General features: G+C 45.7%; 90 protein-coding genes, 1 pseudogene and 1 riboswitch (2 of these 92 cut by a window edge). Of the genes and pseudogenes, 59 read left to right on the top strand and 32 right to left on the bottom strand.

The genetic code is table 11. The features are described 5' to 3' along the window. From QFZ78_RS17600 to leuB, 6 genes are all read left to right on the top strand, one after another. Nucleotides 1-148, top strand: partial view of a spore germination protein gene (locus tag QFZ78_RS17600; protein WP_307549482.1) — the 3' portion only. The gene continues 1,388 nt to the left of window position 1, outside the view; 148 of the gene's 1,536 nt are visible here — the last part of the coding sequence; its start codon lies off the left edge, out of view; the stop codon is at nucleotides 146-148. After that, on the top strand, nucleotides 145-1,245 hold the full coding sequence (locus QFZ78_RS17595) for a GerAB/ArcD/ProY family transporter (protein ID WP_307549480.1): 1,101 nt from the start codon (nucleotides 145-147) through the stop codon (nucleotides 1,243-1,245). Before QFZ78_RS17600 ends, QFZ78_RS17595 begins: the two co-directional genes overlap by 4 nt. Beyond that, nucleotides 1,242-2,360: a Ger(x)C family spore germination protein gene (locus QFZ78_RS17590; RefSeq protein WP_307549479.1), complete on the top strand. Its 1,119-nt coding sequence runs from the start codon at nucleotides 1,242-1,244 to the stop codon at nucleotides 2,358-2,360. The genes QFZ78_RS17595 and QFZ78_RS17590 overlap by 4 nt, the downstream gene beginning before the upstream one ends. Before the next feature lie 32 nt (nucleotides 2,361-2,392). Then, on the top strand, nucleotides 2,393-3,493 hold the full coding sequence (locus QFZ78_RS17585; RefSeq protein ID WP_307549478.1) for a GerAB/ArcD/ProY family transporter: 1,101 nt from the start codon (nucleotides 2,393-2,395) through the stop codon (nucleotides 3,491-3,493). Next, a complete protein-coding gene (locus QFZ78_RS17580) occupies nucleotides 3,490-4,608 on the top strand; it encodes a Ger(x)C family spore germination protein (RefSeq protein ID WP_307549476.1) in 1,119 nt (372 codons plus the stop codon). Before QFZ78_RS17585 ends, QFZ78_RS17580 begins: the two co-directional genes overlap by 4 nt. 151 nt (nucleotides 4,609-4,759) lie before the next feature. Next, nucleotides 4,760-5,839, top strand: a complete 1,080-nt coding sequence (leuB, locus tag QFZ78_RS17575; protein ID WP_307549475.1) for a 3-isopropylmalate dehydrogenase — start codon at nucleotides 4,760-4,762, stop codon at nucleotides 5,837-5,839. 79 nt (nucleotides 5,840-5,918) lie between these two features. On the opposite strand, the gene QFZ78_RS17570 is transcribed toward leuB, so the two are convergent. The 3 genes from QFZ78_RS17570 to QFZ78_RS17560 form a co-directional block, all read right to left on the bottom strand. Further along, complete coding sequence (locus QFZ78_RS17570; RefSeq protein ID WP_307549473.1) at nucleotides 5,919-6,722, bottom strand: DUF2935 domain-containing protein; 804 nt, start codon at nucleotides 6,720-6,722, stop codon at nucleotides 5,919-5,921. A 255-nt stretch (nucleotides 6,723-6,977) separates the two neighbouring features. Continuing rightward, nucleotides 6,978-8,546 carry an L-glutamate gamma-semialdehyde dehydrogenase gene (pruA, locus tag QFZ78_RS17565; RefSeq protein ID WP_307549471.1) on the bottom strand — a complete coding sequence of 523 codons (1,569 nt, stop codon included), beginning with the start codon at nucleotides 8,544-8,546 and terminating at the stop codon, nucleotides 6,978-6,980. Nucleotides 8,547-8,572: 26 nt separating this feature from the next. Continuing rightward, nucleotides 8,573-9,487, bottom strand: a complete 915-nt coding sequence (locus tag QFZ78_RS17560) for a proline dehydrogenase (protein WP_307549470.1) — start codon at nucleotides 9,485-9,487, stop codon at nucleotides 8,573-8,575. Nucleotides 9,488-10,393: 906 nt separating this feature from the next. Between QFZ78_RS17560 and QFZ78_RS17555 the strand changes: the two genes are divergently transcribed. The 10 genes from QFZ78_RS17555 (at nucleotide 10,394) to QFZ78_RS17510 (ending at nucleotide 21,289) form a co-directional block, all read left to right on the top strand. Next, the gene (locus tag QFZ78_RS17555) at nucleotides 10,394-10,555 is read left to right on the top strand and encodes a hypothetical protein (protein WP_483874706.1); all 162 of its coding nucleotides are present in this window, start codon (nucleotides 10,394-10,396) and stop codon (nucleotides 10,553-10,555) included. Between the two features lie 139 nt (nucleotides 10,556-10,694). Then, the gene (locus QFZ78_RS17550; RefSeq protein WP_047681044.1) at nucleotides 10,695-11,243 is read left to right on the top strand and encodes a peroxiredoxin; all 549 of its coding nucleotides are present in this window, start codon (nucleotides 10,695-10,697) and stop codon (nucleotides 11,241-11,243) included. A gap of 81 nt (nucleotides 11,244-11,324) precedes the next feature. After that, a complete protein-coding gene (locus QFZ78_RS17545) occupies nucleotides 11,325-11,714 on the top strand; it encodes a glycine cleavage system protein H (RefSeq protein WP_307549468.1) in 390 nt (129 codons plus the stop codon). A gap of 135 nt (nucleotides 11,715-11,849) precedes the next feature. Further along, on the top strand, nucleotides 11,850-13,595 hold the full coding sequence (locus QFZ78_RS17540; RefSeq protein ID WP_307549466.1) for a sensor histidine kinase: 1,746 nt from the start codon (nucleotides 11,850-11,852) through the stop codon (nucleotides 13,593-13,595). Continuing rightward, nucleotides 13,588-15,273: a response regulator transcription factor gene (locus tag QFZ78_RS17535; RefSeq protein ID WP_307549464.1), complete on the top strand. Its 1,686-nt coding sequence runs from the start codon at nucleotides 13,588-13,590 to the stop codon at nucleotides 15,271-15,273. The genes QFZ78_RS17540 and QFZ78_RS17535 overlap by 8 nt, the downstream gene beginning before the upstream one ends. A gap of 140 nt (nucleotides 15,274-15,413) precedes the next feature. Then, complete coding sequence (locus tag QFZ78_RS17530) at nucleotides 15,414-17,120, top strand: extracellular solute-binding protein (protein WP_307549462.1); 1,707 nt, start codon at nucleotides 15,414-15,416, stop codon at nucleotides 17,118-17,120. A 118-nt stretch (nucleotides 17,121-17,238) separates the two neighbouring features. Next, nucleotides 17,239-18,108: an ABC transporter permease gene (locus QFZ78_RS17525; protein WP_373460357.1), complete on the top strand. Its 870-nt coding sequence runs from the start codon at nucleotides 17,239-17,241 to the stop codon at nucleotides 18,106-18,108. A gap of 18 nt (nucleotides 18,109-18,126) precedes the next feature. Continuing rightward, nucleotides 18,127-19,017 (top strand): carbohydrate ABC transporter permease, encoded by an 891-nt coding sequence (locus QFZ78_RS17520; protein ID WP_307549457.1) that lies wholly within the window; start codon nucleotides 18,127-18,129, stop codon nucleotides 19,015-19,017. A gap of 19 nt (nucleotides 19,018-19,036) precedes the next feature. Continuing rightward, nucleotides 19,037-20,290: a Gfo/Idh/MocA family protein gene (locus QFZ78_RS17515; RefSeq protein ID WP_307549455.1), complete on the top strand. Its 1,254-nt coding sequence runs from the start codon at nucleotides 19,037-19,039 to the stop codon at nucleotides 20,288-20,290. An 18-nt stretch (nucleotides 20,291-20,308) separates the two neighbouring features. After that, entirely contained in the window at nucleotides 20,309-21,289 is a 981-nt protein-coding gene (locus QFZ78_RS17510) for a metallophosphoesterase family protein (RefSeq protein ID WP_307549453.1), read from the top strand. A gap of 194 nt (nucleotides 21,290-21,483) precedes the next feature. Here the strand turns inward: QFZ78_RS17510 and QFZ78_RS17505 are convergent, their stop codons facing one another. Beyond that, complete coding sequence (locus QFZ78_RS17505; protein ID WP_307549450.1) at nucleotides 21,484-22,476, bottom strand: helveticin J family class III bacteriocin; 993 nt, start codon at nucleotides 22,474-22,476, stop codon at nucleotides 21,484-21,486. A gap of 376 nt (nucleotides 22,477-22,852) precedes the next feature. Here QFZ78_RS17505 and QFZ78_RS17500 point away from each other — a divergent pair, with 376 nt between their 5' ends. The 12 genes from QFZ78_RS17500 (at nucleotide 22,853) to QFZ78_RS17445 (ending at nucleotide 38,909) form a co-directional block, all read left to right on the top strand. After that, nucleotides 22,853-23,578, top strand: coding sequence for a glycerol-3-phosphate responsive antiterminator (locus tag QFZ78_RS17500; RefSeq protein WP_307549448.1), 726 nt, complete (start codon nucleotides 22,853-22,855; stop codon nucleotides 23,576-23,578). Between the two features lie 197 nt (nucleotides 23,579-23,775). Then, entirely contained in the window at nucleotides 23,776-24,525 is a 750-nt protein-coding gene (locus QFZ78_RS17495) for an MBL fold metallo-hydrolase (RefSeq protein ID WP_307549446.1), read from the top strand. 123 nt (nucleotides 24,526-24,648) lie between these two features. Further along, nucleotides 24,649-25,458 carry an HAD-IIA family hydrolase gene (locus QFZ78_RS17490; protein WP_307549443.1) on the top strand — a complete coding sequence of 270 codons (810 nt, stop codon included), beginning with the start codon at nucleotides 24,649-24,651 and terminating at the stop codon, nucleotides 25,456-25,458. A 54-nt stretch (nucleotides 25,459-25,512) separates the two neighbouring features. Next, on the top strand, nucleotides 25,513-29,910 hold the full coding sequence (locus tag QFZ78_RS17485) for a lamin tail domain-containing protein (RefSeq protein WP_307549441.1): 4,398 nt from the start codon (nucleotides 25,513-25,515) through the stop codon (nucleotides 29,908-29,910). A 422-nt stretch (nucleotides 29,911-30,332) separates the two neighbouring features. After that, nucleotides 30,333-32,009: a glycerol-3-phosphate dehydrogenase/oxidase gene (locus QFZ78_RS17480; RefSeq protein WP_307549440.1), complete on the top strand. Its 1,677-nt coding sequence runs from the start codon at nucleotides 30,333-30,335 to the stop codon at nucleotides 32,007-32,009. Between the two features lie 18 nt (nucleotides 32,010-32,027). Further along, entirely contained in the window at nucleotides 32,028-32,786 is a 759-nt protein-coding gene (locus tag QFZ78_RS17475; protein ID WP_307549438.1) for an MgtC/SapB family protein, read from the top strand. 267 nt (nucleotides 32,787-33,053) lie between these two features. Continuing rightward, nucleotides 33,054-34,364, top strand: a complete 1,311-nt coding sequence (locus QFZ78_RS17470; RefSeq protein ID WP_307549436.1) for an ABC transporter substrate-binding protein — start codon at nucleotides 33,054-33,056, stop codon at nucleotides 34,362-34,364. Nucleotides 34,365-34,382: 18 nt separating this feature from the next. Continuing rightward, nucleotides 34,383-35,315 carry a carbohydrate ABC transporter permease gene (locus tag QFZ78_RS17465; RefSeq protein ID WP_307549434.1) on the top strand — a complete coding sequence of 311 codons (933 nt, stop codon included), beginning with the start codon at nucleotides 34,383-34,385 and terminating at the stop codon, nucleotides 35,313-35,315. 13 nt (nucleotides 35,316-35,328) lie between these two features. Continuing rightward, nucleotides 35,329-36,159 (top strand): carbohydrate ABC transporter permease, encoded by an 831-nt coding sequence (locus QFZ78_RS17460; protein ID WP_307549432.1) that lies wholly within the window; start codon nucleotides 35,329-35,331, stop codon nucleotides 36,157-36,159. Between the two features lie 19 nt (nucleotides 36,160-36,178). Further along, on the top strand, nucleotides 36,179-36,934 hold the full coding sequence (locus QFZ78_RS17455; RefSeq protein ID WP_307549430.1) for a glycerophosphodiester phosphodiesterase: 756 nt from the start codon (nucleotides 36,179-36,181) through the stop codon (nucleotides 36,932-36,934). Next, nucleotides 36,931-38,082, top strand: a complete 1,152-nt coding sequence (locus tag QFZ78_RS17450) for a hypothetical protein (protein WP_307549429.1) — start codon at nucleotides 36,931-36,933, stop codon at nucleotides 38,080-38,082. The genes QFZ78_RS17455 and QFZ78_RS17450 overlap by 4 nt, the downstream gene beginning before the upstream one ends. Before the next feature lie 95 nt (nucleotides 38,083-38,177). Then, on the top strand, nucleotides 38,178-38,909 hold the full coding sequence (locus tag QFZ78_RS17445; protein ID WP_307549428.1) for a glycerophosphodiester phosphodiesterase: 732 nt from the start codon (nucleotides 38,178-38,180) through the stop codon (nucleotides 38,907-38,909). A 174-nt stretch (nucleotides 38,910-39,083) separates the two neighbouring features. Here the strand turns inward: QFZ78_RS17445 and QFZ78_RS17440 are convergent, their stop codons facing one another. The 9 genes from QFZ78_RS17440 to QFZ78_RS17400 form a co-directional block, all read right to left on the bottom strand. Beyond that, the gene (locus QFZ78_RS17440; protein ID WP_307549427.1) at nucleotides 39,084-40,223 is read right to left on the bottom strand and encodes a cytochrome P450; all 1,140 of its coding nucleotides are present in this window, start codon (nucleotides 40,221-40,223) and stop codon (nucleotides 39,084-39,086) included. 63 nt (nucleotides 40,224-40,286) lie between these two features. Then, nucleotides 40,287-40,865 (bottom strand): TetR/AcrR family transcriptional regulator, encoded by a 579-nt coding sequence (locus QFZ78_RS17435; RefSeq protein WP_307549424.1) that lies wholly within the window; start codon nucleotides 40,863-40,865, stop codon nucleotides 40,287-40,289. Nucleotides 40,866-41,050: 185 nt separating this feature from the next. Continuing rightward, complete coding sequence (locus tag QFZ78_RS17430) at nucleotides 41,051-43,012, bottom strand: glycoside hydrolase family 15 protein (protein WP_307555757.1); 1,962 nt, start codon at nucleotides 43,010-43,012, stop codon at nucleotides 41,051-41,053. A 222-nt stretch (nucleotides 43,013-43,234) separates the two neighbouring features. Beyond that, complete coding sequence (locus tag QFZ78_RS17425) at nucleotides 43,235-46,291, bottom strand: 1,4-alpha-glucan branching protein domain-containing protein (RefSeq protein WP_307549422.1); 3,057 nt, start codon at nucleotides 46,289-46,291, stop codon at nucleotides 43,235-43,237. Continuing rightward, entirely contained in the window at nucleotides 46,288-46,806 is a 519-nt protein-coding gene (locus tag QFZ78_RS17420; RefSeq protein WP_307555755.1) for a DUF4912 domain-containing protein, read from the bottom strand. Before QFZ78_RS17420 ends, QFZ78_RS17425 begins: the two co-directional genes overlap by 4 nt. Nucleotides 46,807-46,966: 160 nt before the next feature. Continuing rightward, nucleotides 46,967-47,179: a hypothetical protein gene (locus tag QFZ78_RS17415; RefSeq protein WP_052228876.1), complete on the bottom strand. Its 213-nt coding sequence runs from the start codon at nucleotides 47,177-47,179 to the stop codon at nucleotides 46,967-46,969. Between the two features lie 72 nt (nucleotides 47,180-47,251). Next, nucleotides 47,252-49,654, bottom strand: coding sequence for a sugar phosphate nucleotidyltransferase (locus tag QFZ78_RS17410; RefSeq protein ID WP_307549419.1), 2,403 nt, complete (start codon nucleotides 49,652-49,654; stop codon nucleotides 47,252-47,254). A gap of 183 nt (nucleotides 49,655-49,837) precedes the next feature. Continuing rightward, complete coding sequence (locus tag QFZ78_RS17405) at nucleotides 49,838-52,672, bottom strand: 1,4-alpha-glucan branching protein domain-containing protein (RefSeq protein ID WP_307549417.1); 2,835 nt, start codon at nucleotides 52,670-52,672, stop codon at nucleotides 49,838-49,840. 9 nt (nucleotides 52,673-52,681) lie between these two features. Continuing rightward, nucleotides 52,682-53,188: a DUF4912 domain-containing protein gene (locus QFZ78_RS17400; RefSeq protein ID WP_307549415.1), complete on the bottom strand. Its 507-nt coding sequence runs from the start codon at nucleotides 53,186-53,188 to the stop codon at nucleotides 52,682-52,684. Nucleotides 53,189-53,403: 215 nt separating this feature from the next. Between QFZ78_RS17400 and QFZ78_RS17395 the strand changes: the two genes are divergently transcribed. Further along, the gene (locus QFZ78_RS17395; RefSeq protein WP_307549413.1) at nucleotides 53,404-53,826 is read left to right on the top strand and encodes a hypothetical protein; all 423 of its coding nucleotides are present in this window, start codon (nucleotides 53,404-53,406) and stop codon (nucleotides 53,824-53,826) included. 67 nt (nucleotides 53,827-53,893) lie between these two features. Here QFZ78_RS17395 and QFZ78_RS17390 read toward each other — a convergent pair whose 3' ends face one another. Then, nucleotides 53,894-54,667 carry a LytR/AlgR family response regulator transcription factor gene (locus QFZ78_RS17390; protein ID WP_307549412.1) on the bottom strand — a complete coding sequence of 258 codons (774 nt, stop codon included), beginning with the start codon at nucleotides 54,665-54,667 and terminating at the stop codon, nucleotides 53,894-53,896. A 180-nt stretch (nucleotides 54,668-54,847) separates the two neighbouring features. Between QFZ78_RS17390 and QFZ78_RS17385 the strand changes: the two genes are divergently transcribed. Beyond that, nucleotides 54,848-55,477: a hypothetical protein gene (locus QFZ78_RS17385; protein ID WP_307549410.1), complete on the top strand. Its 630-nt coding sequence runs from the start codon at nucleotides 54,848-54,850 to the stop codon at nucleotides 55,475-55,477. Here the strand turns inward: QFZ78_RS17385 and QFZ78_RS17380 are convergent. Next, the gene (locus QFZ78_RS17380; RefSeq protein ID WP_307549409.1) at nucleotides 55,448-56,092 is read right to left on the bottom strand and encodes a helix-turn-helix domain-containing protein; all 645 of its coding nucleotides are present in this window, start codon (nucleotides 56,090-56,092) and stop codon (nucleotides 55,448-55,450) included. The genes QFZ78_RS17385 and QFZ78_RS17380 overlap by 30 nt on opposite strands. Nucleotides 56,093-56,288: 196 nt before the next feature. Between QFZ78_RS17380 and sigI the strand changes: the two genes are divergently transcribed. From sigI to QFZ78_RS17360, 4 genes are all read left to right on the top strand, one after another. Continuing rightward, nucleotides 56,289-57,068 (top strand): RNA polymerase sigma factor SigI, encoded by a 780-nt coding sequence (sigI, locus tag QFZ78_RS17375; protein WP_307549407.1) that lies wholly within the window; start codon nucleotides 56,289-56,291, stop codon nucleotides 57,066-57,068. A gap of 29 nt (nucleotides 57,069-57,097) precedes the next feature. Beyond that, complete coding sequence (locus QFZ78_RS17370) at nucleotides 57,098-58,444, top strand: anti-sigma factor domain-containing protein (protein ID WP_307549405.1); 1,347 nt, start codon at nucleotides 57,098-57,100, stop codon at nucleotides 58,442-58,444. Nucleotides 58,445-58,662: 218 nt separating this feature from the next. Beyond that, a complete protein-coding gene (locus QFZ78_RS17365) occupies nucleotides 58,663-59,670 on the top strand; it encodes an aldo/keto reductase (protein WP_307549403.1) in 1,008 nt (335 codons plus the stop codon). A gap of 53 nt (nucleotides 59,671-59,723) precedes the next feature. Beyond that, nucleotides 59,724-61,232, top strand: coding sequence for a leucyl aminopeptidase (locus tag QFZ78_RS17360; RefSeq protein ID WP_307549402.1), 1,509 nt, complete (start codon nucleotides 59,724-59,726; stop codon nucleotides 61,230-61,232). A 450-nt stretch (nucleotides 61,233-61,682) separates the two neighbouring features. On the opposite strand, the gene QFZ78_RS17355 is transcribed toward QFZ78_RS17360, so the two are convergent. Next, a complete protein-coding gene (locus QFZ78_RS17355; RefSeq protein WP_307549400.1) occupies nucleotides 61,683-62,240 on the bottom strand; it encodes a hypothetical protein in 558 nt (185 codons plus the stop codon). A 125-nt stretch (nucleotides 62,241-62,365) separates the two neighbouring features. Between QFZ78_RS17355 and QFZ78_RS17350 the strand changes: the two genes are divergently transcribed. Continuing rightward, nucleotides 62,366-63,646, top strand: a complete 1,281-nt coding sequence (locus tag QFZ78_RS17350; protein ID WP_307549398.1) for an MFS transporter — start codon at nucleotides 62,366-62,368, stop codon at nucleotides 63,644-63,646. Then, nucleotides 63,647-64,570 carry a Gfo/Idh/MocA family protein gene (locus QFZ78_RS17345; protein WP_307549396.1) on the top strand — a complete coding sequence of 308 codons (924 nt, stop codon included), beginning with the start codon at nucleotides 63,647-63,649 and terminating at the stop codon, nucleotides 64,568-64,570. A gap of 66 nt (nucleotides 64,571-64,636) precedes the next feature. Here the strand turns inward: QFZ78_RS17345 and QFZ78_RS17340 are convergent, their stop codons facing one another. From QFZ78_RS17340 to gcvT, 8 genes are all read right to left on the bottom strand, one after another. After that, complete coding sequence (locus QFZ78_RS17340; RefSeq protein WP_307549394.1) at nucleotides 64,637-69,688, bottom strand: OmpL47-type beta-barrel domain-containing protein; 5,052 nt, start codon at nucleotides 69,686-69,688, stop codon at nucleotides 64,637-64,639. Nucleotides 69,689-69,804: 116 nt separating this feature from the next. After that, complete coding sequence (locus QFZ78_RS17335) at nucleotides 69,805-71,478, bottom strand: extracellular solute-binding protein (protein ID WP_307549392.1); 1,674 nt, start codon at nucleotides 71,476-71,478, stop codon at nucleotides 69,805-69,807. 63 nt (nucleotides 71,479-71,541) lie between these two features. Next, nucleotides 71,542-72,417 (bottom strand): carbohydrate ABC transporter permease, encoded by an 876-nt coding sequence (locus QFZ78_RS17330; RefSeq protein WP_307549390.1) that lies wholly within the window; start codon nucleotides 72,415-72,417, stop codon nucleotides 71,542-71,544. A gap of 18 nt (nucleotides 72,418-72,435) precedes the next feature. Continuing rightward, nucleotides 72,436-73,377: an ABC transporter permease gene (locus QFZ78_RS17325; RefSeq protein ID WP_307555752.1), complete on the bottom strand. Its 942-nt coding sequence runs from the start codon at nucleotides 73,375-73,377 to the stop codon at nucleotides 72,436-72,438. A gap of 253 nt (nucleotides 73,378-73,630) precedes the next feature. Next, nucleotides 73,631-75,868, bottom strand: coding sequence for a helix-turn-helix domain-containing protein (locus tag QFZ78_RS17320; protein ID WP_307549388.1), 2,238 nt, complete (start codon nucleotides 75,866-75,868; stop codon nucleotides 73,631-73,633). Between the two features lie 343 nt (nucleotides 75,869-76,211). Then, complete coding sequence (gene gcvPB, locus QFZ78_RS17315) at nucleotides 76,212-77,693, bottom strand: aminomethyl-transferring glycine dehydrogenase subunit GcvPB (RefSeq protein WP_307549386.1); 1,482 nt, start codon at nucleotides 77,691-77,693, stop codon at nucleotides 76,212-76,214. Next, on the bottom strand, nucleotides 77,690-79,045 hold the full coding sequence (gene gcvPA, locus QFZ78_RS17310; protein ID WP_307549384.1) for an aminomethyl-transferring glycine dehydrogenase subunit GcvPA: 1,356 nt from the start codon (nucleotides 79,043-79,045) through the stop codon (nucleotides 77,690-77,692). Before gcvPA ends, gcvPB begins: the two co-directional genes overlap by 4 nt. A gap of 34 nt (nucleotides 79,046-79,079) precedes the next feature. After that, a complete protein-coding gene (gene gcvT, locus QFZ78_RS17305) occupies nucleotides 79,080-80,174 on the bottom strand; it encodes a glycine cleavage system aminomethyltransferase GcvT (protein WP_307549383.1) in 1,095 nt (364 codons plus the stop codon). Nucleotides 80,175-80,388: 214 nt separating this feature from the next. After that, nucleotides 80,389-80,485: riboswitch (glycine riboswitch) on the bottom strand. A gap of 196 nt (nucleotides 80,486-80,681) precedes the next feature. Between gcvT and gcvH the strand changes: the two genes are divergently transcribed. The 5 genes from gcvH (at nucleotide 80,682) to QFZ78_RS17280 (ending at nucleotide 83,620) form a co-directional block, all read left to right on the top strand. Then, nucleotides 80,682-81,071 (top strand): glycine cleavage system protein GcvH, encoded by a 390-nt coding sequence (gcvH, locus tag QFZ78_RS17300; protein WP_307549381.1) that lies wholly within the window; start codon nucleotides 80,682-80,684, stop codon nucleotides 81,069-81,071. Nucleotides 81,072-81,173: 102 nt separating this feature from the next. Continuing rightward, a complete protein-coding gene (locus QFZ78_RS17295) occupies nucleotides 81,174-81,767 on the top strand; it encodes a sulfite oxidase-like oxidoreductase (protein ID WP_307549379.1) in 594 nt (197 codons plus the stop codon). 166 nt (nucleotides 81,768-81,933) lie between these two features. Then, nucleotides 81,934-82,329, top strand: coding sequence for a hypothetical protein (locus tag QFZ78_RS17290; RefSeq protein ID WP_307549377.1), 396 nt, complete (start codon nucleotides 81,934-81,936; stop codon nucleotides 82,327-82,329). A 36-nt stretch (nucleotides 82,330-82,365) separates the two neighbouring features. Beyond that, nucleotides 82,366-82,905, top strand: a complete 540-nt coding sequence (locus QFZ78_RS17285; RefSeq protein WP_307549375.1) for a PadR family transcriptional regulator — start codon at nucleotides 82,366-82,368, stop codon at nucleotides 82,903-82,905. A 187-nt stretch (nucleotides 82,906-83,092) separates the two neighbouring features. Continuing rightward, entirely contained in the window at nucleotides 83,093-83,620 is a 528-nt protein-coding gene (locus QFZ78_RS17280; protein WP_307549373.1) for a TetR/AcrR family transcriptional regulator, read from the top strand. A 101-nt stretch (nucleotides 83,621-83,721) separates the two neighbouring features. Here the strand turns inward: QFZ78_RS17280 and QFZ78_RS17275 are convergent, their stop codons facing one another. Next, the gene (locus QFZ78_RS17275) at nucleotides 83,722-85,620 is read right to left on the bottom strand and encodes a carboxypeptidase-like regulatory domain-containing protein (RefSeq protein ID WP_307549371.1); all 1,899 of its coding nucleotides are present in this window, start codon (nucleotides 85,618-85,620) and stop codon (nucleotides 83,722-83,724) included. Nucleotides 85,621-85,787: 167 nt separating this feature from the next. Here QFZ78_RS17275 and QFZ78_RS17270 point away from each other — a divergent pair, with 167 nt between their 5' ends. Both QFZ78_RS17270 and QFZ78_RS17265 read left to right on the top strand, forming a co-directional pair. Then, complete coding sequence (locus tag QFZ78_RS17270; protein ID WP_307549369.1) at nucleotides 85,788-86,660, top strand: proline iminopeptidase-family hydrolase; 873 nt, start codon at nucleotides 85,788-85,790, stop codon at nucleotides 86,658-86,660. Between the two features lie 480 nt (nucleotides 86,661-87,140). After that, a complete protein-coding gene (locus QFZ78_RS17265) occupies nucleotides 87,141-87,641 on the top strand; it encodes a DinB family protein (protein WP_307549367.1) in 501 nt (166 codons plus the stop codon). Nucleotides 87,642-87,700: 59 nt separating this feature from the next. Here the strand turns inward: QFZ78_RS17265 and QFZ78_RS17260 are convergent, their stop codons facing one another. After that, entirely contained in the window at nucleotides 87,701-88,132 is a 432-nt protein-coding gene (locus QFZ78_RS17260; RefSeq protein WP_307555750.1) for a VOC family protein, read from the bottom strand. Between the two features lie 235 nt (nucleotides 88,133-88,367). Here QFZ78_RS17260 and QFZ78_RS17255 point away from each other — a divergent pair, with 235 nt between their 5' ends. The 9 genes from QFZ78_RS17255 (at nucleotide 88,368) to QFZ78_RS17215 (ending at nucleotide 101,659) form a co-directional block, all read left to right on the top strand. Beyond that, on the top strand, nucleotides 88,368-90,194 hold the full coding sequence (locus QFZ78_RS17255) for a sensor histidine kinase (RefSeq protein WP_307549365.1): 1,827 nt from the start codon (nucleotides 88,368-88,370) through the stop codon (nucleotides 90,192-90,194). Beyond that, nucleotides 90,172-91,803 (top strand): response regulator, encoded by a 1,632-nt coding sequence (locus tag QFZ78_RS17250; RefSeq protein WP_307549363.1) that lies wholly within the window; start codon nucleotides 90,172-90,174, stop codon nucleotides 91,801-91,803. Before QFZ78_RS17255 ends, QFZ78_RS17250 begins: the two co-directional genes overlap by 23 nt. A gap of 172 nt (nucleotides 91,804-91,975) precedes the next feature. Beyond that, on the top strand, nucleotides 91,976-93,367 hold the full coding sequence (locus tag QFZ78_RS17245; RefSeq protein WP_307549362.1) for an ABC transporter substrate-binding protein: 1,392 nt from the start codon (nucleotides 91,976-91,978) through the stop codon (nucleotides 93,365-93,367). 77 nt (nucleotides 93,368-93,444) lie between these two features. Next, nucleotides 93,445-94,341: a carbohydrate ABC transporter permease gene (locus QFZ78_RS17240; RefSeq protein ID WP_307549360.1), complete on the top strand. Its 897-nt coding sequence runs from the start codon at nucleotides 93,445-93,447 to the stop codon at nucleotides 94,339-94,341. A gap of 17 nt (nucleotides 94,342-94,358) precedes the next feature. After that, nucleotides 94,359-95,249: a carbohydrate ABC transporter permease gene (locus QFZ78_RS17235; RefSeq protein ID WP_307549359.1), complete on the top strand. Its 891-nt coding sequence runs from the start codon at nucleotides 94,359-94,361 to the stop codon at nucleotides 95,247-95,249. Between the two features lie 11 nt (nucleotides 95,250-95,260). Beyond that, nucleotides 95,261-97,372: a heparinase II/III domain-containing protein gene (locus QFZ78_RS17230; RefSeq protein WP_307549357.1), complete on the top strand. Its 2,112-nt coding sequence runs from the start codon at nucleotides 95,261-95,263 to the stop codon at nucleotides 97,370-97,372. A 281-nt stretch (nucleotides 97,373-97,653) separates the two neighbouring features. Further along, a complete protein-coding gene (locus tag QFZ78_RS17225; RefSeq protein ID WP_307549356.1) occupies nucleotides 97,654-98,313 on the top strand; it encodes a hypothetical protein in 660 nt (219 codons plus the stop codon). Next, nucleotides 98,247-100,064, top strand: a complete 1,818-nt coding sequence (locus QFZ78_RS17220) for a hypothetical protein (protein ID WP_307549354.1) — start codon at nucleotides 98,247-98,249, stop codon at nucleotides 100,062-100,064. The genes QFZ78_RS17225 and QFZ78_RS17220 overlap by 67 nt, the downstream gene beginning before the upstream one ends. A 260-nt stretch (nucleotides 100,065-100,324) precedes the next feature. After that, on the top strand, nucleotides 100,325-101,659 hold the full coding sequence (locus QFZ78_RS17215; protein ID WP_307549352.1) for a redoxin domain-containing protein: 1,335 nt from the start codon (nucleotides 100,325-100,327) through the stop codon (nucleotides 101,657-101,659). A gap of 84 nt (nucleotides 101,660-101,743) precedes the next feature. Here the strand turns inward: QFZ78_RS17215 and QFZ78_RS17210 are convergent. After that, nucleotides 101,744-102,865 (bottom strand): annotated as a pseudogene (locus QFZ78_RS17210) (Gfo/Idh/MocA family protein). Nucleotides 102,866-103,016: 151 nt separating this feature from the next. On the opposite strand from QFZ78_RS17210, the gene sdaAB reads away from it, so the two are divergent. The 3 genes from sdaAB to QFZ78_RS17195 all read left to right on the top strand — a co-directional run bounded on the left by sdaAB (nucleotide 103,017) and on the right by QFZ78_RS17195 (nucleotide 105,553). Continuing rightward, nucleotides 103,017-103,694 (top strand): L-serine ammonia-lyase, iron-sulfur-dependent subunit beta, encoded by a 678-nt coding sequence (gene sdaAB, locus QFZ78_RS17205; protein ID WP_307555748.1) that lies wholly within the window; start codon nucleotides 103,017-103,019, stop codon nucleotides 103,692-103,694. Beyond that, on the top strand, nucleotides 103,695-104,582 hold the full coding sequence (sdaAA, locus tag QFZ78_RS17200) for an L-serine ammonia-lyase, iron-sulfur-dependent, subunit alpha (protein ID WP_307549350.1): 888 nt from the start codon (nucleotides 103,695-103,697) through the stop codon (nucleotides 104,580-104,582). 194 nt (nucleotides 104,583-104,776) lie between these two features. Continuing rightward, entirely contained in the window at nucleotides 104,777-105,553 is a 777-nt protein-coding gene (locus QFZ78_RS17195; RefSeq protein WP_307549348.1) for a C40 family peptidase, read from the top strand. A 51-nt stretch (nucleotides 105,554-105,604) separates the two neighbouring features. Here the strand turns inward: QFZ78_RS17195 and QFZ78_RS17190 are convergent, their stop codons facing one another. From QFZ78_RS17190 to QFZ78_RS17170, 5 genes are read right to left on the bottom strand one after another with little or no spacing between them, the layout of a single operon-like run. Continuing rightward, nucleotides 105,605-106,537 carry a TauD/TfdA dioxygenase family protein gene (locus tag QFZ78_RS17190; RefSeq protein ID WP_307549347.1) on the bottom strand — a complete coding sequence of 311 codons (933 nt, stop codon included), beginning with the start codon at nucleotides 106,535-106,537 and terminating at the stop codon, nucleotides 105,605-105,607. Nucleotides 106,538-106,562: 25 nt separating this feature from the next. Then, on the bottom strand, nucleotides 106,563-107,906 hold the full coding sequence (locus QFZ78_RS17185; RefSeq protein WP_307549346.1) for an LLM class flavin-dependent oxidoreductase: 1,344 nt from the start codon (nucleotides 107,904-107,906) through the stop codon (nucleotides 106,563-106,565). A 26-nt stretch (nucleotides 107,907-107,932) separates the two neighbouring features. Beyond that, nucleotides 107,933-108,769 (bottom strand): ABC transporter permease, encoded by an 837-nt coding sequence (locus QFZ78_RS17180; RefSeq protein WP_307549345.1) that lies wholly within the window; start codon nucleotides 108,767-108,769, stop codon nucleotides 107,933-107,935. Further along, nucleotides 108,762-109,640 (bottom strand): ABC transporter ATP-binding protein, encoded by an 879-nt coding sequence (locus tag QFZ78_RS17175; RefSeq protein ID WP_307549344.1) that lies wholly within the window; start codon nucleotides 109,638-109,640, stop codon nucleotides 108,762-108,764. Before QFZ78_RS17175 ends, QFZ78_RS17180 begins: the two co-directional genes overlap by 8 nt. A gap of 52 nt (nucleotides 109,641-109,692) precedes the next feature. After that, nucleotides 109,693-110,733, bottom strand: coding sequence for an ABC transporter substrate-binding protein (locus tag QFZ78_RS17170; RefSeq protein ID WP_307549343.1), 1,041 nt, complete (start codon nucleotides 110,731-110,733; stop codon nucleotides 109,693-109,695). A 215-nt stretch (nucleotides 110,734-110,948) separates the two neighbouring features. Here QFZ78_RS17170 and QFZ78_RS17165 point away from each other — a divergent pair, with 215 nt between their 5' ends. The 4 genes from QFZ78_RS17165 to QFZ78_RS17150 form a co-directional block, all read left to right on the top strand. Continuing rightward, nucleotides 110,949-112,136, top strand: coding sequence for a helix-turn-helix domain-containing protein (locus QFZ78_RS17165; protein WP_307549341.1), 1,188 nt, complete (start codon nucleotides 110,949-110,951; stop codon nucleotides 112,134-112,136). A gap of 74 nt (nucleotides 112,137-112,210) precedes the next feature. Continuing rightward, nucleotides 112,211-114,262, top strand: coding sequence for a molybdopterin oxidoreductase family protein (locus QFZ78_RS17160; protein WP_307549340.1), 2,052 nt, complete (start codon nucleotides 112,211-112,213; stop codon nucleotides 114,260-114,262). 47 nt (nucleotides 114,263-114,309) lie between these two features. Then, on the top strand, nucleotides 114,310-114,555 hold the full coding sequence (locus QFZ78_RS17155) for a hypothetical protein (protein WP_307549338.1): 246 nt from the start codon (nucleotides 114,310-114,312) through the stop codon (nucleotides 114,553-114,555). A 686-nt stretch (nucleotides 114,556-115,241) separates the two neighbouring features. Next, nucleotides 115,242-115,343: the beginning of a cadherin-like beta sandwich domain-containing protein gene (locus tag QFZ78_RS17150; protein WP_307549337.1), read on the top strand. The gene runs 3,303 nt beyond the window's last position; the window shows 102 of its 3,405 coding nt (coding positions 1-102); it begins with the start codon at nucleotides 115,242-115,244; the stop codon falls past the right edge of the window.

Raw genomic sequence — 115,343 nt, 5'->3', positions numbered from 1 at the left:
AAGTCCTGTTGCTCCCATCCGCCTGTCTGATTGGAAGGACGTATGGGTTCGACTCCCAATGTGGAAAATGAAGAAACGTCCACTTTCAACCGATCCAACTCAACTGAAAAGACAGGGAGCAAACAGAGAAGGTGAAGATCAAGTATGATAAAATATACGTTTAATCAAATTTCTTTGAAACAATACATTTTAATTATCTATAAAACTCAAGTGGGGATCGGTGTACTATCCCTTCCCCGAGATTTAGCTCAAACGGGGGGGACCGATGGATGGATATCTCTATTATTAGGTTGGATTGTATCTATTCTTCTTAGCTTAGTCATTATAAAGATTATGGAGAAAAACCCCGAAAAAACGTTATTTGAGCTTTTATCTAAATACTTTGGTAAATGGGTAGGTAAAGGTTTATATGTTCTTTGGATACTGTACGCGGTTTTTGCAGCAAGTGTGGTCATATTTTCAACGATCCATATCATACAAATATGGATCTTGCCGGAAATGTCGAACTTCATTTTGATGATTCTGTTTATCATTCCCATCTATATAGTTACCAAGCATGGAATAAGAGTAATCGGACTTTTTGCTGAATTCGTTTTTCTTATTTCCATGTGGATGCCTATCTTATTGTTGTTTGCATTAAAAGATACCCATTGGCCATTCCTTCTTCCAATCGGTAAAGAAGGCTTGTTCCCCATTCTATCTACCGTAAAATCAACCATCCTTTCTTTCCTTGGGTTTGAACTGGCTTTCATTCTATATCCGTTTCTAAAGGACAAGAAAACCGCAACTAAAGGAATTATTATTGCAAACTCTTTATCTTTGATTATTTTTCTCATGGTGACGATAATTAGTTTTGTTAGGTTTTCTCCAGATGAGATCAAAGATTACACCTATCCCACGCTCAACTTACTGAAGCTCATCAAATTGCCGTTCTTAGAACGATTAGAAATCATTTTTCTTTCCTTTTATTTGCTTATGCTATTTATGACGATCGTTCCCTACCTGTATGCAGCTGTGCTCGGAGCAAGTCAATTATGCGGTAAGCAGGATCATCGACCTATTTTACGTATATGGATGTGCCTATGGTTCCTATCGTCATTCTTTTTCCTCCCTTCTGCTACTCAAATCAATCAAATGGGCAAATCGTGGGGGATGGCAGGTACATATTTCGCTTATGTGATTCCCATGTTACTTTGGCTCTACGGACAGCTCTTTCATCACGCTAGAAAGGAACAAAGGCAATGAAGAAATGGAAGAGCATTTTCTTAGCATGTGCAGCTTTACTATTGATAACCGGGTGCGGCAAGGCCATTTATATAGAAGATCAACGATTTATTATTGCTGAGGGTGTTGATTTTGATGAAGAAAAGAAGTTGGTCATCTACTCATCAAGTCCTGTCTTCAGTAGAGAAGCTAAGGATAAATTTAAAATCACAACCACAACTGCGGATACGATGCGTGAAGGCAAGAAAAAAATCGAAGCGCAACTAAACGGTAGTTTTGGGCCTGGAAAATTGCAAAGTATGCTTATAGGAAAAAAAATGCTGAAGCAAACCAATGTATTACCCTACTTGGATGTCTTCTTTCGAGATCCTAAAAATGAGATTAATGCAAATTTGATTGTAGTTGATGGACCTTTGAAAGAGGTTATGTACACAAATATGAGTGATAAAGGCCATTTGGGTCCGGTGATCAAACAATTGGTAGAAAGCACATATAAAAGCAGAATTACAGTGCAAACTACACTGCAGAAATTCCATCAACAAATGATGGATAGTGCATTAACGCCAAGCATAACCGAAATGAGAGTAGAGCAGGATGATCTTGTTATTTCAGGGACAGCGCTTTTACATAGAGATGGTACTTATGCTACTTCTTTGAATAATCAAGAAAGTTCTCTACTGCTATTACTGCAGCGCAATACGAACAAGCCGATACCGTTAACACTTCCCCTTCCTCCTGAGATGTTTCAAACGGATAAAGAAGTATCTTATGTGAGTTTCAGTATTAATAAGGTAAAAGTTAAATTCAAGTCAAAGTTCGAAGAAAATCATTTTATAATTGACATCCAAATGAAGGTTCAGATCGATTTAACGGAACGCATGTTTACCTTAGACATGGAGAAACAGAGCAAACAGTTGGAACAAGCGATTGAACAAGAACTGAAAAAAGAATGCCAGGATTTGATCAAGAAAGCTCAAAAGCATCATGTCAGCCCCTTTGGTTTTGGGTTATACGTGAGAGCTCACGATCACAAAAATTGGAAGAAGGTAGAGGGTAACTGGGAGAAAGCTCTATCTGAAGCCACTGTAAATGTTTCTCCTAAGGTTGTCATCAAAAGTATGGGAGTTTCTGAATAAAGCTAAGTAAACAGAATGGGGGAGGATTAACCATGAACAAATATTCGTTTAATCAAATCTCCTTGATACAATATATCTTTATTATATTTGAAACCCAAGTGGGAATCGGTGTCCTTTCCCTTCCCCGTGATGTAGCTAATGCTGCAGGTAGCGACGGATGGATATCCATTATATTGGGGGCGATTGGTACTACACTGCTAAGCTTAGTCATTATACGAATTATGGAAAAAAACCCAGAATACACGTTGTTCGAACTTTTATCCAAATATTTTGGCAAGTGGGTGGGTAAGGCTTTAGCGGCAGCGTGGATTCTGCTCGCGGTCTATGCCGCAAGTACAGCTATGTTTTCAACGATTCATATCATAAAAATATGGATCATTCAGGATATACGGAACTTCATTTTAATGATCCTGTTTACCATTCCCATCTATATGATTACCAAGCAGGGAATAAGGGTGATCGGTCTCTTCGCTGAGCTTGTTTTTATTGTCACTTTGTGGATGCCAGTCTTATTGTTTTTAGCACTAAAGGATGCCCAATGGATGTATCTTCTTCCTGTTGGAAAAAGTGGAGTGCTTCCCATTCTGTCTGCCGTAAAATCAACGATATATTCTCTTCTTGGATTTGAGCTGGCCTTTATTCTGTATCCTTTTCTAAAGGACAAGAAATCAGCATCAAAGGGAATTGTGATTGCAAATTTATTATCGATGATTATCTATTTAACGACGACAATCATTTGTTTTATTAGATTCTCTCCAACTGAGGTCACAGAAGTCGTTTACCCCGTGCTTAACTTGTTGAAGGTTATCCAATTGCCTTTTTTGGAACGGCTGGAGATCATCTGCCTGACCTTTTATTTGTTTATCATATTTATGACGATTATTCCTTACCTCTACGCAGCCGTATTAGGAACAAGTCAATTAATAGGCAAGCAGGATCATCGAAATGCTTTACGAATAATCTTAGTCTTATGGATCCTGTTGTCATTCTTTTTTATCCCTACTACTTTCCAAATAACTCAAATGGCTAATTCGTGGGGGAAAGCAGGCCTATATAGTGCTTTCGTATTTCCTATTTTTCTTTGGATATACGGATGGATTTTTCATTTCGCTAGAAAGGAACCGAAACAATGAAGAAATTCAATACGATTTCTTTCATATTGGCAGCTCTCATGTTCGTAACTGGGTGCGGTAAAGCCGAATATATAGAGGATCAACAGTTTGTACTTACAGAGGGTATTGATTTTGATGAGAATAATAAGTTTATCGTGTACACGTCAGGTCCAGTATTCAATAAAGTAGCCAGAGATAAATATAAAATCACATTCTCAAGGGCTAAAACGATGCGTGAATCAAAAGGGGAAATTAATAGTAAGACGAGCGGCAACTTAGCTTACGGAAAATCGCAAAATATTCTCATAGGAAAAAAACTGCTGCAGCAAAGAAACTCATTTCCTTATTTGGATGTTCTATTCCGCGATTCCCGAAATGAGATTAATGCGAACGTGATTGTGATTGATGGGAGCGTTAAAGATGTGATGTATACGAATATGAGTGATAAAGGCCGAATTGCCAGTGTGATCAAACAACTAGCAGAAAGCACTTATAAGACCAGGGTTACCGTGCAAACTACACTACAAGAATTTCATCAGCAAATGAAGGATAAAGGTATGACGCCTGCATTAACTGAAATGAGACCCGAAAAAAATGAACTCTTCATTTCGGGTATTGCTCTTTTACATAAAGACGGTACCTACGCGGCTTCTTTGAATCATCAAGAAAGTTCTCTGCTCGTCTTATTGCAGGGCGATACGGAAAATAAGATACCGTTAATGTTTCACTTTCCTCCTGAAATGTTCCATACGGATGAAGACATGTCCTTTCTGAGTATCAATATAAGAAAAGCAAATCGGAAGATCAAGTCGAAGTTCGAAGATGACCATTTAACAATCAATATCGAGATGAATGTTCAGATCGAATTAAGGGAGCTCATGTTTACCTTAGACTTGGAAGAGCAAAAAAAACAGCTGGAAAAAGCAGTTGAAAATGAGTTGAAAAAAGAATGCGAGGCTTTAATCAAGAAGGCTCAAAAAAATCAAGTAGATCCCTTTCAGTTTGGTGTTCATGTGCGGGCACACAATTATAAAGACTGGAAGAAGGTACAGGATAACTGGGGAAAAGCGCTATCTGAAGCAACTGTAAATGTTTCTTCTAAAGTTCTCATCCAAAGTATTGGGGTTTCTGAATAGTCGTTGAGAAGTATTGATAGGTGATACCTATAAATGCGATAGCTTTTATATCTAAAGAAGAGGGGCTACTTATGATACAATGTTAGCAGTATATAACGATAGTAAATGCTTTCAATAGCAGGTTTACTAATCTAAGGAGTGAATGGCAGTCATGGCAGATGTGAAGAAAATCGCTGTAATCGCTGGAGACGGAATTGGTCCAGAAGTCGTTGCAGAAGCGGAAAAAGTATTGAAACGTACCGAAGAATTATTCGGTTATCAATTTGAAACAGAGCACGCCTTATTCGGCGGGATTGCGATTGATGAGAAAGGAACGCCGCTTCCGGAAGAAACGTTGAAAGTTTGCCAATCGGCAGACGCTGTCCTTCTTGGAGCTGTTGGCGGGCCGAAATGGGATAACAACTCCAAAGAGCTTCGTCCTGAAACGGGCTTGCTCGGTATTCGTAAAGCGCTTGGACTTTTCTCGAACATTCGTCCAGCTTTCATCTTCGACTGCTTGAAAGAAGCTTCCACGTTGAAGCCTGAAGTGCTGGAAGGAACGGATTTGATCGTTGTTCGTGAATTGACTGGCGGGATCTACTTTGGTGAGAAATTCCGTCGCGAAACACCTAACGGTCAAGAAGCTGTTGATACTTGTGCATATAACGTAACAGAAATCGAGCGTATTGCTCGTCAAGCGTTTGAAATCGCACAGACGCGTCGCAAGAAGCTTGCTTCTGTAGACAAAGCTAACGTTCTAGAAACTTCCCGTCTATGGCGTGAAACCGTGAACCGTATTGCGGTTGATTATCCGGATGTTGAGCTAGAGCACGTGCTTGTTGATAACTGTGCGATGCAATTGCTGCGCCGCCCATCCAGCTTCGACGTCATCGTGACTGAAAACATGTTTGGCGACATCCTGAGTGATGAAGCAGCCATGCTGACAGGTTCCATCGGTATGTTGGCATCCGCTTCTCTTGGCGAAGGTGCCTTCGGCTTGTACGAGCCGGTACATGGCTCCGCTCCGGATATTGCAGGACAAGGTATCTCCAACCCAATCGCAACCATTCTTTCGGTAGCGTTGATGTTCCGTTTGACATTCGGTTACCACGAAGCAGCGGATTCCATCGAGCGTGCTGTGAAAGAAGTGCTGGATGCGGGTCACCGTACAGGCGACATCGCGGTTGATAAGAGCAAAGCAATCGGTACCCTTGCAATGGGCCAACTGATCGTAGACGCTATGCGTAAATAATAAAAAAGCTTGCCCGACGAGGCCGTAGAGGCTTCAGAGGGCGAGCTTTTTTTAGATTGGTCTCTTACATATGGAGAGTCTAGTTGGCAGCTTGTTTTCTTGATAAGCTTGCTTCGAACATATCAATGATGAATAGGAATCTTTCAGCCTCACGAAACACATGATCAGCAAGTAAAGGATGAATAATACTTTTTATGCGACACGCTTCGATTAATTCCCTTGCTGTTTTTTTGAAATCACGCAGAGAAACGACAGAAACCCGATTCTGATCAAGGAATTGGTCGAGAAGTGGCTTCGTTTGAGATTGAGGACGCATTCCGCTTAAATCAACAGCTTGAAAGAGCAGTTGGTCAAAATCTTGACTAAAGTTTCGAGCTTGCTCAACGAGTTGTCGTTCGGACGGATCAAGGAGATGTCCGATGAACTTCGCATGGTCAGCCATTATTCTCAAAAAGAAAACATTTTCGTCAATGATGGCATCAGGCAGCGGTTCTAATCGACCGGCATTCAATTCCTCTAATCGATTTCTAAAATAATTGGCCTCTCTGCTGGTATGATCAACTAATAAAGGGAAATTGTTACCACCTGGAAGTTTACATTGGATGATGAGACCTAGAACCCTTCTTTTAAAAGCCCAAATATGGGTTGCGGCTAAGTGAACTTCCACGTTGAAGCGTTTGATTTGCTCAGGATCAGTTAACTCCGTGAATGCATGGGATTTGCCTTCTATTTGTTCAAAAGTATGATAAAAATGATCTGCTTCTTGGATTAACTGCGTATCCTCACACCGAAAACCCAGCTTCAGAAATAAAGAATGCTCTTTCATAATACGTGACCAGAATCGTATCTCATCCAACGAACGACAAACAAATTCATTTGACAATTCCGACACTCTCCTTAAGAAGTAATCTGATACCCTATGTATAATCTTCTTGGGAGGAGCTTATGCGATTTTCGTGAAAATAGGACAACGAGTGACTTTAATTCCGGGTGTAATTTTCCATTACCTAAACTCAGGCGGGGTTCACCGAGCAACATTCGTTAAAATGGCCGCTTCAATCACAGCTTTGCGAACTTGAATCACGACTTGCTCAAAAAAAAGAGCCCTCCATTTAAGTATAGAGGGCTCCACACAGCCTTACATTTTGCGGGACGTTAATTTAGCTTGTGTAAAGAGCAAAAGGTAGTCATAACCGCCTGCTTTGGAATCTGTACCCGACATATTGAATCCGCCAAATGGGTGTACGCCGACTAGAGCGCCTGTACATTTACGATTGATGTACAAGTTACCGCAATGAACGGTCTCCAAAGCTTCAGCGATACGTTCTTCGTCAGTGGAGAAGTAAGCACCTGTCAAACCGAATTCAGTGTCATTGTAAATCGCGATTGCTTCTTGCCAATCTTTCGCTTTCGCAATAGCGAGAACGGGTCCGAAGATCTCTTCTTGCATAATCCGCGCTTTGCCGCTCACATTACCGAATACGGTAGGTTGGATGTAATAGCCGTTTCCTTCAGCTTTCTCACCACCAGCAAGCAGAGTGCCTTCTTGTTTCCCGATTTCGATATATTCTAAAATTCTTTCATACGAAGTTTTATCGATAACAGGACCTGCAGAGAAATTGTTTTCTGGCAGCCCGATTTGCAGTTGCTTCGTCAAAGTGGCTACTTTTTCTACGACTTGGTCATACACCGATTCCACAATAACCGCTCTGGAGCCAGCCGAACATTTCTGACCTTGGAATCCGAACGCTGATGCGACAATTGCAGATGCTGCTGCATCCAGATCAGCGGTTTCATCGACGATAACGCCATCTTTTCCACCCATTTCAGCAACGACGCGTTTGATCCAAATCTGACCTGGTACCGTGTCCGCGGCTAACTTGTTAATGCGCAGACCAACCTCTTTGGAACCTGTAAAGCTAATGAAGCGAGTCTTTGGATGTGTCGTCAAATAATCGCCAACTTCAGCGCCGCTCCCCGGAATGAAATTGATAACACCGTCTGGAAGCCCTACTTCTCGCATCAAAGCGACAAACTTGTGCGCAATGATTGGAGTTGTGGAAGCAGGCTTAAGAAGAACCGTATTACCTGATACAACAGCAGCAGTCGTCATGCCCACGCAAATAGCGAGCGGGAAGTTCCAAGGCGGAATAATGACGCCAACGCCAAGAGGGATATAGGAAATCTTATTGTCTTCACCAGCAATTTTGGTTAACGGTTGAGTCTCATTGGTTTCGCTCAAACGAATGATTTCCCGAGCGTAGAACTCGATGAAATCAATAGCTTCAGCGGTATCTACGTCAGCCTCTACATAGTTCTTACCTGATTCCAAAATCATAAGCGCAGAAAATTCATGTTTACGTTCACGCATAAGCGCTGCCGCTTTAAACAAATATTCCGCACGCTCTCTAACATGAACGCGCTTCCAAGATTCGAAAGTTTCCAAAGCTGCTCCCATTGCTTGTTCCGCTAAAGCCTGATTCGCTTTGCTCACATAACCAATCACTTCATCTACATTACCTGGGTTAATGGATTTGATTTTCGCTTCTGTAACGACTTTCTCAGATCCGATATAAAGCGGGTACTCTTGGCCTAACTCCGATTTCACTTTCGCAATAGCGGCTTCCATGGCTTGCTTATTTTCATCCAAAGAAAAATTGGTGAAAGGTTCGTTTGCATAAGGGGTTACTTTTGTCAGTGTGCTCATATTCGTTCTCCTCTCCCTTTGCGGGTCTATTTAAACATATTTTTAAGAACAAACCAGGCATTCGCTGGCCGCTCGGCTAACCGTCTCATAAAGTATCCAAACCAATCGACACCATAGGGAACGTAGACGCGGACCCGATACCCTTCCTTAACCAATTGCTTCTGCATCTCTTCACAAATGCCATAAAGCATCTGAAATTCAAATTGATCTCTGGAGATTCCATTCTCAGTTACGAATTGTTTTGTGAAGTTGATGATCGCTTCATCATGGCTGGCAACAGCCGTATAATGATCATTTTTCAAATGCATTTGAATGATTTTTTTATAGTTGTCATCGACGTCTTTCTTTTCTGGAAAAGCAACTTGAGGGGATTCCTTATAGGCCCCTTTAACGAGACGCAAGTTGGCACTCAGCGCACTCAAATCCTGGATATCTTGCTCCGTACGGAAGAGATAAGCTTGAATCACGATCCCGACATTATCGAACTCTTCTCGAAGCTCACGGTAGATATCAAGCGAAACTTGGCAGTGCGCGTAATCCTCCATATCAATCCGAACAAAATTACCATATTGGCGCGCTCGATTCAGAATTCGTTTCATATTATTTACGCAAAGCTCTCTGCTGATATCTAAGCCGAGTGATGTCATTTTCAATGAAAGATTGGACTGTACACCTGAGCTAGCAATGGCATCTAATGTTTGTACGCACATATCAGCGGACAATGTAGCTTCTTCTTCACTAAAGACGAATTCTCCTAGATGGTCTAAAGTCGCGATTCGGCCATCCTTATTGAGCCCGCTTACAGCATCAATGGATTGTTTGATGGTTTCACCGGCTACGAAACGGGCGGCTCCAAAACGAAGGCCGTACTTTTTGGCTAATCGATTCGCAGAGCGACTTTTGCCCAATGATTGAAACACGTTTCTCAGCATCATTTCCATGTATGATTCCCCCAAAAAAATTGAACAATGTTGTTTAATTGTATAAAAGAAATATACACCATTATTTAAATTTTGAACAGTTTTTGTTTAAAAGTAAGTTGATTTGGAGAAAATAAATGAACAGTTTTCGTTGAACCATTATTTTCATTCACACTCTCTGCGGTTTCGTCGATAGAAGAGTTCTCATCCTAATTGCAAAAGGATCGAGCTTCGTACCTCCAAACGACTGCTGCAGCTGAACAAGACATTATCATCCCACACCTTCGAGTTACAACATATAGGGAATGCGAAAGATCTATTTTCATTCATCAAAGGCCCAAACTTTTTGAATTTCAAAGCCTGAAGCTACTTTCATTGGATTTTTCCAATGAAAGTAGCGAATTAAAATCTTGGAATTTAATTCCAATAGAAGTATCATTTCGTGTTGAATACCGATTAGGATGCTCCATAAGGTCAAAAGAGCTTAAAAGGTTATCCTCTAGTAGGTTTAACTACCTATTGGGACAACCTCTATTCATGATTTAATATTTTTGGGGGTTATGGGGGGGACGACGAAGCTTATCTTAGATAGGATAGTTAACTACGGACTTTTGATAAGCTAAGTGAGATAGAGTATGGAGGATGTGCATAATTATTCGATCAGTAACTATGCTTTCCTAGGATTTTCTTGTTGGTTTTTTGAAGAAATGGAGGATTAGCAAGGCAAGTTGTACGGAGTACAACAATTTCCTTGATTTCTTCTTGGCAAGCTAAAGATGTTGCATGATCTACAACAATTTAGTCTTTTTATAGGCTATAGTCCTAGTGCTACTTTAGGCAGGAATTGTTGTATTTTCTGCAACAATCGCGTGGACAACGCGGACTAGCCTGCCTAAAAGTTGTACAAAATACAACTCGGAAAGGAGGATGAATCTGCTTGAAGTGAACGGCCTGAAGACGTTCTATGGCAAAATTCAGGCGGTTAAGGGCGTATCCCTTACCGTGAAACAAGGTGAAATCGTCGCTCTGCTCGGCGCTAACGGAGGCGCATCTATCTATGACATTTGGGATAGCCCCTACTGCTCGTAAATCGATTTTCGTTCATGTTCATCAGGTCTTCATATATTATAATAATTATTAGGTAGTATCCGATCTAATTATTGACTTTCATCTAGTCGGATGGTACCATTTTATACGAATAAGATAGATTTGAGGAGGAATTATACCCATGGCAGAGCGTTTAGTTGGTAAACAAGCTCCTGATTTTACAATGGAGACCGCTACAGGTGACGGTAAAGAATTTGGTAAAGTTTCTTTGTCTGATTACAAAGGAAAATGGTTAGTATTGTTCTTCTACCCATTGGATTTCACATTCGTTTGTCCAACAGAAATCACAGCACTTAGTCATGCTGCTGCTCAATTCAAAGAATTGGACACTGAGATTCTTGGTGTTTCTATCGACAGTATCCACACGCACAAAGCTTGGATCAATACGCCAATCAACGACAATGGTCTTGGCAAATTGGAATTCCCACTTGCTGCTGACATCACGAAATCCGTAGCTCGTGACTACGGCGTTCTGATCGAAGAAGAAGGTATCGCGCTTCGCGGTCTGTTCATCATCGATCCAGAAGGCGAATTGAAATACGAGGTTGTAAACCACAACGACGTAGGCCGCAGCGTAGAAGAAACACTTCGTGTGCTTCAAGCGCTTCAATCCGGCGGATTGTGCCCAATGAACTGGAAACCAGGCGACAAAAACCTGGTTGTAAAATAAGCTTTTGATTACATAGAGAAGCTCCTCTGGTTGGCATGCGAATGCGAGCAGGGGAGCTTTTCTTCATGAAGGAGAGCGGACATGACGGTTCCGACGAATTTGAAATATACAAGAGATCACTACTGGATTCGGCTCGATGGGGATAAAGCTGTTGTCGGGTTAACGGAGTACGGGATCAGCGAACTGGGTATGCTTGTTTATATCGAGCTCCCAGATCAGGATACTCATGTGAGAAAAGGGGAATTCATTGGCTCTGTTGAGACTGCGGCGGATGACGAACACGATCTGCTAGCCCCTTTATCCGGCAAAATAACATCAGTCAATCGGCTGCTGGAAAGAGCGGTGATGCTGATTCACGAATCCCCCTATGACAAGGGCTGGCTATTCACGATGCAGTGGAGTCAAGGATCTGAGCTGGAGCAGCTATGGGAAGAGGAAACATATGTAAGGGATTTTTCGCTGGAAGACTGAAAAAGAAGGACGTAAGCCTCACTGTAGTGAGTTCTTACGTCCTTTTTTCAATCGCTGAAAAGGTAGATGCTTCCATAAAAAATTTTGGTATGATGAGAGATGATAGAATTATGAACGATCCAACAGGGAGGAAATGTGAAAAAACCAACAAAGCTGCCCAAATTATACGTTTTTCAGAAAGTCATTATCGTTTTTACCGCATTGATTATTCCTGTCTACCTGGTAAATCTGTTGATGAATATGATGGGGCAATCCTTTATCAAACAGGAATTTTCGAATTCAATCCAGTCCAAAGTACAATTTTATTCGAACCAGTTAGATGATCAAATCTCATTCATCCGAAACCAGCAGTTGCAGGTTATCAACGATTCCGATCTCCAGAAGCTAAACTTTTTATCAGGCACACTTGCCGACTATGAGGAAATCCAACTCGTTAACAGAGTAAAGGAACGATTGTCCACCATACAGAACTCCAGTGAGTATTTGGTCAATACCGGGGTTTATTTGAAATCCTTTGGAAGAACGATCTCTACGCAAGGCGGAATCACTAAACTGCCGAATCAGGAGTATGAGGTGATTGAAAAGTTTTTTAATTATTCGCCTAAACCATCCTTATACTACAGCGATGGCAGATTGTTTTTTATTGAGTTTGCAAATAATTCAAGTGTCATCGTCTATTTGGAGCTATCCGTTAAAAAATTGGAGAAGACACTGAACCAACTAGTCGGAAATTATGGTGATGCCGGTGCTGTTCTCACAAATCAAACGTTTAGTTTTGATATATCACCTAGGCATGAAGATGCCATTGTAGAAAGTATATACAATAGCGTTTCAAAAGAGCAAAATATCCAAACTTTGGACAGTCATGTCCTTAAAGTGGGAGATCAAAGTTACTGGGTCACCTACAACCGAATAAGTACGCTCGGACTAACACTTTTCTCTTATGTCAACCAAAATGAACTCACAGGGTCTCTCAAGAAATTCAATGTATGGTTAATCATTATGTCTTTGGTCTCGATGGCGATCATTCTTGTTTTTTCATTTTCAGTCAAACTGATGATTCACAATCCGCTGAAAGAGTTGATTGCGGCGTTCAAAACGTTGGAAACGGATAACCTGAACATTTCGATAAGGCCGAAAAATGACATTGAGTTCGGTTACCTGTATAGAAGCTTTGACAAGATGATAGACAAGCTTAAGCAATCGATTCAACAAAATTATGAACAAAAAATAGCGCTGCAGCATTCCGAATTAAAGCAGCTGCAATCGCAGATCAATCCTCACTTTTTATACAATGGATTTTTCAATATTTACATGATGTGTAAAGCTAAAGATTACGATACGGTTGCCACATTTGCTCAGAAGCTGGGCAGTTATTATCAGTTTGTTACAAGAAGCGGGGAGGATGAAGTACCGTTCGCCAAGGAATATCGACATGCTATGGATTATGTGGAAATCCAATGTATTAGGTTCTCCAATCGGATTCAAGTCATAGCGGATGAAATTCCCGACGCGTGCAAGCATCACGTGGTGCCGCGTCTGATCCTGCAGCCCATCATCGAAAACACATTTGATCATGCTTTTGAGAACGAACGCAAAGGCGGCAGTATCCATATGACAGTTACGTGTGAGAATGATAGATTGTGCATATGCGTGGAAGATGATGGAAATAAAATCACGGATGAGTTCATTCATTCCCTCGATGAGAGACTCGCCAATTCCTTCAGTGTGCTTGAAAAGACAGGCATCATCAATGTTTGTAATCGAATCCGACTGAAGTATGGCGAGCACAGCGGGTTATTTGTATCCCGAAGTGAATATGGAGGACTGAAAGCAGAAATCATCATTCAATTCAATTATGGGGGCGGCAGCGATGCATAGACTTTTAATTGTTGACGACGAGCCGGCAATTGTCGAAGGACTTGTACAGATGTTTCAAGAAAGAGAGGAGCTCGATCTCGACATATGTAAGGCTTACTCAGCGTTTGAGGCGATTGAAATTATCAAAAAAACGAAGATTGATGTCGTTCTCAGCGATATTCGCATGCCGGAGAAAAACGGATTGCAGTTGATGGATGAGATATTATTTTATTGGCCTTCCTGCAAAATTATTTTTTTGACGGGGCACAACGAGTTTGATTATGTGTACACAGCTATTCAAAAGAATGTGGAAAGCTATATTCTGAAAACGGAAGATGATATGGTTGTCATCGGTGCGGTTACAAATGCATTAAAGAAAATAGAGGATGAGTTGGGGAACAATGATCTTGTTGATAAGGCCCGGAAGCAAATGCTGGTCATGGTACCGCTATTGCATAAGGAACTGTTCGAGGCTTTACTTTTAGGCGAAAATGCAGCCGATCTTTTATCCGAAGACCTGTTTGCGGGACAAGAATTAAAGCTGAACGGGGATTCCCCTGTATTGATCCTTGTTGGCAAAATGGACTGTTGGCCGGAAGGCTTGTCGTATGCTAATAAACGAAACGCGCTTTATTCCGTTAGGAACTTAGTTGAGCAATATCTGCCTACCTCGATGATAAACGAAGATATTGTGTATGAAAATTCGACGATTGTTTGGTTCATTCAGCTTCATTCAGATACGGAAAGGTTTCGAAGTGAGGACGATGCGATCGATTGGGGAGGCCTAGTCACCTATTTAAAAGGAGTACTGGAATCGGTTCAAAATGCGTGCCGCGATCTGCTACAAATGGACGTTTCTTTCATCATTTCAAGGGGAGCAGTCGAATGGGACAGCATTCATAAGGAATTTGAACTTATGAAAGCAATGATTAGGAAAAGATCCGCAGCTGGGCTTAAAATGACGATCATGGACCTTGGCACGACGAACGGGTTTTTCAAAGTGGAACCTGCGAAGGTTTCTACCTACTCGGATGAATTCAACAAAAAACTGCGATTGCTTGAAAAAAGGCTGGATGAAGGGGACGAGCGGCAAGCAGAACTCGTCTGCAGGGATCTGATCAGCAGTTTGAAAGTTGATATGGCTCAAAATTACCTTGTCGGTCTAGAAAGGTACTATATGTTTGTACTTGTCTTCTTAGCCTATATCAATGGTCAAAACATTACTGAAAGAATTAAGGATCATAGGCATTTTGAAAATTTTGCCATGATGGACATTCCCGGTGATTGGCTAACAACGGAAGCCTTTTATATTGAGCTTGGCAAACAGATATGCATGGAGAAAAAAGAGCAAGTTGACAAGGGCGAAAATTTGTTAGTTGAGCGGATTCACAGGTTTATAAACGAAAATTTGGGTGGAGATCTTTCTCTTGCGAGAATCGCTGAAGTGGTTTATTTTAATCCTTCGTATCTTTCACGTTTTTATAAGCAGCTTACAGGGCGGAATCTTTCCGACTACATCAATACAGCCAAAGCAGAAGCAGCGGTGAGCATGCTTGAGGACATGCAGGTGAAAATCAATGAAATTGCTTTGAAGCTGGGCTTTGAATCTCCTTCCTACTTCACGGCATTTTTTCGGAAAATGAAAGAAGTGTCACCACAGGAATTTAGGGATGCTATCATCCATAAAACGAGGAAGTAAACAAAACAGAACGATGTAAATAGTTTATTATAGCGATTATTCACCCCCCAGCATTACAATAAACAGTGTAAAGCTCGAGCCTTTACCATAGATCGTTAACAACGCTAGTTCTCAATTTGCGAAAATATGGGGGGTAAAACATGAAAAGAAAGCTTGTCAGTTCTGTTCTCATGACTACACTGATGGTTACATCGTTAGCGGCTTGCAGCAGCAATGATGAAAGCGCTTCAAGCGCTACAAGTGCGCCGCAGCAAACTACCACTACCCAAAAGAACGAAACCGTAGATCCGATGGGGAAATACGCTCAACCGGTCACCGTTACCGAAGTGCTAGGTTTCCGACCTCCGGAAGACCCGAAAACGCCAAAGGGAATTACGCCCGATCAGAATGCCTATCTGAAAGATTTGAAAGAAATGCTGAATATTGATCTGAAATACTTGTGGAGCGTACCGACAGAACAATACGAGCAAAAGTTTTCTCTTGCTCTTGCTTCCGCAGATTTGCCTGACATTTTGGATTTGGATGCCCTGCAATTTGAGAAACTGAAAAGTCAGGGCATGCTTGCAGATCTGACGGATGCTTATAATAAATATGCATCTCCCGCTTTGAAGACCTATATGCAGGTGGACGGCGGGTTTGCTATGAAAACCACGACTACCGATGGCAAACTTTTGGGTATTCCTGGTTTCGAGGATCCTTATTTATCGACACAGCTATTGTGGATTCGGAAGGATTGGCTGAACAATCTCAACCTGCAGCCTCCGAAAACCATTGACGATCTGGAAAAAATAGCCGATGCCTTTGTCAAAAATGACCCTGGCAAAACCGGCAAAAATGATCGGTATGGCATTGCCATGCAGAAAACCCTCATTGGTTGGGGATTTGACGCGAGAGGTATTTTTAACGGCTATGGTACGGCTCCAAAAGCTTGGCTCAAAGGGAAAGACGGCAAGCTTGCAGCGGGTGAAATCCAGCCTGAAACGAAAAATGCCCTGGCTAAGCTGCAGTCCTGGTATCAGAAGGGGATTATTGATAAGGAGTTTGCACTTAAAGACGAGAACAAAGTTGTGGAAGATATTGTTGCCGGCAGGGTCGGTATTTCGTACGGTGAATGGTGGTACCCGAACTGGCCGCTCAATATTAACAAGGACAAGGATCCGAATGCGGAGTGGGAAGCTTATCCAATTCCATCGCTGGATGGTCAGCCAGGGAAATCGATGGTGGGCAAGGTGCGGATGAGCCACATTATTGCTGTAAACAAAAAAGCGAAAAATCCGGAAGCTGCGCTCAAGATGATTAATTTCTACCTCGAAATGGGCAAAAAACAGTATCTGGAGAAAAACAAAGCGGAAAACGGATATGTTTACAACTGGTTCGTGCCTAGAATCTACAATCCTGCTCAAATTGAAACCATTTACACAGAGGTTAATAAGGCTTTGGATGCCAAACAAGAGGCGATTACGCTCGATGATGATAATTACAAAAATGTTGCGGACGTGTTTAAGGCAACTAAGGAGTTCCTTGCAGGCGATACGACGAATGCAACCAAAGGTTCAAACTGGGGTCAATATTACAGCCGTGCAGCCAAAAATGGCGGTTGGGGCATAACGCGCCAAATTCGTGACAACAAGCAAGTATTCTTCAATGAGTTCTACGGTGTTCCGACGGAAACACAGGTCGAAAAGGGAGCTCAGCTTGATAAACTTCTCGATGAAACCTATACAAAAATCATTATGGGCGCATCGATAAGTGAATTCGACAAATACGTAGAGAGCTGGAAGAAGCTTGGCGGAGACGATATTACGAAGGAAGTAAATGAGTGGTACACGAAGAATGCCGTAAAATAAAGTGAACCATAGAACGGGGGGGAGAGGAGTTTCTTACAATCTCTCCCCCATTTCATTAAAATGGGACGTTTGAATTTGTGTGCGATTGGAGGCTTCACCGTTGAGAATAAAAACAGAAATGCCGCTGCATCTGATGCTGCTGCCTGGCGTGTTGGTTACCCTTGTATATGCATATGGCCCTATACTGGGAGTCGTGATGGCTTTTCAAAAATTTGAACCGGTGCTTGGTTTTTTTAAATCGAAATGGGTCGGGTTCAAAAACTTTAAATATGTATTCAATCTGCCGGACTTTCATCAGGTCATGTGGAATACGATACTCATTTCATCTTTAAAAATTGCTTTTTCACTACTGGTTCCGCTCATATTGGCGCTTCTACTGAATGAGATTACAAAAAAATGGTTTCAGCGAATGATCCAAACGAGCATTTTTTTACCTTTTTTTCTCGCGTGGACCGTACTAGGCGGGGTTATTCTTGAGTTGTTTTCATTGAGGGGGCCGGTTAACGACATCATTTCAAGCTTTGGTCTGGAACCGATTATGTTCATGGGCAGCAATAATTGGTTTCGAGCCATCATGGTCGGCTCTGATGTTTGGAAAGGTATGGGCTACAATATGATCATTTTTCTGGCTGCCATCACAGGCATCAACGCAAGTCTCTATGAGGCTGCAGAAGTAGATGGTGCTGGTAAATGGAAACAAATGATCCATATCACGTTGCCGGGAATGACGCCCATCATTATTTTAATGAGCACATTAAGTCTGGGCAATATATTGAACGCAGGGTTTGATCAAATCTTGATCATGTATAATCCAACCGTTTATGAAGGTGCTGATATTATCGACACGTTCACTTACCGGCTCGGTTTATTCAGCCAACAGTTTGCGCCTGCAGCGGCAGTGGGGTTATTTAAATCGGGCATATCCGTCGGATTGGTGTCGTTATCGTACTACCTTGCGTACAAATTCAGCAATTACCGAATATTTTAGACGGCTGGAGGATTTCATATGGTTTATAAACCATCATTTAGCAGAAAGCTATTTGTCGTGATGAATGCCTTGGTACTGACATTCATTACTGTTATAGGTGTTGTTCCTTTCATTCACCTTTTGGCTGTATCCTTAAGTTCCAATACGGCGGCGATGGCCGGCGAAGTTAAGCTGCTGCCGATTGGATTTACACTCGATGCTTACGTTTATCTCGGACATAAGGTGGAATTTATGAGATCTCTCCGTGTTTCGCTGGAAAGGGTCGTGCTCGGAACGGCAATCAATATGTTTTTGGTTTTCATTACGGCCTATCCGCTTGCCAAAGAAACGGAGAAGTTTCGTTCCAGAACTGTGTATGTGTGGTTTTTTGCGATTACGATTTTTTTGGGCGGAGGACTTATTCCGACGTATATGATCGTGAAATCGACCGGGCTGATTAATACGATCTGGGCGCTTATTTTGCCTGGGGCATTGAATGTATGGAATATGATTATGATGTTGAACTTCTTCAGAGGCATTCCGAAAGAAATGGAAGAAGCGGCTACGATCGACGGGGCAAGTCATTGGACGCTGCTGTGGAAAATTTATTTGCCTGTATCGTTGCCAGCGATCGCAACCATTGGGCTTTTTACCATTATAGGACACTGGAATTCTTGGTTTGACGGCATTCTCTATATGAACTCGCCGGATAAATATCCGCTGCAAACGTATCTTTCCACCTTAATAACAGCCATGAACGCACAAATGCAGTCCGTTAACGTCGAGCAGCTCAAACAGTTGGAGAATCTCAGCGAAAAAACGCTACGAACTGCGCAGATTTTCATGGGTGCGCTGCCGATTCTTATGGTTTACCCATTCGTGCAAAGATATTTTATCAAAGGTATGACAGTAGGAAGTGTAAAGGAATAAAAATAAGGCGGGATAGACAATGGGGAAAATAACAATCGCATTAATCGGAGCTGGACAAAGAGGAGTCAATTATGCGGGGTATGCGTTTGAACATCCGGAAGAGCTGCAGGTAGTTGCCGTTGCAGAACCGAATCAGCAGAGAAACCAAAAGTTTAAATGGCTGCACGCATTGCCTGATGAGATGTGTTTTGAGAGCTGGGAGGATTTATTAGCCAGACCTAAACTGGCGGATGCCGTGCTTATATGTACGCAGGACAACATGCACTATGAACCGACGATGAAAGCGTTGGAAGCGGGATATCACGTATTGCTCGAAAAACCGATGTCTCCTGATCCGCTTGAATGCATCCGCATGGGTGAGCGATCGGAACAATTTGGGCGAGTATTTTCGATTTGTCATGTTCTCCGTTATACGGATTTCTTCGGAACAATCAAAACGTTGTTGAACGAAGGAGCGATTGGCCAGCTCATGTCGATTGGGCATAATGAGAATGTGGCCTATTGGCATCAGGCGCACAGCTTTGTCAGAGGCAATTGGCGTAAAACCGCCGAATCGAGTCCGATGATTTTGGCCAAATCCTGTCATGACCTGGATATTATCCTTTGGTTAGCAGGGGCGGATTGCACCCATGTTTCGTCATTTGGATCGTTGTCTCATTTTAAAAAGGAGAATGCTCCTGAGGGAGCTCCGTTGAGATGCTTAGACGGATGCCCTGTCTCAGATCAATGTCTATACTATGCACCTAAAGTGTACCTTACGGACAATGTAGCCTGGCCTACTTCTGCGATTAGCGATGATCTTAGCTTGGAAGCCCGCACGAAAGCACTGCAAGAGGGGCCGTACGGCAAATGCGTGTACCATTGCGATAATGATGTAGTTGACCATCAAGTCGTCAATATGGAGTTTGCAAATGAAGTGACGGCTGCATTTACGATGAGCGCATTTACGAATGATTGCAGTCGAACCCTCAAACTGATGGGAACGAAAGGTGAAATTCGCGCTGCCATGGAGAAAAATGAGATTGAAGTCATTGATTTTGAAACAGGCATGGCAAAGCAAATCTCACTTGAAACACCAGGAGGACATATCGGTCACGGTGGCGGTGACTTCGGCCTGATCCGCGATTTTATTAAGCTGGTTCAGCAGGGCGGGCAAGGAAATGGGTTAACTTCAGCAGCACATTCGGTACAGAGTCACCTGATGGCTTTTGCTGCGGAGAGGTCAAGAGTAGATCGAAGAGTCGTCCATATGAGAGAATTTAAACAAGACTGACTATAGGTGATGCAGACGATGAAAAAACGGCTAAAATTTCGAGACGATGGTACGTTTGTCATCGTACAATTTTCCGATGTGGAATTTCTCGATGAATTTGATTATGACCCGGAAACACCAATGTATGATTCAGAGACAAGAGCACTTATGGAACGAATCATCGAAGTCGAAAAGCCCGATCTCATTGTATTTGCCGGTGATGTAATCGCGAGTAACCGGGCGAGAGATCCCATTCAATCGTTCCGCCAAGCCGTTGATGTAGCAGAGCAGAGCTGCATTCCATGGGCGGCCGTGTTCGGCAATCATGACTCGGAGGGCGAAGTGCCGAGGAAAGCGATGCATGAGCTGCAGTTGCAGCATGAATTTTGTGTGGCGGAGCCGGATCCAGAAGGCGTTAACGGGGCTGGGAACTTTGTCTTAACTGTGGCGGGGAAGTCCGATGAAACAGCTGCTGCGCTATATTTCGTGGATAGCGGCGACTACTCTTCAATCGGAGATCGGGTTGGCGGTTATGATTGGATTCGCAGAGATCAAATCGATTGGTATGTCAACAAGTCGCGAGAGCTGACAAGGCGAATCGATGATCAACCGCTGCCTGCGCTTGCCTTCTTCCACATTCCCCTACCGGAGTACAATGACGTATGGGATTTTCAAGTATGCTACGGGCATCGTTATGACTCTTGCTGCTCTTCTCCTGCGATTAATTCAGGTATGTTTGCGGCAATGGTGGAGATGGGTGATGTAATGGGGACGTTTGTCGGTCATGACCACGGCAACGATTTTTGGGGAACGCTTCATGGTATTCGCCTTTGCTACGGACGTTCTACGAGATATGTAAGCTATGTGGATGGTGTGCGTCACGACCTGCTGCCTACAGGAGCGAGAGTCATTCGACTGAAGGAGGGGGAGCGTCGGTTCGATACGTGGATTCGTCAGAATGACGGAACCGTCGTGGAGGAGCAGCCGGAGCATCGGCCTGAAGGCAGGAAAGTGGAGTGAGTATCCTTCGGCTGCCACGGTCGAAACGAGGGGATATCAGGTATGGGAAAGAGAGTAGTTTTCACGACGGAAAACGATAGTTAAACGAAGGGCTGCCACGAGGCAGCCTTTTCACTCCGCTAACGGGCTGTTTTCGCTAATACGAAGAAGAAATAAACACTAATGGTGACCAATTCTACTGACCAGTTTGGCGCTTATTGAAATATGCTATCAGGCACGTAGTAAACTTTCTGCGTATCTTTTTTATTTACTGGGTCTGTAACTATAGTAAAATAAACGTTACCGTTTTTTGTCTGTACTCCCTCGATTTCATGGGTTCCCACATTTGTAATATTCACAAGGGTTTTGTATGCTCCTGTGTTTGACATCATAGCAATCTGCGGAGTTTGACCTTCCGCGCCGCCTGATGTAAATATTTCCGTATTACCGAGCATATCAGCACCCTGGAAAGATCCGTTCGGTCTGACTATGCTACTTCCCGACTGCGTAAAGCTGGCAACGCAAGCGCTTACCGCCGCAGCACTGTCCATTCGTACCTGTTCATTGCTGTCAAGAAGCTGATTCAATGCTACCGTGTCATAAATTGACCAAGTTACAGTTCCTTCTGCAGTTTGTATGCGGAAAATAGTATGGGTACTGTTGCCGCCGGCATCAACACGGTATGTCTCACCTAAACTTGTACCGGTCTCATTGGCGTAATTCATATAAGTAAAGCGATGAAGATCCGTATAATTATATGTCGCGCCGGGCGAGTATTGAAGTCTTGCTACCTGGAGCGACCAGTAATACGATGTTGAAGGATCCGCTTTCGAACTGAAATAAAAATAATTTATACCATTGTATGTGTACATATCCAATGTTTGGCAATGACCGGTATTGGTAACGGTCATTTCATCAACGTATGTTGCATTACTTCCGTTTATGAGGAGTCTTGAAAGATAGCATGTTCCCCCAGACCGCTGAGTTACGTACAGATACGTTGAAGCGATGTAAGCTTTCTGAACAGCCACGTTGTGATTAAGTCCTTTGAGATTGTATGCGAGTGTTGCCGAAGCGTTTACAGTTTTCTGAGGAGTTGCCGCGTATACGGGTAAAACAGACATTCCCGAAATAAGAATTGATAGAAGAACAGATGTGAGTAGTTTGAATTGCCTTTTAATAAGGCTCAATGCTTGAACTTGAAACATACGGATACCTCCTTTGTTGTGCAATCCTTTCCATCTTGATCCAATGCTCCATGCTACTTGGCCGTACGCCGCGAGCGGCACCTCCTCCTTGTCGGATGAGCCCGGTCAACAACATAAAAACCCCAACAATAAGACAGGCTCGCAGGCGAGCGAATCAAATTGTTCGGGTTTTCTCATGGACTCCAACCGTCACATTAGTATTCATATGGATGAATAGTAAGCGCTTTCAAGGCGATTACATGCTCATGCTAACAGTTTGTTTCCAGAAAGTCAAGCGATATTTAGCAGCCGGCATTGCCAAGCTGCCGACCGTCCAGTTTATAATAAATAGGTTGAGTAATAGAGCAAATATAAAACCGGGAGTGGGACGTTTTGATTGACAAAAGTCGATACCGATTTTATAATTCAAACTAAATCATATCCATTGAATACGGTTAGGTTCGAATATAGAGAGAAACCCTTTCCCGTGATCATATCCTTCAACTGGTGGGGTATGTTCATTAAGGTCAGGGTTTTTATTTATCTGTTTGAAAGGGGAGTTTATATGTATCCAATAATCGATCTTGTAGAGCATCAAACCATTGCCACCGTACAAAAAGAAGAAGAACTAGAGCTTGCTATAAAGAGTCAGGCCAATATTATTTTTCTGCTAATGGGCTCCATCTTCAATGTTCAGGAATTGGTGAATAAGATAAAAGGCGCAGGTAAGCAAGTCTTTATTCATGTAGAATTCATAGAAGGAATAGTGGCTGATCGGACCGGAATATCTTATTTAGCGAAAAATGTAAAGCCTACGGGCATCATTTCAACAAAAGGTAACCTTATTCGGATTGCGAAAGACATGAATTTGATGGCAATCCAACGTATTTTCCTTATTGATCACAGCGCCGTGCTGAGAGGGATCAAAGCGGCGGAGCAAAGCCAGCCGGATGCGATTGAGGTCATGCCTGGCATTATGCCCCACATTATCGAGGGGCTAACTTCGATGACTCCCTACCCCATTATAGCAGGGGGACTGGTTGACAATCAGCGGGAAATAGACGAGGCTTTACATGCTGGGGCGTTGGCAGTGTCTACAGGAAAATCTGAGTTATGGCAATAGCAAATAAATGATTGCGCTTTCAAGGTTGTTATTATATAGTAGCAATATTAGATTATTTTGTATCTTGGGAAGAGACTAATGAGAACCCCTGATTACACTGTAATTCACTTTCCAATGGAAAAGTGAGTTCATGTGTAGTTGCGGGTTCTTTATCTTTTTTAGGGGGAAAATGCCAATATTAAATAAAGGAGCACAAAATGGAAATTACCTTACTAGGGACAGCCTGCGCTGTGGGCGGGATGGAAAGAGATAACACCTATTTCCTCATCCAAAACAGTGAAGATTGCACGATGGTAGACGTTGGGGGAAGTCCCTTGAGTAAGCTTGCTAAATTGGGAATTAGCGTCCATCAAGTGAAGGAAGTCATTTTCACCCATTTTCATATCGATCATGTGTACGGATTACCATCCCTACTATGGGGAATGTGGCTGGTAGGCAGAACGAAGCCCCTGATTATTTATTGTTCGGCTGAGAATGAAGTCCAGCTAAAGAAATGGCTAGAGGTGATTGATATTCATCAATGGCCCGTGTTATTTGAAGTTCAGATCCATACGTATGCGTGGAGAACGGAATCACTGTTGTTAAAAGAAGAGGAGTTAGAGATAACGAGCTTTCCAAGTCTGCATCTAGGTCCGACTGTTGGATTAAAAATCCAGTATAAAGACAAGGTTCTGGTTTATTCGGCAGATACGCAGCCAAATAGCTGGATCAAAGAACAAAAGCAGATTGACATATTGATTCATGAAGCGACAACAGCTGAACGTCCACTAGTAAACCATACGAGCTTACAGGAAATAATTAATTACTATCCATTAGAACGTATTGATCAGGTGGTAGCGGTTCATTTAACCGATACAGAGCCTTATGATCGCGTCCTCGAGAGTCAGGTATCAGCTATTAAGGATAAAATAAGCATTGGCTTTGATTTCATGAAAATTAACCTATGATGGTGTGTAAGGGAAAGAGACGAGTAGAATCCCAAACCTATCAGACTGACTTTAGCCGGAAGGTGAAGTCTGTCTTAGGGTTTGGGATTTTTTTCGAATTTACAGATATAGGAGTTGGAGCAGATGAAAGATTTTGCAGGATATATATTTGATTTGGACGGCACTATTTATCTGGGGGGTCACTTGATTGACGGTGCAGCTGAGGTGATCGAATCCCTACAATCGAGGCATAAAAAAATCTTGTTTTTAACGAATAAAACGATTGAATCCAGAGACAAATACGTCGCAAAACTGAACGATTTGGGTATAAAAGTCGGGATTGACCAAATCTTGAGTCCAACGCTGGTTACTATTAGATTTTTAAAAGAAAAACACGAAGACTGTAAAATATACGTGATCGGGGAACCGTTGATCAAAGAAGAATTCAAGCAAGCGGGGTTTACATTCGCAGCATCACCTGAAGAAACGGATGTCGTCATCACCTCATGGGATCGTGAGTTTCACTATTCTCATCTGGATTTTGCCTATCAAGCGATTAAGAAAGGAGCTATGGTCCTTGCCACAAATCCGGATAGAACTTGTCCGACGGAGGGAGGGGATGTTCCGGATTGCGGGGGGATGATCGGAGCTATTGAAGGCGCAACTGGAAAGAAAATTGAACTCATTATCGGTAAACCGTCTATCTATATGGCCAATGCGGCACTGGAAAGCTTACAGCTGAACGCGGATCAATGTCTAATGACAGGCGACCGAATTGAAACGGATATTTTGATGGGTAAACTAGCGGGTTTGCATACGGCCTTGGTTTTGACGGGAATTACACAAAAGGAAGATATTCCAAAGTCCAAGTACCAACCGGATTATATTCTTAACTCCGTACATGACCTCTTGTTAGAGGAGAGCATCGAAGAGACAGCAAGTGCATTAGAATGAAATATAGTTGAAATGAGACGTCAAAATTATAGGTGAAAAAAGAGGAGGAAAGTTATGAATCGTAAGTTCAAACAAATCGTCGTTCGTTCGGTAGCGCTGTCACTATTCGCCTCTTCACCTATGTCCGGGATCGTTATCCCGGCTGTATCGGCATCTGCGTCATCGGTACCAACTGTACTCATTACGGAGCTGGTTCCGGATACGATCAACGTAAATTCGAATGACGGTTACGAATATGTCGAGTTGTACAACGCTTCAGATGATCTTATTGACTTGACGGGGTATAAGCTTCAGGGGAAATATGACGGTGTCTTTAAATGGGAAGGAACACTTGGTGGTAATATGCGTATTTCCCCTCGTGAAACGGTGCTGATCTGGACGCAAAATAGCACGATTAGTGGAAACACACCACAATTGACGCGTGACCAGTTCAGAAGCAATTATAGTATCGCTGAGTCCGAACTGCCGAATGACCGTATACATGTTCTGCAAAACGTTACTGGCTTGGTCAACGGAAGCTCGTCACAGAAAAATATCGGCATTTCCCTAGTCGACCCGCTCAATTCGGAAATCGCTGTCGCCACATATTTCGTTGCTGCCGTGGATGATACGTTCGAAAACAAAGGAATTTCGTTTAAACAGCCTTCCTCCGGCATCGTTATGGTGCATAACGGCGGAAATAAGACAGCGACGCCGGGACGTATCGCCTCCGATGAAGTGCCGGGAGTCGCGCCGAGCGACGTGATTGCAGCTGGGAAAGACGGCAGCTTGACGCTGTCGTGGACGCCGAGCAGTGATCCGAATGTGATCGGATACCGGATTCATTCTCGAAACGGTCTTTCGACGACGTCGGTTACAGATGAGACCTACACCTATACCGGGCTGATGAATGGATCCGATTATACGTTTACTTTATCGTCTCTCTATGCGGACGGAGGCGTGTCCCCAGCTTCGCTTCCTGTACGCGGGAAGGCGGGCATTCCGGTTATTCCTGCTGTTACGACTGGCTTACAAGCGCTTCCTCGCGATAAGTCGATTCGTTTGAGCTGGGACGCTTCAACCGAGGGGGATGTTGCTGGTTACCGTGTTTATAAAAACGGCGTGCAGCTGCCGGATTTGGTGACAGGCTCCTCCTTTGCAGCAACAGGTCTAACAAATGGCCAAAGCGTTACTTTCGCAGTCTATACCGTCAATCAGTCAGGGTTAATGTCTGCGCAGCCCGCAGTAGTTGCACAAAAACCACAGGCCGCTCCCTCGTTTATAGTTACGGAAATGGCACCAAACACGAAAAATATTGACTACAAAACCGGTGGGACAGATGCATTCGAGTTTATTGAGCTGTACAATTCTACCTCTACGCCCATTAACGTCAAAGGATTTACTTTAAAATACATCGCAGGTGCAACCGTTTATGATTATCCCATCACGGAAAACAAAATGATTGCGCCGCAAGGAACGTTCCTTATTTGGTTCAAAAACACCAACGTACAGCAGGTTGGACTGCCCGAGTTCAATCTCGCATATGGAAGCTCGATTACGGAAGATCAGATGTTTGTCGTTGTAAACGGCGGCATGTCGAATTCCGCTTCACGGCGTGTACAATTTCTCGATCCCGACAATATTGTGCTTACTGACACGACTTACAATGTAGCAGATATCGGCGAAAGCATCAGTGCCAACTTCATCCCGGATCGCGGCAATGGGGTTGTCTCAACCGACAGAATATCCATGCAGGCAAATCCGGGTATCTTGTATCCTGTACAGAAGGTAGCCGATCCGATGGATACCGTTCCGCCAGCTTCCCCTACAGATGTACAGGTCACGGCTGGTGTCGGCGGAGTGAGGGTGACATGGAGCGATATGCTTGAGCCGGACGCTGCCTATGTGAACGTATATGTGAATGGCATGGTGCGAAATAGGCTGCTCATGCCGAAGAATGAGGCGATTATCGAGGGATTGGAAAACGGGACTTCGGTTGCCTTGCAGGTAAGCACAATAGATACGGCCGGTAGAGAATCCGATCTGACGGCTCCAATCGTTGCAACCCCAACGGCTGATGCAATGCCAGGCGTCATGATAACGGAAATTGTTCCCGACACATGGAACACAGAGCCGCTCGAATTGCGCGATGTCTACGATGCGTATGAGTTCATCGAGCTGTATAATCCACGTTCGCAGCCGTATGACCTGAATGGCAAAACAGTGCGGTTCACGCAGCCGGATGACAATGCGAAAAGCTGGTCGTGGACATTCGAGCAGCCGACCCTCATAGGGCCGAAAAAAACCATCCAATTCTGGGTACGTCCGAATGGGCTGAATTATTTGAAGTCAGACGGATTTAACTTTTCCTATTACGACTTCCAAGAAGCAAAATATGTGCCAGATTCGGCTTTCGTGTATGGCGACGGCGCAGGCGGATTATCCAACAACGGCGGTATCATCGATATCGTCGAGCCGGACGGTACTGTTCTCGTTTCGGCAGCGTATAAAGCCGGTCAATTTCTTGAGAAAAAAGGGATCACCTATGCTTATCCGATGTTCGGCGGTACTGTCATGCGAACCGTCGGGGTGCAGCAAACCGGGACGCCTGGCGTAGTTAACTCTACGCAGATTCCTCACGAGTCGACGCAAGACCAAAATGTACCTGCCGCACCTGCAGGGTTTCAGGCGGAGCCAGGCCGTGGTGAGGTGACAGTCAGTTGGCAGCCAAATCCGGAATCGGACTTTGCTGGGTATCGGCTGTACATGGGGGGACAGCTTGAGGTGACACTGCCGGCATCGGTTACGTCGTACAAGATACCGGCACTCCCGGGTCAAGTCGCGGTGACGTTCGAGTTGAGCGCGATAGATAACTCCGGCAACGAGTCTGCGCGCGTGTCGGCTACGGCTAAGCCAACCTACTCGCTGATGACTCAGGTTGAACGCGAGCCGAGCCCTGCGAATACACTTACTGAATCTCGCTACAGGGCGGCATGGGATATCGGGGAGAAAGGTCCGATCATTCCGGGTCTTGTACAAGGTCACGTTCCTCAAGGTATGTCCTATTATGCGGATAACCAGCGTGAATGGATACTGATGGCTGCGTATCATTACACGGGAGATCCGAGTACTTTAGCAATCGTCGATGCAAAGACGGGCATTTTGGAGAAGTATGTTAACTTGAAAAATCCAGACGGTTCCATTTACACCGGGCACGCGGGCGGTGTAGCGGTTAGCCGGGATCATGTATGGCTATCTTCTGGCAGCAGGATGTACCGGATGCCGATTCAGACGCTGATTGATACGCCGGACCAAGGATTCGCACAATTTGCAGACTCTTTCGGTGTTGTGACGAATGCCTCATTCGCATCGTATGAGGATGGGATACTGTGGGTTGGAGAATACAGCAACCCGCCGTCATATACGACAAGTCCACTGCACCAGATGCAAAATCGGAACGGGGCGTCGCATTTGTCTTGGATCGTTGGCTACGAGCTCGATTTAATAAACGACAGACTCCCATCGGATGCAACTAGCTTCAGGGAAGATGGCATGGACAAATTTGTGCCTAACTATGTGTTAAGTATTGGAGATAAAATCCAAGGTGCGGCGTTTAACAAGGGAGAAGTCCTGCTCACTTACAACCATGGGCGGCCTTACAACTCGATTGTTCGCTATGCAATGCCAAACGTCTCTGACTTGTCTATGAAATATACGGAAACATCGATCGGAGGCGTTACCGTTCCGGTATGGCTGTTGGATAGCGTGAATAAAACCGGTTCGATCGACATTCCAACCGGTGCCGAGAATATGTTCATCCGCCATGAGGATGGTGTCGACCATCTGTATGTGAACTTCGAATCGGGTGCGAACCATATGCGGTTCATGTCGTCCTATTCGATGGATCGGTTGCTTAAGCTAAACCTTGATCAGCTGCGTGCCTACGACACTAGGACTTTAGCAGGTGTCCCTCAGGAATTGAAAATCGGCGCCGAAGCGCAGGCGACTGTACTTGCAGACCGTGGCAATCGCAATGCTGAGAATGTAACGGGCAGCTATACATGGACGAGCAGCGACCCGTCCATTGTTGAGATCACAGCGGAAGGACTCATTCGCGGCATAAAACCGGGAGCAGGAACGATTACCGGTACGGCCGGCGAGAGTGTGCTAAGTACTTCCGTACGTGTGTCCTCTCCGGACTCCATTCGTGCAGACCTTCCTTCGAGCGGACGGATGACGGAAGGTACATCGTTCCAGCTTGAGGTCAAAGCTGTTTACGCGGACGGGTACGAGAGTGATGTAACGTCACAGGCCGCTTATGCGGTTAAGGGAAGCTCCGGGGCTCTTGGGGTGAGCAGCATGGGACTAGTCCGGGCTATTAAACCAGGTATGGAAAAGATTTCGATCGTATTCAATGGAAAAACGTACGAATTGAAAATCATTGTTAGCCCAGAAGAGTCCGGGCGGCGGTAGCAATAATGTGATGGCCGGCTTTCTTGTTGTGGTATTGACAAATCCACTATCTGGTCTTATAGTAAACGTATTCATATGAATATACGGTTTAGGCGCGAGTCTTGGAGAAGACCTTATCCGTAATCATATCCTTTCCTTAGGGGAGGGGTATGTTTACAGGGTAAGGTCTTTTTGTTTTTACATTTTGATCTTGGATGGTGGGTAGAGATGGCTGAGCAATCACCCAATCGCCCCCGGCATATTATTTCAAGTATCAAAGAAATCGTCAATTTGGATCCATCCGAGGTATGAAAAAAATAAATAAAAAAGACGACTTAATTCCAAGCGGTAGAGACGAAGGAGAACCTCTTTGGAAGAGATGCGGTTTGTTTGCGCATTTTTTCTAAGGGGGTTTTTATATTTTACATGGAGGAGAACCATACATGAGACCTACATTTTCAGCAGCTAACAGATCGATTATTTTAGAGACAATGGCGCAGAGCGAGCTAGATATATTGGTTATCGGAGGTGGGGTCACAGGAGCCGGTATCGCGCTCGATGCAAGTGCGCGCGGTATGAATGTCGGCTTGTTGGAGAAGAACGATTTCGGTTCCGGCACAAGCAGTCGTTCTACGAAGCTTATTCACGGAGGATTGCGGTATTTGAAGCAGGGAGATTTCAAGCTTGTGCAGGAGGTTGGACGGGAACGGGCGATTTTGTACAAAAATGCGCCGCATCTTGTCATTCCCGCACCGATGCTTCTTCCTGTATATAAAGGAGGGACATACGGTTACCTTGCCTCTTCGATTGGTCTATACATCTATGATTGGCTGGCAGGAGTCGCCCGTAAGGAGCGGAGAAAAATGTTTGACCGCAGGCAAACAGCCCAGCTCGAGCCGCTGCTGAAGCAGGATGGCTTGAAGGGAGGCGGGCTATATTTTGAGTACCGTACGGACGATGCCCGGCTAACGATTGACATTATGAAGACTGCTTACGCGCAAGGCGCCAGCATAGTGAACTATGCCGAGGTGACGGAGTTTATTTACCATGACGGTAAAGCGGTGGGTGTTCGTGTACACGATCGCATCAACGGTACGTACACGCAAATTAACGCCAAACATATTGTCAATGCAACCGGCCCGTGGGTCGATAAGGTGCGGGATATCGACGGTTCCTTGAAAGGGAAACGCTTGTTCTTGACCAAGGGTGTCCATCTCGTTGTCGATTACGAGCGCTTTCCGGTAAAGCAGGCTGCCTACTTCGATACACCGGATGGCCGCATGGTGTTCGTCATTCCACGCGGCAAGGTGACCTATATCGGCACAACGGATACCGTCTATTCGCAATCCATTGAGAGCCCAAGAACGACGATAGAGGATCGCGACTATATTATTCGTGCGGTGAATTTTATGTTCCCTAGCATTGGGCTTACAACGGATGATATCCGTTCCCATTGGGCAGGACTTAGACCGCTCATTTACGAGGAAGGCAAAGGGCCGTCCGAGCTGTCCAGAAAGGATGAGATTTTCGTTTCTGACAGCAAGCTCATTACCATAGCCGGCGGCAAGCTGACAGGTTTCCGCAAAATGTCCGAGAAAGTCGTCGATCTTGTCGCCAGCGAGCTGCATAACACCACTGGGCGAAGCTACCCGGCATGCTGTACAGATAAGATTACGGTGAGCGGTGGAGAAGTTCACCTGAGTGGTGCGAGCTATGCGGATTGGAAGAAAGAAATGGTGAGATTGGGAGCTGCACAAGGTGTAAATCAAACGGTCATGCAAGATTGGATTGATACATTCGGTTCGAATGCGCTTTGCATTATGGACCGTCTACCGGCTTTGAAACAGCTAAACATTCCTCTAGAAATGCATTGGCTGCATGCAGAGCTGATGTATTGCATGGAAGAAGAAATGACTGTCGACGTGTCCGATTTCTTGAGACTGCATACGGGTTGGACTTATTTCCAATTGAGTAAGGCGGAGAAATATGCTGACGCTGTATTTCAAATACTTTGTAATCACCTGTCTTACGACGGGGCTCAGAAGGAAAAACAGCTCAACACGATGGAAGCGCTATTCGCTTCTATTAACGATCTCCCGGTAAATGACCATGCAATCTAAAGATGGGGGTGATAAGAGATGAGCAGTGTATGGCATATTACAGAACTAGAGCTTACCATACGAATTCTGCTGGCTGCCGGATTAGGGGGACTCGTAGGCTTGGAACGGGAATGGAGCAACCATGCGGCTGGTTTACGCACGCACATTCTCGTCTGTATCGGATCAACAGCAATTATGCTGCTGTCGATATATGGCTTCTCAGAGTTCGTTAACGAGCCGCAGGTGCGGGTAGACCCGGCACGACTGGCGGCGCAGGTCATTAGCGGCATCGGGTTTCTGGGAGCCGGTACCATCATGCGGACCGGCTTGACTGTGTCCGGTCTGACGACTGCCGCTTCCGTCTGGGTGGTGGCGGCGATCGGTCTGTGCGTTGGCGCGGGCTTCTTGTATTGTGCGGTGCTTGCAACGGTTATGGTATTACTTAGTTTGGTTGTGCTTAACAAATGGGAAAAGTATTTAATGCGCAATCGGCGAACGATGGAGGTAATGATAAAAATCGTCGATAAGCCCGGCGTGCTAGGCAACATTGCTACCAAGTTCGGCGAGAACGGCATTCACATCGTGAACGTCCAGATGAAGCCTGATGGCATGACCGAAGTGGAAGGTGTATTGGAGGCGGTCGTGGAGCTGCGTTTCAGTTTGAAGGCAAGCCAAGGGGAGACGCTAATAAAGGCGTTGGATACGATCTCTACATCAGGGCATATTTTGTCTACGGAATCGAAAACCTTTAGCATGGTATCAGGCTCCCGGAAGTCAAGCAGGCATGCGGTAGGATAAATTGCACCATCGACGAACTTCTTGTATGTAGTGTTAATAAATGGTGAAATATGCTGTTGTATTGACTATTACGCAATTATGTGAAATACTAATAACAGTTAAGAAAACGCTTTAATTCGTTCATAACGATTGGGTCGGAGATCATTGAGACAGCCCAAGAGACGAACGGACCGTGGGTAATTGCGCGGCTCCTTAGTTTCTTGTGTCTCAATGCTCTCCTTTTTTCATCTCCAAAAGTAATACCAAAAATGGAAAGGGGATTTTACAATGAAAATAACAAAAAAATGGTTTCCTGTACTTGCTGCATCCTCTCTTATGTTGACAACAGCAGTTGGCTGCTCGAGCGGTGGGGAGCAGAAACCCGCGGAAGTACCACCGGTGGTGGAAGACAACTCGCCGGTTACGATTCAATATTGGCATTCTCATGCTGAAGTGCAAATGCCCGCAGTCAATTACATGATTGGCGAGTTCCAGAAAAAGTATCCGAACATCACGGTTGAACCAGTGTTTCAAGGTGCCTACGTCGATTTGCATAAGAAGCTGCAAGCGGCAGTCGCGGCCAAAGATGTTCCAGCCGTCACCAATGTAGAAGTGTCGGTGCTTCCAAACTTTGCTGATAGTGGTGTGTTTGCAGATTTAAGCGGTTACATTTCACGCGATAAAGTAGACATGAACGATTTCTCCAAAGGAATGCTGCAAGCGTATTCGTACAACAATAAGCAATTCGGCTTCCCGTTAATCGTTAGTACAAGCGTGATGATTTACAACAAAACGATGCTCGATAAGCTGAATGTGAAACCGCCGCAAACATGGGCTGAAATCGAAGATTTCAATAAAAAGGTTACGGTTAAGGAAAATGGAAAAACGAGTCGGTACGCATTCTCCGTACCAGGTTGGGACACATGGTATATGGATCCGTGGGTATCTAACGGCGGTGGCGCGATACTGAGTCCAGATCATAAGAAAACGCTGCTTGATCAGCCTGAAGGTCTGAAGTGGATTCAAAACTTCGAAAGATGGACTAAAGAAGGCTCTATGCATATGGGGTACGGCAAAGGTGCTTCGGACACCATGCGCCAAATGTTCTTAGAAGAAAAAGTAGCGATGGTTGAGCATACTTCAGCTGTCTTGAAAACCTACCTGCAAAATGCGAAATTTGAAGTAGGCGTTTCATTCCTGCCTGGCGACAAAGAACGCAAATCGCACATCGGTGGAGCAGGCATTGTTATGATGGATGGAGCTCCCGCTAAACAGAAGGAAGCTGGCTGGAAGTTCGTCAAGTTCATGACTGCGGCTGAGAACAATATCAAGTGGGCGGAAGGCACAGGTTACTTGCCAACTCACAAGTCCGTTCTGGCGACAGAAGAAGGCAAGAAGTACTTTGAGAAGCTGCCGCAGTACAAAGCGGTGTTTGATAATTTCGACAATGTTGTAGGCCGTCCGCAGCACCCGACTTATCCGGAATTCAGCAAGAAGTACATGGAAGTGGTCGGTAAAATGCTTCTTGAAAATGGAGATCCATTACCGCTTATGAAAGACGCTGTGAAAGAAATCAATGCGATTTTGAACGAAAGCTAGAAAGAAAGGGGAGTCGCCATGAAAGCGACGGAAAGCCAGCCGGTCCGTGTACAGCAAGCGACCAAACGGTCTAATACCCGTTGGTTAGAATACTTGAAAGACTTTTCGTTTGCAGTGCCCGCATTGGTGATATTGACTCTGTTTATCTATTATCCTCTGCTAAATTCGTTATACCTTAGCTTTACAAACTGGAATATGACGAAGCCGGTGAAGAAATTCATCGGTTTCGACAACTACGTCTATTTGCTGACTAGCGACATGTTTTATAAAGTGCTCAAAATTACATTTACGTACACTATATTAGACGTTTCGATTACGCTCGGACTCGGGCTGCTACTAGCACTTTTGTTTAACTCGGTTTCGAAGTTTTTCGGCTTTATGCGGGCGATCATCTTTATGCCGCATTACATCTCGATGGTTATCGTATCTATGATCTTCCTATGGATCTTCAACGGTCGATATGGGTTGGTGAACGAATTGCTGAGCTGGGTGGGATTGGAGCCGATCCAATGGCTGACCAATACGAAGACCGCACTTTGGGTGCTTGTCCTTATTGGGGTTTGGAAAGGCGTCGGCTTTACAATGATTATATTCATCGCCGGACTTAGAAGTATACCGGTTGAATATTATGAGGCTTCCGGCATCGACGGGGCGACGAAGTGGACACAGTTTTGGAAAATTACATTGCCGCTGCTGTCTCCGACAACATTGTTCCTGGTCGTTACACACTTTATTTCTTCGATGCAAGTGTTTCAATCGGTCGATGTTCTCACGAACGGCGGTCCTCTCGATTCAACGAAAGCTATGGTGTACTGGATTTATGAAATGGCATTTTCCGAGTTCCGAACAGGCCGAGCGTCAGCTCTTGTTATCATGTTCTTCCTCATTATCGTCTTGCTGACCATGGTGCAAATGTATGTGTCCAAGAAGAAAGTCCATTACGAAGGGTAGGTGCCAGTGACATATGAAAAATCCGCTGTTTACCAGTACCCGGGTCATTGTCGCAATCGTTATTACGTTATTTATGTTTTTCCCTATTTATTGGATGCTGATCACTGCTTTGAAAACATCGAGTGAGCTGCGCATGGCTGTACCGAGCTTTTGGCCGGAAAAGCTGATGTGGGAAAACTTCGCAAGCGCTTTCAAGGCGATTCCTTTCTATCGTTTTACCGTAAATACGGTTATCCAGACTGTCGGTATCGTATTCCTGCAAATTAACATCGGTGTAATGGCTGCGTACGCTTTCTCGAAAGGTACGTTCCCAGGCAGAGATGCCCTGTTCGTTCTTGTACTGGCGGCGCTGATTGTTCCAGAGCAGGTCGTGTTCGTACCTATTTACGTGATGCTGTCGAAAATAGGCTGGATTAATACGTACTACGCATTGATCATTCCACACGCGGCTTCAGCATACGGCATTTTTCTGTTGCGCCAAATGTTCCGATCGATTAATAACGATGTGATTGAGGCAGCTAAAGTGGATGGAGCGAGTCGTTTGCAGGTGCTTTATCGCATTCTGACCCCGATGGCGATGCCGACGGTAGCTACATTGACCGTCATCAGCTTTATTCACAGCTGGAATGCCTACTTCTGGCCGCTCGTTATGACCAACTCGAATAAAATGCGCGTGTTGACTGTCGGTATTTCCATGATGCGGGATTCAATCGCTGGGGATGAGGCGCTTAACTTCCATCTGTTGATGTCTGCGAGCATCTTGGTCATTTTACCTATTGTTATCATGTTTGTGTTCGCACAGAAATATATTGTTGCCGCCATGGCGAACTCGACATTTAAGTAAGAGAGGAGCTTCATGCATCATGACAAAACAACCACTGTTAGTCATCGCGCATCGTGGAGCGAAAGGGGAAGCGCCGGAAAATACGATGGCGGCTTTCCGTCTCGGACTTGAGCAAGGCTGCGACGCGATTGAATTGGATATTCATTTGTCCAAGGATGGAGAAATCGTCGTTATTCATGACGATACAATGCACCGGACGACGGACATAAGCGGTAAAGTGAACGAATTGACGCTCGCGGAGCTGAAGCAAGCTGATGCTGGTCGATGGTTTCATGAGAAGTATGCGGGTGAGCGTGTGCCGCTGTTGGAAGAAGTATTCGATCTCGTACCGGCGAATATCATGATTAATGTGGAAGTCAAATATTCCTATGGGCGTAAATTAGAGCCTGCTTTGGTGGAACTCATGAGACGCAAGAATCGCATTCACAATGTCGTTGTTTCATCATTCGACCATAAGTGTTTGGTGTTTCTGAAGCTTCTTGAGCCGGAAATCAAGATCGGTCTTCTGTATGACTTTACCCCAGGGCAGCATAACCAGTTAGCGGCAGGCTTAGGGACGCCGGTATACTCACTGCATCCCAAGCATACTCGAATCGTCGCTGAAGATGTGCGTGAAGCGGTTGCACATGGTCTTCATGTATTTGCTTACACGGTCAATGACGAAGAAAATATGGCGAAGTTGATTGATTATGGCGTCTCGGGAATTATCACGGATTATCCAGGCAAGCTGAGGAATTTGTTATCGCATACGGCTAATGTGGGGGCAGGGCGATGAAGCGAACGGCATGGATTGTTCTCATTGCAGGATTATCGGCGTTAATGGTAACCGGCTGCCAACAGGGGGCTTCATCGGTTTCGACCACGCCTGCAGCGTCGACGAAACCGGCCGCAGAAGCCGGAGCTGCCAGCGGAGGGGCGAATAAGTCTGGCAACAGCCAGACTGCAGCGACTTCCGCTGCTATTACACAAGAAGAAGCGGGTATTAAAATCCGCGTCGACATGCCGGAGATCAAAGACTTTTTGCAAAAAGCAACGCAGGGACCCATCGTCCCTGCATTAAAACAAAATGCCATCCCGCAAGGCATGGTCTACTTGGAAGACCTTAAATGGATCCTGGTGTCGTACTACAGAGAAGATGGCAAGCCGAGCTTGCTAACAGTAATAGACGTCGGTACCGGAAAAATGGTTAAGGCGCTTGAGCTTTATAAAAGCGATGGCACTCCGTACACGGGGCATGCCGGGGGGATCACGGCAAGTCGGAAGCATATCTGGATTTCTTCGGAAAAAGATGTGAACTTTTTCAATACGGAAGATATCCTAAAAGCGGATAACGGTAAGCTTACTTTCAATGGTTCAGTGAAAAACGATACGCGTGCCTCATTTACTACTTACGCGGACGGCGTCTTATGGATCGGCGAATTTGCTCAAGGCACTGACTACCCGACGGATAAGTCACACTACATGACGAATCGCGATGATAAAGAACACAGAGCATGGTCGGTCGGCTATAAGCTGGATGCAGAGACAGACCTGCCTGTAGCAAAAGAGCAGGGGTCGACACCTGCTGTTCCGGACTATATTATGTCGCTGCCGGGCAGCATTCAAGGCATGTTTGTTACAAAGGACGGCATATGGCTCAGTCAATCATCCGGTCGCAATAATGCAAGTACACTGTACCGTTTCGTCAATAGTATGACTGTAGACAAACCGCATACCACAGTGTCGGTTCGGGGCAAAGATGTTCCCGTCTGGTTCCTGGACAGCAAAAGCTTGAAAAGTAAAATGGAAGCACCCCCCATGTCCGAAGGGTTGTTTGAAACGAATGGACAGCTGTATATCCTATTTGAGTCGGGTGCAACCAAGTACAAAACTTCTTCCAGCTACGCGCTGGACAGGATTCAAGTCCTGCCGCTTCAGGAGTAAGACCTGGGTGGCAAGCTGCGAACAATTCATGTATGATATTGGAAGTTCGATGATTTAATTCAACTTCATTATCAAACTGAGGAGGATGAGCTGCAATGATTCTAGGCCTGGCCCATAGAGGATACCCGAGGAAGGTTCCTGAGAATACGCTTGCATCTTTTCAAGCAGCTTTAGACTTATCGTATAGTCATTTGGAGTTGGATGTACAGTTAACCAAAGACGGCGTACCTGTCGTTATTCATGATACGACGGTCAACAGAACGACAAACGGCAAGGGCCGAGTGGTGGATTTCACGTTCGACGAGCTGCGGAAATTGGACGCCGGAGGCGGTCAACAGATCCCGACGCTCGAAGAAGTGCTGCAGTTGGCCAATGGAAAAGCCAAAGTAGACATTGAACTGAAGCAGAGCGGCAACCTGTACCCGGGACTGGAACAGAAAGTACTTGATGTGGTACGTTCTTGTGATGCTCTTGATCAAGTATTCGTGACATCCTTCGATCATTATTCGATCGTCCGGATGCGTGAATTATCACGCGAGATCGAGCTTGGGCTAGTTCTTTACGGAGCAACGCCTGCTGTCTTCCCGCTTGCCAAGCAAATTGACGCCCGATACGTTTCTGTCAAATATATATATTTGACGGACGAATTTGTTCAACGCTGCGATGAGCAGGGCATTCAATTGATAGCGTGGACGATTGACGATGAGCAAGATATGCATGATATACGCTCCCAATACCCGCATATTTGGGTTTGCACGAATGAACTGGAGCGGTGGAAGCAGTGCATGGAGCCGTTCAAATCGAAAGTAAATCAATTAAAAATATAGTTGTTACCGGTGCTATTGGGTAAAATGACTTAAAGACGAGCCGTTATCTGAGGATAGCAGTTCGTCTTTTTGTTATACGATTCTAAACTTTGAGTTCAGCATGATGTACAGTAGATGTCACCATCAATACTTTAGGAAGCGTATCTAGTTTGTGGCCTGATGTTAGTAAAATGATTACCGCAAAATAATAGGCATTTGTTTGATTCCAAACATCATCCAACTGTCGATCCTCTCCAACACATGAGAGCGATCGAGGTGGAACTCAGGGAATCGGTTAAGAAATGTTTGAATAGCAATTTTACTTTCCAAACGAGCTAATTGCGCTCCTAAGCAGAAGTGAATTCCGTGACCAAAAGCAAGATGGGGATTAGGATTCCGGTGGATGTCGAAGAGGTTCGGGCGCTCGAATATGTCTTCGTCATGGTTGGCCGAGCCCATCCAGATGTTGACCATTTGTCCGGGAGTAAGTGTTTGCCCACGTAGAACTGTGGTCTTTTTTACCGTTCGAATCATTGTTTGAACAGGTGAACAATAACGAAGAACTTCCTCAAGAGCCTGTGGGACCAAGGATCGATCCGCCAAAAGCTGCTCTTTTACATCTGCATGGCTATCGATAAGGAGAAGTGCTGAGGAAATTAGGTTGGTTGTGGTTTCATTTCCCGCTACAAGCAGCAGGATGCAGAAGCCGATCACTTCCAGATCGCTTAATTGTTCCCCATCTGCCTTCGCGCGGACGAGACGGCTAATCAGATCATCCTGCGGCTCAAGCCGTCTCTGATCCGCTATAGCGGTAAAATAGACGCTCATCTCTTCTTGGCATTGATAATATCGCTCGGAGTTGTTTCCGACCAACGCATCCGACCATTCTTTGAAACGCTCTCGATCTTCCTGAGGAATACCTAGCATTTCGGCAATGACGATAATCGGCAGCGGACTTGCAAAATCATGGAGCCCATCCATCTTACCGCTTGCTTCCATTTGGTCACACAACGTACTCGCTATCGCCTCAATCTTTGGCGTCATTCCTTCGATGACCCGAGGAACAAAAGCTTGAGAAACGAGCATTCGCAACTGCCGATGTTTAGGCGGATCCTGTCTTAGAACACTCGCTTCAATCGGATCTTTCATCGTTCCTACACCTTGCGAAGAAAAATGCTCATGATCGGAAAATATCGTTTTGACGTCTTCGTATTTGAAAACGTCCCAGGAATCGTTCTCCTTTTTAAACGATACGGGGGAAGAGGCACGCATTTCTTTAAAATAAGACAAAGGTATCAATTCATTAGCCGTTCTCCAATTCATAAGATTCACCATCGCTTCCATCTCATTTTATTTGAACTGACTAGTCAGTATAATAATCCCCCAAAAAAAGGGCGGTTACTCACCGCTAGTCATAAACAAACCTGATGTAATGATCGTATAAAAGAATTGTTCAATATGATCACGAGACAATTCATTGTTGTTGTTCAAAAAATAATTACTTGCGCTGTCGAGCATCCCAACGATCCCCGCCGCGGCCAAATTGCAGTTAACATCTCGAAGCACGCCTTCTTGCTTTCCTTCTTCCAAGACGTTGGCAAGAAAATGAATGTAATCAATCCTTAGTTTCTTCAGTTCTTCAAGCACTTCCTGATCGATGCCGTTGGATAGTTCATTGAAAACGATATGCGCTAAACTGCTTGATTCCAAAAACAGATCGAGGTTGTGCCTAATGATCCTTTTGATTTGTTCTTCCAAAGTAAGATTGGCTTTAAGATCGGTCTGAACTTTATCAATAATCTCCTGAAAACCATCTTTAACAAGCGTCTTAAACAATTGGGCTTTACCTGGAAAGTGATAGTAAAGCGTACCTTTGGCGACATTTGCTCTCATGGCAATTTCATCCATACTTGCTCGATGGTAACCGTTTTCTGAAAATACTTCAACCGCTGTCTGGATAATTTTCTCTTTACTCAAGGAGATCCGCCTTTCATCAATCATGGTAAAACTGACTGGTCAGTACAAAAGAAGTGTAACATATTGGAAAAAGAGATGTCAACTGAGAACGCGAGGAGATTTTGTTCTCAAAATGAAATAAAAAAACCTCCCGAAATGAACAAATGTTCAAATCCATGGGAGGTTAAAATATGTTAAAGCTTTTTTCACTTGGTAAGCTGTTTATATTTGTTCAAGTACTTCACGACGGTCAGCACATAAGTGGCATGCGACCAAGTGAGTGGAGCAACGGATACGGGTTCACCTGTGAAAGGGTCTAATTGTTCCGACAGAACGCTGCTTTCCATGGCGTGTTTGACGACCCATTCAAGGGTTTGACGCGGTGCTTCGAGATCCGCCAGTGACTTGGCGCACTCGATTTCCCATTCGGCAATCCACAGTGTACAAATAATCCAAGGGTTACCTGGCACGTTCTCAATATCCGTGGAGCGTTGGAAATAATAGTCGTGATGATAACGAGCGGAACCTCCGACTTCGGTTTTGATCATGAGTCCAGCTTTGTTGGCTTTCATCGTACTCACTACACGATCATCATCAGCAGGCAGAACGCCGAATTCAAAGATGCCGTAAACGGAGCTTTCGAGCGTCATATCCTTCACCCATTCGCCATCTTCCATGTACAAGCCGCGAACGAATCTTTGTTCTCCTTCGTCCCACAGATGCTTGAGGATACCGGATTTGATTTTCTCCGCTGTATGCTTGTAACGATTGCTTCGCTCTTCATCCCCGAACAGGTTGCTGAAGTTGGAAGCGGCAATAAGTCCGCCATAAACCGCTGAAGCGGTAAACGTAAATATACCGTAACGCTCTTCCCACAAATCATAACTTGGCTTCGGCAAGTTCAATTCCTGATCAATGTAAGTGGACATGAATCTGGCCGCTCTGCGAATGAGATTGCGATAGAGGGATTGGGCGAATTCGAGGCTTCCATTTTTCTGGAAATCCTGCCAAAGGGCATATAGCACAAGGGCAGTCTCATCTTCTTGAATAGGAAGCTGTACCCGTCCGGAATGAATGTATGGATGCCAACTTGAGCCTACGGTGCCGTCCGGATTGTATTTATGATGCAAGTAACCTTCGGGTGACAGCACGTTCGCACAGAAGTTAAAGAAAGGAATAATCATACCTTGGTAGCCGGCCATGGACATGGCATAAGCAATTAAAGCGCCGTCCCGAGGCCACATATAACTGTAATGATCGCGATTGCTTTGCATGATATCGGAATCGTTCGCAGCGATGATCGCACCGTTTACATCCGTTTGGGTCCTGACAAGCAGTAGACTTTGTTTGAAAAGCCGTTGGACTTCGAGCGGCAGATCGCCGTAATCGCGTTCAATTTTGTTTGCCCATCTTTGCCAGTACACGGTTACGCGGTCAAGGAGTTTACCAGGGTGGCTATCTTTGACATAAGCATCGAGCTTCTTGACTTCCTCCAGCGATGTGCCTGCACCCATCCAATAATAAAGTGTTTGGTTGCCGCCCGGTGGTACGAAGAGTCGAAAAGAAATTGTACTATCGACTGAGCCTTGAGCAATGGCATTGCCCATCAAATGCCCATCTTCCGCGTCGCGCCAAGTTCCCTCGGCATTATAAAACCTTTTGACACCTGTTGAGTATTGATAAATGCCTTCGGTTCCTGTACTGCCGTTAAACATAAAATATCTGTCTTTCTTATAATGGAATACCGTATTATTCGCTGGATAGTAAGCGGCTGTATCCCCAACTTCTGTCTCATTAATGAGCAAGTCTTGATTGAAGAACATCCGTATTTCGCGAACGGTACTATTGTGATTCGTAATTTGGATACGTTTGAGGTAAATATCCTCGCGCTGATGAACCCCGTCATTCATGAGTAGAGTGACACCAAGACCGGGATGCGTAGCTGTCACTTCGGTGACGAGCGAATCCTCCACATAGGCAAGTTTAAATTGCCATTCAGGCGCATTCAGCCAGGCGAAGGAACCATCCACCCATATACCAACACGGCATTGATAACCGCCAATATGGTTAAGCTGGCCTACGAAAGGATAATACAGATCTCGCATGTAGGAATGCTGATCGAGGTTAATAAGAAATTTTCCGTTTCCGATGACCAGATGTCTAGGCAATAAAATCACTTCCCCACTCGTTTGTTTGATCACGCGATTCAGAACCCGTCCTTGAGGTATCCAGCTTGGGATATCGCGTCCTCGATTCGCTAGTGACTAGGACATAGTTAGCACAGGGCTTGCCAATAGGTTACCTAATTATTACCAAGGAATCAATGATTGTTTGAAAAAATTCTGAAAATTCCCACTGGTCACGCTTACAAGCTGGCATAGTTATCCATATTATTTCATTATTTCCTTCTGGTTGGGGAATATACCTGACCGCTGTGGGTGAAGGAGAATCAATTTATCGTAAGTTTCTGTTGTCAAAGTGCTGATCTGGTCCCAATGATAGGTCTCGCTGATTTTGCTCAAAGCGGCCGCGGCGAGTTCGGTTGCGTCGTCAGGCTTTTCTAAAAATTGGGCAATCTGAAAAGCTAGTGCGTTAGCATCCCCCGGGGGCACTTTGCAACCGTTAATACCATGATCCACAATTTCAGCAAGACCTCCTGTATCAGATACGATGAGTGGTGTCCCGCTAGCCATTGCTTCCAAAGCTACAAGACCAAATGGCTCATAGAGGCTTGGAATGACACAAAGCTCCGCGGAAAGCAAAAGCTGATTTTTGTCGGTCTCATCTAGAAATCCTGTAAAGCTGACCCGGTCACTTAACGGAGCGGCTAGTCTCTCTAATGCTTCAAGCTCAGGCCCTGTACCCGCGATAATCAGCTTAGCTTCAGGGTAACGTTTGAGCACAAGCCGCATGGCGGCTATGAGGATATGCACGCCCTTTTCATAAACAAGCCTCCCAAGGAAAGCAATAATTCGATTCTGTTCATCACCGCTAAAAAGAGCATTAGAAAGAAGCGGACTAACAGTCACAAGGGAAGCAGCAGCTGCGCGAAAAGGAATAACACCATTAGGTATATGAGTCGTTTTATGGATAGGTACATGAAATAGGCGAATGACTTCTTGCTGCATATAAAGGCTGCAGACAACGAGCTGATCAGCTTCGTCGGCTAACTTATTTTCTATTGCATGTATCCGTTGTTGCACTGGGGTATCCAGCTTCCCTTGATTTCGGCCATACTCGGTGGCATGGATCGTTGCAAGGAGCGGGAGATGTAGTGTTTTTTTAGATTCTTTGGCTGCATAAAAGACAAGCCAATCATGAGCATGAATGAGATCGAAATGCATGCCTTGTAAAGTTAAGCGATAGATAGCATCGGTGAAAGCCATATTCATTTGAAAGACCCAATCCAGGAAGTGAATGGCTCCAGTGGACTGGAGAACCTCTACACGATGAATATGAACCCCATCAGAACGCTCATAGGGATGACAATCGGGAGCAAGACACGTAATGACATGAACTTCATGGCCAAAGGCAGCAAGATGCTTAGATAAGTCGCAAACAGCTCTGGCGAGACCACCGATTACACGCGGCGGATATTCCCATGCGAGCATAAGAATACGCAGAGGTGTGGACTTGGTATTGGATGAGAATTTTAATAAAGTACTATCCAAAGAGCTATTCAAACTTATGGAAGGGCTAGTTTGGAAAAGACGGTAGTGGAGCTCCGGTAGAAAGGGGGATCTCCGTTCTAAGGAAATCACGATTTCGGATAGCTCTTTGTCTGAAGCTGCTGTTTCTAGTCCGTTAAGTAATTGATGAAAATGGGATAAATGCGTTTCTATGCGGTTAGCCGCATAGGTGGTTACCGTTTCCGCATCTAGGATGAATGTCCAGTCGCTGCTTTGCGCGAGCATAAGCTCTCTCGCGGCTTGATTCAGTGCGCGCTGCTGCATCTTTGTGAGCAGCTCGGGGCTCGGGTGCTTTTGCGCAGCAAGCACCATACGATCCTCCGCTGCGTGCAGCAGAGGATGTACCCACTGGCTGCGCGGCTGCAGCCAGACCTCGGCGTAGCCGCCGCGGCCCCAGCTCGACACGGGAAGCTTAGCTTCCGTAGTCGGCGCATGGGCGGCGGCATAGCCGCCTAACGTAGTCGTGTCCACGACTACGCCTTCATGGCTGCGCGCGGCAGCGAGCCCGCGCAGCACGGCCTCAAGCCACTGGTGGCCTTCGTACCACCAGTGCCCGAACAGCTCGGCATCGTATGGACATACGATGACCGGCGGTTCCGCCGGCCGCGCTTCGCGGTCGCCGGCGGCCAGAGCTAACGCCTCGCGCTCCTCAGCGAGGCGGCGAAGCTGCGCCACCCGGCTAGCGACGAAATGCTCAGCATCCTGCTGAGCTTTCTGAGCGGCCCGCGTCGGGTGGTAGGGCGCTTTGGCGTCACCTGCGGCTGCGCCGGTGACGCTGTAGTACTTGAAGCCCGTATGTATGCGTGCGCCGTCAGGCAGCACATAGGGCTTCAAGTACTCCCACTCGGCCCCGCCGTCTTGGCCGAGGTCGTAGCCGATATCGCGATAATATTCGCGATAATTGGGATCGCTCGGGTACCCGACTTCGGCGCTCCATACCTGGGCGCCGGCTTCGAGGTCCCGAGCAAAGGCGCAGGCGCCGCTCTGCGTGCGCAGCGGCGTCCCCGCCGCGCTCTTTACATTCGCAGTGCCATTCGCGTTCGCCGCGTCCACCTGCGGCGTTATCACAGCCTGCGCGTGCGCATGGGCGTCCACTACGAAGTAGCGAAGGCCAAGTGCCTGCAGGTGGGGCTCCAACGCAGGCGTATAGCCGCACTCCGGCAGCCAGATGCCAGCCGGAGCGGACCCGAAATGCCGCCGGAATTCCGTTACGGCGGCCTCGAGCTGCGTGCGCAGCGCGGAGTCGTTCTTGACTAGCGGCAAGAACGCATGCGTCGCGGCGCACGTTATTAATTCTAAGCAGCCAGTGCTTTTTAGGCTGCGGAACTTACCAATCAGATCGCCCCGAAGGCGATCGTACAAAGCCATAAGCCGATGGTACTGGTCGGCATAGAGCTTTGCCGTGGGCCCGAAGTCGGCATGACCCCACAGACGAATAACTTCTCTCTGAGCCAGTTCACACAGCGAGGTTAGATGCCTGCGAAGCCTAATCTTTAAACGTGAATCCTCGAGCATGGCAAGAAGCGTCGGGGACAATGACAAGGTGAGATGGAAGGGCACTTCATCTTCAAGAAGCCGCTCCATCATTTCGATCAAAGGAAGATAGCTATCGACAACGGCTTCGAAGAACCATCGTTCTTCTAGGGTGATGTTCTCTTCCTCATGTCGAACATAGGGGATATGGGCATGTAAAAGCAAGGCAACGAAGCCTTGTACATTAGTGCTGGTGCTCACGTTGGCGTTTGTGTTTGTGCTCAATCAGTATCGCCTCCAGATTCTGTATCTGCTGAGTATGCGGTCTTCGGTGAATACACCGAATAGGCAGAGAAATGCTCATTAGGTTCAGGCGTCATTAGCTGAAAGGAAACGGCAATAGGCCGGTATGTAACTAGTTGATCATTCGTTATTTGGTGAGAAGGATAATCTTGATTCGTATCTATTGGGGGAGTCTGAATCGTATTGGAACGCAGAAGCGGGAGAAACTGCCCCTGTTCATTCAGAATACCAAGATCCGCGAAGTAACTTTGGCCTGGGTGAAACCCGCTCACAAAGCATGATTCTCCTTGGGGAAGTAGAAGTTCTGAGACACTGTCAGCTTGGTGGCTATCTATAGGTAGATCGGTTACATGATAAAATCGCAATGTAGGTTGAAGTGACTGCCAGTCTGTATCGAAATGTTCCTGTACCATGTTCTTTTTTCTGCTAGAGAGCTGCCAGTAAGTAAACAGAACGGTCGGGGACTGGATAAGCAAATGAAGTGTATCCCGATCCATAGGATCAACAGAGAGAGCTTGGATAGGTATCGGTCTCACCTTTTCTCAGGGTAGTTATGGAAAATAAGCTGCAAGGATCTTGAGCAACATTGTAGCATATGCGCCATACAAACGAAAAATCTCCACCTTATCTAAAAGGGGGAGATCACTTGTATATCCCTTACTTGGTTGGATTTTGCCCTTCCATGTACCGGTTTTCCGTAAGTCTCATTAAGGAATCGTACCGATTCACCGAAGAAAATATCAAAAGGTATTCATCCTGTTTGACATTGGTATAAGATGCTTTGAAACCGGTATGATATTGCACGGTCATGCTGGAGGATTGATCGTCATACTGTACAAAAGCGATCTGTCTAGAAACGCTTGGAATCATATTCACGCCGCTCTCCCCTTCATCGTAGACTTCGGAAACCACGTATCGGATACATCTATACTATAATTATGCTTACCCAAGTGCGTTTAGAATGTGTCCACGATAGGAATGGACAAGCTGCTGAGCAAGTTCAGGATCCGTCGATTGAGCTACAAGCTGAAAGACAGGATCATCGGCATCAGGCAGCAGCAGGACCCACCCATTCTCATGATAAAACTTAATGCCATCGATTAGATCAACGGGTACATCTTTCGTCCGTTCCATCATGCTCCGCATGACCTCTCCTTTGGAATCCCAAGGACAATCAACACGTTCACGAAGAAGATGAAAGCTAGGAAACAAGGAGAGCAGATCCGAGAGCGGAATGCCGGTTCTTTCCAAATGGAGAATCACCAATCCAATGGCAAAGAGAGAATCGAACAAGGGATGTATCCTCGCTTCTTGTGTAGCTTCCATAATGGCTCGAGACCATTCCTTCGTACGAACGATCTTCCCGCCAAGCCCCTCGGCCATGCTTTCTAGAAGCTGGGGTGCACTGCCGGGAGCACCAATGGTTGCTCCTGGACGGCTGTGCAGGTAACAAAGATAGAGGAAGACGGTTTGTAAATCGCTGTCTACGAGCTCGCCTTTTTCCGTTATTAACTGCATGGTTTGTCCATCATCGTGAACACGTAAACCGAAACTCGCAGCAGATAGTGGGATAAAGACGTGAAGCGGTTCCTGCCTACTTGTAGATGTCACATGGATAGCTTCAAGCCCCAGCTTTTCGAAAAATGGAACAATGAAAGGCTGCAGCCAAGAACTCGATTCAATGACGATGCGAAGAGAAGACTGATGAGCACGTTCATATGAGATTTCTTGGGCCAAAGCATCTATATAAGTTTGTAACCAGTGCACTTCTTCTTTGTAGCTGCCAATCTGCTTCATAGTGGCCCGTCCATAATCTTCTTGCCAAAAGCTGTTCTCCACTTTACGCTCTGCTGATTTCGGAATAGGCAGTCCTTCAGCGTCCATACAGAGAAGACTGCAGACATCGTTCTCTTTGCCAGACCACTCGAGATGAATTCCTCCAGCAGCACCCAAGTGACGAATAGCAAAGGTAGATGCAGGTGCAAAGCAATCCCCTAAATCAATAACATGCGTCCCTACAGATTGTAGGCTCGCTGTCAGTGTACGCTTTAATAAACGAGTGAACGTATGGGGAGCACAGCTTACCATGAGCGTTTTGCCGGGAGCTAAGGTTGCTCCATAGGCTGTGGCGAATTTAGCGACTAATTCCGGTGTTAAATCTAGATTTGGAATACCACTTACGCCGCTTGTCTTGAATAATGTTTTGGTTGCGTTATCTCCCCAGATATAGGAGGTATGAAGACGGGTCTTATCACGAATTTGTTTATGGGGCCAAATTTTTACGTTGGGTTCAATGCGGCTTTTCGCACCGATGACCACATGGTTGCCGACAACCGAGCCGTCCCCCAAATAGGAGGCCTCTTTACAAATAATCCGACTAGTCAGTGTGGAACCGGCCAATTCGTTGTGCTCAGCAATATGGTTATGATCCCACAGCACACTTCGCGTTAATTTGCTCCCTTTGGAGAGTTGATTATTTTGCCCGATGATGCAGTACTCACCGATTTCTACTTCGTCTTCCAGCCTACTCCCTTTCCCAATGAAAGCAGGACCTATCACACGAGCGGTAGCACTTGTTTCTACATCATCTGCGATGTAGACGCCAGGGCGGATCTGTGTTCCGTGTATGTCGAGCTTCACTTTCCCGTCTAGCATGTCAAACTGAGTTTGACGATATTGCTGCAGGTTGCCGATATCCGTCCAATATCCAGAGCTGATATATCCATAGAGCCCATTGTTTTCTTCAAGCAAGGCAGGGAAAAACTGCTGGCTGAAATCAAATTCTTGCCCCAGCGGTATGCGTTCCAGCATCTCAGGCTCCAAAATATAAATACCTGTATTTACTGTGTCACTGAACACTTCCCCCCAGCTTGGTTTTTCCAGAAAACGAGTAATTTGCCCCTCTTTATTTGTGATAACAACACCATATTCCAAAGGATGGCTGACACGAGTCAGGATTAACGTAGCTTTGGCTTGCTTTTCTTTATGAAAAGCGAGTGCTTGTTTCAAATCGAAATCAGTTAATGCATCCCCGCTTATTACAATAAAGGTATCGTCGAGAAACTCGTGCGCATGCTTCACACTCCCAGCTGTACCTAGAGGACTTGTTTCTTCGAAATAATGAAGATTGACGCCAAAAGCTTGTCCGCTGCCAAAATAGTCGCGTATTACTTCAGGTTTGTATTGCATGGTGACTGCTATATCCTGAATGCCGTGATTTTGGAGCAGTTCAATGATATAGGCCATGCAGGGCCTACCAAGAAGAGGCACCATGGGCTTGGGGAGATGACAGGTAAGGGGACGAAGTCGCGTTCCTTTGCCTCCGGCCATAATAACAGCCTTCATTTGTGGTACCTCCTTAGAATTTTTCTTTAGCAAAACTTGCATCGTAAGAGCGGTTTTCCCGTAATTGTTGTAGGCAAAGGGAACGTCAATCAGCTATTTCTATGATTTACCCCCAATGCTGCACTTTGCACTTTTGATAGAAATAGCGTCCTCTAGTTCCCTCCCTTTAATGAGTGGCTAAGGCTAAATTGTTGCTTTGACCTGAATGACAGGTTGGTAGTGGGTAAGCTTCTGGTACTCATTCTGGATATTTTGAGCGATATGGCTCCATTGGTAGTGCTGTTGCAGCAGTTGGTAGGCGCTATCAGCCATCTTGGCGGCTTGCTTTGGCTGCATCAGCATATCCGTAATGTGCCAAGCTAATGAATCGACATGACCTGGGAGAGCCTTATAGCCGTCCACACCATGCCGAATAATTTCAGCTAAACCGCCTGTGTCGGAGAGTACCAGAGGTTTCCGGTGGGCCATGGCTTCCAGCGCTACGATACCGAAAGGTTCGTACAAACTCGGAATCACACAAACATCCGTAGATTGATAAAGCTGTGTGCGATAAGCATCATCAACAAAACCGGTAAATAAGACGCGATCTCCTAAAAAGGCAGCCTGGGAGCGCAGCTCACCTTCCATAGGTCCAGAGCCAGCGATAATGAGCTTAGCTTGCGGGACTTGTGAAATGATTTTCGGCAGAGCTTCCAGCAGGTTTTGAATGCCTTTTTCATAAACAAGCCTTCCGATGAAGAAAATGACTTTGTCTTGCTTTGCTACTATATGAGGTCGGTTCATTGTCTCTACGTTTGGTTTTTGAGTCCGAATTCCATTCGGATGTACGCTCACTTTATCGGAAGGAAGATTAAATATACGTCCTACTTCCTCTTTCATATAGGAGCTGCATACAAAAACACGATTAGCCTCATAAGTCAGCTGCCACTCCAAATGATGAATCTTGCGCTGCAGGTCGGAGTATAGATTTCCTTGATTTCGTCCCCATTCTGTTGCGTGAATCGTGGCTACTAAAGGGATGCCATAGCTGGTCTTTATTTCTCTTGCCGTATGAGCAACCATCCAATCATGCGCATGCAAAAGGTCGATTCGCCCGCCGTTTTCTTTCCATCTGACAAGATGTTCGGTCATGGCAAGATTCATTTCGAACGTCCAGTGGTAAAAGTGAGTATCACCGGAATGGTTAATAGGGAGCCTATGTACGTAAACGCCATTCATCTTCTCAAAACTAGGCGCACCATCATAGAAGGTTGTGATGATATGTACGATTTCTTCGCGAGCGACAAGAGCTTCCGATAGCTCATGGACTGCTCTTGATAAGCCACCGACATGTTTGGGCGGGTATTCCCAAGCAAGCATGAATACGTTCGGACGGTGTTTAGTTTCCTCCAGTAATGTTTCCCATTCCTTCAAGTTTGGAATAATAGGGATAGGGGAAAGCTGCTGTATGCTTACGTAATCTCGAAATTGGATATTTGGAAAGCAGTTGTCTTTCTCCTCCAAAACGGTAAGAAGTACCTCGTCAACCTGTTCCCGATCTACCTGATCGCAGAGATGGTGGAAGCATCCTAGATGTTCCTTCGTTCGGCGAATGGCATGGTCGACGTCACTCTGTGCATCCATCATGAACGCCCAATCGCTGCTTTGAGCTAGCATGAATTCTCTTGCAGCTTGATTCAAAGTCCGTTCCAGAACGCTGGCGCTTAATTTACCATGGCGAGAGAGATGCTCATGTTTCGTTGTGAGCTCGATCATCCGCTCTTCGGCTTGATGCAGATGACGATAAATCCAGTCGTTATGTCCCTGCAGCCATATTTCGGCGGAGTGGTTACGGCCCCAACTAGATTCGTTCAAATTTCCGACAGCAGCTATTGGATATTCCTCTAGATATTCACTAGGTGTAATCATCTTAATCGTTTGCTGATCGAGAAACATTTTGCGGCAGAGCAGCTCAAGAAAGTGAGGGCCTTCATACCACCAATGCCCAAATAGCTCCGCATCATAGGGGGATACGATGAGGGGTTTGCGATCCAGCCAGCGTTCCCAATGAGCGGCCTGCTTCTGGCGATTTGCCAGGAAATGGCCGGCATGTTCAGACGCTTTCTCTAGGGCTCGCTCTGGTTGATAAGGCTCCTTGTGGCTGCCTTTGCTTGTGTTGCGGTAATATTTAAACCTTGTTGCCGGGTCGATGTCATTATAGTATTCACGATAGTTGAAGTCCCCTGGGTAGCCGTTTTCGGAACTCCTGACTTGACTGGTGGATTCCGGATCCAGAGGAAAGGCAGTTACCCCATAGGGGGTCATGAGCGGGGCAGCTAATTCTCGAGTCGGCTGCGGTGAAGCGAAAGCGATAGCTGTGGAATCGGTGAAGAAATATTGGATCCCAGCCTGCTTCAAAATGCGGTCAATACCAGGCGTATAGCCACATTCAGGTAACCAGATGCCGCGAGGCTTTTGATCGAAATAACGTTCATAATCCCGAACTGCCGTCATAATCTGTGCATGTATTGCCTCTTCTGTTTTCATTAGAGGAAGAAATCCATGCGTAGCGGCCGAGGTAACAATTTCAATACGACCTATATCTTGATAGTGTTTGAATGTGGCAATGACATTTCCTTTGCAGCTTTCATATAGCGTAAGAAGCTCACGGAATCGTTCTGCATAACGTCTGGCAAGAGGAAGAAGAGAAGGTTTTTTTTGTAACCGAACCTGTTCCTTTTCTGCGAGCCCAATAAGCTTACTAAGGTAAGCGTGATAGTTGTCCTGCAAGTTTGGATTGCTGAACAAGGACAAGATAGTCGGAGTTATGGAGAAGGTCAAGCGGAAATCTATCTTATCACTTGTTAGACGATTCATGACTTCAATTAGGGGTAAATACGTTTCCGTCATGGCATCGTAGAACCACTGTTCTTCCAAAATATCGCTCTGATCCTGATGACGAATATAGGGAAGGTGAGCATGCAGCATGAGAACCAAATATCCCTTGAGCTCTGGCTTCGGTTTGATGCGATTGATCAAGAGATAACGTCACCTCACATAAGGAGAGTAGGCTTGTATATTTTCAAAAAAATATGGCTTGATTCGATTGTAGACACGTTCGGCATGGGCTTCTGGTATAACCGTTTGCATCGGTTCTCCCCATTTGGTTTCGGTATCGTTAGGTGTGACGACGCAATTGGAACGAAGAAGAGGAATGAACTCGTGCTCCCAAGTGTAAGTGCCAATATCCACAAGGTAGGTACGTCCTGCACCTAGATGGTGAAGATACCAATTATTAGCTTCAGACGTCGTTGTTACATCCCAGTATCCATGTGCATTACTGCCATTGAAATATAGGCTAGTCACATCGTACAAACGTATCACTTTGGGCATTAACGCATAGTCGCATTCAAAATGCTGAGAAACAAGCCATCTCCGCCTATCGCTAATTTCCCAATAAACATAGAGCGAATGTGCATCCACGATCATAAGATGGAGTATGTCCTTGTTATACCGATCGGGAACCTCGAACCCTGCGGTAGGTAATGCCTTCAAGGTGAATTCCTCTTTTCTAATGCTAATTACTACCTTTTCACTGTAAAAGCATTCGCTTTTCCAAAGAAAAATATGCGTAGATTGCTAAAATCTAGCTGTCCTAAAAAAAAGGAATTTCAAACTTTTCTGGCGAATATATTGGACTAATCCGGGTTAAGAAGTTTATGCTTACGATGCAAGCTTTCCTAACGGAAAGCTCTAAGGGAGGGTTTTTCATGAGTTTTTGTTGTGGAGCCAGTATGATTGGAACGAAAGGTACCTTGAAGCACATTCGTACACAAATTCACAATGTGCCCATTCTTTTTTGCCCGGTATGTCATCGCATTGAAGTTCACTATCTGGTGGAGAACGAATACGAGATACTAGCGGAGTATGCTCACGGTGATGGTGCTCCTGAGGTGGATTTTACGGAATATGTAGATGGTAAGGATCATCTATTGCATGATAATTGTGTCAACCATGAAGGCGAAGAGCCTTTAGATATAGTACGCTGTCAAATTGATATGGCCCTTGATCTGCTTGGGGTCGCGAAATCTATTGGCGATAGTGAATGGGAAGATCAGCTTAAGAAACGATTGAAAATGCTGAGTGTACGCCGAGATAAACTGAAAAACAAAAAAACCTCCAAGCACACCTAGAGGTTTCCTTGATAAAGCCACTCTCTTTTCCTAGCGGAAAGGGGTGGCTATTTTTTATTTTTCTCATTTATTGAAGTTCTTGCAAAAGCTTCGCAAAATCCTTCTGAAGATTCCTGCTCAGGGGAACCTTAACAGGCGTATGATTTAAATGAATAAGAAATCTTCTCGATGTGGGGAAGCCACTTTCTTTCACATACGATACCACATGGCGCAAATTGACCAGAAAACCTTTGAACGGACTGAACATATGAGGGGAGCTCTGAGCCAGTATATCCGTTAAATTCGTGCTGGACTCCATATGTGCTCCATTCATGAGATGGATTCTGGACAAACGCTTATCTTCTTTCTCAATGAAGAGGATGGAATCTTCAGATATAGGGAGCTCTGATTTTTGATTTTTGACAGTAATCCATGTTGTAGTTCTAGGCTTCGGTGCTTGTAGCTGTTGACTGCGTTCTAGTTGAATCTCCGTAATGGCCTTCCGAATAGCCGCTTGAAACTTTGGCAGCATCACTGGCTTGGACAGAAAGTAGAGGGATCCTAGATCATGAAAGCTCGTCAAAACATGGTCAATGTTCGTCGTTCCGCTAACCATAATGACTTTCTGCTGATATCCAGCGCTTCGCAAGGATTGAACCATCGTGATGCCATCTAAATTTCCTTCCAATCCAATGTCCACTAGCAATATGTCAGGCTGAAGCTGATCGTATAATTGTATGAATTGTTCGCCTTCAGAAACGATTGATATGACTCTTAGCCCGCATTGTTGGCTATAACTTTCAAGTAGTTTGCCTGCCCAATAGTTATCTTCCACGATGGCCACTGTGAAACGGTGTCCCATACGTTCATCGCACTCCCATCCTCTCACCCATGGACCGCATGCATCCTGTCAACTTATACTCAGAAACAGCCAACTTAGTCCACTTTGAAGGCAAAAGAACGGTTATCTTGTATAGTTCTAGTTGTGGATTCAAATTAGGTAGACTGCTTAAGAGTGGCTTAGAAATGAGGGAACGTGTATTTGTTTACATGGGTGAAATTTATCCTAACCTGTATTGATTTTGTACCAATGATTTTATTCGCATTATTACTATTCAGACAAAGAGTGAAACCATATTGGATACAAATAACGCTCGCTGCACTCGCAGGAACGATAGTCGCTTATTTCGACAATTGGCCTTTATTATACGTTAGTATTATTTGTTCGCTGCTTATGATGGTTTGGAAATTTAGCCTTGTACCGACTTTAATTATAGCATTATCCGGGTATATTCTATCGGTCATCGTATCTACGACTGTCCTCTTTTGTTGTGATTTAACTGATCTTGCTGCTTACACAGATATCAAGGATGACTCATTAACGACTAATTTGATATTGCTTTTGACCATTATGACGAAATGCGGCGTTCTTCTTGCCATTCATAAGCTTCGGCTCGGATTTACTTTTCTCTCGAATTATACGAGAATACCGCTGACTAGGGAAAATGCTGGCTTCTATCTCTTCATTATTGTTGTTATTATTGGAATCATATACCGTTATTCCTATCCCGATAGCGTGCTAAGCGCGCTGATGCCGATCCAATTGCTAAGTATGGCAACAGTTCTCTTCATCTATGTCATGTTAGGTAAGGAACTTGGCTTTCAAAGATGAGTGCCGGGGGTTAGATTCAGCTTCCACAACAAACCCTGTATTGCGAGCTTCATACTCGAGAAGAGTCTGGTGATATTTCTTTTGCGGCATAGCAGCGATGGTGACACTAGGACCTTCTTCATAAGCATGAAAATAAAGTTTGCCTTCTGAGGGGGCATACTTTTTTATTTTGTTCAGATTAACGAAAAGATGCATGTCCAATTTCACAAAATGATGATCCGTTAATGCTTCTATGAAACTCGTGAACGCCACAAGAGATTCTACGTTCTCTTCCAAGATGCCATCAGGCGAAACATATTGGATCGATTTAATACCAAACTCAACATACCAGACGTTATCTAAACGGATTTGAAAGGAAGTTGGCGAAGACGAGGCGTCCTTTTCTAAATATCCAGCTTTTATTAGTAAATCTGTGTAAGGATATTGATAGGCTTGCGATAGCTTTCTCAAGGTGTCAGGGGATGGCTTGATGACATCATTCGTGGTACGATTACGTCCGAGCTCTAAATCCCTAATATAGGCATGAGACAAGCCGCTTTTACTAGCAACTTTACGCAAGGACAATTTACCTCGTAACGTCTCGAGAAACTTGCCAAAGTGATTGCCGGGTTCCAAATGAAACACCTCCCATGCCTTAATTGTAAAGGATTCAATGTTAAATTGAAACCGTACTTTAGGTTTTATTTGCCATTAGGTGCCCATTTGAACATCTATGGTATAATAAATTTACTTTTTATTTCTGATTACATATAATTGTACCCCCCGAATTGTTATACATAGGGACGAAACTACTATACTGTGAGGTGGAACGGTGCTACTGGTACTATTCAAAAAGTTTCTTGGAAAGAAGGAATCCCAGGGACAAAGTGAACCGCATGCCTCTTCCCTTGAGGTTACCATACATCAAATTCAAGCAGGAGACCTACGACTTAGGAATCAATTTATTGCTGACTACCAGCCCTATGTGGCTAAAGTTACAAGTAGGTTCTGCAAGCGATATATCGACCCCGCACGAGATGACGAATTCAGTATCGCTTTAGCAGCGTTTAATGAAGCAATTAATCAATATTCTTCCGTAATGGGAAGGTCTTTCCTAGGCTTTGCTGAAACAGTCATGCGGAGAAGATTAATTGATTTTTTACGAAAAGAACAGCGTTTCAAAGGTCAGATTCCTTACAGCTCGTTCGATCAAGAAGATGATGAAGATAACCTACTCAATCCAATTGAGGTTCATCAAGCTATTGAAGCTTATGAAAAGCAAAAGGGACTTGAAGAACGGCGAAGTGAAATTATTGATTTTAGCCGATGTTTAAGTGATTTTGATATCGATTTCTCTGAATTGACAGAAGCATCCCCTAAACACGACGATTCCAGGCAAATGCTGTTCGGTATCGGCCGCACGCTAGCACAGGATGCAGGGCTTATGCGTACTCTTCTGACGAAACGGCAGCTGCCGATTAAAGAGCTGCTGGAGCAAGTTCAGGTTTCCAGAAAAACATTGGAGCGAAACCGTAAGTATTTGATTGCGATAGCTCTCATCTTTAACGGACCCTACCCTTACTTGCGAGATTATTTACATATTCGAGAATGAGGAAAGCATAAAGAAAGGAAGAACAGCGCATGAACAAGGGAATCGTAATGGAAATAAGCGACAGCTCCATTATTGTCATGAATCCAGAGGGTCGGTTCGATAAGCTTCCGAGGGGAACGCGGAATTGTGAAGTTGGGGAAGAGATACTATACGCACCTGTAAAGCGGCGTATGCGTGTGCCGCAAATGGCAATTGCATCGGGACTGGCGGCGGCAATTGTACTATGCTTTGTTTTAGTATCAACGTTGACTGGAACGGTTCCAGGTGGCCAAGTGGTTGCTTATGTAACCATTGATATCAATCCTAGTGTAGAAATAGGAATTGATAATGATGAAGTCGTTCAGGATTTAATTGGGTTAAATTCAGATGGCAATGACTTAATTCAATCGTTAGTCTATAAGGGCAAGTCGTTAGAAGCTGTTACATCCGATATTTTAGACAAAGCCGAGCAAGGAGCACTTGCTAGAGGTGAAGCAGATATCATTATCAGCTCAACGATTGTAGAACAAAAAACGGATGTGAATGATCAGGCCATTGCTACAAAGCTGAAAGCTCAGGTGAGTAAGCATATAGAGCAAACCCATCCCGATCAGGTTAAAAATTATGAAGTGACTGCGTTCGCCGCCCCGCAAGAAGTAAGACAAGAGGCGAAGGCAAGCGGTGTATCGGCCGGGAAGTACGCGATATATTTAAATGCGGTAGACAATGGTGCGAAAGTATCTCTCGACGACATCAAATCGGTGTCAATTCATCAACTCGCAAAGGATAACGGCGGGATTGATAAACTGGTAAAGCCGGATAAACCGATCGATAAATCGTCTCTGCAAAGGCTGATCGCAGATGAAAAATCCGGAAAGCTAAGCGAGAAAATTCAGCAAATTGAAAACGAGAAATCGGCCAAAGACAAGAACAACGATAAAAACGAGAAGAATGATAAAAATAACAATAGCAAGAACGGGAATAATGGCAAGGCTACGGTGAAACCAACACCGACAACGTCTTCGAAGAATGACAAGAACGACAATAATAATAAGAACGACGATAATAAGAATGACAAGAATGACAAGAACGATAGGAATGGCAATGATCGTAATAATGACAACAAATCAACGCCAAAGCCGAACCGCTCGGATGATGACAATGAGGATGATTCCAAAAAAGAATCATCCTCAAAGCCTAGAGCGACATCAACGCCTAAGCCTACTGTAAAACCTTCCAGTAAGCCAACAAGCTCAAGCAAACCGACGGTTAAGCCATCTGCATCTGCTAAGCCAACGCAGAAACCGAAATCGGAAAATGATAGAAGCACCGTTTTCCCTTGGAGCTGGAGCGATCGGAACAACGATTCAAAAAACAACGATGATAAAAGGGATTAGTAAGAGTTAATAGAATAGAATATGTACATAAGCACCCTAGATAAACACCCTAGGCTTACTTCACTATTATGTGAAGTTATGCCTGGGGTGTTTATGTATGTTTTATTCGGCAGAGCTCATTGAAGGAACATGGATCATGGAAACTAGGACCGAGTTGTATTACAATAGTTGTAAGCGCAATTATGATTGATTTTCTTAGTTGGAAGGGAGATTTTGGCTTGAGATATTCGACTTTCGGTAAATCCGGCTACAACGTTTCATCACTTGGATTTGGTGCTATGAATCTTCCAGGTGTACCACTAGAACAGGCAAGAGAAGCATTGAATTACGCCTTGGATCATGGGATTAATTATATCGATACTGCAGCTGCATACCGGAACAGCGAGGAAATTATCGGCGAGTGCATCTCTCATCGCAGACAGGAATATTTCTTAGCAACGAAGACAGGGGCACGTGATTACGAGACAGCGAAAGCGGAGATTGAACGAAGCTTGGTTCGGATGAAAACAGACCATGTAGATTTACTGCAAATTCACTACGTGAACTATGTAAGCGAGTTTAAGAAAGCGATGGATATTGGGGGCGCTTATGAAGCTGCTCTTGAGGCTCAGCGGGAAGGGAAAGTGCGATTTATCGGCATTTCCGGACACCGTCCAGATTTACTTGCGAAATGGATCGCCAAGGGGCAATTTTCGCAGATTTTGTTCCATCTCAAACAGCCGTTTGCACTTGATGAGTTGATCCCAAAAGCGACAGAGATGGATTTAATGAAAGTAGCGATGAAGCCTTTATCCGGCGGGTTCATTCAACCGGTTGATCGGGCCATCCGCTATCCATACAGTCAAGACGTGCATGTGACGATTTCTGGGATGGTGAGCATCAAGGAAGTGCAAGAAAACTTGGCTGCGCAGGAGCAGGAAGTAGGAGCCGAGGAGCGCCAGGAGCTGGAGCAATTAGCGATAGAGCTAGGTCAACACGATTGCAGACGCTGCAACTATTGTTCTTGCCCGCTTGAAATCTCCATCCCTGATGTGATGATTGCTAGTAGATTTAGAGAGAAGTTTGGTTTGCTCCCCAAGGGAGACGGATTTTTCCAAAGACAAAAGGATAGAATAGTAGGCTGTGCAGACCATGATCCATGCAAAGAGAAACCGCTTTGCGAAGAGAAGTGTCCTTACCAGCTGCCGATGCAGTCAGTCGTGCAGAAAGCCGCCTCTTTTTATTAATTGGAGAGACTATAGAAACTACAGAAACTATTTGAAGGTAAGGAGAATTACCTATGTTTGCTAAAATTACGGATATAACGACGGGCGTATTTACGTCATTGATGGTTAATGAAACGGGGGCAGACGCCATCCTCGTCTGCCTAAGTGAAGCTGAGCTGCGCCAGGACGCTGTCCTCGGACTACCGCAGCTCGATCAGGCCCTTGAGCGCATGCGCGCAAAGGGCCTATTCACTGGCGCCTCAGGCGAGCTCGAGGCGCTGCCGACCCACGGGCTGCTGCCGTACGCGTACGTGTTCGTTGCGGGGCTCGGCCCCGCAGCGTCACGCGATACGCTGCGCGCAGCCGCGGTGTTCGCAGCGCGCAAGGCACTCGCGCTGCAGTTCGAACGCTTGGCGCTGAAGCTGCCAAGCGGGTTCGACAGCCGGTCGGCCGCCTCGGCGCTGACCGAAGGGCTGCTCCTTGGTACGTACCGCATCGCGGCGTACCGCAAGAACGAGCCTGCGCGCGCGGAGCTGCCCCAGGCGGTGCTGCTCACAGAAGCGGCTGCGGATGCAGCGCTTCTGGAGGGGGCGATCGCAGCCGCTGAGGCGGTTGCGGAGGGCACGAACTATGCCCGGGATCTCACGAACCTCCCGGGCAATAAGCTCGTTCCGGCTTCCATCGCAGAGGAAGCCGTTCGGCTCGCCCAGCACTACGGCTTCGCCTGCGAAGTGCTGGACGAGCACGAGATTGCCGCCCGCGGGATGGGCGGCCTTACCGTGGTTGGCGCGGGCAGCGTCAACCCGCCTCGGATGATCACCCTGCAGTATAAGGGTAATCCAGATTCAGTCGACGTGCTGGGCCTCGTCGGCAAGGGCGTGACCTTCGATACCGGCGGGATCTCGATGAAGAAGCCCGACGGCATGGAAGAAATGATCAGCGATATGGGCGGAGCCGCAACACTGCTCGGTGCCCTGCATGTCGTCGGTCAACTGAAACCGAAGGTGAACCTGGTCGTGGTTATCCCTGCGGCGGAGAACATGACGTCTGGCTCTGCCTATCGTCCCGGTGATATCGTGACGATGCTCAGCGGACATTCCGTGGAAGTGTTGAATACGGACGCGGAAGGCCGGATTATTTTGGCCGAGGGTGTGACCTACGCCAAGCAGCTGGGAGCGAATCGCCTGATTGATGTTGCAACATTAACAGGGGCCATTTTAATCTGCTTCGCCGATGTCGCGACTGGCGCTGTTACGAACGATGACGAGTTTCTGAAACCGCTGCTCCAAGCTGCCTCGGCGGCTGGTGAAAAAGTATGGCAGCTGCCAAACTATCCGGAGTATCGCGCCATGCTGAAGAGTGATGTCGCCGATATTAAGAATGCGACTTCATCTGATCGCTGGGCAGGAGCCATTACAGCAGGTCTATTCATCGGCTACTTCGCCGAAGAAACGCCTTGGATCCATCTGGATACCGGCGGCACGGCTTGGTTATGGTCGGCCAAAGGCATCGAGCCTAAAGGTGCAACAGGTGTCATGGTTCGTACTTTAGCGGCCTATCTGTGTGGCGAAGAACTTAACTAGTTTTTCTTCTCCACTATAGTTTGATTAAAGCAGGAAAAGTGGTAAAAGTGCTCGATCAAGGTAGGATGGCTTAGTTTAGAAGAACCGTCTGATGAAATAGCAGTCTTTAGGAGCTTCTATTTCACTAAACTAACCCTTAAAGCAGCAAATAGAAGTCCCTAAAGGCTCTAATATACAGAAGTAATGCTGAAATTGGTATCATCCGCGAGAAATAGAAGTCTCAAAAGCCTCTTATTTAGCAGTTTTTACGCGATTTTCTCTAAATAACAGCCTCTAGAGACTCCTATTGAGAGGCATCACTTGCACAAGCTCCACCAATCATGAGCTTAACCTAGGTTTATCCAACATGAACACAAAAAAATCACCCGTCATCGAGTTACCGCCATTCAACCATGAAGTACGATGGTTGAATGGCGTAATAACTCAAGGCAGGGTGATTTTTTAATCTTCCTAAGCGCCAATACTTTGTCCAGCTGCAGCCGGCTGATTGACAGGCCTTTGAAGCAACTCATTTACGTCGGACATCCGAATGACCAGACGGTTGATTTCATTTGTTGTAAATGAGAGATGCTCGGTGCGCTGTTCAAGCTGCGTTAAGGAAATGCCGATCCAATTTTTCTTGCGTCGATGTAGGAATAGATCATATTTTAACACCGTCATTGTGGCGGCGAGGGGATCTGGCTTGATATAGACATCTTTCATGATATCTTCCATATTGAAAAAGAGCTTCCCGCGCTTCCATCTTACATACCCTGGTTCAAACAAGATAACAAGAAAATCAGAATCAGTCTTGTCCTTGTTCTCCATTGTAATCAATCTTACAGTACCTTTAGCTTGATTCGGCTTAATGAACTGATTGGATCGAATATCGGGAAGAAAAGGAACAATGAGAAGCGGACATACACTGGCGATATACAAATAAATGGTTGACTGAAACATGAGAGAGAGTACAATGAAAGTCAAAAAGAGTAATAAGCTTGTGATAAGACCAAAATAGTTTGGTTTCATAGTATTTGGGTGATCCCGCCTGACATGATAGATTAAGTAATCAGTCCTATTTTACCATAAGCGCCCTATAGTTTGTAAACTTTAAGATCAGTCATCCATCATAAGAATCACATCAGGAGGCGAACATGGTAATGAAGATTGCGGGTAATTTACGAAAACCCAGAAAAAAAGTATCCCCCTACCGAAGAAGCCTGCTCATCGCAACGTTGGAGGGGTTCCCAGCGGTTATTATTTTTCAGCTCCTTGGCGGTCCGTTTCTAACGGGTTATTTGCTTTATTTAGGAGCGACTTCAACCGAAATTGGTTTAGTGTTGGCCATTACAACTGTCGTCAATATCATTCAGATTGGGATGGCTGTAATCATGCAAAAATTTAGAAACCGCAAACGGATGCTGCTTATATTTGCTTCGTCACACCGATTGCTTTGGACTTCTGTGGGCTTGATTCCTTTTTTATTTCCCGAAGATCTGTGGGTTGTCATGTATATTGTGCTTTATACGGCTGCTCATTTGGGAAATGCCGCGGGTGGAATCGTTTGGACCTCACTGATAAGTGATGCGGTGCCGGGTCCGGTTCGAGGACGATATTTTGGACTTCGCAACACGATATTAGGCGGGGTAAGTTCACTTGCGCTTTTCATAGGCGGACAAATATTAAATCGCTATCCAGGCGGGCAAGGCTTTTCCTATTTATTTATCATATGCAGCGTTTGTGTGGTCTTAAATATACTGGCCTTCGGTTTATATCCGAATCCACCCTTCGAGCCATCTACGGCATCGAATCCGGTAGGGATGATTGGGAAGCCGTTGAAGGATCGCGCTTTTCTTAAAGCGATTCTCTTTTTGGCTGTATTTTTATTCGTGCAAGGGGTAACCGTGCCGCTCTTCTCTTATGTTATGCTCAAGCTGATGAAAATTAATTATGAAACAGTCTCGTTAATTACGGTCGTACATACGGTGGTCATGATGGCTAGTTACTATGTATGGGGCAATCTGAATGTGCGATACTCGGCTCAAACCTTGCTGCTATGGTCCTTACCGATCATTGCACTAGCTTGTTTATTATGGGGAGCGATTGCTTTCATTCCAGCCGTTGTTGTTCTGTATGCCGTTCATATCGTTCTTGGCGTTGGACTGGGTGGGTTTAATCAGATGGTGTTCACGTTTACGATAGGCGATACACCGAAGAGCGAACGTCCAATGTATATTGCTACTTATTCGGCTATCACCGGCTTTGCGGCTTTCTTGGGACCGATTTTTGGCGGAAAACTATATGCCCTGATTACGAATGCCCCGATGTGGGTGCAAATATATGGTGTTTCTACGGTGGTTGGCGCTGTTTTACTTGTACTTGGACTGTTAGTTGGACGTATGGTGCTAGGAAAACAAATGAGGAGTGAAGCATAAATGACAAGGAAAAGAATTGGATTAATTGGTCTAGGTGATATCGCACAAAAAGTGTATCTGCCGCTTTTATCGGTCAATGAGCAAGTAGATATCGTAGGGATTATGAGCTCAACCCCGGCGACGGTAGAACGGTTGAAAGCAAAATATCGCATTCCTTACGGGACAACGAACTTAGATGAGCTTCTTGCACAAGGGCTGGATGCTGTTTTCGTACATAGTCCGACATCTACCCATTATGATATAGCTATGAAAAGTATGGAGAAGGGTGTAGCTGTTTATGTAGACAAGCCGTTGTCCCACGATTGGGCTCAGTCCGTCCAGATGGCTTCTTATGCGGAGCGAAAAGGTGTTTTGCTGGCAGCGGGGTTTAACCGCAGGTTTGCTCCCCTTTATTTGGAGGCTAAACAATGGCTGCAGGAGGCAGGTGGCTTCGATTGGTGTTCAGCTGTTAAGCACCGCATTAAGCAGCAAGGGCATAGCGCCAAAGAGACGTTGTATGATGATCTGATTCACATGCTGGACCTTTTGCTATGGCTTGGAGAGAGCCCGTACGAAGTGCGTACATATAACCAACAAGTCGATGAAGCAGGCAAACTGCTCCACGCTTCAGGGACGTTGGCATTTGGTTCTTCGCTGGGCAATTACAGTATGGTTAGACTTGCTGGTGTTGATTTAGAAAAAGTTGAACTGCACGGCAGCGGCCGATCGGTAGAAGTAACGAACCTAGAGTCATCCATTTTTTATGAAAAAGGGGCCGCCCCACGTGTGCGCTCCTTCGGAAGTTGGGACACGGTGCTTGAAAGAAGAGGCTTTGCTGGTGTTGTTCAGCATTTCCTGAACAGCTTGGACAATCCGAATGCCTGCAGCATCCGTGGAGACCTTGTTCTAGAGTCACACCAACTAGTGGAACGATTGTCCGTATAAAATCGTACAGAAAAGGGGGCCTATCATCCAAAAGTGACTTTGGATGATAGGCCCCTTCTTTTTGATTCACTTCCCTGATTTTTGCTGCAGATATAGAACGGCATCCCGAAGCAGCTTGGCGGTCGTACTATCCGTATACTTGCCGTCTTTGATGACCGCATCAAAAATAGTCGGATCTTTAAGCTGGCTTGAGCTTAGCTGCTTCTGAAGCTGAGCAACCTTGTTTTGCAAGTTGTTATACATGTTTTGGTTTTGGAAATAACCTAACTTCAACAATAAACGAAGCAGATCGTCCAAATGATCGAGATCCATGATCACCTTCAACACAAAGGTGCGTACGATCGTATTGCCAGCGCTATCTGTTGCCGTTACTTCAATCGTATGCTGACCTAACCATAAGCTGAGCGGTTGGAGGTTAATGTTAGGGCTAACAACGGCACCGTCCAGTTTAACCACAGATGATGCTACTCCACTGAGAGAATCTGTGACACCAACATTCAATACAATCGGATCCGTCCAATATACAGTTAAAGGACCGGCAATGTTGATTTCAGGAGCTTGCGGATCGAAGCGTACCTCCGCAGAATGACTAGCTTCCTGATTGCCTGCCGCATCAACACTGTAATAGTGTATGGTGTTTACACCGTAAGTGTTTACCGTAACCGAGGTTCCAGCAGCGGCAGTTCCTCCATTTAGCATGTAAAAGGTCTGTTGTACACCGCTCAGAGCATCATAAGCGTTTAATGTGACGGTTTGCGGTGTTCGCTGCCACCCCTCTAATGAGGTGTGCGTAGTGGCAGGTGCCGTTTTATCGATGCCTATAATCAAATCCTTGGGCACTTCTTCGTTATTCATCACATCAATTGAGCGGTACTGGATTTGATGCACCCCTTCATCGCTGAAGGTGACCGGCTGAGCTGTGACAGCCTGCCAGGTTCCACCCTGAATTCGGTACTCCGTTTGTTTGATTCCAACACCAACAGTCGGATGCACGGCCGTAAACGTAACATGTACATCTTGCTTGTTGAATGTGCCTGCCCCGGTTGCCCCATCCGCTGTCGCTGTTGTCACAGGAGGGGTGACATCTCGCTTCTTCACCTGGAAAGTAATCTCCTTGGTGTTGTTCGTACGATCCATCTCAGTGAATCGACCAATATCATTAATATGGACGCTCAATTGATAGGTGGCATCGCCGTTCGGTACTTCCCAATAGCCGTTCTCACCGCCTGCGTTCGTATAGAGCGTTGCACTGCCTCCTACAGGTATGGATTGATTATACGTATCCGTGTATCCGAATGCGCCGCCGTTCAAACCAAATACAGCTCCGGTTATTTTGCCGGCTGGGGTCGGGAGAATACCGACATTTTTCACCGTGACATAGAACCGAACTCCCGTTTGCCCGGCATACGGATCCGCTGGATCCGTTCCAAGGCCAGTTACAATAAGATCGGGACCTGGTGTTAAGGGCTGTCGTTCCAAACTCAAAAACTCGAACGATTGATGGATGATCCGGCCGTTTTTAGCGACAACTTTGATGATATGGTTTGCCATAGGGAGACCTGTCTTTTCAAAAACAACCTTCTTCACGCCTTGTGTGTTCGCTGTTTTCAAATCTACTGTTGCTTGCAGGACATCATCGATATAAACATCTGCCTCGCCTAATGTAGACTCAATATCGGAATACCAACGAATTCCCGTACCCTTAAAGCCCATAGCTGTGTAATCGCCCGGGGTTGTCGTTTCATGAAGATTTGCTCCATTGGCGCCGAGAGCGAAGGTAGGAGCGGAATAATACATATTCGTACTGCTGTGAATGACATTCGTCCAGAGTGCTTGCGGTGTTTCATCCAAAATGCCTTCTTTCAGCTCGAACCAATCGAAGGTTGCGAAGACATTATCGCTGCTCTTCACAATGGATAGAACAAGGTTGCTTATGTCTGCCGGCATCATGACGTTATAGTCGATCGTCGTATAGGTGTTGGGCTCCGTTCCCGGAAGATCAAGGGCCCGTATCAGCTGGTTGTTGATAACGAGATTCACCTTTTTGTTCGCGGCCGAACTATATTTAAGCGTAAGGATATAATTGGTATTTGCTTTTACAGGCGGTTTCAGCATGTTCATCCGCCCTTGTGTAAAGTACATGCCGACGAATGTGCCATGATGGGTCACTCCTTCCAGCTCCGTTTGCTCTGCTTCAACATGCAAAGCTCCCGTAGACGTAGTGGTAAAAGGAGAGGCCGGCAAAGATAAGGAGGATATGGCAAAAGGGTCGCTCGGTACGGATTCGTTGCCCGAATCATCATAAGCGATCAGCGTATACGAGTGTGCGCTTTCCGGTCTAACATCTTGGTGCGAATAACGGGTTACGGCTTTCGGCAGCTTAGCGAGCAGTACGCCGTTATCATAGAGCTTATATCCGGCTACTTCTGTATTATCCGTAGAAGGCTGCCAAGTCAACTTGATTTGTTTGTATGAAACGGCCCGTGCTTGCAGCATAGGCTTACTTGGTGCTGATTGTTCAAACGGGGTCAAAATAAACTGGACGGCTTCACCGGGCTGTAACGTTTCCGATAGCTGCGCGCCCGAAGTCGCGTCAATGGTCGTAAAACTGCGTGCAGCCGCATACGTGTTGCCTGCGCCAAAGCGTTCTGCCGCATACTGGGCGTTAGTAGGCAGCGCGACGTTGACGTTCATCGTAACCGGTGTCGTTTCAAAATTAACAAAATTGAGCAGAATTTTATTGGATTTTGCTCCAGTGCTGCTCACACCAAGACTAGATGTATCCACCGCACGGAAATACGCTTTTTTCCCGGCAAGCTCATTCTGATTTGTATACTCATAAGGGAGCGGTTTGCCATGCGTACTGTAGGCTAGCGCTAAACGGCGGAAAACCTTCAACCGCGTTTCATCAGGATCACTCGTGTTAATCCATGCTTCGGCATCGTCAGCGGATTTCATCACGATGTCTTCTTTGAGCAAGCTGTACTCTCGGAAGTAAGCCGCATGCTGCATGATGTAATCGAGATAGCCGATGGTACTGCGCGTTTCGCGATCAAAGAGGGACGCGAAGCGGTGTGTGAATGTATCGTAGCGGTTATTATCAGTATGAAAATCGTTAGCTCCTGTTTCACTCATCATCATCGGCTTTGCCAATCCGTCACCCTGATACTCAGGATAAGTCTTTAACGTCTCAACGAGAGCGCCTCCGTCACCAAGTGTAATCCCGCTTAAGGTATAGCTGTGACCGTTTGTCATATCCATGTAGTCTTCAATCTGTCTGCGGTAGGCGGGGTCACGCTCCCAGCCATCGGGAATTCCTTTGGAGGGCCAGTAGGCCCAGCCCGGAGCAACCGCTTTCAACCATGGGTTTAGCAAAGGCTTCTGCTCACTAACATACTTAGCAAGAGCCAAATCGGCGGCGAATGCGTTGTTGAACACGCCGGGTTCATTATCGAGCTCCAAGTATTCGAACAAATCCCCGTTTTCCGCAATAAGATTGTTATAGTACTCTTTCAGTTTCTGCGGGACGACACCCGACGATAGCTCAGGATCCTTAATGAAGGTTCCGAATGGCAGCAGCACTGGCGCTAGATTAAGATCACGCAAAGCAGTCAGCCATTCCCGCGAGTATAGACCGGAACGAATCACGTTCCCGCTGTAGGCGAGTCCCAGCCACTTCGTTACTTCCATCGTTTGCAGATCTCGATCTTTCAAAACATGAGAGACTAGCGCTGTTCCCAGTCGGGTATACCGCCCGTGAATCGGTTCCGCAGCCGGAGCTTCTAATGCCTCAAGCTTGGCATAATCCCATTCAAACCAATGAAATTCATCACCGCCGGTACCAGCATACAAGCCTCGATCCATAGACAGCTTAAGTTCATTAGGTCCAACCTTCAGCATTTCCTTAGGAATATATAACTCGTAAGTTTCTTTAAATTTCCGAGTCGTATTCCCGCCGTTCAAGCCGACGATTTGGATTAAACCAGCCATCGTATCATTAGAAAATACAGCTAATTGCGGAACAGATACATACGCATCCAAGCTCCTGAAGCTAAACTGTACCCCATGCTCCGGGATCGCAGGCAAGTTATAAGCAACAACCATAGAACCGTTGCGGCTAAGTTTCAACCCTTTGGATACCGAACTCCAATCGGTGCGAGTGGCCCAGTCAGTAGGAAGGCTGAAGGACTCAATGGGTGTTGATTTATAATCGCTAAATTCAGTCGACAGCTGATTATCAAGCCCAATCTTCCAAAGCATCGTATAAACCGGCGCAGGCTGTTCCACTGTTGTTAGCGTGTAAAAGGCAGTTGAATACAGGATCTTTCCGGCAGGCTGCGCTGTTGTTTCTTTCAACCGAACTTGTATTTGTCCTGTCGTATAATTAATATTGTCCAGTTGAAGCGGGTTCATTGTTACGGTTTGCCAGTTGTAACCGCGATCTGTGCTGTATTCATATAAGGAAATATCCTCATGACCAGGAACGGGTGTCCATCCGAATGTATTCGCTGTGTCGTCCTGCACGGGATTTGTTGGCGCATCAGGCAGCACATAAGGTGTCAAGTAAGTCCCAGGTATCACTTGTTGGGCTATTCCCGGCCCTTGCCAGGCGACAGCCAAATTGTCATTAGAGGTGTTTTCTTTGTGCAGCGCCTCGATGTAATATCTTTTTCCTGCTGATAGCGGAATGACCACTGATTTCTGAGTTGGAGATTTACCCCACTCTCTGGGCTTGGCGAAGACCGTATTAGACGCTATCTTCTCTTTGTGCGCAGGATCGCCATCCGGACTCAGCCAAAGCTCGGAGCTGTCATCCGCTGCAATCCAGAAGGTGTAGCCTCCGCTGACTGGCGGCGTCAGAAAACCATAAACGCGAGAACCATAAAGATCTCCCGTATTGTTCGGTGTCTCGAAGCTAGCGAGTAACCTCGAACCCGATGGAGGCGTCTTTAATGGAATCTGCTCTACTTTCCCGCCAGGAATATTGTTCCAATAGTCTTGGGTAATACCTGTTCCCACAGCAAAAGCACGATAAGATGGAAAGAGCGGGAGCAGTGAGACAATGATTGCCGACAGAAGGATTGAAACTAGGAGTTTTGACTTGTGTAGGGATCTCATAATTACCTCCAGGTTAATGAGATTATCAATAGGATTCCCTAATCCTATCCGGGGTCACGTCATGTGTAGACGGCGCTCCGACACGACTAAATTTGGAGCGCCGCTCCTCCTTTGTTCTATTTCAGCTCATTCTGAGACTGTTCAGCGAATTTGTATAGATCATCGATACTAAATGCCTTTGTTTTGTTGTTCTCATACCATTTGGCGTAATAATCGTCGACTTGTTTGCCGCCAGCTTTTTCCCATACATCCTTGGCATCCTTCACAGCTTGCTGTGCGGTATAGCCAGTGCCGCCTACCAGAGCTTTCAACCAAATGTCTCCTTTATCGATGTTATTGGATTTACTAGTGCTTTTGACAATTGCTTGGAGATCATCCGGCAAGACCGGTAAGAAGTCATAGCCGAGCGAAGGAATAGGACGATCTTTGTTAATATAAATTTCTTTGGATTTAAGGTTGATATCGAGCAGTTCTTTCTGGGTTGGCACTTCTGGGCGCAAGTTCACCAGGTACACTTCCGCACATTTGCCCAGCAGCAAATCAGATCTCATCATATTCAAATCGTCGGTGTACAGCTCTTTCTTATTCTTCTCTGTATCGATAGGCTGTAAACACCCATTCGAGCCTTTTTGCGAATGTGTACCCTCAATTCCGTTTTTCAGCAGGCTTGCATTTTTAGGATCCACCATCCAGTCAACATATTGCATAATCGCTTTCGGGTCCTTCGCTTTCGCATTGACCACGCCGACCATTTGCACAGGTGTGCTGATAATCGGGCTGAACTGCCCGAATTGACTCTTCGGTAAAGCCATCGGAATGACCTTAGCCGTAGGGTTGTTCTTCTTCAATGTTTCATAGTTCGAAATGGTAAACCAAGCACTGTCGATTGCGAAAATCCCCAATTTTCCGTTCATGAAATCTTGGATGCCTTTTTGTCCGTTTTTATCTGTGAGAAAATCCTTATCGACTAAACCGTCGTCAAACAAACGCTTCTGAAATTCTACGGATGCCTGGAGGCGGTCCCAATCATGTACAAATTGATCATTTTGCACAGCCCAATCGATTGAACGTCCAAAGATGTGGCTGATCACGGAGAAGCCGACGCCGCTCAGGTTGATACCAAAGGTATCCTTTTTACCGTTGCCGTCTGGATCCTGGTTCACGAATGCTTTGGCTACGTTATACAATTCTTCGGTCGACTGAGGTACTTGAAGGTTCAACTTCTGGAGCCAATCCTCACGGATTAAGAGACGGTGATGCGGGGCAACAACATTTAAGCGCCCGATTTCATACAATTTGCCGTCTTCTTTCGTTCCAATCTTGCGCAGCAGCGGGTATTTCTCCAAAATTTGCTTGTAGTTTGTGCTGTATTTATCAACCATTTCATCGATCGGCATCAGCAGCTTTTGCGAATACCAGCTGTTTCTGTAGTTGGCATCATACTCCAGAATTAAATCCGGAGCGCTTCCCGAGGCAAGCAAGGCATTAAATTTCGGGAAAGATTCCCAACGGGGAACGGGTGTGTATTTAACATCGACAGGACCGTTCTTGTTGATCCACTCTACCCAGCGGTTTTTATCCCAGTTTCCTTCCTCCGGAGGAATATTGCCCCGGTCATAGACGGAAACGTTAATCGCTCCTCTTTTAGCAGGTTCGGGTGCTGAGGTTGCATTCGGACTTGACGATGCTCCTGGATCGTTGACTTTCTCTGTGGAGCAGCCTGCCAATACCGCGATACAAGCGAGTGTGGAGAATAGAGCTTTCCGATGATTCCTGCGTAACATAAACATGGATATACCCCCCTTAAATTCGTTTCCTAAAACAGCTCAAGTTAGGTGATGTTGTTCTTCGTGTTATCCTTTAATCGCACCGATCATGACCCCTTTAACAAAGTACTTCTGCAAAAAAGGATAGACGATCAGCATAGGCACAATGAGTACGATCACACCGGCCGCTTTAATGGATTCCGGTGTCATTTGCTGCAAATCATCCTGCCTTACGGAATTAAGCTCTTGAAGAACCGATTGACTGGCCACCATTTGTTGAATCATAACCGCCAAATTCATCCGTGCGCTGTCATTGATAAACATGAGTACGTGTAAGAATGAATTCCAATATCCGACGCCATAGAATAAAGTCAACGTAGCTAAGACTGGCATGGATAAAGGGAGAATAATACGGGTGAGAAGTCTCCACTCTCCACAGCCATCCATGCGTGCTGCCTCTTCAAGCTCCTCAGGCACATTCATAAAGAAGGTCCGAAGCACAAGCATATTGAACGCGCTGATCAGTCCCGGCATCCATATGGCGCCGTACGTATCCAGTAAGCCGAGACTTTTCACGATCAGGAACAGAGGAATTAACGGAGTTCCGAACAGCATGGTAAATACGATAGCCAGTGTAAAAAAACGCCGCGCGTAGAAATATTTCTTGGCTAATGGATAGGCCGCCATGATCGTAAACCACATGCTCAGCGCAACGCCGACAACAGTAATCACGATACTATTACGAAAGGCTTTGACCAAATTCGTGCCATCATATAAGGCTTTGTATGCCTCGATTGTCCAGCCCTGCGGCCACAATGTCACGTGCCCCGAAACAATTGCCTGATAGCTGCTCAGAGATAAAGATATGATATGCATCAAGGGAAGAACGCAGCTTAGAGCTGCAAGGCCAAGGAACATATAATTGATTGTGTAAAAGATTTTCTCATCCCATGTTGATTTCATGATGGGGAGGCTCCTTTCTTACCACAGTCCTTGATCGAATTTACGGGCAAGTTGATTCGCAAGGACGACGAAGAAGAAGCCGACCAGAGATTCAAACAACCCGACCGCCGTAGTTAAACTGAACTGTCCTCCCTGGACACCCACGATAAAGATATAGGTGCTGATGACATTCGAGACATCCGAAACGGCTGCATTTTGGAGCGTGTACACATGGTCAAACCCGACTTCCATGACATTGCCCATACTCAGAATCAGCATGAGAATAATCGTGCTGCGAATGCCGGGCAGCGTAACATGCCAGATTTGCTTCCATTTGGACGCACCGTCGATGCTGGCCGCTTCATACAGATGCGTATCGATCGAGGTAAGCGCAGCCAGATAAATGATCGCTCCCCATCCGGCTTCCTTCCAAATTCCAGATCCGAGGAAGATAGCTATCCAGCTATGCTCCTGATACAAGAAGGCAGTGGTGTGACCCGTCCATAGCTCCAACAGCTTGTTAATGATACCGGATTGTTGGGAGAATATCGTAACGACAATGCCCCCAACAATGACCCATGAGAAGAAGTGAGGGACATAGATCAGCGTCTGCACAATTCGTTTGAACCGCATGGCGCGAACTTCATTCAGCAGGATGGCAATGATAATCGGAAATGGAAATCCAGCGACAATGCTTAATAAGCTCAATGTGACGGTGTTGCGGATGATGGTCAGCGTCTGGGGTTGGGTGAAAAGCGCCTTGAAATACTTTAGGCCAACCCATGGGCTTCCCCATATGCCATCTATCAAGTTATAGTTCTTGAAGGCAATGACATTCCCTAATATTGGAAAATATCTGAAGATAATAAAGTAAGCGATAACCGGTACAAACATGATCAACAGCGGCATATTTTGCTTGAAACGACGACGGGGTTGCAGCGACTTGGTGGTATGGTGGGTAAATCCTCGTGTAGAAATCATGGGGGCTGATTGAATGTTGTCTAGCGGTGTATGCGGCATCGTGTGTCACCTCCTTTGGTATATAAATCGATCCATCTCTTGCTCCCTTGCCGTCGATGGAATCAATGTACCTCAGAGATGCAATCATTCTCAATATACATGAATTAGCGAATAAACTCTTTTTAAACCCCTTGCTGTACAAGGCTTTAATGGATTTGATGCAGAGGTGTATAAACAACATTTAACGATATACTTTTCTTGAAAAATGGCATGATTACTCTTGCTTCCGGTAATCGCCGGGCGTGACGCCCGTATACTTCTTGAAGGCGCGTATAAACGAAATAGCATGCGTGTAACCAACCTTGCTACCGATGTCCTGGACGGAGTCACGGCTGCTCTGGAGCAGCTTTTTCGCTTGTTCCATCCGGATCTTAACCAGATAATCGACGAATTTTTCGCCAAACTCCTCTTTGAATGCGCGGCTGACATGAGAGGCATGAAGCTGAAACTGCTCGCTTAGCGAGGTAAGTGACAACTCTGGATCAGCATAATGGGTCTCCACGTAGGTGCGAATCTGATTCATGACTGCATGTGTGCTTCTGTCTTCACGAATACCAGCCATCCGCTGTGAAACTTCTTCTAACAGGTGAAACCACTCTGCATATAATTCTTCGATCGTATCGAACTGTTCAATGGCGTCGTTCAGCTGGGGAAGCGCGATTTTCCATAACTCCTGCAGCTCGGCTGAGAGCTCCATCATTTCCCGGTGTAAATGATAAACCAAATAATTCATGAGATTGCGAATCTCATCGTATGAGAATAATCCGACTTTTAATTCGGTGAAAATTTGCTCCAAGGCCGGCTTCCATCCCTTGTCCCCCAAGCGAAACGACTGAGCTAGTGATTTGACCAGGGGCAAGTGCTTATACATTTCCTTCTCAGCGGACGCTTCGGATTCCCAATGATACAGGACTCGATTCGTTCCTAAGGTCGATTTAAAGTGAAGAACATGGACGGCAGCCTCGTAGGAATGAACCAGCTCTTGTACTTGTCCAACCACATGTCCGACACCAAGCGTAATGCGAAAGTGGAGATGCTGCTCGACCCAGGAGCGAACATTTTCGCACAGATTGGCTGCGAGCTTCTCACTGTTTTTGACATTCTCATCGGCAAATATCACAACACTAAGCCTGTGTGTAGCCGTCCATTCCGCCCATACTGTCAGGCCAAGCGGTTCAGCCGTTTCATAAACGACACGGCTTAGTACAAATTTCAACAGTTCTTGATCCTTTTGAGAGAACATTCTGCATACTTCCATATACTTATCCATCTCGATGACTGCTGCAGCAAGTTGACCGAAACCAGATGGCAATTGCAGCCGATTCATCTCGGCTTTCCAGTCTTCATGATCGACCGCCCGGCTGCCCTCCAGCCATTCTTTGAAAAAGTGCCGCCGCCGGAATACGATATCTTCCTCATGCTGCTTCTCATAGCGGCTGGATAACTCCATGAGGTTGCCTATGGCTCGATCAATATATTGGAATTCGTCTTGTTTCTTGCCACGGGCGCCCATCGATTTCAGTTCGGAATAGGCATGGATACGGGACATAATCAACTTAATCGGCTGATAATTGCGATGTGTCACATAGGTCATCCAGACCCCGCCAAGGACAACCATAACTAGTCCCAATCCGATCCATACATAAGAAAATACAGAGGTGAAAGTAAATAAATAGTCATCGTTGAGACCGCTTCGGTATTCCCAGTTTGTATAATTGGAATGGATTCGAGTAAGCTCAGACCCTCTTTTCCTAGATCCTACGGCTACATCTGCGTTTCCGGATGCAATCAGCTGTTTCCCTTCGGGATCGTATACTTCAATAAAGCTGATTTTTGAATTGGACATATCACCGACCATTCTTGCAATAGACTCCATACTGATATTGACAACGACGATGCCTTTTTGCCCGGATAGCAGAGGAATCTTTCGTACTAAAGAAATAACGACTTTACGCTGATCCATCTCAGCAAATTCTTTAAAGACCCGCTGATTCGTCAGCTGATACTGAGAAGGGCTCTTCATCATCTCTTCTATAAACACTTTATCGCCGAAACGGTCTGACGTTATCATCGTGTTTGGACTAATGACCATATGATCAGAAACCCGGTAAAAATAAACCGAATCAATAAACTTGTTGTAATTCATCATGCCCCGAATCAATTCTGTGACTTCATAAGCCGAGTAATAGGGATTTCCCTCAAATTTGTTGTCAAAAAACTGGTCAATTCGCTTATTTGTCTGTAGTTCCTTGATCACATATTCATCTATCGTCTTTAAGGCATAGTCAACCGACTGCATGATATGCAAAGCATACGTCTTATTTGCATTTTCAGCTTCTTTTTTGGACAATTGGCTGATCGAAAGAATAATAAGCACAATGAGTACGGAAGTGATCATGAAAAATACAGGCAAATAGGAGAATAGAAGCCGATAAAACCATGGTTTGGTCATAAAAACGCTCCTCTTGAATAATCCATATGAAATGAAATAACAGTTCTGCCGCGTTCCTATTGCGACCGTTCACTGTCGTACGTTATATGCAAAATATTCAGGGATCATGCTTGTATACATGAATCTGCTTGATACTGGAAGTTCAATATGTTCAACCTTACAGGCACTATCCCTTTGGTTCAGGATGTCGCCGCAACGAACCATATACATCAATAATAAAGCACTGCGAAACCTTTTACTCTTTCTTTCTGAGTAAAAGGGACAGTGCCATTAGGAAAATAAATAAAAGCCCGCCACTTCAGCTGAAACAGCTAGAATGGCGGGCATGTTGTAACTTGGTTATTTATCCGCAAGTACAGTTCAGGACAGGCTTGCGGGCAGCAAGCGCTTCGTCCATACGGCTGACGACGGTGGTATAGGGAGCGTTTTTGACGAGATCCGGGTTTTCTTCGATTTCTTTGGAGATGGCGATCATTGTGTCAATGAATTCGTCCAAGGTTTGTTTGCTTTCGGTTTCTGTTGGCTCGATCATGATGCATTCTTCAACGCTGAGCGGGAAGTAGATCGTTGGCGGGTGATAACCGAAGTCGAGTAATCTTTTGGCGATGTCGAGTGTGCGTACACCAAGCTTCTTCTGGCGGTTGCCAGAAAGCACGAATTCGTGCTTACAGAAGCGGGGGTGAGGAACATCAAAGTATGGTGTCAGTCTAGCCAGCATATAATTCGCATTCAAGACGGCATACTCGGATACTTTGCGTAAGCCTTCTGGACCGAGTGTACGAATATAGGTATACGCGCGGACAAGGATACCGAAGTTGCCATAGAAGCCTTTGACGCGGCCGATCGTTTGCGGGTAGTTGTAGTCGAAATAAAAGCTGCCGTCTTCGCACTTCGCGACGAGCGGAGTAGGTAAGAACGGGATCAGCTTTTCTTTGACGCCAACGGGGCCTGCTCCAGGACCTCCTCCGCCGTGCGGGGTACTCATGGTTTTGTGCAGATTGAGATGCACGACGTCGAAGCCCATGTCGCCGGGGCGAGTGATGCCCATAATGGCGTTGGCATTAGCGCCGTCATAGTAAAGCAGTCCGCCTGCGGCATGCACGATCTCAGCGATCTCGACGATTTGTTCTTCGAACAAGCCGAGTGTGTTTGGATTCGTAAGCATTAACGCTGCAGTATCGGGACCAACGGCTTTGCGAAGCTCATCGAGATTCACGAGGCCGCGCTCGCCCGATTTGATGGTTATCGTTTCGAACCCGGCAACAGTCGCGCTGGCTGGATTAGTGCCGTGCGCAGAGTCGGGACAGATGACTTTGGTCCGCTTCTCACCGCGACTCTCGTGGTAGGAACGGATCATCATCAGTCCGGTCCACTCGCCATGAGCCCCAGCCGCAGGCTGCAGGGTTACGCGGTCCATGCCGGTGATAGCTTCAAGGTCATTTTGGAGATTGTAGAGCAGCTCCATCGCGCCTTGCAGCGATTCTTCCGGTTGGTATGGATGTATTTTAGCGAAGCCAGAGAAGCGGGCCACATCTTCGTTGATTTTGGGGTTGTATTTCATCGTACACGAACCGAGCGGATAGAAGCCATTATCGATACCAAAGTTGCGGCGCGAAAGTGCCGTATAGTGACGGATGACGTCTACTTCATATACTTCTGGCAGATCGGGTTCGTTCTGGCGTTGAAATTTGGCTGGCAGAAGAACATTCAAATTGACTTCTGGCACATCTGATTCAGGCAGTGAATAGGCGACTCGACCAGGGTGGCTCATTTCAAAGATGAGCGCTTTGCCGTCTGATTTCACATTCATGTTGTTTTCGCTCATACGAGTTCCTCCAATGCAACTGCGAAGGCATCGATATCTTCGCGCGTTCTTTGCTCTGTGACGGCAATAAGCATATGGCCGGCGAGTTCAGGGTAGTCGCGGCCGAGGTCGTAGCCGCCGATGATGTTCTTCTGCAGGAGCTTACTGTTCAGCTCCTGCACGTTCGTGCCGTCCGGTAGCTTGACAGCAAATTCATTGAAGAAGCTGCCTGCGAATGGCAGCGAGAAATTAGTTGACGCGGTTAGGCGGTTCGCCGCGTAGTGGGCTTTCTGGACGTTGAGCTTGCCAACGTCCTGGATGCCCTGCTTGCCCATCGTGGACAAGTACACGGATGCGCAAAGCGCGAGAAGCGCTTGGTTGGAGCAGATGTTTGACGTGGCTTTCTCACGTCGAATGTGCTGCTCCCGCGCTTGGAGCGTAAGGACGAAACCGCGTTTGCCATCGCGGTCAACGGTCTGGCCCACGATGCGCCCAGGCATGCGGCGCATCCAGCTTTCGGCGACGGCGAAGTAGCCGCACGTCGGCCCGCCCAGCGCAGCTGGGATGCCGAGCGGCTGGCAGTCGCCGACGACGATGTCAGCGCCGAGCTTGCCCGGCGCTTCGAGCAGCCCGAGCGTGAGCGGATTCGCGCTCACGACGAGCAGTGCGCCCGCGCCGTGCGCGAGGGGCTCAGCGGCCCCGATATCCTCCAAGCAGCCGAAGAAATTCGGCGATTGGAGGATGACGGCTGCCGCGTCGTCGCTAAGCTTGGAAGTAAGGTCCTCGAAGTCGGTCACGCCCTCTGGCGTGAGGCCGATCTCGACTACTTCCAAGTTCAGTCCGCGGGCGGTCGTGCGCAGGATCGCCCGCGCTTCCGGGTGCACCGCTCGCGAGACGAGCAGACGGCTGCGCTTCGTCGCTCCACTAGCCAGGGCGCCGGCTTCGGCCAGCGCCGTTGCGCCATCGTACATCGAGGCGTTCGCTACGGCCATGCCAGTGAGCTCACAGATGTACGACTGAAACTCGAAAATCGCCTGCAGCTCGCCTTGGCTGATTTCCGGTTGATAGGGCGTATACGCTGTGTAGAACTCTGAGCGCGAGATGACATGATTGATCACCACCGGAAGGTGATGATCGTAGATGCCAGCACCGAGGAAGCTGGCATAGCTGTCAAAGTCGGCGTTGCGGCTCGCCAGACCGCGCATATAGCGCAGCAGTCCTTGCTCATCCAGCGCCTTCGATACGTTCAGTTCGCCTTGAAAGCGAACCTTCTGAGGTATATCTTGAAACATCTCCTCCATGGATGAGATGCCGATGGTCTCCAGCATTTCTTTCTGATCCTGCTCCGTAATTGGCAAATAGCGGTGCTTCATGATGGCGGCTTGCTCCTCTCTTGAGCGAATGGCTTTACGGTTTTCTTTTGTAAAAAGGGGTGGCAACGACTTTAGCTTTGACCTGCGACCCTCTAATTTCCACATTCAATTCCGTGCCCAGCGTACTGTAAGCGGAATCGATTAAAGCCAAACCCACATTTGTTTTGAAAGTAGGCGATTGTGTCCCTGTTGTAACTTCACCGATCTGTTTACCATCCGTATTGAAAACGGCATAATGCGGACGCGGAATGCCGCGTTCGACCATTTCGATGCCGACGAGCTTGCGAGGCGTACCGTTTGTCTTTTGACCAGCGATCACGTCGCGACCTATGAAATCTCCCTTATCCAGCTTCACAAAAAAGGAAAGCCCCGCTTCTAGAGGCGTAATATCTTTGGAGAGCTCTTGTCCGTAGAGGGGGAGACGAGCTTCAAAACGCAAGGTATCGCGAGCGCCTAAACCTGCTGGTACGAGTCCGTGCTCTTGACCTGCTCCAAGAAGCAATTTCCACAGCTTTACAGCATCCTTTTGATCGACATAGAGCTCGAAGCCGTCTTCCCCTGTGTATCCTGTGCGCGAAAGGAGAGTGTTAATTCCAGCAACCTCTACATCGGAAAGGAAGCGAAATGTTTTCAATGATTGGATAGGCGCTTCTGTAAGTTTAGCTAAAATCAGTTCCGCATGCGGTCCCTGCATCGCGAGCATCGCCGTTTCCTCAGAGATGTTTGTGAGGTCTACTTTGCCTGTGAGGTTCTGCTGCATCCATTCCAAATCTTTATCGATATTCGAAGCATTGATGACCAGCATGTAGTTGTTATCACCAAGCTTATAAACGAGTAGATCGTCAACAACGCCACCAGTCGGATAACACATAAGGCTATATTGACATTGACCTGCTTCCAGCTTGGACACATCATTCGTTGTTAATTTTTGGAGAAAAGGGAGGGCATCTTCTCCGCTTATTCGGACTTCCCCCATATGGGACACGTCAAAAAGCCCAGCCTGCTGCCTGACGGCGTCGTGCTCTTTCTGAATACCAGCGAACTGTACGGGAAGCTCCCAGCCTCCAAAATCAATGACTCGCGCTCCATGCTCCGTATAAATCGGGAAGAGCGGTGTTCGTTTTAGCATGCTCGTAACCTCACCTTCGATTGTTGACATTGCTATTTTGCCCAAAATATAAGGCAGAAAATGCAAAAAAGAGCAAAACGTATGCAACACAAACATACCTTTTGCCCTGTCCTTTTTACCTGAGAGTTACCTCGCGCGAACTTCATGTCCGTCAAGTTTCCCCTTGGGTGTCGTTTTCCCGCTGTTCGCGGAAATTCGAAGCTCTCCAGAGTTGCGTCCGATACAGGTCCTTTTGCCTGAGAGATTCACCACTTTGGGCTTACTCCTTCGGCGCCGCGAGCTTGCCCTGCGATCTCTCCCTATACCATCATTCGCCAATATTCAATTTGCTTTATAGTATTATTATGTGTCCAAATTGGTGTGAATTGTCAACAGCAACTTTTGAAAAATGAGACTGGCCGTCTTAGTCCGGCTGTGTTGGTAAAATTTACTTCGACCACCTTGACTTTGATGTTCCCATTAGATTAAGCTAAAAGCAAAATTTGCTGGTAAGCGAGGCGTTAAACGATGAGTGAAGTACAAGCCATTTTGTTATACACCAAAGAGCATGAGTGGGTAGAGAAGCTGTCAGATACAGTGGTTCGCGTAGGCATTACTGATTTTGCCCAAGATCAATTGGGGGATATTGTGTTTGTGGAGCTTCCTAAAGTCGGAACATCCGTTACCGCGAATGAAAGCATTGGCAGTGTGGAATCGGTTAAAACAGTTTCGGATATTTTCTCGCCTATTTCGGGCAAAGTAACTGCAGTAAATAGTTCACTGGAAGGTTCACCTGAGTTGGTCAACAGTGCACCATTCAGTGAGGGTTGGATGGTTGAAGTCGAAATTACAGGTGCTGAAGCTTTGGAAGGCTTACTTACTCCAGCTGAATATGCATCTTACATCGGTAACGACTAGTAAGGAGTGACTTTGGCCTCCAACCAAAGATCCCTTAAAAAGGAGAGACTTTGGTCTCAACCAAAGATCCCTATATTAAGCTTGAAAGATGGAGGTTTTCTCATGTTATTTGGGCAAAAGCCACAGGAGCAGAATGATCGTGTTCCCCCTGGCCAAACGCTGACACAAGGCTGGCCTGTGCTTCATTACGGGTCCGTGCCTTATTATAATGATATGAGCAAATGGAATCTGCGTGTCTTTGGACTGGTTGAAGAGGAGTTCCAGATCTCATACAAAATCTTCATGGCTCTTCCACGCAAAGAGTTCGCAAACGACATTCACTGCGTAACGACATGGTCCAAGTTGGACAATGTGTGGGAAGGCATTGCTGTTTCTGAGCTTATGAGCAAAGTGAAGCTGAAGCCTGAAGTCACACATGTCATGCTGCACGCTGAGCATGGCTGGACGACGAATCTTCCGCTTGAGGACTTCCTCCGTGAGACCTCTTTTCTGGGCATCAGGCACAATGGTGAACTGTTGACACCTGACCACGGGGCTCCGGTTCGCATGGTTGTGCCGCATCTTTACTTCTGGAAAAGCGCGAAGTGGCTGCGCGGCATCGAATTTATGCCGAAGGATAAGCCGGGCTTTTGGGAGCGAAATGGATATCATATGTACGGAGATCCCTTTAAAGAGCAAAGATACGATTTTGATTAATAACGAAATAGTTAGAGGCATGTTGCTATTGCAATGTGCCTCTTTGTCATTTTAAAGGGGCAATATATTTTTTTGTATAAGTGTTGAAATATATATCGTGACGATGTATTATGTATCGTGAAGATATATCGTTGCGATATATAAAATTGAAGGAGTGAAAAAAAAGATGAAGAAAACCACAACAATTATACGTATTGTATTTGGAGTTTTGCTGTTAGGAATTGGTTTGGCTAATCTATCAGGCGCTATGCCTCCTATGAGATACCCTGAACCAGCTAACACGTTCATGTCTTCTCTTTTGGACACCAAATATATCATGGTCATTGTCAGTTTATTGAAAGTTTTTGTGGGTGTATCCCTGTTGACAAGCCATTTTGTATCGTTGGCACTTATCGTATTTGTCCCCATCTCAGTCAATATGATATTATTTCATGCATTTCTGGACGTTCAGGGGATTGTACCTGCCTTGGTAGTCGGTATCCTTCATATCTTTCTTCTATTTGCTTACATGGAAAGCTATAAATCATTGTTGCAAGCAAAGAAAATGAACGTTCGCGGCTAATTTTATGATGATGGAGTTTACTAATGGAGGAACCGTATGTACGAGTTGTTTGTTTTAGGGGAGTTGTCCATACAAGCTAAGCATGGATACGAGTTGCAATACATTTTAAAAACGACTGTAGGACCCATTCGACAAATCAGTTCAGGGACACTTTATCCACTCATTTCTCGACTGGTAGAAAGCGGCTTGATCAGTCAACGCAATGAGCCGCAAGAAGGTGGCCGCACGCGAAAAATCTATGAATTGACGGAAGCTGGCCGTCAGCGTTTTCATCTTCTAATGACAGCACCTTTGGAACAGAATACGGATATTGAGTTGCATTTTCATTTCAAGATGAACTTTTTTGGTTATGTTTCAACAGATCTGCGTCTGGCGACTCTCGAGCAATATTTGGAGTATTTGCAATACAATTTAAAATATATAATGGACTATGAATCACAAGTTACCTTGAAGCAGGAAATACCCGATTTAAAGAGGACCCAGATCTTGCGCATGTTTAGTCATCGAAAAAGCGTTGCAGAAACCGAAATCCAATGGGTTATGAATGAGATTGACCAAGTAGTTACGGGCACATGACTACCAAAGAACTTCCGGTATCGTATGAGGACCAAATAACAGGATTACTAATAAAATGGGGAACCAACTCAAGTTGGCTCTCCATTTTTGCGTAAAATGAAAGATTGCAAATTAAGGTCCGATAAGTTATTATTAGATTAGTAATTGATCAATCACTAATATGTACAACTTAAAGGTGGAATGAATAATGACGAAGAATTCTCAAACTTCAGTCAATCGACGAGTAGATATTGTATCCGCGGCAATAGAAGTATTTGCTGAAATTGGCTATTACCGTGCAACGACAGCAAAAGTTGCGGAACGCGCACAAATTTCTCAGCCTTATGTTTTCCGGTTTTTTTCAACGAAAGAAGCCCTGCTGCAAGAAGCGCTCGAAGTGTCTTGGACACGAATTCTTGAGGCTTTCCGGGCAGTTATCGAGACCGTTGCTCCTGAACAGCTTGAGAAAGAACTGGTAGAAGCTTATATTCATATTATGAAATCTTACCAAAATGAAACTCTGCTGCAAATGCAAGCTCAAACGATTAAAGAGGATAAGATCGCTGAGGTCATGCAGAAGGGATTTCGGGATGTTCAGCAGGTGGTGCTAGAAGCTTTTAAGCGGGCAGGTTTCGAAAAACCTCATGAGAGAACGATGATTTTTCTTGCTAGGGGGATGTTGTGCAATATTTCGATGGCGCTGTCTTTACCGGAATTAATGCTTATGGATGAATAAGCTGATTCTGGCTTCTTTTAAAGTAAGTGATCAATCGATTTCTGTTGACGAAAAAATGAAGTGCAAACTGGCAACAGTAGGCACTTCATTTTATGTTTCTATTACGGTAGGCCAGGGACTGTAAGAGTAGCCGAACGATAGCCTACATCAGATTCTCCATGCATGACCTTGAAAATTACGTTTACACTCTGTGATGCTGCACCCAAAGTAATGATCCCGGAGTTTGAAATTTTCATAATATCATTGCTGCTCTCAATAGAAACTGTATAACCTGCTGGTACGACTGGCATAGTCAACAGCGTCTGTCCGATAGACGGATTAGTAATGACCATTGTAGCTGCAATGTACTGCGCAGAACGCTCAAGCGTGAAGTCGCGGAAAGCAGGTGAGCTGTTATCCACCAAAGTCGGATAAATTTGAGTGCTGTAGTCACTGGATCTATAAGCGGACAGTGTATGCGAACCCGCGTTTAAATTTTTGAAATGGTAGAATCCATTTATATCGGCTGTTGTGGTTCTGGAAGTTGCTCCGGTCAATGTTATTGTAGCTCCGAAAACCGGTGCATGATTCTCACCTTTTACAAATCCGAAAATGTCTCCGTAACTAATCTGCTTCACATTCGTCCATGTCAGTGTATGATTGGTTGGAACATTTGCTTGTATAAACACGTCAGCGTCGCTGACGATCGTGACCGGACGTGATGGAATTACAAGCGATTGAGACGATAAACCAACGATGGATTTATAGATATAGATTGTACTGACTCTAGAATCTAGTAGTGCTGCATTAAGCCTTTCCACGTTTCCTGCCTCTGCCTGTCCAGAACCGCCAATAAAGGCAACTTGGTTATTCGGCTCATCCATTTTATCTGAAATGAGGAATGAGTATGATGAATACGAGCGTTTAACAGGTCCGGAGTAGCCGCCGAGATTAACGTTAAATTGATTGACATTTGCGCCAACCGCATACGCCAATTCTGAATCGGAGGACACGGGGGCAGTGCTTAAAGTCATGAAAGAACGGTTCGTTATATGAGCTGAGGCTGTATCCATTAAATAGTTGAGGGTGGCATCCAAATAACCAGGTTTACTCATCTTCCAAGAGAAATACATATCCTGTATCGCATTGGTAAATATGAACTTTCCATCCGTTCCAGAGATGACAGTAGTTCTCAGCCCGTTGCTCATCTCCATCGTAATCTCTGCCCCAGATAGAGGATTATACCGAGAATCCGTTGCTATCCCTGAAACCGATACAAACTGCACACCCATTACATCCGTTACTTGATTTAAACCTTCCTTAACGTTGACGACAAAGCCGCTCATTCCATAAGAGGAAGTAGTAAAAAAGCTGCGGTTTCCCACCGGAACGTTCGGAAACACAAATTGTCCTTGACTGTCCGTCACTGTTGGAGGCAGCACCTCAGAGGCAGCGCCGCCCGTATTGATTTTAACGGAGACACCTGCTAACGGAACCATGTTAGCGGCGTATACGGTTCCTGTTACAGTGCCCGTTGGCAAGGTGACTTGTATCGGCTGTGATAAGTTTGTCACCTCTCCCGATAAAATAGTAAATGGTGTTGAGTCTGACTCATATACGGCTGAGGTAACCGTGTTACCGGTGGATGCTTCCATATCGGAAATGGTGAAGCGGCCATGTTCATTAGTTAATGCTGCTTTTGTAGACTCTTTTAAATTCACAGCAACAAGGTTCATCGGTTCGCCGATTTGGTCAACAACAAGCCCCGTAACCGCACCTGTGGATACATAATTCGGAATACTTACAGGTGATATTTGTCTAACCATCGCCTTGACATCCAAGCTATTGCTCACTCCGTCATCATTTATGTCTGTAACTCCGTAAGTGTTGATGTATGTAACGATGTCATCTAGATGAATTCCGTCGCCGTCAGAGTCAAAGGGTACTGCTGCTTGGACGGCCGAGCTGCCTAATATGCCTAACAAAGTTAAGCTAATGAGACTTAATTTTAACTTTTTCAATTCTCCACATCCTTACCAAAAATAAATAGGTACGATCCCTAAAAATTTATTTCGCTATGAATCGACAAATTCCTGTATTTTTTTGAATTTGATTTTTTTGATATACTCGGGGAGGTTAATCGATTTTGACGGCCAGATAAATGGGGAAATGAAGTGGAGGCAGTATTTTGAAACAAATTGAAGGCTATTTAGACGTCCCTGGAGGCAGGGTTTGGTATACGCGAATTGGTGATGGAAATAAAACGCCTTTAGTTGTCCTACATGGTGGACCTGGTAATACACATGATCCGCTAAAATCTGTTCTTCATGTCTTGGCTGACGAGAGGCCTGTCATTTTCTATGATCAGCTTGGTTCTGGGAATTCAGATAGACCAACGGATCCATTATTGTGGAGAACCGAACGATTTATAGATGAGTTAATAGCTCTCAGGGAAGCGCTCGATTTGAAAGAGGTTCATCTTTTGGGCCATTCGTGGGGAACCATGCTGGCAGCATCTTACATAATAGACCGCAAGCCTTCGGGTGTTCGCAGCGTCATTTTATCAAGTCCATGTCTCAGTGCGGAGCGTTGGAAAAAAGACGCGGACCATTTCTTGGCTAATTTACCCGAAGAAGTTCAACTCACGATCAAGCGTAACGAAGACCAAGGTACAACCGATTCAGTAGAGTATCAAACAGCCATGGAAGAATACTACAAGAGACATGTGTGTAGACTGGACCCCCTTCCTTCAATCATTGCTGAGAGCCGTGCAAAAGCTAATAAAGACGTTTATATGACGATGTGGGGACCTTCTGAATTCAGTCCGCAAGGCAATCTGAAAACATACGATTGCACGCCACAGCTTCATGAAATCCAAGTACCCACGCTATTCGTTTGTGGACGTTATGATGAAGCGTCGCCAGAGTCGACTCACTACTATCAATCCCTCGTCCCAGCGTCTGAGCTTCATGTCTTCGAACATAGCTCTCATGTGAGTTACTTAGAAGAAACCCAGGAGTATGTAAGGATTGTCCGTGGTTTTTTGAGTGAAGCGGAGTGAATTATACGCCGAATACGAATATATAGATCTAGGTAAAAAAAGTAAGCCCAAGGGAATCTTCTTGGGCTTTTTTGGCTTTGACGTATACAATTTTGCTTATTTACATCCACATGATTTTCCTTTTCCTTTGGATGTTGTTGGAGGCGGTATTCACAGTGGATCCAGGAGTAACAATAGCATACACATTTACGCAAAAGGGCATCGTAGGGCGAACCCTTTTTGCTTTTGTTTCCTGATTAATTGCCTTGGGTAACGAGCGTCCTTTTTGCGGCTTAGAAACTTTTTTAATAGTCAATATAATTCCTCCCTCTCTCAATCTCATATAATTTATTCTTACGAGATTCAAAGAGTAAGGGACAAGTGAGCATAATATAGTAACTATTGATATAAATACCCTGACATAATGCTGTCAGGGTATTTGCAGTATGATTAAGGTAACACTTGAAATGGCGTAAGAACAGTGAAAAGGAGACGATATCTATGACTCATCCAGCACTAGAAATGTACGATTACCACGTATGGGCGAACCAAACCATGCTGAATCGATTAAAAGAACTTCCACAGGACGTCTACAACAAGGAGATTCAAAGCGTTTTTCCTACGATATCGAAGGCGATCGCTCATATTTACCTGGTTGATGCGTGCTGGTTAGACATTCTTTCCGGTAAAAGCATGAAGGAAGCGATGGCCGATTCAGCCCCATTGACTGCTGGCGTGGAGTCGAAAGGCATGGAGGAAATGGAGAAGCTGTACGTCCAGATATCAGAGCGGTTTAAGACGCTATTGAACCAACAGGAAAATATGGAAAAAAGAATTATGCTCGATAATCCTTATGCGGGACAGCGTGATACCAGCTTATCTGAAATGGTTCTGCAGGTCGTCAATCACGGAACCTATCACCGCGGTAATATTACGGCTATGCTGCGTCAAATGGGATACGCGTCTGTGATGACCGAGTATGCGCTTTTTTGGTACTCCTGAACAACATAAAACGGCTCTGTCGCAGTGGATGCGAACAGGGCCGTTTTGAGCTTATAGCCTTAATTCATGGATTTTCCTTCTGTGAAAATTTGGAATGTTATACCGAACTTATCGGTTACCTCTCCAAAAGCAGGGCTAAAAAAAGTCTCTTGAAGCGGCATCTTTACTTGACCGCCTTGCTGCAAGGCTTCATAAAACTGTTTTGATTTTTCCGCGTCTTTGGTTGTAATACAGATTGTAACGTTATCGCCCTTTTGAAGGGGTTGACCCGGAAATGTATCGGAAAACATAAGGTTGGATTCGCCAACTTGCAACATGGCATGTCCTATGCGATCCTTTGCTTCAGCCGTCATAGGAAAATCGGGGTTTTCTGGCATCTCACCAAAAGTTTGGGTGAATAGAACTTGGGCACCTAATGCTTTTTCGTAAAATTGAATAGCTTCCTTTGCAGTACCGTCCATTACTAGATAAGGGGTTAATCTCACTGACATTATTATTGCCTCCTTGGTTTTCACACTAAAATAAGTTACCTCTTATTATTACCATAATTTCGCCGAAAAATAAAGAACATATGTTTGTATTTGCGAAAATTTCACGATTTCATCTGCATCTCGAAAAAGCTGCCCTCCTTCATTATTTTCCCTCATGTCGAAAATAAGCGTCCTATACTATAATAAAATAGATGAAGTCCGTATTCTCACAACACGAAAGGTGATGGAGACACCAATGAATAAGTCTCGCATGTGGTCGCCCATTCAAAAAGTATTCCATTCGTTCTCTTTAAAGCAAAGAATATGGCTTACCTTTGTTGTTCTGATCACCTTAGGTCTTATGGCAACGGGCAGTATTGCTTATTTGATAGCTTCAAAGGAGATTCAGCGTAATGCCCTGCAGTCTAGCCAAGATACCGTAAATCAATCAGCGCAAATCGTGAATGAACGGTTGAAGAACATTGGTATTGCCGTAAGAGCGCTGATGTTCAGCGATGCCTTCAAACAATTAATGAAGGATGTACAAGCTAATGATAGATCTAGCTACTACAAGTCATTAACCTCATTGCAGTATGTCTTTTCCCAGGTGAAATTCAATGATTCGATGATTGATAGCATTCTGATCGCCACACCGATCGGGGATTTTTATCCAACCTCCAGTGTGCGGAACACGGCGAATTCATTTTATAAATCGGAGATGTATGAGCATTTCAAACAATTGAATCGTGGTTTCTGGAGCCAAGGGCATGTCGATCCATTTTTTACAGGCAAGCAAAGGGTGATATCACTCGTTACAGAAGGCGTAGGCGAAGACTCTTTTACGGTTTATGAACCGATCAATGTATACGTCGTAGTAAATGTGAAAGAAGATGACCTGCGTGATCTCTTTATGGAGAATTTGACCAAAACGAATAAACAATATTATTTCATCAATGCCAAAGGAGAAGATGTGAATTACGCGGATAGGACGAGTAAAGACCATTTTATTCAAAAGCCCGCATTTTTTGAGCAATTGAGTGATCAAATGAAGGGCTCTTTTTTCTACACGAATGATAAAAAGGATTATTTAGTTAATTATTCGCGTTTGGATGTAAAAGACGATTGGATGATTGTCAGTGTTCAAGCGAAGGATGACTTATTGGCCAAATTAAATGGGATTAAAAGAGCAACCACTTATGTGATTATCGGGTTTATTATTTTATCGCTATTCATAACGAATAATTTAACTTATCTACTTTTAAAACCGCTGTACAGACTTCAAAAGCTAATGAAGCGAGTGGAAGAGAATGATCTTTCGGTTCGTTTTGAAAGCGTTTATAAGGATGAGGTATCCCAGGTAGGATTCCGTTTTAACCGGATGCTGGATGAAATTAAGCAGTTGATCGAAGACGTGAAGAACCGTGAGCGTGATAAACGGAAGGCTGAAATTAAGGCGCTGTCGGCCCAGATGGACCCTCATTTTTTCTATAATACGCTGAATACCATTTACTGCAAATCGGTTTTGGGCGAAAACGACGACGTGAACGAAATGATCCTGGCTCTATCGCAAATGTTCCAATTAAGCCTTAGCGGCGGGCGCGATCTGATTACACTGGGTGATGAATTGGAGCATGTTCGTCAATATTTGGCCATTCAGCAAAGGTCCTATGAGAATTTGTTCGTATGCGAATTCGAGGTGGAATCGGAACTGCTCACATGCTTGGTACCTAAGATTATGATTCAACCACTTGTTGAAAACTGCATTTTACACGGATTTAAAGATATGACTTCAGGTGGGGACATTCAGTTTAGCGCTCATGCTGAAGGGGACTGGCTGCATATAACGGTGGAAGACAATGGGCAGGGGCTAGTGCCTGAGAAGCTCCTTCAGGGTATTGTTCACCCGACAACATCCAAGCATGGCTACGCGCTGCGCAATATTTATACCCGTTTACAGCTGTATTTTGGCGATCAACAACGAATGGAGATTACGAATAACGATTTAGGGGGAGCACGAATCGAACTATGGATCCCAAGTTATGTAAGAGAGGAGGATTTCCATGAACATGAACCGACTGGTTAAATTATGTGTCGTTGATGATATCCGAAGCGTTGTGGACATGATTACGAAGAAGATCCCTTGGCACGAACACGGCATCGAAATCGTGGGAAGCGCAACCGATGGCGAGGAAGGGTTATCCGTCATTCGTGAAAGCTTGCCGGATATTATCCTCACCGATATTCGGATGCCTAAGATGGACGGATTAGAGATGACACGCAGTATATTAGAGGTGCTGCCTAACAGTAAGGTCATTATTTTAAGTGCTTATACGGATTTTGAATATGCACAAAAGGCTATTCAATATGGCGCACTTGATTATGTGAAAAAACCTTTCTCTGTCGACCAAATCGTGAAAGCCATTGTGAAAGCCAAAGAAGTGTGGGAGCAGGAAAATCTTAACCGCACGCACGTGCTCGGGCTTCAGAAGAAGATCAAAGAAAGTATGCCAGCCCTGCGGCAGGAATACTTATCTCTGCTCGTCCATCATCAAACCAGTGAAGCAGAATTGGCTAGATTATCAGACTTCCTGGACATTAATGAGTTGAATCCTCCCTTTGCGGTGATGACGATCCAGATTGATCAATTCACGGACAAATACGGTGAGGTCCCCGTTAAGGAGCTTGAGCTTGCGCGGTTCTCTCTGCAAAATATCGTAGAGGAAACCATCTCCTTCTATACGACGGCAGTTGTGTTTAGGGAAGCGTTTAATCGATATATTTGCATTTTGAATATGGAGTCGGATGAGCCTCTGGTTGAAATTGCGGATCATTGCTGTGCAAATATCGCTAGACACACCAAGTTCACGATTTCAATTGGTATCGGTCAAAGAGTGAATGCGGTGCAGGAGCTTCCGAAAAGCTATCAACAGTCGTTGAGCGCATTGTCTTATCACTTCTATACAGGCGGCAATGGTGCGTTCAGTTACAACGCTGATTCGCCAGATCTCCCCGTGGAGTGGATTTATACGGAGGATAGCGAGAATGAGTTTCTGTTCGCTTTCCGTTCAGGTAATCTGGATAAATGTGTGGAATGGGCGAAGGGCATTTTCAACGAGATGGGTAAAGCGTCTGTCTTACCTGAGCCGGGTGTTGTCGAACGTTTGCTGCAAGGACTCGTGTTACGGATGCTGCGGGTTCTATTGGAAAAATTTCCTCGGGCGAGCATGGTCGATTTCGAGTCGAAAGTCCATGAAATTAGAGGTGAGAGCGGCGCAGATCTGCAAGAGTATCGAGAATGGTTCATTCAATTGTGCGAAATCGGCTGCCGTTTGATTAATCAGGAGAGAGCAAGCGAGTCGCAGAAAATCATTTATCGTTCTGCGGAGTACATCAAATCGAATCTTCATTTGGATTTGACCTTGGAGCATTGCGCGAAACAGGCAAACCTAAGCTGGGGTTATTATTCAAATTTGTTCAAAAAGGTAACCGGAACTGCCTTCCAGCAGTTCGTTACCATAGCGAAAATAGAACGGGCGAAATCAATGCTCATTGAAGAATACCAAGTGCAGGAAATCGCGCAGCAGCTGGGCTATGAGCATAGGCGGTATTTCAGTGAAGTATTCAAGAAACAAACGGGCCTGACGCCGACTGAATTTAAAGATATGTCTCTGGGCAAGTCCTCAAAGCCATGAGGGTTTGCCTTTTTTTTTACGGGATGGGGTAACATGTAGAAATATCTGCCCTTGTTCATGAGTTGACCACATTATCAGAAGGAACGAATTCTTTTAGTATAAAAGTGTAAACAAAAGCTATGACAGAAACAGAACAACACAAGTTTTTGCAAACAAAAAGGGAGGATTACAAATGGTAAAAAGAATTGGGACGGTCACTTTAAGCGTTTTACTGGCAGGCAGTTTGGCAGCATGCGGCAGCAACAATGCGGCAACTAGTACAGCAGCATCCACCAAGCCATCTGAACAACCTGCTAGCGCAGCTCCTGTGAAGAAAGATAAGACGAAGCTTACTTATTGGACGGGTGACCGTCATGATATGGATTACATTAAAGGTGTTGTGCAAAAGTTTAACGAAACGAACGGCGAGAACATTGAAGTCGAAATGGTTGTGAAGACAGAAGATTTCAACCAAGCGATTGATTTGGCCTTCGCTTCCGGACAGGCGCCTGATATTATCCGCGTGAAGGAAAACACGATCCAGCCTTTTGCGCAAAAAGGATATTTGAAGCCAATTGATTCCTACTTAGATGATGCAATCAAGAAGAAATTCCCAGTCATTGATGATTTCAACCGGATTGATGGGAAAATGTACAGCCTTCCGAACTATGGTTCAACACTGAGACTTGTTTATAATAAAGAGCTTTTCGCCAAAGCGGGGATTGCTGCTCCTCCGAAAACATTGAAAGAAATGGTCGAAGATGCGAAGAAAATTACAGCGGTAGGCAAAGCAACTGGCTCTTATGGTTTTGCTCAAAACTTCAAAAGCCCGGAAAGCGCACTAGGTCGTTCGGCAAGAGTTATTGCTGAAGCGAGCGGTTACGGCGGATTTGGCTATGATTTCAAAACAGCAAAGTTTGATTTCATAGGATTCAAAGAAGTCATTTCATCGTTCAAACAAATGGTAGATGACGGCAGCACGCTGCCAGGTATGGAATCACTGGATATTGACCCGCTGCGCGCGCAATTCGCAGAAGGCAAAATCGGGATGTACATCTCATTCTCATCGGAACCCGGCGTGTATGCGAATCAGTTCCCGGCCAAAATCGAATGGGCAGCTGCACCGGTTCCGACAATCGATGGCACGATTAAAGGCGCTACCTCCTTCTTGGGCGGTCAATGGTTAGCCCTGAGCAACACAACCAAAAATGCAGACCAAGCTTGGAAGTTCATGGCGTATATGTATAATGAGGAAGTTTTGAAAACGTATCATGAAAAAGGCTTCGGTCTATCCATGGTACCATCCGTATCTGCCGTTGCTAAGAAACCGGAAATCAAAGGCATTGATGGCTTCCTTCCAGCTGGAAACGACGGCACTTGGCCGCTACAGCCTACCGTAACTGTTGAAGGTATGAAAAAAGATGATGCCTTTTTCAAATACATGATCAGTGGCGGTAATTTGGATCAAATTATTCAAGATCTGAATAAGCGCTACAATGAGGCTCTCGATAAAGCTGTAGCTAAAGGTTCAGTGAAGGTGCAGCCAAATCCAAGCTTCGATCCGATGAAGCTGATGATGAAATAATAGCCATGATATCGCGAGAGTGGAGTGAATAGCTCCACTCTCGCTCTCTAAGTATAGATGTTACAGGAGGGAACGGGATGAACAGGACACGCCAGATCGGGTTTTCATATTTATTTTTATTTCCAAGTTTACTACTGACCATGGTGCTGGGCGTCTATCCGATTGCTTGGGCTATTCGATATATGTTTTATGACTACAAGGGGTTCGGGGAACCGTCATTTATTGGGTTTGATAATTTCAGAAGGCTTTGGCAGGACACGGAGTATTGGCACTCTGTCTTGAATACATTCATTTATGCAGGCGGTAAGTTAATCATCACATTGCCATTATGCTTGGTTCTAGCCGTTATTCTGAATCAAAAGCTGCGCGGCCGCAACTGGTTAAGAGCCATTTATTTCATGCCGACGATCATTAGTTCTGCTGTCATGGCTGTCGTATTTTTCATTATTTTCAACTCCTATAACGGCATTCTTAATCAATATTTGTTGAAGTTTCATATCATCTCCGAAAGAATCGATTGGCTCGGTCCCAAACACGCCCTGTTTACGACGATCATCATCGCTGTATGGGGCGCGGTAGGCAATTACATGCTGCTGTTCCTTGCCGGTCTTCAAAATATCCCGAACGATGTGTATGAAAGCTCGTCGCTGGACGGCGCTAATAAATGGCAGCAATTCTGGTACTTAACCATTCCTATGCTAGGGCCTGTGCTCCAGATCGTAATCATGCTGGCGATTATTAATTCGCTTAAAGGGTACGAGAGCATTATGGTGTTGACCGAAGGCGGCCCCGTAGGAAAGACGGAAGTGATGTATTTGTACGTATATAAGCTTTTCTTCCCGACACCATCAGGGACACTTGTGGACCAACAATTCGGCTACGGAAGTGCCGTTGGATTCGTTACAGCCGTCATTGTAGGCATCATCACACTAGCTTATCATGCGATGTCTAGACGTCTGAACAAACTTCAATGAGGGAGGATGCTGGGAAAATGGAAGTTACTGAAACGTTATCGAATGTACGGATAAATAAACAAGCCCAGCCATTTTCATTTGCGAGAATAGGCGGAAGAGTACTGCTCTGGATCTTTTTACTGGTAACAGCCGTATTGATTGTGTTTCCTATTGTTGTGACTTTTCTTGGCTCCTTCATGTCCAATATCGAGATTACGAAAGGTGGAAAGATTTTCCCTTCTTCCTGGCAATTCGTGAATTACAAAGAAGCCTGGGTACAAGCCAATTTCGCTCGGTTTACATGGAACAGTCTCTTTCTAAGTGGAGCAACAACAATCGGTACGCTAATCGTAGCATCGATGGCCGCTTATGTGGTTGACCGGATTAAATTCCCTGGTAAAGCCATTTTCGTCGCCATTCAAGCATTTACGATGTTCATATCGATTGGAGCCGTTGTTATCCGGCCACAATTTGAGCTAATGGTCAAACTGCATCTGCACACGAATTTATGGGGTGTCGTCCTCATTCTCGTGAGTGGCCACGCGTACATTTTCTTTATTTTGCTGAGCTTTTTACAAGGTATTTCTCGGGAATTAGATGAGGCTGCGCGTATAGACGGCTGCTCCAACGGCGGGATATTTTGGCGAATTATTTTACCTTTGATGCGTCCGGGATTGGGTGTAGGGGCACTGTTTACTTTTTGCGGAGCCTGGAATGAATATTTGCGTCCATTAGTATTTACGATGACCAATCCCAAGCTGCAAACATTAACCGTTGGATTATCCTATCTTCGCTACGGGGCATCGGCTGCGGTTCAAACGCATTATATGCTCGCAGGAGCTTTTTTATCGATCTTACCGCTGCTCGTCGTGTATATGATTGCGAATAAATCGTTTATGCAAATGACAGCTGGTTCACTGAAAGGCTAGGAGGGGCAGACATGGATAAGAAACGCTTAGAGCGATTACGTGCAAATGCAAGCAAGTCGGAGTTTAGTGAAGCGTTGGCTTTCCTGCAGCAGGAAGCGGACGAGGCTTCCCGAATTACTTATGCGATTAAGTCAGATGAGCAGGGGCAGTGGACACATTATTATCATTGTCATGAGGACGGAACTCGATTGACATTCAATTGGGATACGCCACTCATACATCATTGTCCAACATGCAGCAAGGAGCGTACCGGTGAACCTTTTGACTCAGCATGGACCTCGATTGCGCATAGTAAGATCGGCCAGGCGGTTTACCATATTGCTTTGTTGTACGCTGTTGAATCCGATAAGCATCGCTTAGATATGGTGAAATCCTATTTAATGGCTTATGCAAGTCATTATGGAATGTATCTTATCCATGGTGATATTCCGTATAACGGTCCAGGTAAATTGTTTGCCCAAACGCTGGATGAAGCCCATTGGATCACAGATCTTGCTCTGGGATTCGATGTTATTAAAGAGCATTTAACGCCTCAAGAAGAGGCCCACATTTGTAGTGGTTTGCTTGAACCTTGCGCACGATTTCTAATTGAACACAAAGAAAAGCAAATTCATAATCACTCTGTGTTGATTACATCGGCAATAGCTGCTATTGGTTTGCTGCTTCATGATAATGAAATTAGGCAGTTGGGACTGGAAGGAGAATATGGCCTACTGGACCAGATCAGTCGCGGGATATTTGAGGACGGGTTATGGTACGAAGGCAATGTTCAATATCACTTCTATGCGTTCAAATCGATGCTGCATTATGCGTTGATTGCGGAAGGCACGGAGTGGGAGCTTTGGCATCACAAGGCATTGAAAAGCATGTTTGATTTCCCGCTGTACCTCCTATTACCGAATGGTGTTATGCCAACTCTTAACGATGCGGGTCCGGGTGACCATCTTGGCACCTATGCCCCTTATTATGAAATTGCTTTGGATATTTATGAAGATGATATGTACCGTTCACTCCTGCATACAGCCTATGGAACGGAATGGGCAGATCAACAATTTACTGAGTTGAACCACGTTAGACGGGATTCCGTATATGCCTTGATGTTTGGTCAGGAACTTAGTACTTCGAATGACGTGGTGGGCGTTTCTCTATGGGATACAGCTCATCATACCCGGTCCTTAACGTCCAGCGGCTTGACCAAATTGGTGAATGCAAAAGGGTGGCAGGTCATCCTCAAGCATAGCCGGTTCGGCGGTGAGCACGATCATATGGACCGGCTTGGGTTATCCATTGTACGCGGAACGGTTCCCTTGCTGATCGACCCGGGTACAACGGCGTACGGCATTCCGACGCACTATGGTTGGTTTAAGCATACTTATTCGCATAATACGGTAAGTCTGAACGGGGCCGATCAGCCGCCACGTGATGGGCGGATTGTTCAGCTCGTTCAGGAGAACTGGGGCGTATGGGCGGAGACGGCTGTTGATTGGGTGTCTGAGGATTACCAGATGAAAGAGAGAATCATCCTGCCTCGTGAGCTTAGCCCATGGGATGATAAGGCCTATAAGGGCGCCATTATCCGAAGAATTAACGTGCTTATAGGGGAGCAGCTATTGGATATCGTTAGCGTAACTGTTCCGGATGCAAGAGAAGTTCATCTGACGAGTCATTTTAGCGGTAAAATGAGACAGAATTCTCTTGTTCGGTGGGAGTCGACGGATGAACAGCTGAGCAAGCTTGATCAGAAGTGGCTGAAAGACAAACAAAAGCTGGTATCTGGCGCGCGTTCCTTTTGCTATGAGATGCAAGCAGGAATGTTAGAGCAGCATATCTGGTGTTCGAAGACGTCGGATATATACACAGCGTTATCGCCGGATAATCCACTGACTGTGGACCGAACATCACTGATTCAAAGAGTCACCATTGAGGATAAAGTCCTGTTTGTGCAGGTGCTTAGTTATGACCCGGATCATGGAGGACGACTAAAAGCTGCCAACTCGGCTGATCTTGTTGTTGTTGAGCTGCAAGACGATACGTATCGGATTAAGTTGAAAACGCTGGAAGATCAGTCAGTTTTTTCTGTGGATTTAAGCGGTGGGAAGGCTAAACTCGGCAAGCTAGGATAAAGAAAGACAGTAATCGATTCCATCGCCACATGTCCTAAGTGGAGGCTACCAGAATTGAAGTTATCAAGACGCTGGAAGTATGTTGTTGTAAAAAGTGCAACAATTGGACCTCTATCGTGCTTTCCTCCTTGTTTTTGCTGTATAAAATGCAACAATTCGGAGTGAATACAGGCCATTTTCCCATAAATAGGTCAGAAATGTTGTACATACTGCAACTCCAACTTGAAAAATGGGCCAAAATTAACAATAAAGCCCCTTGTCGGGTAAAGGTGTGAATGATCGTGCGAAATCGTTTGTCATTTCTTAGTCTTTGGTCGATCAATGACGCTCTAAATCTGGAAGAACTGAAAGCTGGGCTCGATGAGCTTCGTCTTGCAGGAGTAGACGGCGTCATTTTTCATCCGAGGTTTTATCCGAATACGCCCACTTATATGAGTGAATCGTATTTAAACATCATATCTGACTTAATTATCTACGCGAAGACTACAGGGATGGTCTTCTGGATGTATGATGAAAATGGTTGGCCTTCCGGTACGGCAGGCGGTGAAGTCATGAAGAGACTTCCAAATTCAACATGTAAGTGGGTCGAATGGGTTTCAGATCAGGATGAGCATAGAGGCCGCATCGCGTTTGGCTCGAAATTGGCAGTCTCCTCCTTAGATCCGGTAGCCACGCACACATTTATTGATATCACTTATGATGGTTATCGCAAAGGGTTATCCGCTGAAGCGTTCGACTATGTGACTGGCTTCTTCTCTGACGAGGTGGCGTTTCTCGATGGGCATGGCATCACGGTCAAAACAGTGCAATTCCTTGGGATGATCGGTTCGCGCAGCAATATGAAGCGAAATACGGGGAAGCGCTGCTTCCTTTATTGCCGCTTCTGTTTATCGAAGGAGAAGGCTACGAGCGCTTCCGTGTCCGCTACTGGGAGCTGTTGACAGACGCGATCCTTGCAGGTTTCTATCAACCAGTGGCAGATTGGTGCGAAACCTATGGCAAGAAGTTTACAGCTCATCTTAAAGCGGAGGAAAGTCCATTCTTTCAGCTCTCTTATAGTGGCTCTTGCTTTCAGGTGCTAAAAGCGGTTGAAACGCCGGCCATCGATGCTTTGGAGCGTTACCCAGGGAATAATTACTATCCACGGATCGTTCACTCTGTTGCTATGCAGCAGGGACGGAGCGCTTCTCTCGTTGAAGCCATGGGCGGCAGCGGTTGGGGTGTTTCCCCTGAATCCTTCACGAATTATGTCATGTGGCTGGCGAGTCACGGTATTGAGCAATTCGTGCTTCATTTAAATCAACTAAAGCTGAATACGAAAGCCATTCAAGACTGGCCGCCGTCTATGCCCAACCATGTGACGTGGAAAGATGCCTTTCCAGCACTGCTGGCATCGCTCCAAGAGCAAGCGGCGATGCTGCCCGATTTGAAGGCGAAACCAAATGTCTTGATCGTTACGCCAACTCGCGGCATTATGGCAACTTTCGACCCAAAAGACACCATGCAAATGAATGAACACGATGGCTCCAACATTCCGAGATCAGCCTCCGGTATCATCAATGAGAAGCTGCTGGCACTAGTGGAAGCTTGTTATGCGTCTGGGATTCATTACGAATTATCCGAGGAGCGGGTGATCGAGGAAGACGGTATCCTCATGAATGGCACTCTACGGATCGGAAAGCGTGACTATAACCATGTGCTGGTGGCAGATGGCTGCAGATGGAACGATACGGGGATGGAAGATAAGATGCGATCAGCCGGCATCCTTGTTTACGGTTCGGACAACTGGCAAGAACTGCTGCCAAGTAGAGTACCTGAGATACCGAACGATGAAGTGAGTTCTCGTGTGAGACAGTCACCTTGGACCGTTCAACCTCCGCAAACGAATCAAATCTATGTAGAGTTTCAAGATCAGTCAGATGGTAAATTAACGGCGGAATTGTCCTTGGAACAGCCGGTAAAGATCGGCAGTATGCTGCTCTTTGTACACGATCGTGTACAGGAAGTTCGGATTAACGGACAATCACTTACGATCGTTCCTAAGCATGGCGGTTTTGAAGTCAATGTGCCAGAGATTGTTTTTGCCTTAGCAAGCAAGCTCACCATCGAGGTTTCTCCGTTAGAGGGAGGGGAAGCTTGTCCAATTGCTTTTCTGCGCGGCCGATTTGCAGTAATCAGTCAAGATGAGCCGATGGAAAAGGATGAACATCAGTGGATGCTAAAGGGACCATTTAAGCTAGTTCCCATGCCTGCAGCTATTGACGGGGCTAACCTCATATCATCCGGTTTCCCGTTCGCTGGCTTACCGATTACCATGAGCAAAATGATCCATATGGATGAAAAAAGCGTCACAACATTGCAGTTAACCGATGTTCAGGCCTCTGCAGCGCGTGTTTGGTTGGCGGGTGAAGAGCTGGGATGGTGCTGGGGACCGGACTTTCAAGTGCCAACTCCGAAGGAGCTGGCTGCAGGTTCTTATGAACTGAAGGTTAATCTTTATCCAAGCACGTTCAACATGTATGGCCCCCATCGTCACATCGACGGTGATCGGTACTTGACGAGTCCCGACCAATATAAAGGAATCAAAAATTTTGCAGATCGCCCTGATGCTCCTGAGTTAACCAAGGTGAAGGAGTCGCATTTCGTCAAATGGGGCATTTCGGGTGATGTACGGTTTATCCATCAGAAATGAGTGTGATAATATGACGATTGCAGATCCAAACTCCTATCTGGTTGATATGGTGGATGCGAATCGCTATGTGATGTCTTTAGCAGAGGTAGAACCTTACGGATAGAAATATGAAATGACCCACTAAGGCTATTGGCCTAGAAGTGGGTCATTTTTTGTCGAATATATCAACTTTATATCCGAAATATGGTAGCATTCCCTCTGGTTTTCAGCTAGACTGAAGGAAGCTATTTACGAATATCATGTTAAATTGGGGTGGCAGCATGGCTAAAAAAGGTTTATCTATAGGGAAAAAGGCAGCACCATTTCGACTAGATTCTACACAAGGTATTAAGGGACTGGAAGATTTCAAGGGCAAGCCGCTAGTTATTATTTTTTTACGTGGAACATGGTGCCATAATTGCCAGAAACAGATGCCAGAGTTAAATGAGTATTATGAACGATTTTTGGAAAAGGGCATCAATCTTATTGCCATCGCTGGTCAAAAGCTAGCCAACATCAAAGATTATGTTAATGCCAATGGCATCAAATTCCCCATTCTTTCGGACGAAACGAGAGAAGTCATAAAGTCTTATGAGGTTTTCACGCCAATTAAATGGGACTCATTCCGAATTGCGATTCCAAGCACGTATATTATTGATGAACATCAAACCATTCGTTATTCCTATATTGGTGAGAACCAAGCGGATCGACCGTCTGCGAAGGAGATTTTAGAAGTGATAGATACCCTTTCTATTGTATCTGACCAAGGTAACTCGATCCAAGAGGAGCTTCCGGTTTTCTTAGCGAATATGAAATCCACTCTTCAGCACGTGAATACTTCTGCTGCCTATGTGACGAAGAGTATAGAGGACAATCTACATAATATTGAAGGACTTAAGAAAGCTTCTCTAGGTAATTATGAGCAATTAGAGGAGTTTGTCAGTGTTTATGAGAAAAAGTCTGAGGAATTAAACCAATATAGTTATCAGCTGAACACAACATCCGATGAATTCACGGATATTCAGCAGTTGAATCAACAATTAAGTCATAACATTCAAACGACACGCGGATTGATGGATGAATTAATTAGTATGACCCTTGTCGTTAATGAGATGAGTGAGGTCATCTCCAAAATTTCCCGACAAACCAAAATTCTAGCGCTAAATGCATCCATTGAAGCTGCTCGTGCAGGAGAGCATGGCAAAGGCTTCGCCGTTGTCGCCCAGGAAGTGAGCAAACTGGCTCATGGAACGGAGGAGTCGGCAGGTAATATCACAGCGCAGCTGCAAGCGATTGATGAGAAAATTAATGAAAGCTTTTCGTCTTTTTCTACGTTTGAAGAAACGATGAATACGGTAAGAGAACGAATATCCGTAAATTCAGCCCATATCCTTACCATATCGGATGGAGTTAAAGTGATCGCCAATGACACGCTGCAGCTAGGTACCGAACTGAACCACATCAAGGATAGCCAGCACCAAGCGCAAATTGATCTGAGTAAAATTGGGGAAGTTGAAACGACGATAAATAGTGAAGTAAGTGAGATCTTACAGGATATGCACTATCATGTGGACCAACTGAATGCTTTGGATGAGAGAACGAAAAAGACGAAATAATGATTTTCCAGAGTAATTGAAAACACCTTTTCATGGACGCATTTTAGCGTATTTTGAAAAGGTGTTTTTTTTACAATTTCGCCCTTATAACAAAACGGGTTGCCCCAATTCCACAGATTTGTAACCCGCTAAGGCGACAACGGTTGAACGTAATCCATCTTCCCCGGTGATCGGCACCTGTTCGCCATTCAGCAGGGCATCAACAAATGCCTTCACCAAGTAATCATCCATGGAGTCACCCTAGAAATTCCATACGCCTTTTCCATTTTCCATACTATATAGCTCGTTTTTTTGAGCAAAACCATCGACCGAAATGGTTCCTTTCGTATCGATGATCGTCATCGTCACGTCTCCCCAGGTAGGGAATGACGCGTTCCGCGACTAGCTAGTGTCTAAGACGCCAAACACCCCACTTACGAACTTGACATGTATCATACCAGCATCATCAATATCCAGATTATCGTTAAATAAAGTGGCTGAATAGGCGTAGACTTCTTTCACTTCGGATTTGGTCATCCAATTCATCAAGTCCATGACGTGTACGGTATGATCCAACAAAGCCTCGCCACCGGATAACTCCGATTGGAGGAACCAACCTGAAGGAAGTGAACCGCGATTTGTACCCTTAATGGCTATGATATCGCCGATCTCTCCCTGTTCGACTGCTTCTTTCGCTTTAATAACCGAAGCCAAATACCGGCATGGAAACGCAGTCATAAGCTGAACCCCGTTTTCCTTACAAGCGGTAATCATGGATTCCATTTCGGAGACGGAAATGCCAAGCGGCTTTTCACAAAGCACATGCTTGCCGGATCTCGCAGCCGCTATCTTTAACTCTGCGTGACGAGCATTTTCCGAGCATATGACGACTGCGTCAAGATCTGTGGCGAGCAAATCCTCATAATTTTCATAATAGGGCAGTCCATAATTGGTCGTTACTTCTCCTATGCGGCTTTTAATCTCGTCGGCGATACCGGTAATTTCCAATGCTTTATAAGCATCGTTAGCCGTTACGATGGATTCGCTTCCATCTCGAATGCATTGAATGAAATGGGCTATCTCCAAGTCATAGGGGCTAGAGAATCCTGGACTTTGCGGAACTTCGGCGAAACGTCTATCTGAATCGGAAGGGGCTTTGCAGATTTGCAGAGAACTGCTTTTTTGACTATCGTTTCGAATGATGCCTTTGCTGCCCGCAATTTCCACAGGAGTTTGGTAGGGGCCGTGATATCCCCAAAATGCTTCCAGATTGTGATATTATGGTAATATAAGGACGCATTGAAGACTTGTCTTTATAGTATTGGCTTCATACAATGGGAGTTAAGGTAACAACACTATATGTTAGGAGAGCTGCATGATGCGTTTTAAAGATGTGTTTTCGATCATCGGACCATCTATGATCGGTCCATCAAGCTCTCATACCGCAGGAGCGGTCCGGCTAGGACGTGTTGCCAGACAACTGCTTGGCGAACAGCCGAAGAAGGTTGAAATCACCCTATACGGTTCTTTCGCGGATACCTACCGGGGGCATGGCACCGATTTGGCGCTCATTGGCGGTCTACTGGATTATGAAACCGATGATCCGCGTATTCCTGTTGCTGCTGAAGAGGCAGAAGCGCTTGGTGTGGAGATTGCCTTTCTTACAAGTAAAGATAAAGCTGATCATCCCAACACCGTTCGATTCATTCTTACATCCGATACACGGGAATTGAGTATGACGGGAGCATCGATCGGCGGAGGCAATGTTGAGATTGTAAATGTGAATCAATTTGATGTAAAATTTACTGCGGTATACCCTACATTAGTTATTTCCCATCATGATCGTCCAGGCATGATTGCAGATATTACCGCCTTATTGGGGCGCAGCCAAATCAATATTGGTTTCATGGATTTGGATCGGAAGGGTCGCGATCGGGAAGCGATGACAGTGATCGAAACGGATGTATCGATTCCGGATTCGCTTATAGAAGAGCTTAAGAATTTAAGTATGATACACGAAATAAAAAAAGTGGACCTCGCAGAAAGAGGCGAATAAATGAGATTCCGGACATTGAAACAATTAACGGAAGTCTGTACTTCCGAAGGATTAACCATTGCTGAAGTCATGCTTGCTGATCAAAGTCAAGAATCGGGTAAATCACCTGGGTATGTATTCGAAAAGATGCGGGCGTATTACCAAATCATGAAAGAAGCCGTTGCCAAAGGATTGACTGAAGATACAACATCCCGAAGCGGGTTGACGGGGAAAGACGCTCAACGTGTTACGAGCTACATGACAACGACAGAAGCGTCCTTAGGTGAAGAAGCCTGCAAAGCAATGGCTTATGCGCTTGCTGTATCAGAAGTTAACGCATCCATGGGACGTATCATTGCCACACCGACAGCTGGCTCCTGTGGGATTATCCCAGGTGTTTTCATTAGCAGTCAGCAGCGATTTGGATGGGATGACGACCATATGGTAAATGGCTTGTTAAGCGCTGGTGCCATCGGTTATGTTATCGCCAACAACTCCTTCGTCTCCGGTGCAGAAGGAGGATGCCAAGCTGAAGTTGGGTCCGCCATTGGTATGGCGGCAGGTGCGCTCGTGGAGCTTCGCGGCGGTTCGCCGGAACAGGCGATGCACGCAGTAGGGCTTGCGCTGAAGAATACCTTGGGGCTCATATGCGACCCCGTTGGCGGTTTGGTTGAGATTCCTTGTATCGTCCGTAATGGATTTGGGGCGGTTAATGCCATGGCAGCAGCCGATATGGCTTTAGCCGGTGTCAGATCCGTTATTCCTTCGGATGAAGTCGTTCAAGTGATGTATGAAGTAGGCACGGCTATGCCGGAGAAACACCGCGAGACAGCCAAAGGTGGCTTAGCCCAGACACCGACAGGTCAACAAATCATGAAAGAGCTGAATTTGGGCAAGAAGCAGCGTTAATAATCAAGTCTGTGGGTGGGGTTTTCGCCTGCGGGCTTTTTTTTGTTTCCCGTAACAATGAAATACATGCTTAAAGTCGCTGGATTCGCCTCAGACGAAGAATGCTCCTGAAACGATGTTTTTCATCATTGTTTGTTTTTACAAAAATTTGGCATCCTAACAGTATCACATTGACAAGGGGGTTATTGGATGACTTGGATAATGCGGTCGTCTTTAGTTTGTTGCTGGCCTGCATATTTTCTATTCATAGCGGATGCTCCCAGAGACCAAAAATTGAGCAGCAGGGCATGAAGGAGCATTCGAACCTTGCCATAGAGCGTGAGACCGATAACAAAATGTCGAACTGGAATTTAACGAGCAGCGATGCGGAGCTGTATATAGGGGATTTGGGGGTAGATCAGCTCTATACAATCAACCAGGTGAGGAGCTTGGCGACGGGAAGTGCGAAGCAGGCGCTCTTACCGAACGGCTTCCCCTTGATTCAGGCTTTCCCCAATCCCGACATCGCTCCCAAAAAAGGTGGCTATGTAGAGAATGTGATAGATACGGCCCTCAGCTTCCTGGGGACACCTTATGTTTATGGTTCTAACAGATTGGAGCCCTCTTCGTTTGACTGCTCTGATTTCACACGTTGGGTATATTTGAGTGCACTTGGAATGGATTTACCTTGGGATGCTAGAAATCAAGCCGCTTATGTAGATGCTTTGTCTAAACGCAAATATCGTGATATAAGCAAGGCCCGACGGGGCGATTTATTGTTCTTTACGAGTTTTCGAGGCAATCGGGCAGCGGATTACGCAGGATTAGATGCTTCCCAGAAACCGATTACTCATTTGGGAATTTATTTAGGAGACGGGAAGATCATTCATTCGGCTTCAAAGAAAACTGGCGGGGTTCGGATCGATAAGATTATTGAAAAGAATTTTCATTTGCAGCACCGCTTTATTCTGGGTGGCGGAGTATTGGATTAGCAAATAAATGACCCACTACAAGGCCAATTAACCTTGTAGTGGGTCATTTATTTAAGCGCTCGTTTTGCTTAACGACTCGGAGGGCTGTTTGATGCGTGTTACACTCTGTCGGCCATCGATACCCACCGGAATATCGCCGTCAACGGTGACTCGGCGCACAATCCGATGCTGGTCACCGTAATCGTTGATCGCGTAGTGCTGCGTTGCGCGATTGTCCCAGATCACGACATCTCCGGCAGACCAACGCCAACGAACTGTATTTTCTAACTTAGTAATATGCCCCTGAAGTAGAGACAATAGTTGGGCAGAATCTGCGGAAGATAGGCCCAGGATTTTCTTCGCGAAATGACCAAGCACAAGGGTGCGTTCACCCGTCTCTGGATGCACACGAACGATCGGATGCTCAGTTTCATACACCGTGGAGGCAAATACTTCCCGATGATGACGCTCCTTCTCGGGAGAGACTTCAGGACGCTGCGCGGCATAATCGTAGTCGTTACTATGCAGCGCCCATAGCTGATCTACGAGAGTACGCAGTTCAGAGGGGAGATGCTCATAAGCGGCAGCGGTATTCGCCCAAACGGTGTCTCCTCCAGAAGCGGGAACCACGACAGCACGGAGAACAGAGGCCTGCGGGTAAGCATCGACGAAGGTCACATCGGTATGCCAAGAATCGGCCCGCCCACCATGAGCGGAATCAAGCTCAAGAACGTAATCAGTTCCAGTTTTAATTGGCACCGTAGGATGAGCAACGGGGTCGCCAAGCAGGCGAGCAAAAGCCTCCTGTCCCGCGTCATCCAGTTGATGCTGATCACGAATGAAAATGACTTTGTGCTGCAATAACGCCTCGCGGATCGTCTTAACCGTCTGAGTATCCAGATCAGCGTTAAGGCTCACCCCTTTTATTTCTGCGCCAATTCTGCCTGCAATCGGAAGCACCTCAATGTGATTGGGAGTTACCTTAACTTGTTCATTTGTACGCATACGAATTACCTCCAGTTAATTATATTTATGCGCCTCCAACGGCAGCAGTCGCATACTGATTAGCAGGTCGGGACAAGCCCAAATGTCCCCGCAGGGTAGTTCCTGAATATTCCGTTCGGAACAATCCTCTTCGCTGCAGCTCTGGTATGACGAGCTGTGCGAATTCTTCCAATCCGGCTGGTAAATAAGGCGGCATCACATTAAACCCGTCACTGCCTCCGTGTAAGAACCATTCTTCCAACTGATCAGCTATTTGGATAGGCGTACCAGCAAATGTACGATGACCTCGTCCGCCAGCTAGACGATGAAGCAGCCCGCGAATGGTTAGATTGTCACGCTTCGCTAGATCAGCGACCAACTGGAAGCGGCTTTTATTCCCATTGATGTCGGACAAGTTTGGCAGCTCCGGCAGAGGTCCATCCAACGGATAGGAGAATAAATCAATGTTCAACATATTGGACAACTGATTTAGCCCATATTCCGGAACCGTTAATTCGTTTAATTCTTGCTCTTTTTCTTTGGCTTCTGATTCGGTGCGACCGATAATGGGGCAGATGCCCGGTAAGATTTTCAACTGCTCAGCAGATCGGCCATACTTCGCAAGTCTTGATTTTACATCCGAATAAAACTGTTGGGCCTCTACGAGTGTTTGCTGTGCCGTGAATATGGCCTCTGCATACTGAGCTGCGAATTCCTTGCCAGACTCAGAAGAGCCCGCTTGAACAAGCACAGGATATCCCTGCGGAGACCTTGGTATATTTAGAGGGCCGCGCACTTTGAAGGTGTCGCCGACATGATTGATTTCCCGGACCTTGCTTCGATCTGCGAAGGTGCCCGACTCTCGATCAATGATCAGGGCTTCATCTTCCCAGCTGTCCCATAGACTGGTCGTTACGTCTAGAAATTCTTTGGCCCGTTCATAGCGCTTGCTGTGCTCCAAATGGTCATCTTTGCTGAAATTGCTAGCCTCAAAGGAGCTTCCGGATGTGACGATATTCCAGCCTGCACGCCCCTTGCTTATGTGATCCAACGAGGCAAATTTGCGCGCAACATGAAAGGGTTCGTTATACGTTGTAGAGACGGTGCCGATAAGTCCGATATGATCGGTTACCGAGGCTAAGGCAGAAAGCAAAGTGAAGGGTTCAAGTCCTACAAACGCGCCATGCTTAATGTTTTGACTGACCGCCAATCCATCTGCCAAGAAGAGGGAGTCGAATTTAGCTTGTTCTGCAATTTGAGCAATCCGTTGAAAATAACGAATATCTGTAATATTCTCTGGTTCTGTGTTCTTATGTCTCCATGATGCTTCGTGATGTCCCGTATTCATGATGAATACATTTAAATGCAGTTGTCTTTTCGCTTTACTCATGTTCACTCACGCACCCTTTTATTTTTTTACTCACTGTAGGTTTGCTTCCAGCCTGTTAATCTCTTCTCCAGCGTAACGAGCAGGTAATTAATGATTAAACCAATAACCGAAATAGAGATAATGCCTGCGTACATATTCGTAATTTGAAAGCTGAACTGTGTGTATTGAATTAAGTAACCGAGACCGGACTTCGCACCGACCATCTCAGCGGCAACGAGCACTAGAATAGAGCCGGCACCAGCCTGCCGAATGCCTACGAAAATAGTCGGGGTTGCGGCGGGGATAATCACTTTGCGAAACAAGCTGACTGGCGATAAGCCCATCGAACGAGCTGATTTGATCAAAAGTGGATCGACATTTTTGACGCCGCTAATGGTGTTCAGTAGAAGCGGAAAAGTGCACGCATACAGCACGATAGCAATCTTCGAAGTTTCACCAAGCCCGAGTAATAGGATGAAGACCGGCAGTATGGCAAGTGCGGCCGTATTTCGTAATAATTCGAGCAAGGGATTGAGATACTCCGAGACTGGCTTCCACCAACCGATGGCGAGGCCAAGAGGGATGCTGATGAGGATTGCCAGCGAAAATCCGCCCAAAGAACGCGATAAGCTGGCTATCGTATGCTCGGTAAGATCACCGGACAGCAGCAACTGCCACCAAGCAGCCGCTATTTCGGATATCGGAGGGAAGAACGTCCGATCAACGAGCCCTACGCGAGGTGCCACTTCCCATACGAATAGCAAGGCAATGATGACAATGGCATTTTTGAACAGTTTTCTCAGCTTCGCTAAGGACCATAGGGCGACATCAAAGCTTTCTTTTTCACGAAGAACTAGAGCTTTCCCCGCATTCACACTAGCCATTAATAACGCCCCCTTTTAACGGTGATTTACTGTGCTCAAAGCCATCCAAGCTCTTGGCTATCTCTTGCTCCTGGGCTCTCGTTACTTCGTCTTTAAGCAAATCCCACACCTCATGGCGAAGCTTGACGAAGTCAGGATGAGATCGCAAATCTTCTTCACTTCTTCGTGATTCAAAAGGGATATCAATGACTTTCTTGATTCTCCCTGGACGAGAGGTCATTACAGCGACACGCTGGCCTAAGTAAACCGCTTCTTCAATGCCATGCGTGATGAAAATAATCGTTTTTTTCGTAGCTTCCCAAATACGCAGCAGTTCGCTTTGCAGGGTTTCACGTGTTTGCGCATCAAGCGCAGCGAAGGGTTCATCCATCAGCAGCACTTCGGGATCATAGGCCAAGCTTCTGGCGATAGCAACCCGCTGTTTCATGCCTCCTGAAATCTCATGAGGATAACGGTTTTCGAAGCCGGCAAGCCCAACCAGATGTATAAACTCTAGCGCTATATTGCGGCGTTCTTTGCGACCCACCCCTTTGGCTTCGAGGCCAAACTCCACATTCGCAAGCGTCGTCTTCCACGGGAAAAGCGCATACTGCTGAAACACGATACCGCGATCCAGATTCGGTCCTGTAATGGCCTTGCCATCTAACAAAATCTGCCCGCTGCTTGGCTTCGTTAAGCCTGCAAGTAAGTCAAGCAATGTTGATTTACCGCAGCCGCTAGGGCCGACGATAACCATGAATTCGCCCTTCTTCACCTCCAAATTGATATCCTTTAGGGCGGAAATAGGCTGTAAATCTTCTTTCAAATGCCCGAGGTTTCTTTGGATTCGAAACGATTTCTGTACATGCTGAATGCTTATTTTAGCTGTCATTTGCAGCGCCTCCTTAACGGTATCACCAGTCGGAAACTGGCTTCATAAGCAGTTACTTTTTCTCATTTACAAAAGGATTGAATTCATTCGTGTACAGGTCTTTGATCTTCAATTGCCCTTCTTTAAGGACGCTTTCGTTCTCCAGCCAAAGGATCCAAGTATCGAATTCCTTGTCAGAGATCAAGCCGCCTTTACCGGCAACACCAGTGCTTTTCCAAAACTTCACAGTAGAAGCATCTTCTTTTCTGCCTCGTGCGTTAATGATTTTCTCATATCGAGCAACGACTTCATCCCGCGGTGTTGTGCGAGCCCACTCAATAGCTTTGGCGGTTGCTTCAACAAATTTACGCGAGGCATTCGGATTTGCTCTGATGAATTTATCAGTCAGCACATAACTGCCGGCACTAAAGGTGCCAAACAGGTCGATATCCTTAAACAAAGGGTGAATGCCGCCACGCTCCAGCGCTTTGTCACGCAGCACGCCGCCTAGTGTGGCTACATCGATTTGTTCCGCGCGCAGCGTCTGTTCCGTTGTGACCGGAGGTACGACAACTAGCGTTACTTGCTTAATCTCCTCCGTCGTGAGGCCGGCTCTGTGCAAGTATTCCTTAATGACGAATTCATGGTGAGCGCCTAGTGTATTTACTGCAATTTTCTTGCCAATTAAGTCTTTAGCAGATTTGATGGGGCTGCCATCCAAAACGTAATATCCCGTCCACGTATTCTCATCGACACCATAGTAAGCAATAACTGGCTTAATCGGAGCTTTGGCAGATATCAATTTCACGATAGCCCCATTAAAAGCTCCGCCAAAGTCGGTATCCCCGGTAACGACGGCTTGAATATCTTGAGGACCACTAATCGTGTTGCCGATAAATTTCAGCTTCAAAGGAGCTAAGTACCCCAGATCATCAGCTAATTCTGGAAAAGTAACAGAGCCAACACCTCCTTGATAACGAAGCTCAGTGACTTCAGGTGTGCCGCCGCTCGCTGATGCTGTCGCCTCTGTTTTGCCGCAGGCTGTTAATAGTAAAGAGGAAGCAAGAAGTAATACGATGCCTGTCGTGCAGCCTTTTTTAACAAAATGAGCCATGTTCATATCCCCCTAACCATAATTTGCTTCATTGATTTCTAACCAAGTATCTCCAGAGGTTCTGTCGTAAATTACATAATTCCTATAGACTTACTATGAATATATTTCTATAATGAAATATAATCTCAGCCCACCCAACTGTCAATGAATTGGAAACACATGAACATGAATGACGATGAATGACCATCTTAACCCCGGTAGGAGGCGTGATGACCATGACCTTACAGCGATTCAACCTCATTTCTTTGCATGATGCGATCGATTTACTTGGTGTAAGCAGATCCACCTTTGACAGATGGCGTAAATTAAAGCAGCTTCCTTTTGTGAAAATAGGGAAAGAAATCTTAATTGATAAAAATGAACTGGAGCAGTGGGTTCGTCATCATTCTTTTCGCATACAGAATCCGTCACTTGCTTCAGGCGCATCAACAACCGTCGCTTCTAAGGAGCTGCCCACGATAACAGTTGGTTATCAAAGTGGAACGGCTCATATGTGGACAGCACTCATCATGAAAGAGCTTGGCTGGTTGGAGGAAGAACTCATCTTAGCGAATCCTAGCCGTACTGTGCATGTAAAATGGTTGGATGCAGTTAATGGAACGTTGCTGCTGCAGGGATTGATTGGGGGCAGCATCCAAATTGCTTCCTTGGGAGACTATCCGATTGTGCTTAGTCAATCACTGAGTCAGACGCTGCCTGCATTTCGTCCTATTCTCCTCGCCTTTGACGGCAAAACCTCAGGTGGGCAAGGGATTTCACTCGTTATGCGCAAAGGACTGGAGATCAAAGATATTTCGGAGATCTGCCAGTGGCCGCTTTCATCGGCAGCGCAATCGAGTGCGGGTTATCGTTTATCGAAGCTGCTTCAATCGCTTGGGGGTCATGAGAATCATTTTGAACATAAAGAAATGGATGAATGCATGGCGGGGATCGTGAAGCGGAAGCTTGCCGGAAGTGTCATGTGGGAGCCGTATATTAGCTTGGCTCAATACTACGGCGTAGGTCAGGTGCTTTTTCCAGAAGGAATAGGGGAGAATTATTTGACAGGAATTGTTGCTGATGAGGATTGGGCGCGACATCATGAAGGAGACGCAGTTGCTTACTTAAAAGCACATGTTCGGGTCCATGCGTTTATCCGTAATAATCCTCATGCAGCTGCCGAGCTTATTTCCCGTGCTAAAGGAATTCCTCCAGAAATTACATCACGCATAATCGCTAAAGTAAGATGGGATGCTGCTTTTTATTCGAAAGATATGAACGCTCTACAGCAGCTATCACTTCCATTATCCAAAGAAATTTGTTTCAAAGTTGAATATTTACAACTAGCCATTAAGGCATTAAAGCTGCCCCATGTGAGCTGTGATCCGTTGGAAGGGGATTGGACCGTGGAGCAGTTGTACTAAATGCAAAGAGGCTTTCGCTTCGCTTCATTTCGGTATATAGTAAAAAAGAATTGAAGTGTTGAAAGGAGTGCCGAATGCTTACAACAATGCGAGATGAACCAAATGGTATTTTCCCATCCGTATGCTCACTGGATTGTCCAGATCAATGCGGTTTGCTGATTCATAAAGAAGCTGGGAAGATTGTTAAAATAGAGGGAGACCCCAATCACCCGGTAACACAAGGGGCTATTTGCAATAAAGTTCGCAATATGACGGCTCGTATATATGATGAGAAGAGGCTGCAGTATCCCATGAAGCGCGTGGGTCCTAAGGGTGAAGACAGTCAGTTTGAAAGAATTACCTGGGAAGAGGCGATCGAAACCATTACAAGTCGGTGGAAAAAGCTGATCGCAAATGAAGGCGCAGAATCTATCTTGCCGTACAGCTTTTATGGCAACATGGGGCGAATTGGGACGGAAGGGATGGATCGTCGATTCTTCCATCGGATGGGTGCGAGCCGACTGCTGTATTCGATCTGTGAATCGGCAGGAACTGAAGGCTACAAGTATACGATGGGAGGCAGCTTCGGGACAGACCCAGAGGATACGGTTCATGCCAAGCTGATCATCATGTGGGGCATTAATGCGGTCAGCACGAATATGCATCAGGTTATGTTGGCTGAGAAAGCCCGTAAGAATGGCGCGCAAATCATCGTGATTGACGCTCATAAGAACCAAACAGGCCGCTGGGCGGACTGGTTTATTCCGATTTTGCCAGGAACAGACGCTGCCCTTGCTCTCGGTATCATGCATATCTTGTTCGATGAGAACTTAGTAGATGAAGCATTTATGCAGCAATATACCGCTGGGCATGAGGAGCTAAGGGAACATGTGCGCCAATATGATCCTTCTGTGGTATCTACAATAACGGGCGTACCTGTGGAAGATATCTACCGCTTAGCTCGCTTATACGGTCAGACTTCGCCATCTTTTATTCGAATTGGAAACGGCATTCAGCACCATGATAACGGTGGGATGTGTGTGCGGACCATAGCCTGCTTACCAGCATTAACGGGGCAGTGGCTGCATAAAGGCGGTGGCGCGATTAAAGGAAATGGCGCCTACTTGGAGCACAATATTCCAGCTTTACAGCGACCTGATTTGCGGGAGAAGGAAGCTAGGCAAATCAATATGAATTTATTGGGGAGCGCCTTACTGGAACTTGATCCGCCTATTCGTTCGCTTTATGTGTACAATTCCAACCCGGCATTAGTTGCTCCTCATGCAAATAAGGTGAGAGAGGGGCTTCAACGGGAAGATCTGTTTACGGTTGTGCATGACCTGTTTCTGACCGAAACAGCGAAGTATGCAGACATTGTGCTTCCAGCAACGTCCTCCTTTGAAAATACGGACTTTTATCGCTCCTATTGGCATCAATATGTGCACCTTCAGCTTCCCGTCATGTCTCCTTATGGGGAAAGCAAAGCGAATGTGGATGTATTTCGTTTGTTGGCGGCAAAGATGGGCTATGAGGATGAAGCTTTGAGGGATACCGATGAAGCTTTGATTCGCCAGGCTTTGGATCATCCCGGAAACCCGGCTCTGAACCAAATATCGTATGAAACACTGCTCGATAAACAGTTTATCAAGGCGGATGTTAAGCCATTATTCCCTGGGGAATTAAAGACACCGAGCGGAAAGATCGAGCTGTATTCTCATGAGATGGAGAGTAAAGGTTTCCCGCCACTTCCGACATATACGCCACTGGTGGGCGAAGAGGACCTGCCATTCTTGTTCGTTCCGGCACCGAATCATAACTTCTTGAATTCGACTTTTGCTCATAATGAGAAGCATATCCGAATGGAAAAAACGCCGAAGCTTCATATGAATGAGGCAGATGCGACCGCATTAGGCTTGGTCAGTGGCGATGTTGCCCGTGTTTGGAATGATCGCGGAGAGTGCGAATTAGTCGTAACGGCTGGCTCAGATGTGCTGCCGGGCGTGGTTGTAAGCCAAGGGCTTTGGGCGGATTTGCCGGGGAACAAGGCATTGGTTAACGCGCTTACGCCTGACCGAGTAGCCGATATGGGGGGTGGCGCTACGTTCTTTTCGGGCCGTGTTAGGATAGAGAAGCGCGAAGTAAACTGAACCCTTAGGCGCTTCGCCGCATAAGGTAATTCAGGAGGTGATGACCTATGTCATTACAGCACAAAGCGTATGCTTGGATCGGAAGACCAGTAGGTGTATCCCTAGTGGACGGCACCGGCGTTTCTGGTATTCTGTGTAGTATTGAAGGTGGGTCTATTTACGTGATCGAATATTTATATCACACCCAATTTGCTACCAAACATTATGCATTCAATCAAATTCGGGATATTCTCCCGTTCCCGCAATGCCCTCAGCCTCAACCACCTGTGTACCAAACGAAACCTTTATATTAGTTTAAAAAAATAGATTCCAAACGCCGATCCCTATGGATCGGTTTTTTCTTTTTACTGCCTAGGGCTATCCGTTCTTTAAAGTAAAAAGCGAACTGCTGCTAGTTTCAATTTAGTTCCTCGATAACTCCCCTGTTGTTCCATGATCGTCCAATTTGGTCACAACTTGAGTATTATTTCACTTAGAGCAGCTAGCTGGGTGTACTTGACTCAGAGGAAGGGTGACAGGTACAGAAAAACAAGGATGAAGATGGAGCGAGACGTCTGAAAAAGACCTCTCAATGTCGAGAGCAGGTAAGTTAGCAGGTTTACGGGCCTGAGAAGGCAGAAAAGGCTGCCTCGGAGGCCCGAATGGAGCGAAAGTGGAGCGAGACGTCTGAAAAAGGCTTCTCAACTGTCGAGAGTAGGGAAGTTAGCGGGTTTGCGGCCTGAGAAGACAGAAAAGGCTGTCTCGGAGGCCCGAATGGAGCGAAAGTGGAGCGAGACATTTTGCTGCACTTTTTGCAACTAAGCTGACCGAGACTTGCCGCTAAGGCGGTCAAATCCTAATAATACCCCTCTAAGACCTAAATAAATGACAATAAAATTAGCTTGAAAGGGAGTATGATGATGGTCACAAGGGATTTGTATACGCTTACATATAGGTTTCAAACTATCAAACTATTAAACAGAATAAGGAGCTTGTTGACATGAAAATTCATCTCATTCAAAGAAAGCTAGCCATGATGTTAATGATTTCAATGGTTTTCTCATTACTCCTCATCCCTTCGCCAGGAAAGGCGATTGATGTT

The organism is Paenibacillus sp. V4I5 (assembly GCF_030817255.1).
Taxonomy (GTDB): Bacteria; Bacillota; Bacilli; order Paenibacillales; family NBRC-103111; genus Paenibacillus_E.
The sequence above is the reverse complement of the archived record's forward strand: the minus strand, read 5'-3'. Positions and strand labels throughout refer to the sequence as shown.

What these genes read in the sequence shown, in the direction of transcription:
- QFZ78_RS17595 (WP_307549480.1), top strand. Translation starts at nt 145, where the DNA reads ATGATAAAATATACGTTTAATCAAATTTCTTTGAAACAATACATTTTA.
- QFZ78_RS17590 (WP_307549479.1), top strand. Translation starts at nt 1,242, where the DNA reads ATGAAGAAATGGAAGAGCATTTTCTTAGCATGTGCAGCTTTACTATTG.
- QFZ78_RS17585 (WP_307549478.1), top strand. Translation starts at nt 2,393, where the DNA reads ATGAACAAATATTCGTTTAATCAAATCTCCTTGATACAATATATCTTT.
- QFZ78_RS17580 (WP_307549476.1), top strand. Translation starts at nt 3,490, where the DNA reads ATGAAGAAATTCAATACGATTTCTTTCATATTGGCAGCTCTCATGTTC.
- leuB (WP_307549475.1), top strand. Translation starts at nt 4,760, where the DNA reads ATGGCAGATGTGAAGAAAATCGCTGTAATCGCTGGAGACGGAATTGGT.
- pruA (WP_307549471.1), bottom strand. Translation starts at nt 8,546, where the DNA reads ATGAGCACACTGACAAAAGTAACCCCTTATGCAAACGAACCTTTCACC.
- QFZ78_RS17560 (WP_307549470.1), bottom strand. Translation starts at nt 9,487, where the DNA reads ATGGAAATGATGCTGAGAAACGTGTTTCAATCATTGGGCAAAAGTCGC.
- QFZ78_RS17555 (WP_483874706.1), top strand. Translation starts at nt 10,394, where the DNA reads ATGAATCTGCTTGAAGTGAACGGCCTGAAGACGTTCTATGGCAAAATT.
- QFZ78_RS17550 (WP_047681044.1), top strand. Translation starts at nt 10,695, where the DNA reads ATGGCAGAGCGTTTAGTTGGTAAACAAGCTCCTGATTTTACAATGGAG.
- QFZ78_RS17545 (WP_307549468.1), top strand. Translation starts at nt 11,325, where the DNA reads ATGACGGTTCCGACGAATTTGAAATATACAAGAGATCACTACTGGATT.
- QFZ78_RS17535 (WP_307549464.1), top strand. Translation starts at nt 13,588, where the DNA reads ATGCATAGACTTTTAATTGTTGACGACGAGCCGGCAATTGTCGAAGGA.
- QFZ78_RS17530 (WP_307549462.1), top strand. Translation starts at nt 15,414, where the DNA reads ATGAAAAGAAAGCTTGTCAGTTCTGTTCTCATGACTACACTGATGGTT.
- QFZ78_RS17525 (WP_373460357.1), top strand. Translation starts at nt 17,239, where the DNA reads ATGCCGCTGCATCTGATGCTGCTGCCTGGCGTGTTGGTTACCCTTGTA.
- QFZ78_RS17520 (WP_307549457.1), top strand. Translation starts at nt 18,127, where the DNA reads ATGGTTTATAAACCATCATTTAGCAGAAAGCTATTTGTCGTGATGAAT.
- QFZ78_RS17515 (WP_307549455.1), top strand. Translation starts at nt 19,037, where the DNA reads ATGGGGAAAATAACAATCGCATTAATCGGAGCTGGACAAAGAGGAGTC.
- QFZ78_RS17510 (WP_307549453.1), top strand. Translation starts at nt 20,309, where the DNA reads ATGAAAAAACGGCTAAAATTTCGAGACGATGGTACGTTTGTCATCGTA.
- QFZ78_RS17505 (WP_307549450.1), bottom strand. Translation starts at nt 22,476, where the DNA reads ATGTTTCAAGTTCAAGCATTGAGCCTTATTAAAAGGCAATTCAAACTA.
- QFZ78_RS17495 (WP_307549446.1), top strand. Translation starts at nt 23,776, where the DNA reads ATGGAAATTACCTTACTAGGGACAGCCTGCGCTGTGGGCGGGATGGAA.
- QFZ78_RS17490 (WP_307549443.1), top strand. Translation starts at nt 24,649, where the DNA reads ATGAAAGATTTTGCAGGATATATATTTGATTTGGACGGCACTATTTAT.
- QFZ78_RS17485 (WP_307549441.1), top strand. Translation starts at nt 25,513, where the DNA reads ATGAATCGTAAGTTCAAACAAATCGTCGTTCGTTCGGTAGCGCTGTCA.
- QFZ78_RS17480 (WP_307549440.1), top strand. Translation starts at nt 30,333, where the DNA reads ATGAGACCTACATTTTCAGCAGCTAACAGATCGATTATTTTAGAGACA.
- QFZ78_RS17475 (WP_307549438.1), top strand. Translation starts at nt 32,028, where the DNA reads ATGAGCAGTGTATGGCATATTACAGAACTAGAGCTTACCATACGAATT.
- QFZ78_RS17470 (WP_307549436.1), top strand. Translation starts at nt 33,054, where the DNA reads ATGAAAATAACAAAAAAATGGTTTCCTGTACTTGCTGCATCCTCTCTT.
- QFZ78_RS17465 (WP_307549434.1), top strand. Translation starts at nt 34,383, where the DNA reads ATGAAAGCGACGGAAAGCCAGCCGGTCCGTGTACAGCAAGCGACCAAA.
- QFZ78_RS17460 (WP_307549432.1), top strand. Translation starts at nt 35,329, where the DNA reads ATGAAAAATCCGCTGTTTACCAGTACCCGGGTCATTGTCGCAATCGTT.
- QFZ78_RS17455 (WP_307549430.1), top strand. Translation starts at nt 36,179, where the DNA reads ATGACAAAACAACCACTGTTAGTCATCGCGCATCGTGGAGCGAAAGGG.
- QFZ78_RS17450 (WP_307549429.1), top strand. Translation starts at nt 36,931, where the DNA reads ATGAAGCGAACGGCATGGATTGTTCTCATTGCAGGATTATCGGCGTTA.
- QFZ78_RS17445 (WP_307549428.1), top strand. Translation starts at nt 38,178, where the DNA reads ATGATTCTAGGCCTGGCCCATAGAGGATACCCGAGGAAGGTTCCTGAG.
- QFZ78_RS17440 (WP_307549427.1), bottom strand. Translation starts at nt 40,223, where the DNA reads ATGGTGAATCTTATGAATTGGAGAACGGCTAATGAATTGATACCTTTG.
- QFZ78_RS17420 (WP_307555755.1), bottom strand. Translation starts at nt 46,806, where the DNA reads ATGGATCGGGATACACTTCATTTGCTTATCCAGTCCCCGACCGTTCTG.
- QFZ78_RS17415 (WP_052228876.1), bottom strand. Translation starts at nt 47,179, where the DNA reads ATGATTCCAAGCGTTTCTAGACAGATCGCTTTTGTACAGTATGACGAT.
- QFZ78_RS17410 (WP_307549419.1), bottom strand. Translation starts at nt 49,654, where the DNA reads ATGAAGGCTGTTATTATGGCCGGAGGCAAAGGAACGCGACTTCGTCCC.
- QFZ78_RS17395 (WP_307549413.1), top strand. Translation starts at nt 53,404, where the DNA reads ATGAGTTTTTGTTGTGGAGCCAGTATGATTGGAACGAAAGGTACCTTG.
- QFZ78_RS17390 (WP_307549412.1), bottom strand. Translation starts at nt 54,667, where the DNA reads ATGGGACACCGTTTCACAGTGGCCATCGTGGAAGATAACTATTGGGCA.
- QFZ78_RS17370 (WP_307549405.1), top strand. Translation starts at nt 57,098, where the DNA reads ATGAACAAGGGAATCGTAATGGAAATAAGCGACAGCTCCATTATTGTC.
- QFZ78_RS17360 (WP_307549402.1), top strand. Translation starts at nt 59,724, where the DNA reads ATGTTTGCTAAAATTACGGATATAACGACGGGCGTATTTACGTCATTG.
- QFZ78_RS17355 (WP_307549400.1), bottom strand. Translation starts at nt 62,240, where the DNA reads ATGAAACCAAACTATTTTGGTCTTATCACAAGCTTATTACTCTTTTTG.
- QFZ78_RS17350 (WP_307549398.1), top strand. Translation starts at nt 62,366, where the DNA reads ATGGTAATGAAGATTGCGGGTAATTTACGAAAACCCAGAAAAAAAGTA.
- QFZ78_RS17345 (WP_307549396.1), top strand. Translation starts at nt 63,647, where the DNA reads ATGACAAGGAAAAGAATTGGATTAATTGGTCTAGGTGATATCGCACAA.
- QFZ78_RS17340 (WP_307549394.1), bottom strand. Translation starts at nt 69,688, where the DNA reads ATGAGATCCCTACACAAGTCAAAACTCCTAGTTTCAATCCTTCTGTCG.
- QFZ78_RS17335 (WP_307549392.1), bottom strand. Translation starts at nt 71,478, where the DNA reads ATGTTTATGTTACGCAGGAATCATCGGAAAGCTCTATTCTCCACACTC.
- QFZ78_RS17330 (WP_307549390.1), bottom strand. Translation starts at nt 72,417, where the DNA reads ATGAAATCAACATGGGATGAGAAAATCTTTTACACAATCAATTATATG.
- QFZ78_RS17325 (WP_307555752.1), bottom strand. Translation starts at nt 73,377, where the DNA reads ATGATTTCTACACGAGGATTTACCCACCATACCACCAAGTCGCTGCAA.
- QFZ78_RS17320 (WP_307549388.1), bottom strand. Translation starts at nt 75,868, where the DNA reads ATGACCAAACCATGGTTTTATCGGCTTCTATTCTCCTATTTGCCTGTA.
- gcvPB (WP_307549386.1), bottom strand. Translation starts at nt 77,693, where the DNA reads ATGAGCGAAAACAACATGAATGTGAAATCAGACGGCAAAGCGCTCATC.
- gcvPA (WP_307549384.1), bottom strand. Translation starts at nt 79,045, where the DNA reads ATGAAGCACCGCTATTTGCCAATTACGGAGCAGGATCAGAAAGAAATG.
- gcvT (WP_307549383.1), bottom strand. Translation starts at nt 80,174, where the DNA reads ATGCTAAAACGAACACCGCTCTTCCCGATTTATACGGAGCATGGAGCG.
- gcvH (WP_307549381.1), top strand. Translation starts at nt 80,682, where the DNA reads ATGAGTGAAGTACAAGCCATTTTGTTATACACCAAAGAGCATGAGTGG.
- QFZ78_RS17295 (WP_307549379.1), top strand. Translation starts at nt 81,174, where the DNA reads ATGTTATTTGGGCAAAAGCCACAGGAGCAGAATGATCGTGTTCCCCCT.
- QFZ78_RS17290 (WP_307549377.1), top strand. Translation starts at nt 81,934, where the DNA reads ATGAAGAAAACCACAACAATTATACGTATTGTATTTGGAGTTTTGCTG.
- QFZ78_RS17285 (WP_307549375.1), top strand. Translation starts at nt 82,366, where the DNA reads ATGTACGAGTTGTTTGTTTTAGGGGAGTTGTCCATACAAGCTAAGCAT.
- QFZ78_RS17280 (WP_307549373.1), top strand. Translation starts at nt 83,093, where the DNA reads ATGACGAAGAATTCTCAAACTTCAGTCAATCGACGAGTAGATATTGTA.
- QFZ78_RS17265 (WP_307549367.1), top strand. Translation starts at nt 87,141, where the DNA reads ATGACTCATCCAGCACTAGAAATGTACGATTACCACGTATGGGCGAAC.
- QFZ78_RS17260 (WP_307555750.1), bottom strand. Translation starts at nt 88,132, where the DNA reads ATGTCAGTGAGATTAACCCCTTATCTAGTAATGGACGGTACTGCAAAG.
- QFZ78_RS17255 (WP_307549365.1), top strand. Translation starts at nt 88,368, where the DNA reads ATGAATAAGTCTCGCATGTGGTCGCCCATTCAAAAAGTATTCCATTCG.
- QFZ78_RS17250 (WP_307549363.1), top strand. Translation starts at nt 90,172, where the DNA reads ATGAACATGAACCGACTGGTTAAATTATGTGTCGTTGATGATATCCGA.
- QFZ78_RS17245 (WP_307549362.1), top strand. Translation starts at nt 91,976, where the DNA reads ATGGTAAAAAGAATTGGGACGGTCACTTTAAGCGTTTTACTGGCAGGC.
- QFZ78_RS17240 (WP_307549360.1), top strand. Translation starts at nt 93,445, where the DNA reads ATGAACAGGACACGCCAGATCGGGTTTTCATATTTATTTTTATTTCCA.
- QFZ78_RS17235 (WP_307549359.1), top strand. Translation starts at nt 94,359, where the DNA reads ATGGAAGTTACTGAAACGTTATCGAATGTACGGATAAATAAACAAGCC.
- QFZ78_RS17230 (WP_307549357.1), top strand. Translation starts at nt 95,261, where the DNA reads ATGGATAAGAAACGCTTAGAGCGATTACGTGCAAATGCAAGCAAGTCG.
- QFZ78_RS17215 (WP_307549352.1), top strand. Translation starts at nt 100,325, where the DNA reads ATGGCTAAAAAAGGTTTATCTATAGGGAAAAAGGCAGCACCATTTCGA.
- sdaAB (WP_307555748.1), top strand. Translation starts at nt 103,017, where the DNA reads ATGCGTTTTAAAGATGTGTTTTCGATCATCGGACCATCTATGATCGGT.
- sdaAA (WP_307549350.1), top strand. Translation starts at nt 103,695, where the DNA reads ATGAGATTCCGGACATTGAAACAATTAACGGAAGTCTGTACTTCCGAA.
- QFZ78_RS17190 (WP_307549347.1), bottom strand. Translation starts at nt 106,537, where the DNA reads ATGCGTACAAATGAACAAGTTAAGGTAACTCCCAATCACATTGAGGTG.
- QFZ78_RS17185 (WP_307549346.1), bottom strand. Translation starts at nt 107,906, where the DNA reads ATGAGTAAAGCGAAAAGACAACTGCATTTAAATGTATTCATCATGAAT.
- QFZ78_RS17180 (WP_307549345.1), bottom strand. Translation starts at nt 108,769, where the DNA reads ATGGCTAGTGTGAATGCGGGGAAAGCTCTAGTTCTTCGTGAAAAAGAA.
- QFZ78_RS17175 (WP_307549344.1), bottom strand. Translation starts at nt 109,640, where the DNA reads ATGACAGCTAAAATAAGCATTCAGCATGTACAGAAATCGTTTCGAATC.
- QFZ78_RS17170 (WP_307549343.1), bottom strand. Translation starts at nt 110,733, where the DNA reads ATGGCTCATTTTGTTAAAAAAGGCTGCACGACAGGCATCGTATTACTT.
- QFZ78_RS17165 (WP_307549341.1), top strand. Translation starts at nt 110,949, where the DNA reads ATGACCTTACAGCGATTCAACCTCATTTCTTTGCATGATGCGATCGAT.
- QFZ78_RS17160 (WP_307549340.1), top strand. Translation starts at nt 112,211, where the DNA reads ATGCTTACAACAATGCGAGATGAACCAAATGGTATTTTCCCATCCGTA.
- QFZ78_RS17155 (WP_307549338.1), top strand. Translation starts at nt 114,310, where the DNA reads ATGTCATTACAGCACAAAGCGTATGCTTGGATCGGAAGACCAGTAGGT.